The organism is Anaerophilus nitritigenes, assembly GCF_004138215.1.
Classification (GTDB): Bacteria; Bacillota; Clostridia; order Peptostreptococcales; family Thermotaleaceae; genus Anaerophilus; species Anaerophilus nitritogenes.
Window position 1 is genome coordinate 1 of sequence record NZ_RYYS01000009.1, and the last position, 115,343, is coordinate 115,343.

Genomic DNA, 115,343 nt, shown 5'->3' on the forward strand with positions numbered 1-115,343 from the left:
TCTTCTCTCGAAAATAGCAAAATATATTCTGCTATAAAAGAATCAGCTAATTACTATTTAAAAGGAAACAAGATTGCTTAGTCAAACTTGTAAACTGGTGATCATTATAATATAAACAACTATAGTATGGAAGGAGCATGGTATGAAATTACAAGAAAAGCTTAGTGATGGACGTAAATATATAAACAAAACTCTATGGATTATTTTGATACCTATTATAATGGATATTTTTACGTTATTAACCTATCAGTATATTTATCAAGTGGAATATGTTCCTATAAGACAGCTTTTTACCTTTAAATTTGGTATCATATCTACCCCACCTAGTGTGCGGTTTATACTAGAAGATTTTCCTGCACTAATACTTCAATATAACAATAGTGGCTTTAGAGGTATCATCAATGAATTGAGTTTATTTAATGTTATATTAGCAGTTACAGTATTATTGCTGATAAGCTTTATAAAAAGTGGGTACTTGAATATACTTAGCAGTATCAGTCATAATACTGTAAAGATAAAAGATTTTTTCATATTAGGTAATCAATTCTGGTTCAAATTTTTTCTACTTGAAATCCTGCTGATATATCCACTCTTTCTTATGCTTATCAAAAGAAACTTTATCTACCTAGCTATTATCAATATTATTTTTTTCTATGTGAAATACTCCATTATTTTTGACGAGGGAAGTATCCTAGATAATTTTAGAAAAGGTGTAGCTTTCTTCTGGGCTAACATAGGCTTAAGTATAAAGATGGCTTTTTATTTTGGATGTATCTTTTCTTTATTAAGTATCGTAGTTTACTTGATGGCAGGTGTTGGTTTGTTTGGTATTTCAATTGCGATAATCCTTACTGCTTATTTTGGAGCTATTGTGAATAAATCTGTGTTGGAGGTCTATCGAGAAGTTAAAGATAAAACTGTATAAAATAATGAACTTTATTTATTAAGGAAGGTGTATTGTATGAAAATAGACAGACTTCTTGGAATAATAACAATACTTTTAAATAATAAGGGAATAAAAGCAAAGGATTTATCCGAAAAATTCGAGGTATCTATTCGTACCATTCACCGAGACATTGAAAATATTTGTCTAGCTGGTATACCAATAGTCACCTATCAAGGGGGCGGTGGAGGAATTAGTATTGCTGAAGGTTATATAAATTAGATAAAAATATATTAACTAATGATGAACTTGATAATATTATAATGGTCTAAAAAGTATTGAAAGCATATCAAACAATGCTAACATCAAACTCCTTTTAGAAAAGCTATCCCCAAAACAAGAGGATATTATATCCATTACCAATAATATTTTTATTGATTTAGCTTCCTTTTACAAAACTAGTCTGTCTCAAAAAATAGGTCTATTAAGAGAAGCAATTAACAATAAGCTAGAGATATTTTTTGATTATTTTTCCAGAAAAGGATCATCACAAAGGCACATTGAGCCCTACTTTATTGCTTTTAAATGGTCTGGGTGGTATGTTTTTGGATACTGTAAATTAAGGAATGATTTTCGTCTTTTTAAGCTTAATAGAACCAGTAGTCTTAAAATAACTGATATAAAATTTAAACTCTGGATGTTTCTGAAGAAAGACTGAATATTGATAACTACTTTAATAACGAAAAAAAGGAAGGAATAAAATTGAAGATGGCAAAACTTTAAAAAGTATGCTAAATTTTGCTCAATCCAGTATATCAGAACAAATACGATTATTGAAAAAAGAATTAGGCTGTAAATTATTTGAACGTTTAAGTAGGCATATTTGCCTAACTAAGGAAGGAGAAAAATTCTTACTTTATGCTGATCTTGAGTCTGTGCGATGAAGCTAAACAAAGTGTAGCTATAGCGTTATGGTGAACCGTACCATAAGTAACAGCAGTTTTTACTTAATTCTAGTTTAATTAATAGCCACAGGTATATTTCTTGTATGGCAATGAATGCCACCGCCATATAAGTTAAGTGCTAAAGGATTAATTTGTACAATATGATGCTTTGGAAAAGCAGATTTTAGAACCTTTAGTGCTTCTTCGTCCTTTTCTTTAATCAATTTTGACATACCTTCTTTATAATACTTTTGAGCGACAACTACATTATTTGCAATTAAGAAATTGCAGTAACTCATTGCTGGTAATACGTTTATTGTATTAGGTGGGAATGGTGTGCCATCTACAACAAGGTCCTCTTCTAATAATGGAATTTCCGCTAACGCATCTATAGTTATTCTCTCTAAACAGATAATAGCATTGACAATAAATGAATCACATGATAACATACATATTGAATGTATGTTAAGGAGGGACCTATTTGGCAAGAAATAAATTTCCAGAGGAAACTATGAACTTAATTTTAGACGTTTCTACAAAGCTGTTTTTAGAAAAAGGATATGAAAACACCACCATGGGGGACATTGTTGCAGACTTGGGAGGATTGACTAGAGGTGCTATTTACCATCATTTTAAGAATAAAGAAGAAATTTTAGAGGCTGTAATGACAAGAATGTTTAGCGAAAACAACTTATTAGCTAAAATAGAGCAAGAAAAGAATGTAACTGGACTACAAAAAATAAAAAAATTGATAATGTATTCTTTAACCAGTACAGAACAGCAACAATTATATACTTTTAGTCTGTCTCTAATGAAAAATACGAGGCTTTTGGCCCGTCAGTTGGAAGAAGCTGTTACAGAATTAGCACCCTTAATTGAAAAGTGGATTATAGAAGGTTATGAAGATGGTTCTATTCAAGCAGAGAACAGTAAAGAAACTGCTGAAACTATAGCAATTCTATTAAATATTTGGGCTAACCCATCTGTTTTCTTAGTAACAAAGAAACAATTAATCTCAAAGTTTCAGTATATGAGAAGATTGTTTGATAGTTTAGGGATACCAATCATAGACAATGAGGTTATGAAGGCTTGTCTAAAATATACAAATAACATTCTATTAGAGTAGAGTATAATAGAATGTATAAATGGATCACCTGCCTTTCTTAGGGCAGATTATTTTTAGACAAATACATACATTCTAAATGTATGAAAAAACATTTTGATAACTCTAATGATTGCATCCATGGCAGAATTCTAATTGAATACTGATGGAGGGAAATGGATTTATACTATATTAAATTAAGAGGAGGATATTGATGAAGGAAGTAGCAGTGCAAACACATAATTTAATAAAAACTTTTTCAGGAGTAGATGTCATTAAAAATTATAATATGACAGTACTTAGAGGAAGTATCTACGGGCTTTTAGGAGCAAATGGAGCTGGAAAAACAACTGCTTTTAAAATTCTTTCAGGTTTACTTGTTCCAATAGGGGGAAAAGCCGAGGTTTTAGGAAAAGATATAGTTTCCCAGCGAGATGAAGTATTAAAAAATATAGGCACCATTATTGAGACTCCTATTTTTTATGAGCATTTGCCGGCAAAGGAAAATTTAGAAATTCATTTATCCTATATGGGGATTGAAAATGTTGATATTGCATCTGTTTTAGAAGCTGTTGATCTTCAGTCTACAAATAGGCATCCAGTTTCAAAATATTCTCTTGGTATGCGTCAACGATTAGGTATAGCTAGGGCTTTGTCCCATAAACCACAATTATTGATATTAGATGAACCAACTAATGGTCTTGATCCAATGGGAATTCGTAAAATGAGAGAATTATTTTTAAAATTAGTAAAAGAAGAAAATATGACAATACTGATCTCTAGTCATATTTTGAGTGAGATTCAGTATATTGCTGATATGATTGGAGTTATGGTAAACGGAACTATTATTGAGGAGGTTCCTTTGGAAACTATTAAAAAACAATATCCCGATGGCTTAGAGGATTACTTTTTTAATATTATGGATGGAGGACAGAGTAATGCTTAAATGGATGAGGCTTGAATTTAAAAAACATAAAATAAATACATATGTTCATGCAAGTGTAATTATTGCTATTGTACTATTTATACTAGTATTTCTTTTTGCATACATTCCTACTATTGACAATGATTCAGAAATGCAGATCTTTAGAGACTACCACAACCTTTTAATGGTTTGCGGAGTTTTGAGTTTAGTATCCTTTAGTATCCTGTCATCTGTTATGTATTGTAAATTTATAATACAAGAATATGGTAGTAACCGAATCTATATGCTCTTTTCCTATCCAGTACATAGAGGAAAAATATTATTTTCTAAGGTATTAAGTGTTTTTCTATTTATAATAGTTGCAGTATTTATGTGTAATACTACAGTGTTTACAGTTTTTGCTTTTACAGAATCATTCTTTTCTTTGATGGAAGATGCATTTACTGTTGAATTGATACTTAAGACTATACAAGTATCAATTGTTATGGCTGTCATAGCTGCTACGATAGGTGTTATTGCTATGGGATTAGGATATATAAAAAAATCTGTGCCCACTACTATTGTATCTGCTATGCTTCTATCTTCTTTATTCAGCAATATAGCATCCATAAACATAAGCAATGCTGCCAGTATGAATATGTTTCTCATAATATTCATGGGAGTAACAATTGCAGCAGGAAGTATTACTACAATTATGCTTATAAAAAAAGTAGATCGTATGGAGGCTCAGTAAAGATAGAACAAAACTTTGAAGATTTTATTGATAATAGGATGCAATTTTAGTAGGGCGACGACTGGGACATGAAGCATTGGCATTGGTAAATATTTTATATCCAATCCTAGCAATGTTATCTGGATTAGCTATTATGATTGGAGTAGGTGGAAATGCAAAAATTGCAGTTTTTTAGGAAAGGGAGAAACCAATAAGGCCAGTAATATTCGATATTCTTTTACTATAGGTTTCTAATGTAATAGCTACAAAGCTATTGTTAAGATTATCTATGAAGAAGAAAAATATATATAATATGTCACAATATTGGTATATATAAAATATTATATATGGAGCCAAAAAATATAAAATAAGTTTAATGGTTCAGCTAATATGAGGAGGAGAGGTAAAAAATGGATCAATATAGTATCTACAATCAAGATTATGGTTACGATTATGATTATGGTGGCTATCCTGCCAATTCTCAACAGTTTGGAGGCGGTTTTGGATTTCCTGGTTTTGGGTTCCCAGGTTTTGGATTTGGAAGATTTCCATTTTTTGGATTACCATTCTTTGGATATCCATTTTTTGGATTTAGAAGATTTAGAAGATACCCTTTCTTTTGGTAAGTATTTAACATATAAAATTTAAAAATACAAGTTAAATGCATTAAAAAACTAGAATTTACTGAATGACAGGGATATATTTATATGATCTAAGGTACAAATAGCCCCAGAGAATATTCTCAGGGGCTATTTGTTTTATAAGAAAGAGCATTTTAATGAAGTTAAATTATTTTAAAAAACCAAATAGGAAGATACAACCGAATAAAAGAATTAGTAGCAAGAAGAGGGATAGTAAACCGATAAATTCAAATCATCTAAATTCTCCAAAGAAACTACTCAAATCAGGATTATTTTTAGTTATATATTCAAAACCACAGATTCACATCTTTTGAATGAAATTACAAAGAATATCAATATGAAGTATGGAGAAATAAAATGTTTTAACTGTACGGAATGTCAATTATAAGAACCATTCCTATTTTATATGAATATAATATATGGAGTTGACTTATGAACATTAAATTATAGGAGGATTATTAGATGGATTTAGAAAGAATTGCACGACAATTGGTACAGGAAATTGCAAGTACAGGTGAGTTTATGGAACTAAAGGAAGCACAAAGTAATATAGAAAGATATCCACATCTACAGCAGGAAATTAAGACATTTCAAAGAAAACAGAAGGATATTATGTCTAGAGCGGCTTCTCCACAGGACGCAGAACAAATGTTAAGCCAATTAAACAATAAGTTTCAAAGCCTTTCTCAGATTCCGGAGGTAAGAAGTATGATCCAAGCTGGAGAAAGGTTTAATGAAATGATGTTTGCTATCTATAAAGAAATCAATGAGACTTTAGAATCTTATTTAAAATATTAAATCAGGACACACTAATAGCGTTGTTACGGTTATAACTTATAGAAAAAAATAGAGATCAAAAATCCACTAAGAGCTTTTGTGTTTTTTAAAATATGATAAAATAAAGTTAAAAAAGGGTGATTTAAGTTTATTCTTTTAAGTAAAACTGCTTTTTCAAAGGGAGTATGAGAATGGACCAAAATGAATACATACTAGCAATCAATCAAGCCATTAATTATATACATAATAATATTGGTAAGAATTTTACTGTAGAAGATATAGCAAATCACTGCTGTTTTTCTAAATTTTATTTTAATAGAATATTTAAATCTATTGTAAATGAGAGCATTTATTCTTTTACAAAAAGACTAAAGCTGGAGCATGCTGCCTTTAGACTAAGGACAACCAAAGATAGGCCAATAACAGAAATTGCACTTGAAGTAGGATATAGTCCATCCAATTTTGCTACAGCTTTTAAAGACTACTTTGGAATAAGTGCATCAGATTATAGAAAGGATAGTTTGAGACCCTTTAAAAATTCATATAGATCTATTGTGGAGCATATTTCTAGTATGAAGATGCAGGAAGATTTTTTTCAACAAGTTAATTCAAAGATTACAATAAAACGATTACCTAAAATGAATTTAGAGTATGAACGATTTATTGGAAACTATTGTGATTTAAAAATTGCTTGGGAAAGATTCTGTAAGCAACTTGAGGAAAGACAAATGATAGATAAAAATAGTATATTCATTGGAATATCCTATGATGATCCACTAATAGTTGATGAAAATAGATGCATATATGATATGTGTGTAAAAGTTGACAAAATCATGGGGATGAATGTTCTTAGAATCGAAGAAGGGCTGTATGCATGTTATAAATTTTATGATAAAATAGAAAACTTAGCAAAAGCATATAATGAGGTTTTTTCTTTATGGATGCCTTTTACTAAATATACTATTGGCGATAGGGCGCCTTTTGAAATATATAAATCTCCATTAGATGAAGACGGGAGAATGAGAGTAGATATATGTATAGCTATAAAGTGAAATATGAATTTAGCACTGGAAAATAGATTCCAGTGTTTTTTTATATAAGGAATAAAAAATCATGTATTTTTAAAGCACGAATTCAGAAGTTTTATAAAATGAATTGATATAGAATTGGGATGATTACAAAGGAGAGGAGAATTCAATATGAAAGGAAATACAAAAAGTAATAGTGTTATGAAAACTTTCTTGCAATATGCCATCCCATGCATCATTGGTATGTTCTTTACTTCTTTTATAACATTAGTGGATGGAATGTTTATTGGATGGAAGATAGGGGAGAAAGGTCTTGCTGCGATCAATCTTACCTTGCCAGTATTATATATACTACTTGGTATAACCATCATGATTGGAGTAGGTGGTTCGACTCTTGCTATGCAAAGTTTAGGTAAGAAGAATGAATTAAAAGCAAATCAGCAATTTACTCTTACAATAGTATTGAATATAATAGTGAACGTGGTGATCATAGTTTTTATGGTAGTATTCATGGATCAAATCCTATATTTTCTCAATGCAAAAGGAGAGCTATATTTTTATGTTAAGAATTATTTTGGTATCATGATTTTCTTTTATATGTTTATGATGATGAATATAACTGCAGCTATGTTTATAAGAGGGGAAGGAAAGCCACAATTATCTTTATTATTTATCATGATAGCTAATGGGATTAACATAATATTAGATTACTTGTTTATTATAAAGCTGGATTATGGCATGAGGGGAGCTGCATGGGCATCAGGATTATCTATGATTTTTGCTTTTATACTAAGTAGTGCATATTTTTTGAAAGGAAAATCAGTTTTTAAGTTTAGTAAAATCAAAATTGACTTAAAAGAAATCAAAAGTATAGTTTTTAATGGTTCATCAGAGTTCATAGGACAGATTGCAATATCAGTGACCATGTATCTTTTTAATTTTATAATTATAAGGAGAATTGGAATTAATGGAGTAGCAGCTTTTACAATTGTGGGATATATATCATTGATACAGTATATGATTTTAACAGGGATAGCACAAGGGATACATCCCCTTATAAGCTACAGCTTTGGAGCTAAAGATAAGGAAACAATATTTAAAGTGCTAGTGATTGGTGTAAAGGCAGTACTTTTAGTAGGGGGTATGGCATTTATTATGACCTTTGTAGCAACAGAGGGTATTATAAAAATATTTGCTCGTGATAATAGTGAACTTATGAGTATAGCAAAATATGGGCTAAGAATCTATTCAATAACATTTATATTTAATGGGTTTAATCTGGTTGCCTCTACTTATTTTACTTCTATTGGTGATGCCAAAACATCTGCAATTATATCCATGCTTAGAAGTCTCATTTTGATAAGTCTATTTATTTTTACACTACCATACATTTTAGGAGATTTAGGAATATGGCTTACGACTCCCTTGTCAGAGATTATAACTTTTGTTATTTCTTATAATTTCATAAGAAAATCTAGAAAGGTTTTTAATTTTTAGAGTATTGATTTAGATAAAATAAACAAAATTTGAAATAATATATGTAAAATAACAATATCTTATACAACGAAATGCTGAATCATACTTATAAATAGAAAAAAGATATACTTTCTATCATAACTTTAGTATAATATGTATCTTTATTTTATTCTGATTTTGATGGTTTATAGTCTGAGGATGTTTCTTCCAGGCATTTTCTATAATGAGTACCCCAAACTTCCATAGCTTGTAGAATTGGTATAAAGGCTTTTCCCATATCAGTTAAAGAGTATTCTACCTTTGGAGGAACTTGCTTATAAACTTCTCTATGAATAAGTCCATCTCTTTCGAGTTCTTTGAGTTGTTGAGTTAAGTATCCTTGACGAATATCAGGTAATGCTTTATGAAGTTGTCCAAATCTAAGGATTTCAGATGATAGAACGTAAAGAATTACTAATTTCCATTTCCCTTGGATTATTTGATGTGCTAGCCCTACGTTACATTTTATATTTAAAAATTCTTTATTCATAATATTTATCAACTCCTTGTATAATCATATTACTCTGTTTTTTTATAGTATAACTGATTTATTATAGTACTTGTGATAAAAGTACTATAATAATATAATACTACTGTAATCCATGGAATACGTCAAACAATTTTATATAGGAGGCAGTATAATGAGTAAATTACTTGATTATTTAAATGAAAATAGAATAGGCAAGCTTGCTACGATAAAGGATGGTAAACCAGTGATAAGACCTTTTCAATTTCAATTTGTGAGAGAAGGAAAGTTTTATTTTGTAACTGCAAATACTAAAGAAGTTTATAAGGAATTAAAAGAGTCTGGTGTTGCAGGGTTTGCAGTAATCGGTAAAGATATGAAATGGGTACGTATGAATGGACAAATTCAATTTGTTGATAGCTTGGAATTAAAAGAAGAGGTTCTTAATAAGGAACCCTTAATACGTGATATTTTTAAAACCCCAGAAAATCCAATTTATGAAATGTTCTACATTTATAATGGTAGTGCAAGTTTTCATGAATTTGAAGGAGAATTAATAGAGCAAATGGAGATTTAGAGTATATTTAATAAATCATAAAATACTAGTACTTCGATAATATACTTGAGATTATAGTTTTCATTTAATTTACATAGCAGAATAATTTGTAGAGCTTAAAAAATATCCTGCCTAACTATTAGGCAGGATAAAAATTTGTTATTGTAGCTTTTAAAGTACCCTTTCCGCTATTAATATATATATGTTGATTAGAGGCTGGAAAGCTTATTGAATCGTTAGGATTTAGCGTATATATTTTATTGTTTACTTTTAATGTCAACTCTCCTTCTAATACCATAATATATTCTTCTGATTTTTTAGAATGACCTACAGATTTATATGAGTATCCTTCATCAAGTTCAATTTGAAAAAATTCAAAATTACGGTAGGGTGTATTAGTGTAATAGCAATATACGCGATAATGGCCTTCTTTAGCAACCTGAGGGTTAAGATCAATTTTTCTTATCATGCAAGTATTATGTTCTTTTTGTTCAAGTAATGAGGTATAAGGAATTTTTAATCCATTAGCTATTTTCCATAAAGTGTTTATCGTTGGATTTGTATCTCCTTTTTCAATTTGGGATAGCATGACTTTACTGACATTAGATAATTCAGCAAGTTGACCTAAACTCAAATTTCGTTCAGTGCGAAGTGTTTTAAGATTTTCTGCAATGATAGAATTTATATTCATTAAGTATAACCTCCTATAATTATATTGACAAATATAATTAACAAAAGTAAAATATAATTAATTATTTGTAAATTATTATATCGTAACCATTTCAAGTATACAAGAAGAACAAAAAATATTGAATAGTGATTTAAAGGAATTAAGAGTAAATGTTAGTGGCATTTGAATATAAATTTATTCTAATATTATATTTTATAATTTTTATAAGGAGGATATGATTATGATAACAAGAGAAGAAGCATGGAATTTGCTTACTAAGTACAATAAAGAGGCATTTCATATTCAGCATGCTTTAACAGTGGAAGCGACTATGAAGTATTTTGCACAAAAATTAGGATATGCAGATGAAGCAGATTTTTGGGCTATTGTTGGGTTGCTTCATGATTTAGACTTTGAGATGTATCCAGAACAACATTGTAGTAAAACTCAAGAGATTATGAGAGAGCAAGGGTTGGATGAAAGGTTAATAAGAGCAGTAGCTAGTCATGGATACGGACTTTGTGTACAAGAACAACCTAAACCAGAGCATGATATGGAAAAAATATTATTTGCAGTGGATGAACTTACAGGATTAATTGGTGCAGCTGCAAGAATGCGTCCGTCTAAGAGTGTTATGGATATGGAGCTTTCAAGTCTTAAGAAAAAATTTAAGGATAAGAAATTTGCAGCAGGATGCTCACGTGATGTAATTAAGCAAGGAGCAGATATGCTTGGGTGGGAATTAGATAAATTGTTTGAAGAAACCATTTTAGCTATGCGTTTTTGTGAAGCATATATTAATAATCAAATGATATATATTTAAAAAATATTTATAATTTGTGAATTTATTTTGGAGGTATATAAGTGTTTAAAATTGGACAGTTTTCAAAGTTAACTCAAGTGTCTATTAGAATGTTAAGATATTATGATGAGGTTGGATTATTAAAACCTGCAAAGATTGATTTATTTACAGGATATAGAATGTATTCTGCAGAACAGATACCAATACTCCAAAAAATTGTTTTATTAAGAGATGCTAAATTCACTACATTAGAAATAAAAGATATAATACAAAGATGTAATGAGGCAGACATATTAGATGAATTGAAAGAAAAGAAAATACAGATTAATAATGAAATAGCCAAAGAAAATCAACGAATAGATAAGATAGATAGTGCAATAAAAGAAATTGAAGAGAAAAAATTTAAAATACATTGTAATATAAATTTTAAGAAGGTAGATAAGATGTTAATTTTATCTACAAGAGATAGGATACCAACATATTTTCATGAAGGAGTTTTATGGGAAAAATTATGTGATTTTATTAAGAGAGAAAATATTTCTGTAAAACAGGATATGTATAATAATATTGCTATTTATCATGATATAGAACATAAGAATAAAAATGTAGATGTTGAGGTGGGAATAGTTGTAAATAAAATTGGAGAAAACAAGGGCGGATTTATATATAGAGAAGTTGAGCCTGTTGAAAAAATGGTGTATGCAATGGTATATGGACCCTATATTAATTTAGCAAAAGCATATGAAAAGCTAGCATATTGGCTTGAAAGTCATGATGAATATATGGAAGATAAACCTTCTAGGCAAATATGTCATATATCTGGTGAGGATGTAGATAATCCGGAAAAATATCTTACTGAAATACAAGTTCCATTAAAATAATTATATTGACTCTCACATTGTGTGAGGGTTTATTATCTATTTATAAGATAAATAGGAGGTATTTATTATGGAATTAAAGGAAATTGGTAAGATTAAAATTGAAGGGGAAAGTATGTGTATTCAAATTAATAAGGAGTATGTAAAAGGATTGCAAGGATTAGAAGGTTTTAGTCACATTAATGTATTATGGTGGTTTGATAAATGTGATAATATCCATAGTAGACGCGTTTTAGAAGTGAATAAACCTTATAAAAAGGCACCTGAAAAGTTAGGAGTTTTTTCAACTAGGTCACCTGAAAGACCTAATTTAATAGCCCTGTCTGTTACTCAAGTAACACATATAGATTACAAAAAAGGGATAATTTATATTACTTATATTGATGCAATGAATGATAGTAGTATTTTAGATTTGAAACCTTATACTCCGAGTTTGGACAAGGTAGAAAAGCCGAGTGTTCCAAAATGGTGTAGTCATTGGCCATCATGTTATGAAAAGTCTGGAGATTTCGATTGGGAAAATGAGTTTTTATTTTAAAAAGCGCATAAATTAAAATAAGTCTTATATTAAATAAATGGGTTATTTTGAGTGCCCTAAAATAAAATAATATACAATAAAAAGGTCTTTTATCTAATGATAAAAGATTTTTTTATTTGAATATAAATAAAAAGGATTAACTGTCTCTAATTACTACTAACTCCTATGTAATCAGATGCTTTCTTATGTTCAGAGGAGTCAATATGCTTTGAGTTATATATTTCAACAACTTTTTTTATAGCATCAGTAGACATGAGAGGAAGATATGGTTCAATATATGGCCAATTTCCTGTTTTTTGTATGATATCTAAAGCTTGTATATCTGCTTCATTCTGGGGAATAGTAGATGGAATTGTTGTATTATTGTGATTATCATAATCGTTACATGTATTCATAGTTAAATTAATAGAGCTATCTTCTCTGTTCCATTCCACATTAAATTGCATATACTCTAACAGTTCTTTCATAGGCATATATAATTGTGTTTCAGAACGGCCATCTTTCCTAATTGCAATTAATGGATTTTCTAAAGATATCTCTTTTCCATAAAAATAGACTTTAGAGTTGCTAAAAGTTGCTGACTCTATTTTTTCCAATGAAGAAATAGTTGAAGTTTTTGGAAATCCTAAAACTATTGAAGTTCCTATTATTCCAAGTAATAATCCTAAAATTAAACTTTTAATCTGAAATTTTTTCACTTCTTTCAACTCCCATATTTTTCTAATTTAATTATAGTAAACGATTCTGAGCATGTCAAATTCTTATTGATATTTTATAATAATATATTAAATACCGAACCGTCCCTAATTTTTAAATTTCTCTTAACACTGAATATTAATAATATTTTAAATAAATGTTATAATATATATGAATTTGATGAAATGATGGGAGTGAGACTATGTTTTTAATGATTGATAACTATGACTCTTTTGTTTATAACTTAGTAAGGTATTTAGAGGAATTACAAGAAGATGTAAAAATATATAGAAATGATAAATTAACTATAGATGACATAGAAAAAATGGAACCAGAAGGTATTATAATATCTCCAGGACCTAAATCTCCTGAAGATGCAGGAATTTGTGTACAGGTAATAAAAAAATTTGCAGGGAAAATTCCTATTTTAGGCATATGTTTAGGACATCAAAGTATAGGGTATGCTTTTGATGCCCACATAATTAAAGGAAAAGAGCCTGTACATGGGAAAGTAGTTGAGGTTCATCATAATGGCCAAGGAGTATTTCAAGGAATAAAAAATCCAGTAAAAGTTACCAGGTATCATTCTCTTATAATAGAAAAAGAAAGCTTGCCAGAATGTTTAGAAATAACATCAGAGACTTCAGATGGAGTCATAATGGGCATAAGACACAAAAATTTTTTAGTTGAAGGGGTACAATTTCATCCTGAAGCAGTACTTACAGAGAGTGGCCATGAAATGTTAAAAAACTTTTTGCAAAGTGCAAAAGAACATAAATAATTGGGAGGTAATATTTATGGAGGCTTTAATTGAAGAAATAAAAACAGATTTAGACGTCTTTGATATATATTCCTTATTTAAAGAAGATAAAACCGTCACTTTACTAGACAGTGGTATGGATGCAGAAAAATTAGGAAGATATTCTTTTATAGGCTTAAACGTGTTCTCTACATTTAAGTATAAAAATAGTATATGTACTATAAATGGAGAGAATTTTGAATGTGAAAATCCGTTTAAACAACTAAAACATCTTATGAATAAATATAAAATAGAAAATAATACGAGTCTTCCTTATACAGCAGGTGCCATGGGTTATTTTTCTTATGATTTAGGAACGGTTACAGAATATATTCAAATGCTCGCAGTAGAGGAGGTGAAAATACCCGATTGTTACTTTTATTTTTATGATAATGCAATAATAGTAGATAATCTACAAAAAAAAGTCTTTATCACAGCTTTAGGGATATTAAGTCCATCAGCACATAGTATTGAAAATATAAAGAATATAATATATGCAGGGACTAAAGTTCAATATCCTAAATTAACAACAAGTAACGTTAAATTCATATCCAATTTTAAAAAAGATGAATATATAGATACTGTGGAAACAGTTAGACAATATATTAGAACTGGTGATATATATATTACTAATTTAACTCAAAGATTTTCTTGTGAAACAAATAAAGAACCCTATGAAGTTTATAGGGATTTACGGAATATAAATCCTGCACCATTTGCAGCATTTATGAATATAGAGGACTTTAGTATAGTATGTTCTTCTCCAGAAAGATTTTTAGAAATAAGAAATAACATTGTAGAAACAAGACCAATAAAAGGGACTAGACCTAGGGGCAAAAATAAAGAAGAAGATTTTAAAAATAAACAACAACTTATAGATAGTGAAAAGGATCATTCTGAACTTCTCATGATTGTAGATTTAGAAAGGAATGATTTAAGTAAAGTATGCAAACCTAATTCTGTAAAGGTTACGGAATTATTTGAAATAGAAGAGTATAGCACAGTATTTCATTTAGTATCTACAGTAGTTGGGGAACTGAAAAATGAATACACTGCAATAGATTGCATTGAAGCTTGTTTTCCTGGAGGATCTATAACTGGTGCACCAAAGCTCAGATCTATGGAAATTATAGATGAACTAGAACCCACTAGAAGAAATATCTATACTGGCTCAATAGGATACCTAGGATTTGATGGTAATGCAGATTTAAATATAGTAATTAGAACTATACTTATGAAAAGTGGAAAAGCTTATCTAGGTGTAGGGGGAGGAATCACTTGGGAATCAGATAAACAATCAGAGTATGATGAAACCTTGGATAAAGCAGTGGCACTTATGAAAGTGCTATAGAAATTTACCATTGTAAAAAGGTGTGAAATAATTATGATACTTTTAAATGATAAGTTGATAGAAGAAGATAAAGTTATTCTAGATAGTGGTTTTTATTTTGGGAAAGGTCTTTTTGAAACGATACTAGTAAAAAATAATCCTTTATTTTTAGAGGAACACTTAAATAGACTAAATACGGGACTTATAACTATAGGGATAAATAAATTTATAACTACTGAAGATGTAACTAATGCAGTTTTTAAATTAAATTGCAAAAATAATGTATTAAAATTAATAGTAACCGAAAAAAATACTATTTTTACTTGTAGAAAAAATAATTATACAGATGAGCATTATAAAAAGGGTTTTAAAGTAACAATAAGTGATGTAAAACGAAACGAATCTTCAATACTTACCTATTTAAAATCTTTGAATTATCTTGAAAATATATTAGAACATGAAAAATGCATAGAGCAAGGTTTTGATGAAGTTTTATTTTTTAATACCAAAGACAGTCTAGCAGAAGGAAGCATATCCAATGTATTTTTTATAAAAAACGGAAATATATATACACCAAAAGTACAATGCGGTTTACTAAATGGGACCATTAGAAAATATATTATTAACAATCATGATGTTATAGAAGGAAATTTTACACGAGAAGACTTATTAAATGCAGATGGAATTTTTTTAACCAATAGTATTGTGGGGGTTATGAATGTATCTGAAATTTGTGGAAAAAAATTAGAAAAGAATGATATTGTTGAAAAAATAAGAGAAAAATACGAATTCCAATTAAGGATGGGTTAAGTTTTAAAAAATAATAAATTTAAAAATACAAAAACTACTCTTATATAAAAAAGAAAAGGAGTAGTTTTTTATCTTATGATAAAGGATTTTTATTGTGTTATAGATGAAAATAATTAACCGTCCCTAGTGTAGTGTATACCTAGTGTATAATAATGATAGTAAAAGGAGGGGATATTTTTGGCACAAAAGAAATATTATGCTGTGAAAAGTGGAAGAAATAAAGGAATATTTGATAATTGGCAGGAGTGTAAAAATCAAATACAGTGTTATAGTGGAGCTATTTATAAAAGTTTTAGTAGTTATGAGGATGCATATAAATTTTTAAATGGAGAAGTTAAAGACACAGTTATAAATGAAAAAAATATAAAAAAAGTAGAAGCTTATGTTGATGGAAGCTATTATCAAGAATATAATAGATACTCTTATGGTTGTGTAATCTTATATGAAAATAAAATAATCAAATTTGGTGGTGTAGGTAATGATAAGGAATATGTAACCATGAGAAATGTAGCAGGAGAATTGCTTGGAGCTATGAAGTCCATTGAATGGGCATATGAAAATAAATATGGTTTAATTACAATTTATCATGATTATGAAGGAATTGAAAGATGGGCTAATGGAATTTGGAAAGCTAATAAAAAAGGTACTAAAGAATATGTTGAATTTATAAAAAAATATAGAGAGCATTTAGAGATAAGATTTAAAAAAGTAAAAGCTCATTCAGGGAATTTTTATAATGAAGAAGCGGATAAATTAGCAAAACAAGCTTTGTTTTGTGAGATTAAAGAATTTAAGGATGCAAAAAAGGATTTAGATAGAAGAATTGAAATTTTTAATAATATAATGAATACAGAAGATACAACTAAGAATTCTATTCATTTTTTGTTTAAAAATTATATCATTTCTGAAAGTAAGTTAAAGAAGTTTGTTAAGGAAGTTTGGGGACTAGAAGGTAACGATAAAAATAAAATTGACATTATAAACTTAAATGTTGATGTGAAAAACTCTAAAATAGAATGGAATATTAAGGATCTACAAGGCAAAACATATTTTTTTGAGATAAATATTTAATTAAAAGAAATAGAGGAGAATGAATTGTTTTTAAAAGAAGTGTTCCTAAAAAAAGGAAATAAAGCGATAGATGTTTTGTAATTCTACTTAATTATCAATTTCAAGAAAAATATGTATATTTATGTCATATATTGCGATAAATATAGTTGAATGGTATAATTATGGAAAAATATTCATATGAGGTGATGGAATGATAATTTGGGGTTGGGGAAAAGTAACAAAAAAAATTATTGGAGCAGTTTTTGAGCGTACATGTAGTCATTGTAATAGTAGTGAAATTTGGAACTTATGTATTGTAAGAACATGGTTTACATTATTTTTTATTCCTATAATACCATATAGAAAAAAATATTGTATTGCTTGTCCAAGGTGTGGGAGCTATATGGAGCTTACAGAGGAAGAATTTGAACAAATTAAAATTGATATAACTTCTGGGGATGATAATATTAACAAAGATCATGCGAGTGATAGGATGAAATATGGTGGGAAAACAGAAACACAAATTAATTATTTAAAGCAGATGGAGGAGTATAAAAATAAGTAAATTATGAATATAGGTTGATATTATTGGACTTAATATTATGTGAAAAAGTTTATTTAAAAATCCTCACTTTGATCACTAGGGAGTGGGTAAAGTGAGGATTGAAGTAACACATATAATTTTTACTATTTTGTATAATTATCAAAATAACCTTGAATGTATATAATAGGGGTACCTTTATCTCCGCTACCTGAAGTTAAATCAGATAGTGATCCTATAAGATCCGTAAGTTGTCTTGGAGTAGTTCCTTGTGATTCCATAGCACCTACAAGGTCTGACTCTTTATTAATAATATATTCTGAAATAGCTTTTTTAAGTTCCTCGCCTTTTAAATGAGAAAAATTGTTATCAGCAAGATATTTTAATTTAACTTCGTTAGGTGTGCCGTTCAGTCCTTCTGTATAAGCTGGTGATACAACAGGGTCAGCAAGTTCCCAAATTTTACCTACTGGATCTTTGAAAGCTCCATCTCCATAAATCATAACTTCTACTGTTTTACCTGTTTTTTCTTTAATCATAGCTTGAATACCATCTACTACAGGTTGACAATTACGTGGGAAGAGTTTAACACTTTCTTCAGTTGCTTTGTTTGAACCTAAAAGACCATAAGATTCATTATAACCACTTCCATCTATAGATGTTGTTAAAATATCATCAAGGCTATAGATTTTGTTGCCACCATTTGTTTGTAGTATTTTTTTAGTTCTAAATCTAGTATGAATATCACAAGTAAGAACATTTTTTGTATAATTTAAAATAGTTTTTGCATTATTTGAAAAGATTACTTCACATTGAGTTCCAAATTCTTCAATTAAAGATTTATAATAATCAATATAATCAATACCAGTAAAAACATGTTTTTCATATCCGAAATGCTTACGAAATTCTGCTTCAGTTAAAACGTCTGTCCAAGGGTTGATACCTTTTTCGTCAAGTATATCCATATCTACTAAATGATTACCTACCTCATCAGAAGGATAGCTAAGCATTAAAACAATTTTTTTAGCTCCTTTTGCAATACCACGAAGGCAAATAGCAAAGCGGTTACGGCTTAAAATAGGAAAGATTACTCCTATAGTTTCATCTCCAAACTTGGAATTTACATCCTTTGCAATATGATCAATAGTTGCATAATTTCCTTGAGCACGAGCTACTACAGATTCTGTTACAGTAACAATATCCTTATCAGAAATAGAATAACCTTCGATTTCTGAAGCATTTAATACAGTATTTACAACTATTTCTTTAATATCATCACCATTATTAATAATTGGGGCACGTAAACCTCTTACTACAGTTCCAACAACTCTTTCCATTTTATATATCTCCTTAATCTTTCAATTTAGATAATTTTATATTTAACGCTTATACTTGTACTATACAATATATTTATGATATAAGTAAAATAAATATATATAATATAAGGTATAAGGAGAACTTATATGATAAGCAAACTAGATTTATATAAAGTGTTTTGTGAAGTAGCTAAATGTGAAAGTTTTTCTAAAGGAGCCAAGGCATTATATATGACACAACCAGCTGTAAGTCAAGCAATCATGCAACTAGAAGAAGAGATTGGAGTACGCCTTTTTACAAGAACATCTAGGGGTGTAATTCTCACTAATGAAGGAAAGCTTTTATTTGAGTATGCGAATTCGGCTATAAATTTAATTAATGCAGGAGAAGAAAAACTATTAAAGTTTAAAAATATCATGTTAGGAGATTTAAAAATAGGGGTAGGAGATGCTATTTCAAGATATTATTTACTACCCTATTTAGATAGATTTCATAATGAACATCCTAATATTAAATTAAAGATTGTAAACAGGACAACTTTAGAACTTTGTAATATGTTAAAGTCAGGGGCAATTGATATTGCAATCTGTAATTTTCCCATTGAAGACTCTTCTTTAGAAATAAGAAAGTGTATGGATGTACAAGATATTTTTGTTTGTGGTGAAAAGTATAAAAAGACTCTTTCTATGCCTTTAAGTTTTGAAGAATTATCAAAATTACCACTGATTCTACTTGATACGAAGTCAAATTCAAGACAGTATGTGGAAAAACATATTTTATCAAAAGGTATTGAAATTTCTTCAGAAATTGAGCTGGGATCTCATGATCTATTATTAGAATTTGCAAAAATTAATTTAGGGATTGCTTGTGTTATTAAAGAGTTTTCACAGGAATATTTAAATAATGAAATTGTATACCAAGTAAAAACAGTGGAAGAAATACCCAAAAGAAGCATTGGACTTTGTTTTTTAAAAAGTGTATCTATTTCACCAGCTTCGCAAAAGTTTTTAGAAATATTGGATTGTTAAGTATATTTTCTTCTATAAGTAGAAAAGGAAATATTAAATACATACCAATGAAGTGGTTAAATTTTTTGAGTATGAATGATATTCTTTGTTTTACTCATCTTTTCATAAAATAACATTCTATCTTTTTTGAATATCTAAAGTAAAAAGTATAAAAATAATATGATATTGATTAAAATAGTTATTAACTTTACAATAAGAATATAATTAATAAATTTATTTTTATTAATATCAATTCTTTAAATAAAGAAGCAAAAAATTTGCTCAGAATTTACCAATAAATTTATTATCACTTTTTATAGAATGATTGGAGGATTTTATGGAAAATATTGTACTAATTTTAGTCTGTTTAATATGTGGATGTACTTTCCTTGGAATCGGATTATATGCAAAAAAATCAAATAGACCTGTTAGTTTTTGGTCTGGAACTGTAGTAAAAAGTGAAGATATAACAGATGTTAAGGCCTATAACAAAGAATGTGCGAATATGTGGATATACTATTCTCTTATTTATTTTTTAGGATCTTTACTGAGTATCTATGGTAAATCTAATATAGCTGGATGGTTAGTGGGAATTGGAGGGAGTTTTGGAATAGGTATTCTAATAAAATGCTATATAAATATAGAAAAGAAATATAAAATAAGATAAGCATCTAGACAGATGCACTAATATATTTTAGGAGAATTACCCAAAATACAATCTACAGCTAAAAATTATAGTATTTAAATAACTAGATGTAAGCATAATTCTAAAATTGCTTATGAAATGGAGGAGGGGTAGAATGAGTAGTACCCAAGATGAATTTAAATTAATAAGACCAAAATTTATAAATGGAATTGAGAATATGAGCACCAAAATTAATGAGATAGAAGATGAGGATAAATTTGAACATATTTATATATCTGATTGTATTATAGAAAATCAAATTGCTTATCAAGTAAGCTTTGAAGGTGCAGTCTTTAAAAATGTAAGTTTTTATGATGTAGCATTGGAATCATTAGAGCTTACAAACGTAAGATTTGAAAATTGTGATCTATCAAATGTAGATTTTAAGGGAGCTATTATCCATCGAACAGAGTTTATTAATTGTAAGCTCATGGGGATAAATCTTAGTAATGCTACATTCCAAAATGTTTATGTGAAACAATGTAAGGGAGAGTTTGCGTTTATGCGGTTTATTCAAATGAAAAAAGTTATATTTAAAGATAGTTTATTGGAAAATAGTGATTTTCAAAATAGTACATTATCTAAAACAAAATTTTATAATTGTAATTTACAGTCAAGTCAGATGTCAGGAACTAGCCTATCGGGGATAGATTTAAGCACTTCTATTGTAGAAGGATTAGGAGTACGCCAGCAAGATATTAAAGGTGCAATAGTGTCCCCCATGCAAGCTGTAGATTTTTCAAAATTATTAGGACTTGTAATAAAGTCATAAGTTAGAGATCAGCATCAATACTAAAGATGGATAAGGCTTTATATATAATCATTTTTTTTATCATGAAATTACTGGAGTGTATCCACTAATTTCATGGAGACTTACTCTCCCATATATTTCATTTTCATGTTGTTTCTTTAAATGTATAGGAAATTATTTATATAAATGTTAAAATATAAAAGTAAAGGTAAAGGTACACTTATTTAAATAGGAACAATATACAAATGAAAACATTAAAAGGACCTCTAAGAAGAAATAAAAGCTATAACATGTACTTTGTTTTAAATCATAGCCAAAAAGGAGGGGATGACTTGATAGATCGGCTTACAGAATTATTAGTATTTGATAAAATCTATTGGTACTTAGCTATACCTTTTACAGTGTTGTTAGTAATACAGCTCATAGGTACATTTGCAGGATTTGGTAGTGAAGGGGATTTTGATGGTGGAGAAGATGGAATAGATATAGGAGAAGATGGTGATTTTGAATCTAGTTTTCAAGTATTTACGGTAAAAAATTTCATCACTTTTTTTGCAGTATTTGGATGGGCAGGATTAACATTTTCTTATGCAGGACTAGGACAATTTGCTACTATTTTGTTATCTACTATATTAGGTGTTGTAGTATTGTTAATTGTATCAGCACTTTTTTATTTTATAACAAAGCTATCTGACAATGGTACCATGAATATTCAAAGAGCAAAGGGAGTGACTGGAGAAGTATATCTTCCTATTCCACCCAAAAGAAATGGAGTAGGAAAAGTAAGTATTACATTTCAGGGATCTTTTAAAGAACTTGATGCTATGACAGATGAAGAGGATGTGATAAAAACAGGAACGATGATTGTTGTAAAAGACATAATTGGTAATAGTATTTTATTAGTTGAAAAAATCAATAAGGGGGATATGTAATGGGTTCAGCATATGGAGTAATTTTAATAACGGTGATTGTAGTTATTATATTTGGAACAATTTCTGCACTTTTTACAAGATATAAAAAGTGTCCATCAGACAAAGTTTTAGTCATCTATGGTAAAGTTGGAAAAGATGGAGATGAAAATAGATCTTCTAAATGTATTCATGGGGGAGCGGCTTTCATATGGCCAGTTATACAGAGTTATGAATTTTTAGATCTTACTCCCTTGTCTATAGAAGTAAATCTTCAAAATGCTTTGAGTAAGCAAAATATTAGGGTAGATGTTCCTTCTAGATTTACAGTAGGAATATCTACAGAGCCTGGAATTATGCAAAATGCAGCTGAAAGACTATTAGGATTAGGACTTCCTGAAATACAAGAGTTAGCAAAAGATATTATCTTTGGACAATTAAGATTAGTCATTGCAACGATGGAGATTGAGGAAATTAATACAGACAGAGATAAATTTCTTGAAGCTGTATCAAGCAATGTGGAAACAGAGCTTAAAAAGATAGGATTAAGATTAATAAATGTCAATGTTACAGACATCAATGATGAGTCAGGATATATAGAGGCATTGGGAAAAGAAGCAGCAGCAAAGGCTGTGAATGATGCAAAAAAGAGTGTTGCTGAAAAAGATAGGGATGGTGCTATTGGTCAAGCACAAGCAAGAAGAGATCAAAGAGTCAAAGTTGCTGAAGCGGATGCTATAGCTGTAGAGGGTGAAAATAGATCCAAGATTACTATAGCTAATTCAGAAGCTGAAAAAAGAGAAAAATCTGCTGAGGCAGAAAGAAGAGCTAGTGCTGCTGAAAAGGTTCAAGCAGCAAAAGCATTAGAAGAAGCTTATTTAGCTGAAGAAGATGCAGAAAAATCTAGAGCAAAAAGAGAAAAAGCTACAAAAGAAGCAGATGTACTTGTTCATGCAGAAGTTGAAAAACAAAAAATAGAAATCGAAGCAGAGGCACAAGCTGAGGAATTTAGAAGAATAGCTAGAGGGGAAGCAGATGCTATATTTTCTAAGATGGATGCACAAGCAAGAGGTACGAAAGAAATGCTTGAAAAACAAGCAGAAGGTTTCAAAAAACTTGTGGAGGCGGCAGGAGGTATTCCAGAAAAAGCTGTTATGATGATGATTGCAGATAGACTTCCAGAGATCATAAAAATACAAGTAGAAGCAATTAAAGGTATTCAAATTGACAAAGTAACTGTATGGGATAATATGGGTGGAGGTAAAAATGGTGACAAACCTGCTACAGCTAATTTTTTATCAGGAATGATGCAATCCCTACCACCGCTACAAGATGTATTTAATAGTGCGGGCTTAGATTTACCAAGCTATCTTTTAAAAAATAAAGAAATACCTACAATTACAAATGAAATAAGCAAAGAAGAAAATATAGAAAGTAATGAAAATAAAGAATGATATAAATGAAGAATCCTCTATTTGAGAGGATTCTTCATTTATTTAGATAAATTTATTGTAAACGTATCCCCTACTTTTTTAAAATCATTACTTAATCTACCACTTTTCTCAGGAAATTTTACTGCATAAGGGGTAAGAGTTAATATTTTTGCATTTTCGTTAAGATTTTCATCTATATTTGTAAGTTTAAATATTCCATGTCCATCACTTTCACTAGATAGATAAAAGCTAACTTCATTTCCTAAATCGTCATGTCCTTTTACAATCATATCATAATCAGCATCGTTGGAATTTTTCTTATCCTTCTTATAATAAATTTTTTGTCCTAAATGATTACTTGTATATTTTTCTAAACAAACCTTTTGATGATTTGGAAGAGTAAAGGTATGATTCAATAAAATTTCTTGAGTATCTAATGCTAATTCATCTCCATTTGTCTTAAATTCAAAAACCCAATCTCCTGATTTTGTATCTCCATTTACAGTTACACCTGAAAATACAATTTTTATATTTAAGTCACCCTTTATATCATCATCGGTTAATGTATAAGCCATTACTTCTTGGATGGTATGATCGTCTATTTTTTCTGCTGCTCCTCCTGCTCCGTAGCTTGCAATTCTTCCATTTATATAAACAGTACCATCAGCATTGGTAAAGTTATCATTTAATTTTTCATCTGTAGAGATAGTATTGGAAACCACTAGCTCATTATGATCTAAAATGACTTCGTTTAATTTGATGGTTACACCTTTTTTTGTAATAGATTGATTTAAAACAGTTTTATATTCATCTAAGTTTTTTTCTATTCGCAAAAAACCTGCTATATCGTAGGCAATCCTATGCATATGTGCCCATACAGTGCCTTCTACATTGTTTCCCAAAAAACCTATAGCTAGTAAACCGATTAAAGCAGTAGCTATATATTTTTTATATGAATAGTTTTTCTTTCGGATAGATTTTTTAAAAGTTTTTTTCAAATTTTTTCTTTCTATATCTGTAAGTGCTTTTTCATCATATTCATTAAAATCAATATTTATATCATTGAAAAGATTATATATGTTTTTTTCCATTTCTATCCCCTACTTTCTATAATATGAAACATTTTCTTTAATTTTTTTTTCCCTCTAGAGATTCTATTATAGATTACATCTCTTTTTAATCCTGTTTCTTTACTGATTTCATCTACTTCTTGTTCTTTTACATACAATTTAAGAAATAATTTTTTATCTTCATCTTTCAAACAGTTTAATAATTCGTCTAAATCCTTATTTAATTCTTCTTGTGTCATTTCTTTTAGGGTAGAATCTTCTATAGATATTTCTACATAATCTATGTTTTGATTTTTTAAATCTCTTAAATATTTTCTTCGAAAATCAATAGTTTTATATTTGGATATGGCTCCTATCCAATTTTTAAAAGTACTTTTATTTTCATTAAAACTATAAATGTTATTCCAAATTCCTAGTAATATATCATTGATACATTCTTCCTGATGGCTTTTTAGATTGTATAGATGTTTTTTTACAATAGCTTGAATCAATCCTCCATAATGATCTATTACATATTCTAAAGCCTTTTCATTTCGATTTTTTAATTGAAGAATAAAATTTTCTTCTGTAATCTTCATGTAATGCACTTCCTTCCAATAAGCTTATTGTTTCATTTTATTTCTCTGTACACTTAATACTTCGTATTAGATTGTATATAATCTATCCATAGATGGATAAAAATTTTATTTTTTTTAAAATTATATAGAAATTTTTGAGAGAAGAATCATATTTAATACGTAGTAATATATGAAAGGAGTTGAAGAGCGTGGAATATTCACAAAGTGCACTTGTGAAAGGAATCAAAGAAAAAGACGTACCAGCTTATGAACATATGATCAGCAAATATACAAAAGTAATTTATTGCCTAGCTTATAATATCTTATCTCCATCACTTAATAAAGAAGATATTGAAGAATGTGTGTCGGATGTATTTCTAGATGCATGGATAAAAATTAATGAATTTGATGAGGAAAAAGGAAATTTTAGAACATGGCTTTTGATTTTAACAAAATATAAAGCATTAACATATAAAAGAAAAAAAATACAAACTAATGTTGTAGACATTGAGGAATTTGAAGTCAAAGATACTTATAACTTAGAGAAACAATTTTTTTTAAGACAAGATCAAGAAAAGATTATGAAAATTATTGATTCCTTTAATAAAGTAGATAAAGAAATATTTTTTAGAAGATACTTCTTTGGAGAAAAAATAAATGATTTGGCAGAAGTTTTTCATTTATCTAGATCTGCTATAGATAACAGGCTTTTAAGGGGGAGAACGATTATAAAGGAGGCATTTCAGTATGAACGAAGATCAATTGATTGATGTATTAAAAAATCTAGATGATGATTTGGTGGATAAAGAAATAAATAAATTATTAGAAGGGGTTGAAATAGATATGGATTCTATTAATAAAAAAGCTAATGAAAAATTAAGAAATAATAATAAAAAGGTAAAAAGCAGAAAAAGATTACCATATGTGGCAGCTGCTTGTGTATGCTTATTTAGTATTACTGCTGTATATGCGGATGACATTTCCCAGGCAATTCAATCATTTTTTAACAAAACACCTGTGTATTCTACTATAGTAGATGGAGAGGCTTACTACTTAAAAGGCAGAAAATCTTTAGATAAGAATATTAAACTAGAAAGTGTAATGGTTTCACAAGGAAATCTAGAAGTGGAACTTTCTTCAGATTTGAGTGAAGAAGAATTAGAAAATATTAGCATTATACCTAAAAATGATCCTGATACAGTTTATGAGGTAGGAGGTTATTCTAAAGAAGAAGATAAATATTTCTTTAGCTTTGCAAATAAAAAAGAAAAAAATTATAATATTAAACCTTTTCAAGATTTTACATTGATGATAGCAGGAAAGTCTTATGAGGTTTCATTAGAAAAAGCGAAAAGCTTAGATGCAAATAGTAAAATATGTACAAATGATTCCCCAAATAATATAAAGGGTGTCAATATGGGGGCTAAATTAATAGATCAAAATGAAAAATTAAATATCCAATTGATTGCATCCTTTGATGATAAAGACTTAAAATTATCTGCTCTTGGAACACCAATAGATAAAAAAACAGTATCAGTAACAGAAAATAGAAAAGATGGTATTTTTGGATCTGGCACAAGCAGTAGAACAGAAGATCTTTATGTATGGGATAAAATGAATAATAAATACAAGCTTGAAATTCCAAAGGATGCAAAAGGTCGTCCTATAACAATATTTGAAACAGACGCACCAAAGGGAGAAAATTTAACTGTAAAAGTACCTGCTGTCATTACACGCTATGAAAAAACAATTGATTCTTTCAAACTGGATATTCCTGAAAGTGGAGAAGTAAATCTAAATAAAGAAATTGATTTTAAAATTCAAAAGGCGACTATGAAAAATATCAAAAGAGTATCACCAACATCTGCTCAAATAGAATTTGAATTAAATACAGCTGGAGACAAAAATATTAAAATAAGATCATTTGACTTGTATAGCAAAGACGTTAAAAAAATATCTACTGAAATAAATGGAAACAAAGGAATTGTAAATTTAGAATTTGATAAAGATATGGAGAACACAGATATTGAAATTTCTTATCCTGAGTTTGTAATGAATGGAGATTGGACAATTGATATGAAATAAAGAAAATTAAAGAAAGAACGGATACAAAGAAGTGAGGTTCATTTATTGGGAGGTTTATTCTAGGGTGGGTATTTTACTGTTTTATTTTTTAAATAGTTATTGAAGAAGAGGAAATGCCAGATATTTATTTTAAGATATCTTTGGGACTTTCATTGATTACTATGATTATTTATACTATCGGTAGCGAGTTTAATTACTTAAAGAAATTAGAATTTACAATATACAATGTTGCTATTGTAAGTTTTTTAGCTATTATGTTTTCTGGGATATGGAAGATTAAGCCTTTAAGGTTGTATCTAGATGAAGATTTTAATAATGAAATTTAGAATTTAGTAGAATTAAGAAACAGTTACAAAGCTATATAAACAATGAAAAAAGCAAATAAAAAAACTAAGACATCTAGAAATTGCATTTAGATTAGAATAAAATAAAGGAGCACTGATGTTATTTTTTTTCAAAGCATCAGTGCTATTTTTTATGAATGATTTCACATTTCTTTAAAAAAGATTTAAAAAATTTTTTAAAAATGTGTAGTAGATTTATATTTTTTTCGTCTTAACTATTGTAATTACACTACAAAATAAGCTGTACAGTTTAATCAAGGATATAATATTTTTAGAAGGAAATGACTACAAAATAAATTCATGAAAGGTAGATGGTAATGGAGACCGCGAATTTTGAAATATATGAAAATGAAACTAAAAAAAACTCCACAGATAATATGGTTTATGAGTTTACAGAAATATACAAGTTATATTATAAACGTGTATTTAAATATATTTGTTACAGAATTGATGACCAAAATATGACGGAGGAATTATGTAGCCAAGTCTTTGAAAGGATTATTGCAAAATATAGCAGTTTTTCTGGAAATGGCATGACTTTTGAGGGTTGGATTTTTGCCATAGCAAGAAATACTATAACAGACTATTATAGAAAGAAGAATCGAAGATTTCATTTTTCACTGGATTATATAATTGACAGAGTATCTTCAAAACCATCTCCTGATGAATTAATTTTAATTGAAGAGAATAACTCATCTTTATTTAGAGCCTTAGCACATCTTAATGAAAGGGATCGTTCTGTAGTTTCATTGAAATATGGAGCTGAACTCAAAAATACGGAAATTGCAAAGTTAATGGGATTAAGTGAATCAAATGTCAGTGTTATTCTTTGTCGTAGTCTAAAGAAATTACAAAAAATTCTAATCTGTGGAGGTTATAAATATGAGTAGGAAATCAGATATGAATGAATTTAAGCAGATTGAAGATTTACTTATAAATGCAGATGTTGATAGTAGTAAATATGAAGAGATAATTTTAAATCGCTTAAAATATAAAATAGAAACAGGAACAATAAAATCAAACGATATAGAAAAGGATGATATATATATGAAAAAGAAATTTTTTAAACCTTCTAGAGTTGTAAGTTTAACATTAGCAATAGTGATTTTTGGAGTATCTGCTGCTTATGCTACGGGAATTTTATCATCAATTATTGCACGTTTTCAAGTAGGTAATACTGAAATAATACAATATAATGAAGATAAAGATGTTAATAAAGATGTTAATAAAGATGTTAATGATGAAAAAATGATGAAATTCATGCAAGAAGGATTTAAAGGCAAATTGTTTGATAAGAACGGAAAAGAGGCAATATATGGAGAACATACAACTTACTATACTGTAGATGGAAAAGAGATTACGGGAATGGGAGTAAAAGATTTACCCAATGGAGGATATGAATTTTTTATTTCAACAGAAGAAAATACATTAGAAAAAACTCTTACTTTAGAAGAAGTTAAGAAAGTTGCTAATAGCAATATTAAGCTTCCTAGTTACTTACCACAAGGGTACATTTTTAAAGAGGCAACAACCTCTTTTGAAGGAGCGGGCGTTAATGCAATCTATGAGAATAAATCTGGAGACACAATCGTCATATTAGCTTCTACTACAAAAGAATCAACCTGTGGGGTAGCAACCACTGAAAATGTTACTGCAACATCTATTGATGGAAAAAAAGTAACTGTATCAACTAATGCTGCGTTTTGGGAATCAAAAGATGTAACCTACCAATTATATTGGAATTTCGAAAGTAGTAATGATGATAAAATACCTTCTATGGATATGAAAGAGGTTTCAAAAATAATAGAGTCTATGAAATAAGCTAAAAGAGCACTGATTGTGTTGGTTTTCAACGTATCAGTGCTCTCTTCTATTTATTTCTTATTATTTTTGTTTTTGTTTCTTTAGATAGTTTCTTTAATCATGGTAACAAAGTGTCCAAAATCTCTAGATTTTCTATATTTACATTTGGAAGCTGTGCAAATAAATATTTTAGATATTCAAACTGATTTAGATTGTTTTTCTTTGCGGTTTCTATGATTAAATAGAAAATTTTAGAAGAACATGTAGTCATTACCTTTTTTAGGAGGATCAACTATTTGAAGCACACGAATAACAGCTTCTACAAGTAAATATTGATGTAAACGGTCATAGCTAGGAACAGTTATAAAGATATATAAACAACGAAAAAAGCAAATAAAAATAATTAAAGTATGAAATAAATGATAACCGTCCCCAAAGTTTACAAAGTTTACAAAGTTTAAGGTTTATTTAAGGTTAAGATGATAATAGGTTAAGATGTGTGCTTTATAATGAGTAATATATTAACCAAGAGGAGGAGAGTTATGAAAAGTAAAGGACTTACAGGATTTCAATTAAAGATGATAGGACTCATTCTTATGATATTTGATCATATACATGAATTTTTTAATTTTGGAGGGGATATACCTGTGGCGTTTAATTGGGTTGGAAGAATCGTTGCACCTCTTTTTATGTTTATGACAGTAGAAGGATTTATTCATACAAAAAATAGAAAAAAATATATGTTAAGACTTTATATAGGATCATTGATTATGAGTTTTGGAAATTTCTTTTTATCTAGATATTTTCCTAGAACAGATTCTTTTGGCTTAATGAATAATATTTTTTCAACTTTACTAATGATTACTATTTATTTATCTATAGTAGAGTATTTTACAAAAGCTATTAAAGAAAAAAATATAGTCAATATGATTAAAGGGGTAGTGCTATTTATATTACCTGTAGCTTTAGGAATGATTATGTTTATGAATATAACTGTACCAGGAATGATGTATCTTCTATTTACAATTCCAACGCCTATGATGGTAGAAGGTGGACCCGTATTTGTTTTATTAGGTATTGTTATGTATTTACTTAAAGAAGATAGAAAAAAACTTGTGATTGCTTATTCTATTTTATCTATATTGATTATGTTTACAGGAGATATGAGTATAAAAGGATTACTTTTTAGAAACTATCAATGGATGATGATTTTTTCAGCGCCACTTTTTTATTTGTATAATGGTCAAAAAGGAAGAGGTATGAAATATTTATTTTATGTGTTTTATCCAGCTCATATTTATGTATTTTATTGTATGTCTGTATATATGATGAACGTGTTAGGAGCGTAGGAGGTTAAGATATGATTTTGTGGGAAGTAAAAAAGCTTTTTAAATCTAAAATAGGATGGATTTGTTTAGGATTATTTATATTTATTTGTGGAGTCATGTTTTTTTTAAAGCCTATATTAGAAACAGAAAATATATATAGAAATGAAAAGTATGAACTTATAAAAGATGATAGATCAAAAGAGATTATTGCACAAGAAAAACTGGATCAAAAGATTCATCAAATAAAGGAAATGGCAAGTTATAGTGGAAATGATGACTTTTCTAAAACTCTAAAGACTATATCACAAAAAAAATTAAAAGCTATTGAGAACACAAAATATGAGGATGTGAGTTTTTTTAAGGTACTCAATCATAGAATCTCTCATCCTTTTATAAATAGTGTGATGATTATTATTTTGGTTTTAATATTTTCAAATATTTATACAGATGAAAGAATTTCGGGAATGAACGATATTATTCTTTCATCTAAAAACAAATTTAAGGTTTTGTATTCAAAATTAGGAATGGCAATATTTTTACCAATTATTTTGTATATGATTTATGTAAGTATTGCTTTTATAATCACTATTTTTCAGTATGGACCACCTATTCATGGACAATTGGAAGCCCTTAGAATTATTGATTTTGCAGGATTACTTAAAGAACCCTATACCATCTATGAATATTTAGTGTTAAAAATAAGTGTGATGATGGTACTTTTAATTACTGTTTCAGTATTTTCAAGCTTGTTCTCATTTGTAACTAAAACTTCGTTGGCAGCAATTAGCGCAAGTGCATTATTTATAGGATTTGGAAAAGTAATTACTTTAATGAGATTTTTACCACATTCATTTTTAACAATTATGAGTACAAGTAATTATATAGATATTATGTTTCATATGGAACAATTTATAGGAATGTATTTAGGACATGTTCATATTTTAGGAATAAATGTAGATAGGATTCAGATGTGTAATATATTTTTATTATGTATGCTAGGAATAGGAATAGCAGGGTGTATATTTACATTCAAAAAATTTTTAACAAAATAATAGGAGGGAAGATGATTATGAATATACTTGAAATAAAAAATTTAACAAAAACATATGGCAATAAAAATGCAAATGATAATATCACTGTAACTCTTGAGAATGGTTTGTATGGACTTTTAGGACCTAATGGAGCAGGAAAAACTACTTTTATGAAACAAATTACAACTTTAATAGAGCCATCAAAGGGAGAAATTATATATAATGGGAAAAATATAAAAGAATTAAATGAAGAATATAGAGCTGTTTTGGGATATTTACCTCAAGAGTTTGGGGTTTATAAAAATTTTTCAGCTCAACAGTTTTTGCAATATGTAGCAGCTTTAAAGGGAATGAATAAAAAGCAGGCTAAAAATAAAATCAAAGAGCTTTTAGAGCTTGTAGGATTATATGAAGTAAGAAATAAAGCAGTAGATAAATTTTCAGGAGGTATGAAAAGAAGGGTAGGGATTGCACAAGCTTTATTGAATGACCCTAAAATATTAGTTTTAGATGAACCAACAGCAGGATTAGATCCTCAAGAAAGAGCAAGATTTAGAAATCTTCTTTCTCAAATTTCAAAAGATAAGATTATTATATTATCTACTCATATTATTTCGGATATAGAATCTATTGCAAAAGAAACCATTATGATTAAAGACGGAGCAATGCTTATGAAAGGAAATCATAAAGAAATTCTTTCAGGAATGGAAGGAAAGGTTTATTGTATAAAAACTTCTAATGAAAATGAAGTGATGGAGATACAAAATAGTTATAAAGTAGTAAATATACAACGTAGTATAGATCATGTAGAATTAAGAGTAGTAAGTGATAAAATGCCTAGATATGAAAATGTAGAGATAATAGAGCCAAAATTTGAAGATGTTTATATGTTTTATTTTGACCTAGAAAATACTAGGGAGGTGTAATGATGGGATCACTCATAAAATTAGAGCTTAAAAAAATGCTTTTTAAAAAAAGAATTTTAATCATATGGATGGGTATATTATTTCTAAGTTTTATTTCCATAAGAGCATTTTCTATGGAGGAGACTTATGCAGATTTATTTAGTAAATCATATGGATTGGTACCATTTATGGGAATACTGATGTTTATGATTTTTTCAGGAGCATATACCTTAGAATATAATTCTAATATGTCAGGAATTATAAAAACAACAAAAAATGGAAGAAAATCAATAGTAATAGCCAAATCAATAGCATCTGTAATAGGAGCGTCTATTTTAAATCTTTCAATCTTTTTTACATTATGTTTATCAGCTTTTACAAAATTTAAATTTGCAGGATTAGATATACCTTTAAAAAATCTTTGGTATTTTGGAAATAGTGAATCAGATATAACTGTAATACAAATGATTTTAATCATGACTTTTACGATTGTTTTAGGTTCTTTTTTCTTTGCACAAATAGGATTATTTTTATCATCTATCAGTAATTCAGCAGCTATACCTTTTGTGTTTGGAGGACTTATTATGGGACTACCTTATATACTAGAGGGATTTGTAAAAAATATGGGACTAGGAAAATATTTAGGAGCTACACCACTATGGACAATGATGAGTTGTCAGCTTATAAGATACAAAATACCTATGTCAATGATTGGAATTTTTATTGTGATTTTCATAGGTGCAATGACGATTCTTCCTAAATTAACATATGATTCTTTCATGAAGAACAACTAGATAGTGAATAAAAATAACAATAAGTATGATACAATAAAGAAAATAGGAATAAATAAAATAAGCTTATGAAAATGTCCTTTGGTCTATGATCAAAAGGACATTTTCATATTGAAAAAATTAGAAAAGAGGTACTCTATGGAAGGAATATTAAATAAAAAGATTTTAGTTATAGATGATGAACAAGAAATTTTGAGATTAATTCATACGGTTTTACAAAAAGAAGGATTTAAATATGTGTATACAGAGAAGACAGGAATAGATGGAATAAAGCTTTTTGAAAGTATCCAGCCAGATCTTGTAATCCTAGATATTATGCTTCCAGACATAGAAGGATATGAACTTTGCAAAAAAATTAGAAATACTTCCAGAGTACCTATATTGTTTATATCAGCAAAATCTGAAGAATTAGATAAGATCTTAGGATTTGCTATTGGAGGGGACGACTATATTACAAAACCATTTAGTCCAAAGGAGTTGGCTTATAGAGTCAAAGCACATCTAAGAAGAAGTACTTATCAAGTAGAAAATCATGATCCTATCTTACAATTTGGTCCCTTTAGAATGGACCCTAAAAGAGTAGAGCTTTTTAAAGGAGAAGAAAAAATAGAGTTAAAGCCTAAAGAATTTAAGCTTCTTCAATATCTAGCAACTTATCCAAATCAAATTATGAGTAAAGAAAAATTATGTAATGAAGTTTGGGGAGAAGATTATATAGGTTATGACAATACAATTATGGTACATATGAGAAAGATTAGAGAAAAAATTGAGAAAGATCCCTCTAAACCTGAGTATTTAGTGACTGTAAAAGGGTTAGGATACAAACTTTTGATAAAGGATTGATGATTATGAAATGGAAGCTTACCTTTAGTTTTGTCATTAGCATTGTACTCATTGTTGTACTTGTTTTGATTATGAATATAGCCGCTATAATTTTTTTAATAGCTCATAAAAATACAGATAATTTTTCTAATACAATAAAAGATAGAGTGTATTTTAAGCCAGAAGAATATGTTAGGAACTTTCAAGAAAATATTTACAAAGATCAAGAAAAAATTTATATTACAGAGGATGCTAAAAAGTCTCTCATGAAAAATCATGCGTGGATACAAATATTAGATGAAAATGGAAAAGAAATTTATCAGTATCAAAAGGAAAAAACAGTACCTATAAAATATACTCCTGTGGATTTGATTCAGTATTATAAATATGCAAAGCCATCTACTATTTTGGTAGGAGAAAAGTCTATAGATGGATATAGATATAGTTATTTAATTGGCTTTCCTTATTCAGTTATAGATAAGCAAGTTTTAATATACAATAAAGATTATGCGGGATTTATTTTTCGAAATGGACTAATGTTAATCATAGGAATAGATATTATGTTAGCTTTAATATTTGGACTATATTTTAGTGGAAAACTAACAGAGCCTGTCAAAAAAATTATTGAAGGTATTGAGAATTTAGGTAGTGGAAATTATAGAATTCATTATGAAGAAAGGGGTCTATACAAAGAAGTTTATTCTAATATGAATCACTTAGGTTATTTATTAGAAGAAAGTGAACAAGAGAGAAAAGAATTAGATCTTATGAGGGAAGAATGGTTATCAAATATTTCTCATGATATTAAAACGCCTCTTTCATCTATTAGAGGATATGCAGAGCTTCTTTATAGTGGATATGATTTTACAAATGAAGAAGTCAAAGAATATACACAAATTATAGAGAAAAAAGCTATTTATATTAAAGAATTGGTAGATGATTTGAATTTAAGTACTAGATTAAAAAACCAAAAAATATCTCCTAAGCTTGAGGAGTGTAATTTAGTATCTTTTTTAAGAGAAATAGTGATTGATTTTTTAAATACACGAGAAAATAGTGATACCAATATAGAGTTTGTCAGTGATTTAGAAGAAATTTCAAAAAAGATAGATCCTATTTTATTTAAAAGGGTAGTTCATAATATTATATCTAACTCTATTGTTCATAATGATAGAAATGTAAATATTGAAGTGAAAATAAAAAGAGAAAAAGATGGAGTAATGATTTTCATTCAAGATGATGGAAAGGGAATAAAACAAGGAGATATCAAACATATATTTACTAGATACTATAGGGGAACCAATACAAGCAAAGAGCATGAAGGCTCAGGACTTGGAATGGCCATAGCAAAGGATATTGTAAAAATCCATGGAGGAGATATATCTGTACAAAGTAAAATAGGATGTGGAACTACTTTTCAAATTAAAATGTAAAAAGATGATTCTTGTAAAGAGTCATCTTTTTTGAATGTATAGGAGCTTAGAAGGATGATATGAGTGGTTTTGATAAGAATAAAAGAATTTTTATGAAGAAAAATGCAGAAAAACCCAAAATATTGACTGAAATATCTCAATATTGTATAATATCGTATAATAATGTTTGAAAATACATTTATAGAAATTTAAAAGAATGGAGGATTATTTTACTAAAGAACCAATCATGACATGAAGATTATAAAATTTATGTAGTCAAGATAAGTACTCAAAGTGCAATTGGTTGCGCAGCAATAAAAATCTAAAATTTATAAGGAGAGGGTAAAAGTGAAATGGAAAAAAGAGTTTAACATTATGTCTAAACTAATGATATTTGCACTCATGCTTATTGTTTTACCTCTTTCAACTCTAGGATATTATTCGTATAATAATTCAAAAAATGCAATCAATGAAGAGACAAAAAGTACACTAGATGCTCGACTTCGTGCAACAAAGGAAAAAATTAATTTTCAAACAGATCAAGTTGAAAAGATTGGATTTATTTTAAGAGGAATACCTTCTATTGTACAATATGCAAATGAATTAGAACAAGGAGTTGTAAGTGAGCATACGGCTAGAGGAGCAGAAAATTTAATCAAAGATTTTGGGAAAACCATAGAAGATGTATCTGATGGAATTTTTATCATGGATAAAAACGGAAATATATGGGTAGATAGTAGTAAAGATGCAGAAATTGGACTTAATGTATCAGATAGAGAATATTTTAAGGAAGCCATATCAGGAAATTTTTTTTGGAGTGAGGTTATTTTATCTAAAACTTCTAATCAAGAAATTATAAGTTATAGCATGCCTTTAAAGAGTAGTAGTGGAAATATTGTTGGAGCGATAGGGATGACTATCCCATTTTCTAAAATAACAGATGTGATTAAAGAGGTACAAGTAGGACAAACAGGTTATGCTTATTTGATAGACAAAGAAGGAGTTGTTTTGCATCATCCCCAAAAAGAGAAGATACTTAAGGAAAATTTCCTACATTCAGAAAGTCGATCCTTAAAAGAGAATGCACAAAAGATGGTGAATGGAGAGTCTGGCTTTGATATTTATGAATATGAAGGAATAGAAAAATTAAATATATATGAACCTGTAGGAAAGTGGTCTTTGGCAATTAATATACCTATAGATGAGTATATGAAACCTGTAATAGATATAAGAAATGGTACATTAAAGTTAATGGGTATGGCTATTTTGGTAGGTATTTTATTTGCTTTTTTCATTTCTAAACAGATGAGTAATAGCATAAAGAAACTAATGCAATTAATGGAGAAGGCAGCCAATGGAGATCTTACAGTGTATGCAAATGTTCAATCTAAAGATGAAATTGGAGTATTGGCAAAGAGCTTCAATCAAATGATAGAAGAACAGAAAAATTCTATAATAAAAATTTTAGATGTAACAAGTAAGTTAACTCATGCTTCGGAAGAAACAAGCAGTGCATCTGAGGAAATCGCTTCTTCAACACAAGATCAATCCAACTGTGTTGAAGAATTGACAACATCTATGAATGAGATGAGTCGATCTATAGGAGATGTAGCATCTAATGTCAGTGATATGTCTGAAAATATTCATGGGGTGAATTGTTCTATAGAAGAGTTGGGAAAAGCTGCAAGCGAGGTAGCAAAGAATATAGAAGAGACAGCAGAAGAAATTGTAGAAGTAACGGGAGCATTAGGGCAGATGAATGCGTCTATTGCACTCATTGCAAATAACTCACAAAATGCAAATAAAGTAGCAGAAAAAACAGTACAAGCAGGTACACAAGGGAAAGTTGACATAGACAATACCATAAAAGAAATGGATAATATTAACCAAGTAATGGAAAATATTACTCATGTTATTACAGGTTTAGGAAAAGCTGCAATTGAGATTGGGGATATTGTAGAGGTTATTGATGATATTGCAGAACAAACTAATCTATTATCATTAAATGCATCTATTGAAGCAGCAAGAGCAGGAGAGCATGGAAAAGGATTTGCAGTAGTAGCAGGGGCAATAGGAAGTTTAGCGGAAAAAAGTGGAGAAGCTACAAAGGATATTACACAACTAGTTAAAAAGATTCAAGAAGAAGTTCAAAATGCTATTCACAAAACAAATGATGGTGCAAAGCAAGTAGAAAATGGAGTAGTTTTAGTGAAAAATACTGGAAATTCATTAGATCAAATATTTGAATCCATCAACAATACTACAAGTCTAATTAATGAAATTGCACTTTCAACTCAGGAGCAAAGTCAAGCTAGTCAATCGATTATGAAAGCTATACAAAATGTTAATGATCTTTCTGTTCAAGTATCAGCAGCAGTCGAAGAACAAGTAACGGCTATTGATGAAGTAATTTTATCCATAGAAAAATTAAGCGAGTTATCTCAAGGAGTAGCAAGTGCAGCAGAGGAACAATCAGCAGCAAGTGAAGAGCTTTTGGCTACAGCAGAAAGCATCAATCAAATGACAAATGAGGTATCAGCAGGTAGTGAAGAGATGGCTGCAACGGCTCAAACTCTTGAGGGACAAGCAAGAACACTATCAAGCGTTACATCAAAATTTAAAATATCCCAAATATAGATATGGGAGGATTTTAATATGGATCAAAATCAATTTGTAATCTTTGTATTAGAAGATGAAGAATATGCAATAGATATATCAAAAGTAAAGGAAATCAATCGATTAAAGGATATGGCTATTTATAAAATTCCTAAGGCTCCATATTACATAGAGGGAATGATCAATTTAAGGGGAACATTAGTACCTATTGTAAATGCAAGGAAAAAATTAGGGATGGATGTTTATGAAATTACTAAAAGATCAAGAATTATTGTAGTAAATAGTTATGGTCAAGAGGTGGGGTTATTGGTAGATGGAGTATCTTGTGTAGAAGAATTTGATCTATCTTGTATAGATTTTTCTTTAGATGAAATAAAAACGAAGAGTGATTATATTGCCGGGGTAATACATGAAGAAAAGAGAATGCTTTTTTATATAGATATTGAAAAAATATTTTATGTAGAGCAAGATTTATGATAAAAATACGTTGATATAAAGCTTGAAGATATAAAGGAGAATAATCATGAATACAGATGGATTGGATGTTGAGGATCTTTGTTTATTTTTAGAAGAAACGAAAGAACAAATAGAAAAAATGGAAGAAGAATTACTAAAGCTTGAAAATGGACAAGAAGATGAAGAGTCTATTCATTGTATTTTTAGAATGGTTCATTCTATAAAAGGATCATCTGCAATTATGGGATTTGAAAAAATGACTTCGTTATCACATGCCCTTGAAAATTTACTTGCTAAAATAAGAGAAAAAGAAATGCATATTGATCTTTCGGTGATGAATATCTCATTTTATGCAGTAGATTTGTTAAGAGAAATGTATACAAATATCTGTGAGGGAACAGAGTGTAATACTTATATAGACGACATCTTAGAACAAATCAATCATACTTTAAGACAAGATAAAAGCCATAAGAATGCTAAAGAAGAGCATCCGTCAGCAAAAGAAGTATCTAGTACTCATAAAATAGAGATTGTATTTGATGAAGATGTTGAAATGAAATGTATCAAAGCTTTTCAAATCAATGAGATATTGTCTCAAATAGGAACAATCAGTAAGACGACTCCTGCTGATTTTATTCAAGTATCAGATGAAAATTTTGGTGATACTCTGGTAATGTTATTTTATACAGAGGAAGAAGATGAAAAGATTTATAAACAAATTCATTCTATTTCTCAATTAAAAAGTGTTTCCATAAAAAAATTACAACGAGATACATTGGATAAAATGAACGAAGGAGAAAAAATTCAAGAAAATTATATAAGCAAAGAAAAATCTACCATACGAGTAGATATTAACAAGATAGATAAAATATTAAATTTAGTAGGAGAATTTATTACAGATAAAGAAAATTTAAATCAAATATCACTTCATTTAAAAAAAGTCTATAAAAATGATGTACAGATTCATAAATTACTCAATACTTTATCTCATATCAATTTAATTGGTACACAACTACAAGATATAGTGATGAGTACAAGAATGCTTCCTCTTGAAAATATTTTCAAACGTTTTCCAAGAATGGTCAGAGATTTATCTTTAAAATGCAATAAAGAGATTGATCTTATAATTGAGGGTAGTGAGACAGAAATTGATAGAGGGATTATAGAAGAACTAGTAGATCCTATCACCCATCTTCTAAGAAATGCTATTGATCATGGAATTGAAGAAAAACACGAAAGAATTCAAAAAGGAAAAAAACCTATAGGTAACCTAAAATTAAGTGCTAAAAGTGAAGAACGACATGTGGTAATCACTTTATCTGATGATGGATGTGGATTAGATGTAAATAAAATAAAAAGAAAAGTTTTGGAAAAAGGAATTGCTACAGAGGACAAGTTAAATAATTTATCTGATAAGGATATATTGTATTACATATTTGAACCAGGGTTTTCTACTGCAACAAAGGTAAGCGATATATCTGGAAGAGGAGTAGGATTAGATGTAGTAAAATCAAACATTAGACAGCTGCATGGAATGATTGATATTCAAACAGATAAAGGAAAAGGAACTAGTTTTATTATCAAACTTCCATTAACCTTAGCCATTAGTCAGGCATTAATTATAAAAGAGCAAGAATATACTTTTGCTCTACCAGTTTATAATATCATAGAGATTTTAAGAATAAAAAATAGCTATACAGATAAAAGAATTCATAAAGTAGGTGAAATAGAAATTTTTCATTGGAGAGAAGAAGCCATTCCTCTTATACGTGTAGAACAATATTTTAAAATAGATAATCTACTTCCTACAAATAAGGCATCTATAATTATTGTAGCTGTAGCAGAAAGAAAGTTTGGGTTTGTAGTCAATAAAATTGTAAAAGAACAACAAATTGTAATCAAGTCTATAGGAGATTTTGTAGGACAAAATAAATTATTAGGTAATCTTGAAGATATTTCTGGTGTAAGCATCTTAGGAGATGGGACTTTAGCATATATTATGGATATATCTTCTGTAAGTAGAAATTTTAATCAATAGAGGAGGAATAATATGGGAATATTAATTGTAGATGATGCGGTATTTGTAAGAGCAGATATATCAAGAAAATTAAAGCAAAATGATTTTACAGTACTAGGAGAAGCTGGTGATGGATTAGAGGCTATAGAGAAATATCAAGAATTAAAACCTAGTGTAGTACTTATGGATATTACTATGCCAAAGATGGACGGAGTAACTGCCATTAAAGAAATCAAGAAGATTGATCCTAATGCTAAGATTATAGTATGTTCTGCTATGGGACAAGAGAGCTTTGTTATGAAAGCCATACAAGCAGGGGCTAAAAGCTACATTATAAAACCTTATAAAACAGAAAGACTAATAGAAGAAATTATTAAAGTCCAATTACATCAATAAAAATAAAGAAATAAAGTAAAGGGACAGTTACAAAGAAAAATCATTATATAGATACAAAAACCTTCTAGTTTAAATAACATTAGAAGGTTTTTGTATAATGAAAAAAATAATTAATGACTTTCATAATAAATTGAAAATAAAGAAAATAGAAAATAATCAAAAATTATTGACATTAGAGTTACTCTAACCTTTACAATAAACTTAGATAGATATGAAATAGAATAAAAAACATACAATTGATTAGTATAGATTAATAGATTTATAACAATATTAGAACAAGGAGGAATCTTTAATGAATATTAACTTGATCGGTGTTCCAATTTTTTATGGTGCAGATAAAAAAGGACCTGAATACGCACCTCAGAAATTAAGAGAAAAAAATATCATTCAAATGATTCGTAAGCATAAGCATACAGTTTATGACATGGGAAATATGATTGTACCAAAGGTGAAAGAATATAACAAATTTTACTCTCATCCTAAAATGAAATATTTAGATTCTATTATTCAAATCAATACGAACCTTGCTCATATGGTATATTGCTCTATTAAAGGAGGAAGTTTTCCACTGATTATTGGAGGAGATCATTCTATAGGATTGGGTAGTATAGCAGGTGTAAGTCGTGCATATGAAAATTTTGCAGTGATCTGGATTGATGCGCATGGAGATATTAATACCATTGAGACTACTGGAAGTGGAAATGTACATGGAATGCCACTTTCCCATGCTATGGGTATGGGGCATTCAGATTTAGTAAATCTATATTTTGAAGGTAAAAAAGTATCCAAAGAAAATGTTTTTATCATAGGTCCTAGAGATTTGGATGATGGAGAGAAAGCTATAATACAACAACAAAATTTAAATGTGTATTCATCTGAAATCATTCATAAAAGAGGCATAGAAAATGTAACGGATGAAATTATAAAACAAATTACACAAAAAAATATTGATGCAATTCATGTAAGCTTTGATTTGGATTTTATAGATTCTAAATTTGTTCCAGGAACAGGGACTCCTGTACCTAATGGTGTAAATATTGAGGATACAAAGACGATTTTAAGAATGCTTGCTGAGACTAAGCTTATAAAATCTATGGATTTTGTAGAACTAAATACCTTATTAGATAGAAATGATGTGACTGCTGATTTGGCAATAGACTTAATAGACTGGACATTTAAATATATGTAAAAATAAACAACAAAAGGACATCTATTAGATGTCCTTTTGTTGTTTATGGTTCGTAAATTGATTATAATCATGGTAAATAGAATTTTCCTATAGGAAAGGTGGTAATTATGAAAGACAAGTTTTTAATAGGTGAATTATCAACCCTTTTTAATATTAGTACAGATACATTAAGGTACTATGATAAAATAGGTCTTTTAAAACCAGATTATGATCAAAAAAATGGATATAGATATTATAGTATTAGAAACTTTTTTAAGCTGAGTAGAATACTTTTTTTGAAACAACTAGACATTTCTTTGGATGATATTAAAAAGTATATGAATCATAAAAATACAACTAACTTATTAAAATTATTAAAAAAGAAGGAAGAACAAATTGACAAAAAAATAAATCATTTAACAAATTTAAAAAAGAAAATTAATAGCAAAATAGAACTTTTTAATAGTATTGGAGAGGACATTAACCAGATAAGAGTAGAGAAAATACCTGAAAGAAAAGGAGTTTTTTTAGATACATATAATGGGGAAAATAATTCTAAGATCAAACAATCATTAAAAATAAATGGAAGATATATGAAAAATAGTTCTTGGCTCATTGAAGGGCAGGTATATACTTCTGTATTCAAGTCAAATATATTAAAAGGAAATGTAAATCAATTTAGATATTTTGTGGAAGTTTTATCTGTAGAAGATCCTTTTTATGGACAATTAGAATGTATTCCACAAAATGAGTATGCATGTATTGTATTTTTAGGACCGTATATTAAAATAGATGAATATTATAAAGTTCTTATTCAATGGATACAAGAAAACGGATATGAAATTATAGGAGACTCTATTGAAAAAAATATTGTAGATTATGATTTTTCAGACTATGAAGAAGAATACATCTCAGAAATACAAATTCCAATCCAAAAACCAAGGGACGGTTACATAGATACATAAATAATCAAGAAGATACATAAACTATTTCTAATAAAAAAAGAGAGGGAGTAGTTTTATGCCAAGAGTAGCGAGGATAAAAAGTATAGATTCCATATATCATGTAATGATTCGAAGCATTAGTGAAATTGATTTATTTAAAAGAAAATAGTGATAAAATAAAATATCTTTCTCTTATAAAAAAATATGAATATAAATATCAGTTTAAAATATATGCTTATTGTTTACTAGATAATCATGGCCATCTTATGGTAGATGTAAATGGGGCTGATATATCTAAAATAATGCATTGTATAAACTTTTGCTATGCCCAATATTATAATCGAAAATATAAAAGACATGGACATGTTTTTCAAGATAGATTTAAAAGTAAGATAGTAAAAAGTGATAAGTATTTAATAATGTTGTCTGCCTACATTCATAATAATCCAACAGATTTACCTTTATTTAAAGAAAATGTTGAAAAATATCCATTTTCAAGTTTAAAAGAATATGTAAATCATACTAATGACTATGAAATATTGGATAAAAGTTTTTTAGTGAAGATATTGCAATTGAATCATAAAAAGAATATGAAAGAGTATTTAAATTTAGTGGATCGATGTAATGGGGAACATGGTCTATTGGATATAGAGTTTACAATAAAAGATTATGAGTATAGAAGTGAAAGAGAGATAATAATTAGAGAGCATGCACCGAATGAAATTATTCATCATGTAGCTCAATTTTTGAAAATAGATTGGGAATATATATATCTAAAGAATAGCAACAAGAGTACTTTGTTAAGGGCATTAAGCATATTTTTAATGATGTGTTTTTGCAACATGACAGCAAAAGAAATTTGCAAAATTCTAGGCAATATTACTGCAGGAAGGGTATCGAACTTATCTTTAATAGGAGTAGATATGTATACAAAGAATGATGAAATAAGAAATTTTGTGCAAGAATTGATGAAGATAGCATAAAAATAAATAAGTACAACTAAAGGGGTATTTGTAATGGAAAAATTTCGAAATAACTTCTACTTTGAATAAAAATAGAGGTTGTTTTTTATTTTTTTGAGATAAAAAAATAAAAAAGTAAGAGAAGAAAATATTGTAACCGTCCCTAAATTCGTGATAAAATTTTTTGGGGGTGAGAATAATGATTATAACAGTAAAACCATTAAAATTTACAATGCTAGAAACAAAAAACCCTTTTGAGGATATGAGATGTATATTTAAAGATAAAAGAAATGCTAACGGTGTTAGGACAACTCTTTTTTGTAGATATATAGGGATGAATGAGATGGAGGATGTCTATATAAAAGAATTAAAAGAATTAGATCATTATCTACAGTCTCATGCACTTCATTACATTAAATTTATCCATGGATTAGAGAAAATTATAGATATCAATGGAATAGAAAAAATGAAAAAAGTTATGGAAGATTATATGAATTTAGAAAACAAATATTTAAGTTCTTCAGAATTATTTTATTTTCATATGGGATATGAAATAGAAAATGAATCGTTAGAGTGGACGAAAAAAATAGCTTTTCAAGAAACGCTTAAACTATATGATCATCATAATCCTTATGGGAATCCTACTATGAGAAAAAATTTTGGCGTAAAATTATTATTATGGATGAATCGATATATAAGAAAATTATTTAAAAATAAAATAGATAGGCAATTGATTCCTAAGGTGATATTTTATGGAGATATTACAAGGCATGAATTTTATTTTTTGATATTTTTGTGGAAACTAGGGTGTGATGTACTTTATTTGAATCCTAAGGAAGATATTACACATGAAGCAGATAAGTATTCTAAATTGTTTACATGTAGGAATATGAGAAACTGTAGTGTTCCCTTTGAAGAAAATATGATAAAACAAAAAAATAATTCTTTGATGAATACAAAGAAGCAAGTGAATATAGAACATCAATCAAATATAATAGAAGCGAAAGAGTATGCTGAAAAGAGTTATGAAGAGCTTGCTCGATTAGCAGAATCTGTTGTGATGGTTCATGTGTATGATAAAAATGAAAAAATTATTAGCAGAGGATCAGGGGTTGTAATAAATTGTGAAGGATGGATTGTTACTAATTTTCATGTAGTGAGTAAAGGACTATTTTTTGGTGTAGTTTTTGAAAATGATCCTAATGAATATCGAGCATATAATATTGTAAAATATCATACAGACTATGATTTAGCTTTAATAAAAGTAGATAAAAAAACGAAACCTATTCCACTTTATGAAAAAGAATTAGTAAGAGGACAAAAAATTATAACTATTGGAAGTCCACTAGGATTATTTAATACTATTTCAAATGGAATTGTATCAGGATTTAGAGAATTAGATCAAATTAAGATGCTTCAAATTACTGCACCTATTTCTCCAGGAAGTTCAGGAGGCGCACTAATTGATATGTATGGAAATTTAGTGGGGATTACATCAGCAGGTTTTGAAGGGCAAAATCTAAATTTAGCAGTGCCTAGCGTTTATGTAAAAAAATTTATTGGAAAATAAATTGAAAGAGAAAGGTAGTTCTTTTTTTCGGTTATAAAAGATCTAAAAGGAAATAATATTTATAGAGTGATGAAAAGATAATAATAGAACAAAAATAAAGATGATATAATAAAAAAATATATTTTAGAATAATAAACAAAAGAGGAAGGATAGAATATTTATGACACAGCAAAATTTGAAAAAAACACTTACTTTTACACAGGCAATTTCTTTAGTAGTAGGAATGATTATTGGATCTGGAATCTTTTTAAAACCTGGTATTGTATTTAAAAATGCAGGATCTCCAGGACTGGGAATACTTGCTTGGGTAGCAGGTGGAATCATTACCTTAGCATCAGCTTTGACGATTGCTGAAATAGCATCAGCTATTCCTAAAACAGGAGGACTTTATATTTATTTAGAGGAACTGTATGGAGAGATATGGGGCTTTTTATTAGGATGGGTACAAACAGTGATTGCATATCCTGCAGCCATAGGAGCTCTTGCTATTGCCTTTGCTACCTTTTCATCATATTTTGTTCCATTAGATAACTTTGGACAAAAAATATTAGCTACTTGTTCATTAGGATTTCTTTTGGTTATGAATATCATTTCTACTAGATATGGAGGGATTATTCAAATAATCTCTACAATAGGAAAGTTATTACCTATTGTGGTAATCATTGTAGTAGGACTGATAAAAGGAGAAGCCCATGATATCCATTTTATACAAACTTCTATAGAGGGAGCTGGATTTGGAACTGCTATATTAGGAACACTTTGGGCATATGATGGTTGGATTGGAGTGACAAATGTAGCAGGAGAATTGAAAAATCCATCTAAAGAACTGCCAAGAGCTATTGTATTAGGAGTAGGAACTGTTATTGTAGTATATGTATTGGTTAATTTTTCTATTTTGAATGTGATGCCGATTGCAGAAATTATTACTGCACAAAGACCTGCATCAGCTGTAGCCAATATACTTTTAGGAAGTGGAGGAGGAGCTTTTATTACAATAGGAATTATGGTTTCTGTATTTGGGGCTATGAATGGATATGTAATGACAGGATCTAGAGTTCCTTTGGCCATGGGAGAAAGAAACCATTTACCTTTTTCAAATTATTTGAAAAAGATTCATCCATCTTTTGGAACACCTGTAAATGCTTTGATGATTCAGTTTTTGTTAGCTGTAGCATATATTTTTTCAGGAACTTTTAACACTTTAACAGATTTATTGATTTTTGTATTATGGATATTTTTTGTAATGGGTGTAGGAGGTATATTTATTTTAAGAAAAAAAGTATCAAAAGAAGAGAGAAAATATGAAGTGCCCATGTATCCTATAGTGCCTCTTATAGGAATATTAGGAGGTATTTATATTCTCTATAGTACAATTATAAGTTCTCCTATGAATTCGTTGATTGGAATTATCATTACTTTGACTGGGATACCTATATTTTATTATCTTAAAAAAGATAAATAAATGATTTAAAAATAAGACAAAGGATGGAAACATCCTTTGTCTTATTTAAGTTTGGTTGTCCAATTTTCACAATTCCAAACTTCCGTTACAATGTCTTGATAAAATTCAGGTTCATGGCAAATAATTAAAATACTACCATTATATTCTTTAAGTGCTCTTTTTAGTTCTTCTTTTGCATCTACATCTAAGTGATTGGTAGGTTCATCTAGTACTAATAAATTTGTTTCTTTATTGATTAATTTACAAAGACGTACTTTTGCTTGTTCTCCTCCGCTTAATACTACAATTTTGCTTTCTATATGTTTTGTAGTCAAACCACATTTTGCTAAAGCTGCTCGAATTTCATATTGAGTAAGGGAAGGAAAGTCCTTCCATACCTCTTCGATACATGTTTGATAGTTGGCTTCTTTGATTTCTTGTTCAAAATATCCTATGTGTAGATAATCACCAAGCTCAACAGATCCAGATATAGGGGTTATTTGTCCCAAAATACTTTTTAATAAAGTAGTTTTTCCAATACCATTTGCTCCTACAAGAGCAATTTTTTGTTTACGCTCCATACGAAGATTGAGTGGTTTAGAAAGAGGTTCATCATATCCTATGATCAAATCTTTTGTTTCAAATATAAGTTTTCCAGAGGTTCTAGATTCTTTAAAATGAAATTCTGGTTTTGGTTTTTCTCGTGCTAGTTCAATAACATCCATTTTATCAAGCTTTTTTTGTCTAGACATAGCCATATTTCTAGTAGCAACTCTTGCTTTATTTCTTGCTACAAAATCTTTTAATTCAGCAATTTCTTGTTGTTGCTTTTTGTAAGCTGCTTCTAATTGCTGTTTTTTTGCTTCATAAACATGCATAAAACTGTCATAGTCCCCTACATAACGATTGAGCTCTTGATTTTCCATATGATAAATTAAATTGATTACACTATTTAAAAAAGGTATATCATGAGAAATCAATATAAAAGCATTTTCATATTCTTGTAGATATCTTTTTAGCCATTCAATGTGCTGTTCATCTAAATAGTTTGTAGGCTCGTCTAAAAGGAGAATATCAGGTTTTTCTAAAAGAAGCTTAGCAAGAAGTACTTTTGTTCTTTGCCCTCCACTTAAATCATGAACATCTTTTTCTAATCCTACATCATCAAGACCAAGACCTTTAGCTATTTCTTCAACCTTTGAATCAATCATATAAAAGTCATTATTTGTTAAAAGATCTTGAATTGTTCCTAAATCTATAAGAAGTTTTTCTAATTCTTCAGGGGAAGCTGCTCCCATTTTATCGCATATTTCATTCATTTCTTTTTCAAGATCAAATAAATATTCAAATGCATTTTTTAATACATCACGAATACTAAGACCTTTTTCAAGAACTGTATGTTGATCAAGATAACCTACTCTAACTCTTTTGGACCATTCAATTTGTCCTTCATCAGGTTCTAACTTTCCAGTGATGATATTCATAAAAGTAGATTTTCCTTCTCCATTAGCACCGATAAGTCCAATATGTTCTCCTTTTAGAAGTCTAAAGGATACATTATTAAATATTGCTCGATCTCCAAATCCATGACTTAAATTTTTTACTGTTAGTATACTCATATATACTCCTTTCATAAAATATATTTATAATAAATTGATACAATATAGTGTTCATGTAAATACACATAATAGATTATATATGAGGAAGGAATAGTTTCAAAGTAAAATATTAAAATTTTTAAAAAAATTTAATATTTCTATTGCACAACAAATCAATCCATAGTATAATAATATTCAACCAGTTGAACAAACTAAATATTCGAAAAGTTATGACGGAGAGAAAAATACTCAACTTTTAACTACAGAGAGCCGAAGGTGCTGAGATTCGGTGTTGAAGAAGTATATAATGATCACTCCAGAGCTGCTAAGTTGAAACGTAAGGAGTAAACAAAGCCGGGTTCTACAAAATGTAGAAGTGCCACCGTTACATGGCTAGGGTTCAAGGATGATCCTTCGACCTGAAGAGTCAATATGCGTGAGCAAATTGTAAATTAGAGTGGTACCACGAGCAAGTCTCTCGTCTCTAGAACATAAAATTTATGTTTTAGAGACGGGAGATTTTTTTTCCCGCAAAAGAAAAAATTAGAGGAAGTCTGGCCAGACATATCTCAAAATTACCACAAGATAAGAAAGTAGCATAAAAATTAGAGAATAAAAGTGATAATTTTGAAAGGAGCTGTAATGTATGTCTCAAAAAAGAGAACAATGGGGTTCAAAGATGGGATTTATCCTTGCTGCTATAGGTTCAGCAGTAGGACTTGGAAATATATGGAGATATCCTTATTTGGTATATTCTAATGGAGGAGGAGCTTTTTTAGTACCTTATTTTATTGCAATATTTACTGCAGGAATTCCTCTTATCATATTAGAATATGGATTTGGACATAAATATAGGGGATCAGCACCTCTTGCTTTTGCAAAATCAAGTAAGAAGTGGGAATGGCTTGGATGGTGGCCTAGTATTACTTCCTTTGTAATATTGACCTATTATACAATCATTTTAAGTTGGGCTATGAATTATTTGTATTTTTCTTTTTCTCAAGGGTGGGGAAGCGATACAAATGGATTTTTCTTCAATGAATTTTTAAGAGTGTCAAGTGGGCCCTTTGATTTAGGGGGAATGAGATGGCCAATATTTATTTGTATTACTATACTTTGGTTGATCAACTGGTTTATATGCTATAGAGGTGTTTCTGGAGGAATAGAAAAAGCAAACAAAATATTATTACCTACTCTTTTTGTTATCATGGTTATCATTGTAGTAAGAGGAGTTACATTACCAGGAGCTACTGTTGGACTTAATAAATTATTTACTCCTGATTGGTCAAAAGTATTAGATCCAAAGGTTTGGATTAATGCCTATGGGCAAGTATTTTATTCACTAAGTTTAGCAATGGGGATTTTAATTACCTATTCTAGTTATCTACCTAGTAAAACAGATATTAACAATAGTGCATTTATAACAGCTTTTGCAAATTGTGGATTTGAGTTATTATCTGCTATAGGTGTATTCGCAATTTTAGGGTTTATGGCTACAAGTCAAGGCGTACCAGTAGATGAAGTAGCAAGTCAAAGTATTGGATTGGCATTTGTGGTATTTCCAAAAGTATTTTCTATGATGGGTTCTTTAGGAAAAATGTTTGGTATATTATTTTTTACATGTTTAGTATTTGCAGGTATTACTTCTTGTGTATCTTTAATAGAAGCATTCTCAGCAGCAGTCATAGATAAAACAGGAGCATCAAGGAAAAAAATTGTTAGTTTTGCAGCACTTGGGGGATATTTAATTAGTGTTATGTATGCTACAGGAGCAGGACTTTATTTTCTTGATATTGTAGATGCATTTATTAATTCTTATTCTGTAGTAGTAGTAGGATTGGGAGAAGCTATTGTTTTAGGATGGTTCTTAGGAGCTCATACTATAAGAGAGCATACCAATGAAGTATCTATTTATAGAGTTGGTAAGTGGTGGGATGTTATGATTAAGTTTGTAACACCTACAATATTGACTTATATGTTAATACAAAATATTGTTACAGAAATTAAAAGTCCTTATGGAGGATATCCAATGAGCGCTCTTTTATCTTTTGGATGGGGAGTAGTAGCACTTATTGTTGTTATAGCTATTATTGCAAGTAAACGACCTTGGAAGAATAATGAATTACAAGTAAATACTTTTAAGGAGGTGGAATAGATGACTTCTACAGCAATGTTATTTTTTACAATTGGAGCCGTAGTATTATGGGGAGGTTTGGCAACAACTTTAACGATTGGACTAAAGAATAAAGATTAATATTGAAATAGATTTATTTAAAATAAGCCTTAGTGAAAAAATTAGATTTTTTTACTAAGGCTTATTTTGTTTTTGATATATATTTAAAATGAGAGTAAAACTGATGCTTTTAACACATAATAAATTTAGATTTAGGTTATTAAATACTCAATGGTGCAATAGGAAGATCATAAACTAAAATGGAGGGATCTATTATGAAAGTTTTTTATAAAAAAAGAATTTTATTTGGAATGGTATTTTTATTAATATTTTCTATGGTTGTAGGCTGTACTCAAGAAGAGCAACATGAAAATTTAGAAGAAAATTTAAAAACTCCTACTCCATATCCTATGGAAATTACAGATGGAGATGGAAAAAATTTAGTTATTGAGCAAGAACCTCAAAAAATAGTATCTCTTTCTCCTAGTCATACAGAGATCTTATATGGACTAGGTCTTGGAGAGAAAATAGTAGGAGTTACAAACTATTGTGATTATCCTAAAGAAGCAACAACTAAGACTAAAATAGGAGATGCCTTTACTGTAAATATTGAAAAGATTATAGAATTACAACCAAATGTGGTACTAAATTATTGGCCTATGGGTGATGAAATAAAGAAAAAGCTAGAAGAAGCTGGAATTGTTATAGTTACATATGCCCCTGAATCTATCAACCAAATAGAAAATGCGATTAAGGGAATAGGAAAGATTACTAATCAAGAAGAGTCAGCAGATCAGATGGTTCTTGACATAGACAATAAGAAAAAAGAGATTCAAGATAAAGTAAAAAATGCAGATAGACCTAAAGTATTTTATGAAATAGAATATTCTCAAGCCTTATGGACTGCTGGAGAAGGATCTTTTATTGATGAGTTGATTACTATCGGTGGAGGAGAAAATGTAGCGAAGGATATAAAAGATCCTTATGCTCAATATAGTATAGAAAGTTTGGTGGAAAAAAATCCTCAAATTTATATTACCAATACTTCTAATATGAAAGAGAAAAAAACTAGTGATATAAAAGAAAGACCAGGCTTTGAAAATATTGATGCCATTAAAAATAATAAAATAGAAATTGTAGATGAGAATTTATTATCTAGACCGAGCCAAAGAGTAAAAGATGCGCTAGAGGTAATGGCAAAAGCTATTCATCCAGAATTATTTTAGTAAGATGATGTTTTGAGCAGGGGGAAATTTATGAATATTCATATTGAAAAAAAAATAAAATGGAGAATCATATGGATATCCATGGGGATTATTTTATTTTTTTTATGTGTGATAGCAACTACTATAGGAATAGCCAATATAAAAATAACAGATGCTTTAAGAATTGTGCTTCATCAACTACCAGTAATGAAAAATATAATAAAAATAGAAGATATCTCTAAGAGTCATCAAATTATTATAAAAAGCATTCGTCTTCCTAGAATTTTATTATCTGTTTTAGTAGGAATGAGTTTATCTATCTCAGGAGCAACATTTCAAGGAATATTTAAAAATCCAATGGCAGATCCTTTTGTAATAGGCATATCATCAGGGGCTGCATTAGGAGCTACATTAGCTATTATATTTAATATAGATATAAAAATTCTACAGATCAATACCATATCCTTATTTGCTTTGCTTGGTGCATTAGGAACAACCTATATGGTATATAACTTAGCAAGAATCAACTCTCAAATACCTGTGACCACTCTTTTATTATCAGGAATAGCAGTAGGACAATTTTTAACAGCCATTATGTCATTTTTAATGGTTTTATACAGCAATGATTTAAATAAAATCATATTTTGGACATTAGGAGGTTTTTCTACAAAAGGATGGCAACAGGTAAAAATCATAGCACTTCCAGTTTTGATAGGATGGAGTCTTTTATATTTTGTTTCAAAAGATTTAAATGTTATGTTACTAGGAGAGGAATCGGCTAAAAATTTAGGAATTGAAGTAGAAAAAACAAAAAGAATGATTCTACTGATCAATTCATTTATGGTAGCAGTTGCAGTATCTGTAAGTGGAATTATTGGATTTGTAGGATTGATTATTCCTCATATTGTTAGAATATTAGTAGGACCAGATCATAGAATATTAATTCCTATAGCAGGATTAGGAGGAGGTTTATTTATGTTGTTAGCAGATACTGTTGCAAGAACTATTATAGCTCCTATAGAAATCCCTGTAGGAATTATCACGGCCATATTTGGAGGACCATTTTTTATATATCTTTTAAAAAAGAAAAAAAGTAGGTTGTCTTAGCGAGGAGAATCAATATGTCTATAGATGTGAAGATTTGTGAAATATCGTTTGGATACAAAGATATAAAAATATTAGATCATATTTCTTTTTACATTCCAGCTAGAGCTTTTGTGAGCATTATAGGACCTAATGGATCTGGGAAATCAACTTTATTGAAAAATATTTCTTCTTTGTTAAAACCTGAAAGTGGAAATATCAAAATAGGAGAGATAGATATTCATAAAATATCATCTAAAGAAATTGCAAAAATTATTGCTGTAGTTCCTCAAGAAACAAACATAGAGTTTAGATTTACTACAGAAGATATTGTTTCTATGGGAAGAAGTCCTCATATAAGTAGATTCCAAAGTGAGAGTATAAAGGACTATAAAATAGTAAGAGAGGCTATGGAATTAACACATACGTATCATCTTAAAGATCGGGTGATCAATGAACTAAGTGGAGGAGAAAGACAAAGAGTGATTATTGCTAGAGCACTCGCTCAAGAACCTAAAATTATCTTATTAGATGAACCTACTTCGTATTTAGATATAAGACATCAAATAGAAATTTTGCAGCTTCTTAAAAAATTAAATCAACAAGATGGAATGACAGTAGTAGCTGTGTTACATGATATTAATTTAGCAGCAAGATTTAGTACGCATATGGTTCTTTTAAAGGATGGAAAGATTATAGAATCAGGAAGCCCAGACCAGGTCATTACTATAAAAAATCTAAAGGATGCATATGAGATGGATATGGTTGTGCAAAAAAGTCCATATACCAATACCCCATATGTCATTCCATTATAATAAGAAGAATTTTTCATCTTATTATTAAATCATATTATTTAAAGAAGGATATTTAATTTTTTATGGTGAAGTGATTTTTCTTCTTCTTTCTCCTTAGATGAAATTTTATTTTCATCTTCTTTATCATATGATTTTTCAATAGACTCTTGGGTCTTTTTTATTTTTTCATCTATTTTATTTTCAATTTCATACACTTTTTGATCTAGAGCAGAGGCTTTTTTAAGTTTATCACTCCCATCTCCTCCCATTCTACCTCCATCAAGCTTTGCTTCAATTTTTAAGATATTGGATTGTCCTTTTAAATCTTTCTTTATCCCATTCAAAACCTTTGATTGAGAATAAGTGGTAGATGCCTCTAATAGATTGTTCATAGGAGAATAAACAACTCCTTCTTGTTGAGGCGGATTTTTTTCTTGCTGTGCTTCTATTTCTTTAGTCTTGTTAATTTTCTCCATTTGTTTTTGATGGATTTGCATATCTATTTGTTGAATTTGTTCTTGAAGAGGTTTTATTAATTCTTGTTTTACCTTTTGGGGGGCATCTCCTTGTTTAATTTTATTAATTTTTTCTTGTGTTCTTATCTTCTGGTCTTGTAATAATTTGATTTCATGATCAGAGTTAAAATTAGATTTTAAAGAAGTATTACAAATAGGATTATTTTGTGTAGATGATACATTCATTATACTCTCTCCTTTTTTATAGATATAAATTATATATCGGCAAAATTATGGGAAATATTAGAATTATAATCTAGAGATTTTATAAAAACACGATTGCAATTTATATAAGAAATGTATACAATGTAGATGTTTGACTATTTAAAAAAATTTAAGGAAAGAAGGATTTTCGTTGAAAAGTAATAATAAATTTTTAAGCTATGATATTAAAAATTTAAAAGGAGATATAATGGGAGGGTTTACAACATCTGTTGTAGCATTACCATTAGCATTAGCTTTAGGGGTAGCCTCTGGAGCAGGTGCAAAAGCAGGTCTTTATTCTGCTATTATCACAGGAATTTTATCTACTTTATTTGGAGGTACTCCAGCTCAAGTAAATGGACCAACAGGAGCTATGACCGTTGTACTCATTGAATTATATGAAAAGTATGGAAGCGAAGCATTATTTGCTGCCATGGTATTAGCAGGAGTGTTTCAAATTTTAATAGGAGTATTAAAGTTAGGAAAGTATATTCACTTGATTCCTAGACCTGTTATTGTAGGATTTACCAATGGAATAGGATGTTTAATTTTTTTAAAGATGATTGGATATTTTAAAGAAAGTCCAATTTTAGCTTTGGTGACAATAGCTGTGATGTTGATTTTTCCGTTCATTACCAAAAAGGTTCCAGCTTCTTTAGTAGCACTGATTGCAGGAACGATAGTAGGTCTTTATTTTATACCATCAGGTGCTTTAGTAGGTATTATTCCTAGTGGACTTCCTAAATTCAGTATACCTGTATTTAAATCTAGCGAAATTACAGATATTATTCAATCAGGTTTTATATTAGCTTTATTAGGATGCATAGAATCTTTATTGGCATCTTTAGTAGTAGATGAGATGACAAAAACAAAGCATCATTCCAATAGAGAACTTATTGGACAAGGTATAGGAAATACAGTAGCAGCTCTATTCGGGTCACTCATTGGAACAGGGGCTATTGTAAGATCTGTAGTAAATGTCAATGCAGGAGGAAGAACTAGATTATCAGGAACTTTGCATGGACTTATATTACTTGTGATTACTTTGAAATTTAGTCCTTTAGCTTCAAAAATTCCTCTTGCTGTATTAGGAGGAATCTTAATGGGTACAGCTATTCAAATGATTCAATACAATGCTACTCGTAAAATTACTTTTGCTTCTAAAAAAGCAGGAACGGTTATTGTTATTACTACTCTTTTAACTATTTTTGCAGATTTAACGATTGCAGTAGCTTTTGGAACATTGCTTTCTATGTTTTATTTTGTAATGAGTATGGGAGATGTATATCTTAAAAAATATGAAGTAGATGATAGAAATTATGATAAAAATATTGTATCTTATACCATAGAAGGGCCATTATTTTTTGGAGTTTCTCATGCAATAACAAGTAAATTAGAAATGGAAGTAGAAGATGCAGATATTATTGTACTCAATCTTATGAATATGCCTGTAATTGATATATCAGGAGCAGTATCTCTTAAAAACATTAAGCAAGGGTTAGAAAGAGAAGGAAAGAAGGTAATTTTAGCAGGAGTAAAAGAAAATATGTTAGATATGCTTTATGCAATAGAGGTTCTTTCAGAAGATGAAAAAGATGTATCCATAAACCGAATAGGAAATGCATTGGAATATGCAAAAAATTTAGCAGAAACAGTATAAAAAAGCAGTCTCATAAGAGGCTGTTTTTTTTATATAAAGAAGATTGAAAAAATTTAAAAAATAGGATAAGATTTTATTGTCATGAGAATCATTTAAAAATGAAGAAGATAAATATTTACCTGTATAAAGGAGATGATCCATTTGAAGTATGATGTAATCATAGTAGGAGCAGGCCCATCAGGAATATTTACTGCATTAGAATTAGTAAGAAAAAAATCTAGTAAGAGCATTTTAATGATTGAAAAAGGAAGGAAAATAGAACAAAGATATTGTCCTAAAGAAAAAACTAAAGAATGTGTTCTTTGTAAACCTTATTGTCATATTACAACAGGGTTTTCAGGAGCAGGAGCATTTTCAGATGGAAAACTATCTTTAAGCTACGAAGTAGGAGGAGATTTGCCAAATCTTATTGGAAGTTATAAAGCACAAGAATACATAGAATATACAGATAAGATCTATCTTGAATTTGGGGCAGATCCTAAAGTAGAAGGATTAGAAAATAATGAAGCCATTAAAGATATTAGAAGAAAATCAATAGAAGCAGGTTTAAAATTAGTAGATTGTCCTATTAGACATTTAGGAACAGAAAAGGCTCAAGAAATTTATTGTAAAATACAAAATTATTTATTAGATCATAAAATTGATATTCAGTTTGAAACTGTGGTAGAAGATTTAGTGATACAAGATCAAAAGATAAAAGCAATAAAAGTAGCTGATTCTAAAACAAAGAAAAATAAAGAGATGATCTATGCAGATACGATTGTGATTGCTACAGGAAGAAAAGGGGCAGATTGGTTAAAGGATATGTGTTTAAAGCATGGTATTGGTCATAGTGCAGGAACAGTAGATATTGGAGTGAGAGTAGAAGTAAGAAATGAGATTATGGAAAAAGTAAATAATGTATTGTATGAATCTAAATTAATAGGTTATCCAGCTCCATTTAAAAATAAAGTGAGAACTTTTTGTCAAAATCCAGGAGGTTTTGTAAGCCAGGAAAATTATGACCATGATTTAGCCATTGTTAATGGACATTCTTATAAAGACAAAAAATCAGAAAATACAAATCTAGCTATTTTAAGTTCTCATAACTTTTCTGAGCCATTTAACCAACCTATAGAATATGGAAAAAAAGTAGCAGAGCTTGTAAATATGTTAGGAAACGGAAAAATATTAGTACAAAGGTATGGAGATATATTAGATGGAAAAAGAACTTGGCAACATGAACTGAATCAATCCAATGTAGTCCCTACTTTATTGGATGCAGTAGCAGGAGATATTACCTCTGCTATTCCCTATAGACCTATGATGAATATACTCAAGTTTATTCAAGCTATGAATACAGTTGTGCCAGGCTTTGCAAGTACAGAAACATTACTCTATGGGCCTGAGATTAAGTTTTATAGCAATAGAATTGATTTAGATCAAGACTTTCATACAAATATAGAGGGACTATATACTCTAGGAGACTCTAGTGGATGGACAAGAGGTCTTATGATGGCATCTGTTATGGGTGTGCTTATGGGACAGAACATTCATAAAGAAAGCTCTGAATTTAATATGTAACCTTTTGTAAAGAAATTTGTAACTCTTATGTAACTAATTTTCCTACTTCTTTTGTTATGATGAATACATAAGATTTCATTGAGGGGGAGTTATTATGAATAAGAAGAAAGTAATACCATTAGGAATTGTAGGATGTTTAGTTATAGGAGGAATTTCTTTTGCTATGTCTGATTCTATAGAAAAAAATATTATCAAAAAGCCAGGTTCTACACAATCTATACAAGAGCAACAAAATCAAAATATACAAGTAAAAGCAAAGGAAATAAAAGTTAACAATCAACTTGGAAACGTTCAGATGAGAATTCCTGTTATAGAAGGAATGAAAGATACACATTATCAAGATCAATTGAATGATATTATTTTAAGCCATGCTATGAAAGATCAAGAAGAAGTAGAAAAGCAAGTAAAAGAAAATGAAGAAATGGCTAAAGAAGGGTTTGAAATGCAACCATATGAATTGTTTGTAGATTATAGTGTGAAAGAAAAAGACAGAGTATTTTCTCTAGTTGTTCAAACTTATATGTATACTGGAGGAGCACATGGAACTCCTAGAACAGATTGTTATAATGTAGATTTAAAAGAATATAATGCGATTCAAATAAATGATTTATTTAAAGAAAATGCAGACTATAAAAAAGTAATTAATGAAGAAATTAAAAAGCAAATCAAAGAACAACAAAGTACAGAAGAGAGAATTTATTTTGATGGAGAAGAAGGATTCAAATCTATTTCAGACACACAATCTTTTTACATAGAGGATGGAAATATAGTTGTATGTTTTTCAAAATATGAAATTGCTCCAGGAGCTAGTGGAGAACCAGAGTTTAAAATTCCTTTAAAATCTTTAGAAAATATACTAAAGGATACAAATATAATTCCAGTTTTAAATTATGATATAGAAAAGAAAGTAGTAGAAGATAAAGCACATAATATAAAAATTGTTTATCCTCAAATTAAAAATTGTAAAGGGGAACTCAAAGAAGATTATATAAATCAAAGTTTACAAAAAGTAGTAGAAATATATAAAAAAGATGGATATAAAGATATAAATATTAACTATGAAATTACAAAGATGAATAACGAGATTTTGAGTGTAATTTTTGAAGGAACAGGAAAGGTAATAGGAAAAGATATAAATATTCAATATAGTGTAAACTTAGATATGAAAAAATCTGGAAGTGAAATTGATTTTGAAAATTTTATTAAAAAAGGGGAGCAATCTAAAAAGGAAGTAATGAAAATATTAAATGGTCAAGCAAAAGTGTATGGATTAGAAGAATTAGAAGCAGAAGGAATAAGAATTTATTTCAAAGCAGATCAAGTTTTCTTCTATTACATGCCACTAGATGATAGTGCCACTTCTTTCATAGAATTTGGTGTTTCAAAGGATCAATTAATGCCATATATGAATACAGATTTTTAGGAATTTACAACAATCTAACTAAAATAAAAATTGCAGCTGTATATAGCTGCAATTTTTGAATCTAATAACCCAATTCTTTATCTACAATAAATACCTTAATTCTTCCCTGGATTCTTTGGCGCTTGATCAAAGTATATTCATTACAGATTCTTTCAGGACTAGTACAATCTATACAGACACCAGTAGAAGCACAAGGAGTTTTTTTCTTGAGTCTTTTTGCATTGATAGGAGCTGCAATTTGCTTGTTTCTTTCTATGGCTTCATTTAAATTCTTTACAATTTTATTAAATCCTACCACTACGATAACTTGATCAGGACCATAAATCATGGCAGCCACTCTATTTCCTGTACCATCTACATTATAAAGCTCTCCATTTTCTGTGATTGCATTAGTACCTGTCAAATAAGTATTTGCAAAAAAACTTTTTCTATAAATTTCTTTGATATTTTCTTCTGTCAAACCTTTTTCATATCGATCTAAAAAGTTATATTGTCCACTACGTAAAAGATCAATAATGCCTGTTTCAAAAAGTGTGACAGAACCTCCCACAGATATTGTCTCTCCTTTTTGAAGTAAACTTGATAGTTTGTCTAAAAGTTCTTTTTCATCTTTTACGAAATATCCTTCCATGTTGTTTTTTTTCAAAGCTTCAATTGTTCTTTCGATTTTTTTTTCAATAACCCATTTTACACTTTGATCCATACAAGTACCCTCCTTGTAAAATGAAATTTTTTTTAAAGATACATTCATAGTATCATGAACCATATGGTAAATCAATTTCATAAAACAAATCATTTCATGGTAAAAACAAATACTTTATTCTATAATAAATATATATATTAGAGGAGGGATTGTATGAAAGTAGAGGTTTATACGATAAATGCTTTTGGAAAAACAGAGGATGGAGGAAATCCTGCTGGAGTAGTTTTGCATGCAGATCATCTATCAGAAGATTTGATGCAAGAAATTTCTAAGAAAGTTGGATTTTCTGAAACTGCTTTTGTTCAAAAATCTTATAAAGCAGACTTTAAGGTTAGATTTTTTACTCCTAGTGAGGAAGTAGATTTATGTGGTCATGCTACCATTGCAACTTTCTTTGTATTATTAAAAGAAGGTATCATAAAATCAGGGAAATATACGCAAGAAACAAAGGCGGGTGTATTAAATATTGAAGTAAATGAAAACAATAGTATTTTAATGAATCAACCTCTGCCACAGTTTTTAGAAGTTATGGATAAAAAAGAAATCGCAAATTCTTTAAATATAAAGGAAGAAGATATTTTAGACGATCTGCCTATACAAATTGTATCTACAGGTCTTAAAGATATTTTAGTACCAGTGAAAAATTTAAATATCCTACTTCATATAAAACCTGATTTTGATAAAATTACACAAATTAGTAAAAAATACAACGTAGTAGGTTATCATGTATTTACATTAGAAACAAAATTAGATAGCACTGCTCATTGTAGAAACTTTGCTCCTTTATATGATATTTTAGAGGAATCTGCTACAGGCACGTCGAATGGAGCTTTAAGTACTTATCTTTTTAAGTATAAGAAAGTTGATGAAAATCAAGCAAAAGAGATGATATTTGAGCAAGGGTATTCTATGAATCAACCCTCAGAAATAAGAGCAAGACTTATAATAAAGGATCAAGAGATCAAAGGGGTTAAAGTAGGAGGAAGTGCAGCAGGAGTTCAAAAGAAAATATATGAGATATAAAGAGCAGCCCAGTGTTGCTCTTTTATTGTTTAATATGAAACTCCTGTGATACAATAAAGCAAAAAGGGTGAATATCATTTGAAAAAATATATGAAATACTATGATTCTCCTATTGGAATCATAGAAATTATAGGAACAAAAGAATGTATTATGGCTGTTCATTTTGTAGAGGAGAAGAGAGAACTTGAAGAGAGTGTTTCAATTTTAGAAAACGCATATATGCAATTAGATGAATATTTTAATGGGATAAGGAAAAAATTTAATATAAATTTTTATATAGAAGGTACGGACTTTCAAAAAAAAGTATGGAATGCATTATTAGAAATACCCTATGGAAAGACTACATCGTATCAAGAATTGGCAAAACATATAGGAAATGAGAACGCTGTCAGAGCTGTAGGAGGAGCAAATCACAAAAATAATATAAGCATTATGATTCCTTGTCATCGGGTGATTGGAAAGAATGGAAAACTTACTGGATATGCAGGAGGACTTTGGAGAAAAAAATGGTTAATTGAACACGAAAAAAGATTTTAGGAGGTAGTATTTTGAAGTTAGATGAAAGTTTTTATAGAAAAGATGCATTGAATTTAGCCAAAGATCTATTAGGAAAGATATTAGTACGAAAGATAGGAGACCGTTTGATTCAATGCAAAATCGTAGAAACAGAAAGCTATATAGGGCCGCAAGATAAAGGATGCCATGCATACAACAATAAAAGAACAAAAAGAACAGAAGTCATGTTTTGGGATGGAGGATATGCCTATATTTATATGATTTATGGCATGTATTATTGTTTAAATATTGTAGCTGCTAAGAAAGAGGAGCCTCAGGCAGTACTTATAAGAGCTGTAGAGCCTTTGAATGAATTTGAAATATTAAAAGAAAATAGAAAAATAAAGTCTAAAAAATTAAAGGATTTAACAAATGGACCAGGAAAGCTTTGTAAGGCTCTACATATTACAAAAGAATTGAATGGATATGATATGATTAGTGGAGATGAGCTTTATATAAAAGACAATGATGAAAAAATAGAAATTGTTTCTACAAAGAGAGTTAATATAGATTATGCAGAGGAATATAAAGATAAACTTTGGAGATTTTATATAAAGGATCATTCATTTGTATCTAAAAATTAATGAATCCTTTTTATAAATGATTGTAGAAGTCAAAATGAATATATATTATAATGATGTTAAGAAAAAATGGAATTATAAGAAATCAGAAGAAAACGTTTTGAAAAAAGCAAGATGATATAAAGGAGGATGTATAAATATGCAATCTGTGGTAGAAACTGAAAGATATCCTATGCTTGAAGTACATACAAAAAAGATTTATGATAATGTAAAATACATGGTAGACCTTTGCAATGAAAAAGGGATAGAAATAGCAGGAGTGGTAAAAGGATTTAATGGACTTCCTAAAGTAGTAGATCAATTTGTAGAAGCAGGATGTAAGTATATAGCAGATTCTCGTATGGATCAAATTATAAGGTTAAAGGAATATGGGATCAAAAGTCCAATGATGCTTATAAGAATTCCTATGTTTAGTGAGATAGAAGAATTGGTAAAATATGTTGATATTAGTTTGAATTCAGAAAAAGAAACTTTAGATCGAATAGAAAAAGAATGTAAAAAGCAAAATAAGCATCATAAAGTTATTTTAATGTTTGATTTAGGAGATTTAAGAGAAGGAGTTTTTGAAGAAGACGAATTAATAGAATTAGCAATATATGTAGAGGAAAAACTTCAATATGTAGAATTAGGAGGAATAGGAACAAATTTAGGCTGTTATGGATCTATTAAGCCTACAAAAGATAATCTAGGGAAACTTTGTGATCTTGCTGAAAGTATTGAAGAAAAAATCAATAGATCATTAGAGATTATATCTGGAGGAGCAACAAGCTCTATTCCTCTTTTATTAGATGGAGATATGCCTAATAAAATAAACAATCTCAGAATAGGAGAAGGGGTATTACTTGCTAAAGATTTAGATGAATTTTGGGGATATGATATGAGTTCAATGCATCAAGATACATTTGTACTAAAGGCACAAGTAGTAGAAGTGAAAAATAAACCTACTCATCCTATTGGAGAAATTTTTATTGATGCATTTGGAAATTCTCCTACCTATGAGGATAAAGGAATAAGAAAAAGAGCATTGCTTGCGATAGGAAAACAAGACTTTGCTCTTGATGATAAGTTAATTCCTAAAATGGAAGGAGTACAGATTGTTGGAAGTAGTAGTGACCATTTAATTATAGATATTCATGATTGTAAGGAGAATATAAAGCTTGGAGATATAGTAGATTTTACTATGTATTATCCACCTATGTTGTATTTAAGTGGATCTAATTCTGTACATAAGGTATATAGATAAAAAAATTAGCATGTTGCTACAGCAACATGCTAATTTTTTATCTATTCTTCTATATATTTTTTTAGAAGATACTTAAATGAATTTTTTTTGAAAGCTCTTCTAAAACTTTCAAACCTCCTATACTATTTCCATTCTCATCAAGAGCAGGACCTACTACTGCAATCCCCATTCTCTTTGGAACAACAGACATGATACAACCACCAACACCACTTTTTGAAGGAGTACCTACATTTACAGCAAATTCTCCAGACGCATTATAAAGTCCACATGTCAACATAATCGTTTGTACAATTTGACATACCCATTTAGGAAGAAATTGTTCTCCAGACCAAGGGATGATTCCTCTATTGGCAATGACGGATGCAATTTTTGCTATATCTTTCACAGTAACTTCTATAGAACATAGTTTAAAATAGGCATCTAATACATCTTCTACATCTCGTTTGATAATATTTGCTCCTTTTAAATAATAGGCAATGGCACGATTTGTATTTCCGGTAAGTTTTTCAGATTGATATACATGATCATTAATATCAATAGTTGGATTGTTTGCCATAACCCTAATCATTTGAAGTACATGATCAAATCTTTGGGTGCCATTATCACCAGCAACTAAAGAGGTACAGACAATTGCACCTGCATTAATAAAAGGATTTAGTGGTTTGTGAGAATCTTTAGTTTCTAGTCGAACAATAGAATTGAAAGGATCAGCAGAAGGTTCATAGCCTACTTTTGAGAATACAGCTTCTTTTCCTTTGTCCATCAGTGCACATGCTAAAGTAATTACTTTAGAGACACTTTGCATTGTAAACTTTGTTTCAAAATCACCTGCACAAAATTCGTTACATGCTAAATCAAATACGCAAATTCCTAAAGCATTTGGATTTGACTTTGCAAGTTCTGGGATGTAAGTTGCAACTTTTCCTTCTTTTATCCAACCTTTATTATTCTCGATAACTTGATTTAATAATTGTTGCACTTGCAATCACCTCGGTTTCTGAAAAATAATATGAAAAATAATGAGATACATTAAATATTTGCACAATACAATTTTAAAACAAATAAAATGCATATGTCAAACTATTTTACCAATTTTATAAAATAAATCTAAATCTGGGTTAAAATATAAAATTATTTACACATTTTAATATAAAACTATGGTATATTAAAGAAGATTTTATTGCAAAGGATGATTACAATGAAATTTTGGCAGAGGATTTTTATTTACAATTTTCTTTTATTTGTAATAATTTTAAATATAGGAGGAGTTATTTTAATAGAAAATAGCCATCAAGCAGACTTAAAAAGGGAAGTTCAAAGGACTCTTAGTGAACATTTAAGCATTTATTCCGGTATGAATATGATTATAGAAAATAGGATTTATGAAGATGAAAGATTTGGACAAAGTTTTTTATATGATCATATCAGAAATTTTTTAGAAAAATTTCATGATGAAAAAATATATGTAGAGCTTTTAGATAAAAACAATGATATATTTTTTACTAGTGTAGACTTTAGAATAAACAGAGAAAGAAAGGAATTAAAAAATCCTCTTGAGAATAGAAGAAAATATATTATAAGGGATCTACAGGATCAAACTTATTTATTTGTTACAAATATGGTAGAGATCAAGAAAGAGCCTCTCAAATTTACATATATTAGAAATATTACAGAGATATATGCAGAAAGAAATAAGCAATACAAATTTTTATTTCAATTGGAACTTGTAATGTTTATTTTTATGAGTGTAAGCATGTATTTTATGAGTAGATATATTACAAAACCTATTTATAAACTTATAGATGCTATAGAGGATATCACAAGAGGAAATTATTCAAATAGGGTGGAGATTTATGGAGAAGATGAAATAGGGACACTTGCAAAGAAGTTTAATGAAATGACAGATAACCTAGATGAGAAAATAAATGAATTGGAAAAAAATACAAAAGAAAAACAAAGATTTATAGACAACCTAACTCATGAATTAAAAACACCTCTTACTTCTATCATAGGTTATGCAGATTTTCTAAGATCTACAAAATATAATGAAGAAATTTATATAAAGGGACTTAATTATATCTATCAAGAGGGAAAAAGACTAGAGATGCTTTCTTCAAAAATGATGAATTTGATTTTATTGAAGAATGAAAATTTCATCATGAAAAAAGAAAATTTAAAAGAAATTATATTAGAGGTGGAAAAAATTTTAAAGTATCGTCTCAAAGAAAAAGATATAGGGATGATCATTGAGACCAAAGATTTGTACAAAGAAGTTGAAAAAGACCTTATGAAAAATCTAATTGGAAACTTAATAGATAATGGAATAAAGGCATCCCAAATAGGAAGTAATATTTATGTAAAGCTTTATGAAAAAAATGAAAAAATAATCATTGAAGTAAGAGATGAAGGAATTGGAATAAAAGAAGAAGATATAAAAAAAGTATTTGAACCATTTTTTATGGGAGATGGTTCAAGAAGTAGAAAAAATGAAGGAGCAGGATTAGGACTTTCTATATGTAATGAAATTGCAAAGCTACATAAAGCAAATTTAGAAATTGAGAGTACTTTCGATAAAGGAACTATAATAAAAATTATATTTGATTAAAATTTACAACTTTTTTACAAGTTGGATAAGGTTTGTATCAATAGATTTGTTATTCTTTCATTGTAGATATAACTATGAAAGAGAGGTATAGAAAATGAAAAAAATATGGATTGCATTATTAGTAGGAGCATTACTTACAGGCTGTGGAACACAAGGGATTCCTAAAGATCAAGTGATGACAGAAAAAGTACAACAAGAAGAAAATGTAAATCAAGAAGAGCTTATAAAGAATGCTAAGGACAGTTATAAAAAATACTTTAAAAGAGATATGGATATAAATGGGTTAACTGTAAAAACTATTTTAATGGAGAAAGATGATTATGTTTGGACAAATGATTATTGGAGAGTTGTTTGGGTAGATGAAAAGGATAAGCAAAAATATAGAGTAGGTATAGATACAAAAACAGGACAAATTGTAGAAATGGCAGATACAAAATCCATTGATGAACAAAAAAACAGAGAAATAAATTTAAGAGAAGAAAAAGAAAAAGCACTAGATTTTATAAAAGAAAATAATATAGTAGAAGATACAAAAAATTTAGAGTTATGGAGTGCAGGAGAAGATGGAAAAATTTCTAGCTTTAAATTTCACTATAAAGAAGGTAACCATATATATATTAAATTAGATCATGAAAAGGTAGTAGATCTTTATCATACAAAAGGGAAAAATTTTAATAATCAAGATGTAAAAGTAAAAAAAGAAGAAGCTATATCTATTGCTATAGGGGGGGTAGAAAAGTATTTTGATAAAAAAATAAATAGAAATGATTTTACAGAAAGCATTAATTTAGTAGATAATACATACGGAGATACAGACGGAAATACATGGTTTATATATTGGCAGGATGTAGAAGGTGAGCTTGATTATAAAGATATTACATATGGTGCTCAAGTAGATGCTGAAAGTGGAAAATTAGTATTAGTAGAAGGATTAGAAAAAGATTTGAAAAAGCCTACTCAAAAAATGAATGAAGAAGAAGAAAAAGAAATTGCTATGAAATATTTAGAAAAAGTAGGTATAAAAGGTGCAAAATATGAAGGGAAAATTGTTGAGAAATATGTAAAATATCTTACTTTTTCCTATAAAAATAAAAAAATTGAGTTATATATAGATGATATAGAAAAAAAAGTATATGTGATTGTTTTTAAATAGTATAAGGAAATTCCTTATACTTTTTCTATTTTTAAAAAAGTTATATAATAAATTAAGAAATTATTTTTAGGGGTGTAAAAAATGGGAATCATTTTAATTGTAGAGGATGATGAAGCTATTTCAGATTTGATTAAATTAAATTTAGAAATGGTAGGATATAAAGTTAGACAAGTGTATGATGGAAAAAAGGCTTTAGAGATTATAAAAGAAGAAGACTTTGATTTAATTTTACTAGATGTAATGCTTCCTATAGTAGATGGATATACTATTATGGAAAATATTCATCATTTGGGTATTCCTGTGATTTTTCTTACAGCAAGAGATCATTTATCTGACAGAGTAAAAGGACTCAAAATGGGAGCAGATGATTATATTATAAAGCCATTTGAATCTATAGAGCTTTTAGCAAGAGTAGAAGCAGTTTTAAGAAGATGTACAAAAAAAGAAGAACTTACTTTTAAAAATATTAATATCTATTTAAAAGAGAGAATCGTAAAAAAGAATGATGAAAATATAGATCTTACATTAAAAGAATATGAACTCTTAATACTTTTAGTAGAAAATAAAGGGATTGCTTTATCAAGAGAAAAAATTCTTCGAAAAATATGGGGATATGATTATATAGGAGAAACAAGAACTGTAGATATGCATATTCAAAAGCTTAGAAAAAAATTAGATTTATTTGAAGAAATTACTACTGTATATAAAGTTGGATACAGATTAGAAATATAATAGGGGAAAAGTTTTTAATATAAAATTTGAATACCGTTTAATAATAAAAAGTATAAGGTTATACCTTATACTTTTTATTATTAAACGATATACTGTAACTCCTATCTAATAGTTTACTTTAATATAGTATTACCATGCTAGAATGGTAGTTTGTAATAAAAACATAATAATATCATATATATAATATAAAATCAAATAAATTTTGAAAAAAAGAAGGAATTTTGAAATAAAGGAAGAAATTTGTAATAGGAAGAAAGACCTAAAATATATAGGTCTTTAACCTTAAAATATCATGTAGTCAATAGCAAACTTATTGAAAAATAAGGACGCAAAGCCATGGGTCTAAGGAAATTTATATTTCTATGATTGCCAGGTTACCAAAGCATGAATGTAGATGAATTGCCATTTTAAAGAAAGGCGCCTACATCATAGGGGTCTTTTTATTTTATATGAACCAGAAAATGAAAAACATCAACAAGGGGGTGCTTTCATTGAAAAGAAATTTGTGGACAGAAAAAGATAAGGCCTGTAAGAAATACATATGGATGGGTGTTATATATCTATTAAATGTAGGCTTGTTTATATGGAGTATAAAAAATTATTGTTCTTGGGAGAGCTGTTTTTTATATTTACTAGGAATTTCTGTAGGATTTTCTTTTTTCCACAATATGACAGATGTAAATTTTTATACAGGAATTACTTTTATCATAAATATAGCAGGAATTTTGATGGTTCCATACATAAAAATTGGAAAAGATATATATTTTATTTATACTTTATGTATACTTATTATTTTTTATATGATTACCCGCCGAAGAATTAAAACAGAATGTAATATGATTGAAAGAAAGTTATTTGACAAAACGAGATTCGATCATATAAAAGATGGAATTTTAGTATTTAGATATGAAGATTTAACAGTAATAGAGTATAATGATACAATCAATTCTTTTTTACAGGAAAAAGAACTAATTGGAAAATGTATAGACGAAATTTTTCAAGAGTCAATAGCTATGACAATGCATCAAACGCAATTAAAAAATTATTTTAAAAATGGAAATGAAAAAGTGATACTTCAAAATAAAAAATTGGGATCTAAATGGGTAGACCTAAATCTGAAAATATTTTATGTTTTTGATAAAAAATATTTACTTCTTTGTATATCAGATGTAAGTGCTCATAAAGAGGATAAAGAAAATATAGAGTATTTAGCTTATCATGATTGTCTTACGAATCTACCAAATAGAAGGTATGGAAATGAAAAGCTAAAATGTATCCTTGAGAAAGCAAGAGATGAAAAAACAATGGTAGGGGTTATGTTTATAGATCTTGATAAATTTAAATTTGCAAATGATTTACTAGGACATGCAGCAGGAGATGAACTTTTGAAAAAAGTAGCAAAAAGAATACAACAAAGTATAAGAAAAAATGATTTAGTAGTTCGGATCGGTGGAGATGAATTTATGATTTTAATGGATGGTTTTTGTTTTGAAGATGAAGTAATACAAATTGCTGATAGAATTTTAAATGTATTTTCTAAACCTTTCTTTATAAAAAAACGAGAAATATATGTAACTTGTAGTATAGGAATTTCAATTTTTCCACATCATGGAGCAACTATGGAAAATCTTTTAGAACAGGCAGATATAGCTATGTATGAAGCAAAAAATAACGGGAGAAACAATTACAAAATATATAATAAAAAAATGGAACAAAATATTTTGATTCAAAAAACAGTTCATTTTTAAAAAATCAAGGACGGTTCTTGAGATTTGTAAATATAAATCACAAGAACCGTCTTTTTGTTTTCTTAATATTTTTTATTTTTGAATCAATGAAAAACGTGAGTAGAACATAGATATATGCAAATTTTTATAAAATGAGAAGTGATTGAAAAGGAAGAAAAAAAATGCTACAATTAAGGTAAACGTTTAACTTAAATGTTTATCGTAATATTGGAGGAAGAATATGAAAGTTACAATCAAAGATATTGCAAGAATAGCAGAAGTTTCAACAGCAACTGTTTCGAAAGTAATTAATCATAAAGATGAACATATTAGTGATCCTACAAGAAAAAAGATACTAAAAATCATGAAAGAATATAATTATATCCCAAATACAGCAGCAAGAAGTCTTGTGACAAAGAAAACAAATACAATTGGGCTGATTATTCCAGATATACGAAATCCATTTTTTCCCGAACTTGCTAGAGGGGTAGAGGATAGAGCTAATGAATCGGAGTATAATGTGATTTTTTGCAATACAGATGATGATGAAGAGAAGGAAGAAAAATGCGTAAGTATGCTCATTGAAAAAATGGTAGATGGTATTATATTTACAGCTTCATCTAAAAGAACGGGAGAGTTTCGTCGCTTTAAAAATAATAAAATTCCTATTATTTTAGTAGATAGAGATCTTGATTTAAAGCATATAAAAGGAAGAATAAAAGCAGATAATAGAAATGGTGCTTATGAAGGAGTAAAACATTTGATTACATGTGGATATAAAGACATCCTTTTCTTATCAGGACCCTATACATCTTATACATCTATGGAAAGGTTAAAGGGATATAAAAAAGCATTTAAAGAATATTCTATAAAATATAAAGAAGAAAATATCATAGAAGGAACTTATCAAAGTGGATGGGGTTATGAAATTATTAAAAAACTTTTAAGACAAAAAAGAAAATTTGATGCTTTATTTTGTGGAAATGATTTAATTGCTATAGAAGCAATAAAGGCCCTACAGGAAGATGGTATAAAAGTTCCACATGAAGTGGGAGTCGTAGGTTTTGATGATATTTATATGAGTAGATTTATTGATCCTACTTTGACAACCATCAAACAACCCATTTATGAAATGGGATACAAAGCGGTACAAATGCTTATAGAGACTTTACAAGGAAAAGTGAATAGTTATCAAAATATTTTATTAGACACTCAATTGATGATTCGAAATTCTACTTTAAAGAAATAAGGAGGCAATACTGTGAGAAAAATTACAGTGATCGGAAGTATGAATATGGATTTGGTAGCAAATGTAGATCATATGCCAAAAGTAGGTGAGACCATAATAGGGAAGTCGTTTGAAGAAATTCCTGGAGGAAAGGGAGCCAACCAAGCAGTAGCTATTGCTAGATTAGGTGGCCAAGTTCATATGATTGGAAAACTTGGAGATGATGGATTTGGAAAAACTCTTTTAGAAGGACTGACAAAAGATAAAATTTGTGTAGAGGGTGTAAAAATAGAAACAAATACTCCTTCGGGAGTTGCACTTATTACAGTAAGTGAAGAAGGAGATAATTCGATTATTGTTGTTCCAGGGGCAAATTTTACATTAAATAAAGAAGATATAGATAAAAACATACAAATCATAAAAGAATCAGATTTTTTAGTGCTTCAATTAGAAGTTCCCCTAGATACAGTAAAGTATTCACTAAAGTGTGCTAAAGAATTAGGGGTATATACTGTACTAAATCCTGCACCTGCACAAAAACTAGATGATATGATCATTAAAAATATAGATCTTTTAATTCCTAATGAAACAGAGCTTGAGATATTAACTGGCATAGAAATAAATAATGAAGAAGATGTACTAAGAGCTTCAAAGAATTTAATAGAAAAGGGAGTAAAATCTTTGATTGTTACCTTAGGATCAAAAGGATCTATGTATATAGATAAAAAAGGATTTAAAAAATTTCAAGCCCATAAAGTAAAAGCGATAGATACTACAGCAGCAGGAGATAGTTTTATAGGAGGAGTATGTGTTTGTCTATCAGAGGGTAAGACTATAGAAGAGGCAATAAGATATGGTTCAAGGGTAGGAGCTTTAACGGTAACAAAAAAAGGAGCACAAAGATCTCTTCCATATAAAGAAGAAATAGAAGCATTAAAGGAGGACTAAAAATGAAAAAGACAGCTTTAATTCATAGTGAAATTTCTTATATGATTTCTCAAATGGGACATACAGATGGAATCGCTATAGCTGATAGTGGGCTGCCTATTCCAAAAGAAGTAAAAAGAATAGATCTAGCACTTAAAAAAGGAATTCCTAGCTTTATGGATACACTAGATACAATTTTAGAGGAATTAAAAGTGGAAGAAGTAGTTATTGCACAGGAAATGGAGACAGTTAGTCCTGTTCTTTATGAAAAGTTTATGAGAAAAATTTACGAAGTAGAAGAAAATGAAAATATAAAAATAAAAATCACAAAAGTAGATCATGAAACTTTTAAGAATATGACAAAAGAATCAAAAGGAATTGTTAGAACAGGAGAACATACTCCATATGCAAATGTAATCTTAAAATCAGGCGTTGTATTTTAAGGAGAGGTGTTAATGAATAAACCTATTTTTGAAATGAAGGGGATTGTGAAAGAATTCCCAGGAGTAAAAGCATTAGATGGTGTGGATCTTAAAATTCATCAAGGAAGAGTAATGGCGTTACTTGGAGAAAATGGAGCAGGAAAGTCTACTCTTATGAAAATATTAAGTGGTGTATATCAAAAAGATCAGGGACAACTTATTTATGAGGGAGAAGAAATTCATTTAAAAGGACCAAAAGATGCACAAGATCTTGGAATTAGCATTATTCATCAGGAGCTGAATTTAATTCCTCATTTGACTATTGGAGAGAATATATTTTTAGGAAGAGAACCTGTAAATAAATTTAAAAAAATAGACTGGAAAAAGCTTTATGAAGATAGTGAAAAATTATTAAAAAAACTTAAAGTAGACAAAGATCCTAGACAAAAGGTGTCTCAATTAAGTGTTGGAGAGCAGCAAATGATTGAGATTGCAAAGGCTCTTTCTTTACATGCAAAAATTATTATTATGGATGAGCCTACAGATGCTTTGACAAAAAAAGAAACAGAAAGTTTATTTGAGGTAATTGATGAATTAAGAAAAGATGAAAAAGGAATTGTCTATATATCTCATAGACTTGAAGAAATTTTTAGGATGTGTGACGATGTAACTGTTTTAAGAGATGGAAGATTTATTGGAGAAGATGAAGTGAAAAATTTAGATGAAAATAAATTGATAGAAATGATGGTAGGAAGAAAGCTTACAGAACAATTTCCAAGAATTGAAGTCAAAAAGGGAGAACTTGCTTTAGAAGTTAAAAATCTTTCTAATGAATATATAAAAGACATTCATTTTACATTAAGAAAAGGAGAGATATTAGGAATTTCTGGACTTATGGCTTCTGGAAGAACAGAACTTGCAAAGACTTTATATGGAGTTATTCAAAAGATTTCAGGAGAAATTTATATAGAAGGAAAAAAAGTAGAAATAAAATCTCCACAACAGGCTTTACAAAAAGGAATTGCTTATGTATCTGAGGATAGAAAAGGAGAAGGTTTAATTTTAGGGCTTTCAGTAAAAGAGAATATGACTATATGTTCTTTGGAAAAATTTGAAGAATCTCTAAGGATTAGTTCTAAAAAAGAAAAGGAAGCTGTTAAAAGATATATTGGTCATATGAATATCAAAACTCCTAGTGAAAACCAAAAGATTAAAAATTTAAGTGGAGGAAATCAGCAAAAAGTTTCTATTGCAAAGGGACTAATGACAAAGCCTAAGATTTTAATATTGGATGAACCTACTAGAGGAGTAGACGTAGGAGCAAAAAAAGAAATATATGATTTAATTAATGAATTTAAAAAAGAGGGTATGAGTATTATTATGATTTCTTCAGAAATGCCAGAAGTATTAGGAATGAGTGATCGTATTTTAGTTATGTATCAAGGAAGAATTAGTGGAGAATTTTCTATAGAAGATGCTTCTCAAGAAAAAATCATGAAATGTGCTGTAGGAATAAAGGAGGCTTAAAAAAGTATGAATAAAAAAGTACTTATGAAATTTAAATCGATCATAGGACTTGTGGTATTTTCTTTTATTGTTTCTTTGCTAAGTCCTAGATTTTTAACATTACCCAATATACTCAATGTATTAAGACAAACTTCTATTAATTCTATTATTGCAGCAGGGATGACCTTTGTTATTTTAACAGGTGGAATCGATTTATCTGTAGGGTCTATTTTGGCGTTTTCTGGTGCTGTATCTGCGTATTTGATTTCATCAGGAGTAAATGTCTTATTAGCAGTAGTCATGGCTTTAGTGATTGGGGCATTAGCAGGATGTTTTAGTGGAATTATTATTAGTAAAGGAAAAGTTCAGCCATTTATTGCAACTTTAGTGACTATGACTGTTTTAAGAGGAGCTACACTAGTGTTTTCTGATGGAAAACCTATTACTTTAGCAGGAGATAAAACTTCTGAAGTTTTTTCAAACATTGGAGGAGGATACTTCTTAAAAATTCCTATTCCAGTTTATTTGATGGTCTTGGTATTTATAGTATCTTATTATGTTTTAACACAGACAAGGATGGGAAGATATATTTATGCTTTAGGTGGAAATGAAGAAGCCTCAAAACTTTCAGGACTGAAGGTATCTAATATAAAACTTTCTGTATATGCAATAAGTGGATTTTTAGCAGCTTTAGCAGGAATTATTACTACATCAAGAATTTCCTCAGCAGATCCTAATGCAGGGATTGGATATGAATTAGATGCAATTGCAGCGGTTGTATTAGGAGGAACAAGTCTTGCAGGAGGGGCAGGAAGTATACTAGGAACCATCATAGGAGCTTTAATTATAGGAATTTTAAATAATGCTTTAAATTTACTCAATGTGTCTTCTTATTATCAAATGATTGCAAAGGGAGCAGTTATATTAATTGCAGTATTATCTGATCGAAAAGAAAAATAAATAGTTTATTTTTTCTAGATAAGGATAAAATAAACATTGTTATGCTGGATTTGGTCTTTCCGAATCCATACATCTAAACTAAGACTCAGTTTAGATGAAATAATGAAACAATCTAAACATTAAGTCGTGTTATCTAGGAACTGTACAATTCTTATTGTTCGCGTAAAAAGTGAGAACATTGGAATTGTTAGTCATCAGATAAACTATAAAGGAATGGGGGAATTAAAAATGAAAAAGGTAGTATCTATTTTTATGGTAGCCATTTTGGCTATGGGATTATTAGCAGGTTGTACAGGGCAACAAGGAGAGCCTCAAAAAGAGGAAGTACAAAAAATAGGATTGATCATTTCAACTTTGAACAACCCATTTTTTGTAACATTAAAAGAAGGTGCTGAATCAAAAGCAAAAGAATTAGGATATGAATTAATTGTATTAGACTCACAAGATAAGTCAGAAAAGGAACTTTCTAATATGGAAGATATGGTAATAAGAGGAGTTTCTGTCATTATGATCAATCCAACAAACTCTGACACAGTAGGTAATGCTATTAAGATTGCAAATGATGCAAACATTCCAGTGCTTACTTTAGATAGAGGAGCAAATAGTGGAGAGGTAGTATCTCACATTGCTTCTGATAATGTAGCAGGTGGAAAAATGGCAGGAGACTATATTATAGAAAAGCTAGGCGAGAAAGGAAAAGTAGTAGAATTAGAAGGAATTCCAGGAGCTTCTGCTACCGTAGATAGAGGAGCAGGATTTAATGAAGCCATCAAAGGAAAAGAAATAACAGTAGTGGCAAAACAAACTGCAAACTTCAACAGAACAGAAGGGTTGACAGTTATGGAAAATATCCTACAAGCACAACCAGAAATCAATGCTGTTTTTGCTCATAATGATGAAATGGCTTTAGGAGCATTAAAGGCTATTGAAGGAAGTAAAAGAGATATTATGGTTGTTGGTTTTGATGCTACAGATGATGCAGTTACATCTGTAAAAGAGGGAAAACTTTCTGCTACAGTTGCACAACAACCAGATAAAATAGGATCTTTAGGAATAGAAACTGTAGATCAAATGATCAAAGGAGAAAAAGTAGAAAAGTTTATTCCTGTTGATTTAAAATTAATAACAGAATAATAAGACTTTACAAATAACAAAAATAGGAATACAATGAAGTCAACATAATAGTTTTGCTAGGGGGGCCATTTGGCTGAGAAGGATTTTTCCTGACCCTTATTACCTGATGCAGGTCATACTGACGTAGGGAAGCAACGAAAGATTAAGCTTACCTTTGGGTAAGCTTTTTTTGATTTTTTTAAGGGGGATAAAAAATATGTACACAACTCAAATGGATGCTGCTAAAAGAGGGATCATCACTAAAGAAATGGAAATTGTATCAAAAAAGGAGAATATAGAAGTAGAATTTTTAAGAAAACTTATTGCAGAGGGGAAAGTAATTATTCCTGCTAACAAGAATCATAAATCATTAGATCCTGAAGGAATAGGAGAGGGACTTAAAACAAAGATCAATGTAAATTTAGGTATTTCCAAAGATTGTTGTGATATAGAAAAAGAGCTTGAAAAAGTGAAAGTAGCTTTAGATATGAATGTAGAAGCTATTATGGATTTGAGTTCTTACGGAAAAACAGAAGAATTTAGAAGAAGGTTAATTGAGATGTCTAATGCTACGATCGGGACTGTGCCTATATATGATGCAGTAGGTTTTTATGATAAGGAATTAAAAGATATCACTGCCAAAGAATTTTTAGATGTAGTAAGAAAACATGCAAAAGATGGAGTAGATTTTGTAACGATTCATGCAGGACTTAATAAAAATACAGCACAAACTTTTAAAAGAAACAAAAGGCTTACTAATATTGTTTCAAGGGGTGGGTCTTTACTTTATGCATGGATGGAGCTAAATGGTAAAGAAAATCCGTTCTATGAATATTATGATGATCTATTAGATATTTGTGGTGAATATGATGTAGCATTGAGTCTAGGAGATGCATGTAGACCTGGAAGCATTCACGATTCTACAGATGCAAGTCAAATTCATGAACTCATGGTATTAGGAGAGCTTACGTTAAGGGCATGGGAGAAAAATGTTCAAGTTATGATCGAAGGACCTGGACATATGGCAATCAATGAAATTCATGCGAATGTATTATTAGAAAAGAAACTTTGTCATGGAGCACCTTTTTATGTATTAGGACCTATTGTAACAGATATAGCACCTGGTTATGATCATATTACAAGTGCCATTGGAGGGGCTTTAGCTGCAAGCTGTGGAGTAGATTTTTTATGTTATGTGACACCAGCAGAACATTTAAGATTACCAACATTAGAGGATATGAAGGAAGGAATTATTGCAACGAAAATTGCAGCTCATGCAGGAGATTTAGGCAAAAATATAAAAGGCGCAAAGGATTGGGATCATGCTATGAGTACTGCTAGACAAAAGCTAGATTGGGAGAGTATGTTTTCACTAGCTATTGATGAAGAAAAAGCAAGAAAATATAGAAAAGAATCTATGCCTGCTCATGAAGATAGTTGTACCATGTGTGGAAAAATGTGTTCTATGAGAAATATGAATAAGGTGATGGAAGGAAAAAATATTAATATGTTAAGAGATGATGATTAAATATTATATTTTTCTGAAAAAAATAATATTTATAATAAAAATAATATTGACAAAATGAAGAAATGTTGGTAAGATTAACAACAATATAAATAATTATAGATAAAGCGATGACGGAGAGAAAAATATACTCTTGGTTTTTAGAGAGTCAGTGGTTGGTGAAAACTGATAACAAGGTATATATAATACTCACTCCCAAGCTATGAGATTGAAAAATTTTTTGAGTAGATCAATTCGATTTGCAATCGTTACATTGCAAGGTTTAAACCGATAAAGTGATGTTTGTATTTATAAACATAAAAAGGGTGGTACCGCGAGATGAGCTTCTCGTCCCTATAGGGATGAGGAGTTTTTTTTATATAAAAAAATAGAGGAGGAAAATGGATGAGTTTGATGATGGCATTTTGTGTAGTTCTTTTGGTACTTGCTATTGGAGATGTTGTATCTACTAAAACAAAGGCATTTGTACCATCTGTGTTTGTATCAGCATTGTTGTTTTTATTTGGATTTTGGACTTTTTTCCCAGCGGATATTGTAGGGTTAGCAGGGTTTGAAAAGACAATTATTACATTATCTATGTACTTATTAATTACTCATATGGGTACGATGCTAAGTATTAAAGAACTTATATCCCAATGGAGGACAGTAACTGTTGCTTTAGCTGGAGTTGTAGGGATTTGTATGATGACTTTAACTATCGGTAGAGTATTATTTGGATGGGAGACAGTAGTTGCTGCTACTCCTCCTTTAACAGGTGGAATTGTAGCTGCTATTATGATGTCAGATGCAGCAGCAGCAAAGGGAATGGAGAATTTAGCAGTTCTTGCAATTATCATGTATGTGATGCAGGGATTTGTAGGATATCCTCTAACAGCTATTATGCTAAAAAAAGAAGGGAATAGACTTTTAGATTTATTTCGAAATGGAATAGTAAATATTCAAAAGGATGTAATGGCTGAGACAGCTGTAACAGTAGAGGAGAGTAAATATAAAATTTTTCCTCCACTACCTATTAAATATCAAACGACTTATATGCTTTTATTAAAATTAGGAATAGTGGCATGGGCTGCAGTAGGATTTTCGGCTTGGTTTCAAGAGACTACAGGATTTACTTTCTTATCTCAATATGTAGTCTGTTTAATTTTTGGAGTTATTTTTTCTGAAATAGGATTATTAGAGAGAAAGCCACTTAACCTTTCAGGATCTTTTGGATTTTTTATGACAGGTCTTATGGCGTTTATATTTACAGGACTTGCAAAAGCAACTCCTCAAATGTTAGTGCAAATTGCAGGATCTTTAATGGGAGTTATTGTTCTTGGAGTTTTAGGAATGGGAATTTTATCTATGGTGGTAGGTAAATTATTAGGATACACAAAAGAAATGGCATTTGCTGTAGCCCTTACAGCTCTTTATGGATTTCCACCGAACTATATTTTAACAGAAGAAGCTACAAAAGCATTAACAGAGGATGAAGAAGAAAGAAAATATTTAATGGATCAAATGCTTCCTAAAATGCTAGTAGGTGGATTTACAACAGTGACAATTGTATCTGTTATTGTTGCAGGATTGTTTGTAAATATGTTTTAAATATTATAGATAGAGGTGAATAAATTATGAGTGTAAAAGAATTATCTAAAAAGTACAAAGAATATGTGATTGAATTAAGAAGGGAGTTTCATCAACATCCTGAGCCAAGTTGGAATGAGGAGAGAACTTCTAAAAGGATTAAGGAAGAACTAGACAAAATGGACATTCCTTATGTTTCTATAGCTAAAACAGGAGTTTTAGCAACAATCAAAGGAAAAACCCCTGAAAAAACAATAGCGCTAAGAGCTGATATAGATGCTTTGCAAGTAAATGAAGAAAATGATGTAGCATATAAGTCTCAAAATCCAGGGATTATGCATGCATGTGGTCATGATGGTCATGCAGCTATGCTTTTAGGAGCAGCAAAGATATTAAATGAAATGAAGGAACAAATGAATGGAGTTGTAAAATTATTTTTCCAACCAGCAGAAGAAGCAGCTCGAGGTGCTCAAAAGATGATAGAAGAAGGTGCTATGGAAGGGGTAGATGAAGTATTTGGAATTCATCTATGGAGTGATTTAAAAAGTGGAGTTATTTCAGTAGAAGAAGGACCTCGCATGGCATCAGCAGATATGTTTACAATTCATGTAAAAGGAAAGGGTGGACATGGATCTTTACCTCATCAAGGGGTAGATGCAGTAGTAGTGGCTTCTGCTATTGTAATGAATTTACAATCTGTAGTAAGTAGAGAGATTAGTCCACTAGAGTCTGCTGTAGTAAGTGTAGGACAAATCCAATCTGGAACAAGATTTAATGTAATTGCAGGAGAAGCTACGTTGGAAGGAACTACAAGATGTTTTAATAATGATATAAGAGATGAATTTCCTAATATTTTAGAAAGAGTTGCAAAATCTACAGCTCAGGCTTATCGTGCAGAGGCAACACTTGAATATGTAGCAGGAACATCAGCTACTATTAATGAAAGAAATTCTTCTATAAGAGCAGCAAAATCTGTTGAAAAAATCCTTGGAAAAGAAGGTGTATCTCTTATGGAGAAAGTAACAGGAGGAGAAGATTTTGCTGAATATCTTAAATTAGCTCCAGGACTCATTGCTTTTGTAGGTGTAAGAAATGAAGAAAAGGGAGCAGATTTCCCACATCATCATCCAAGATTTAATATAGATGAAGATGCACTAGAGTCAGGATCAGCTTTATATGCTCAATATGCTATAGATTTCTTAAATGAAAAATAAGATAATATAATATAAAAGTCATAAAACATTACAAATTATTAATAATAAAAACTCAGATTTTTTAATCTGGGTTTTTATTATTGAGAAAAATGTATATATTTGTAATAAAATGCTAAATGTTTTTGGAGGAACATTTAGCATTTTATAGAAAGATATAATCATGTAAATAAATGTAAAGATATCACTAGATTTGTAGGCTATCAACAAGGGGGAGATGGGATTGAAAGTGACAGAGATAGAGAATCTAAGGGAGGTAGAAAAATTAAGATTTAATAATGATTTTATAAAGAATTATATAGGACCACTTATAACGTTGATACTATTTGGATGCACTCAAATGATATATTATTTTGATATGAAAAGTCCTGATTTAATTGGAATGTTTGCAATTTTAGTAGGATATTCTGCGTGGCAAGAAAAAAGAAGTGGTTATTTTAGTGCTCTGATTAGCATTATATATTTAGCACAAGCTATATATACAAGAATTTTTATTTTTCCTCATTCTATAATATATTTATTCTGTAGACCGATCAATAGTCTTTTGTTGATAGGAGCATCTCTTCAAATAGGTTTAATTACCAAAAGACTTAGGATATCTAATCAAAGATTATTTACTCAACAAATTCAAATTCAAAAAGCAGAAGAATTATCTTATGTTATGGTTACTCGTAGTCATATAAGTGGGAAAGTAATTAAAGTTCCTCCTAGTTTTATAAAAATGCTAGGATATTCTTATGAAGAATTGATGAATATGAATGTAAAAGATTTTACTCATCCTGATGATTTTAAAAAACAAATGAAAAAAATGGAAGATTTATGGGAAAAAAAGTATGCTTCCTTTGATATAGAAAAAAGATATATTAATAAAAATAAAGAAATAGTTTGGGCATATATTAATATTTCATTAGTATGTGATGAAGATGGAAATCCTCTATATTTTTTAAGTTATGTAAAAGATATTTCAAAAAGAAAACAAGTAGAAGAAGCATTAGAAAAAAGTGAAAAAAGATTAAGACAGATTACAAATAATATGTCTGATATGATTAGCCAAATCAACGATCAAGGAATTATTGAATATGTGAGTCCATCATGTATGAGTATTTCGGGTTATAGAGAAGAAGAACTTATAGGAAAATCTATATTTGATTTTATACATCCCAAAGACTTAGATAAGGCAATGGATACATATAAAAAAACTATAAAAGAACATATAGAAAATAGAGTAGAGTGTAGATATCGTCATTCTGATGGACATTACATATGGATTGAAGAGATAGGAAAACCTTGTTATGATAAAAATGGGAAAAATATATATAGTACCATTTGTAGTCGTGATGTGACGGATCAAAAAAGGGCAGAAGAAAATGAAAGATTATTAAGAGAAGCAAAAGAATATGATGAACTTAGAAATGAATTTTTTGCAAATATTTCTCATGAGCTAAGAACTCCATTAAATGTTATATTAGGAGCTATACAATTGTTAGAATTTTGCAACGAATCTTTGGCATATGTTGATAATGAAAAAAAAATAAATAAATATATAAAAGTAATGAAACAAAATTGCAATCGGTTATTGAGACTTGTGAACAATCTTATTGATATGACTAAAATTGATGCTGGATTTTTAGAAATTCATTTAAAAAATGTAGAAGTGATCAATATATTAGAAGAGATTACATTATCTGTAGCTGATTATGTAGAGAATAATGGGATTACTCTTGAATTTGATACAGATGTGGAAGAAAAAATTATAGCTTGTGATCCAGATAAAATTGAAAGAATCCTTTTGAATCTTCTTTCTAATGCAGTAAAATTTACAGATCCAGGAGGGAAAATTACTGTAAATGTAAAAGATAGTGGTAAAAGTTTATGCATCAAGGTAAAAGATACAGGAATAGGGATTCCAAAAGAAGAATGTGAGAAGATCTTTGAAAGATTTAGACAAGTAGATCAATCTTTAACCAGAAATAGAGAGGGAAGTGGGATTGGACTTTCCTTAGTAAAATCATTAGTAGAAATGCATCATGGAACAATTCAATTAAACAGTGAATGGAAAAAGGGAAGTGAATTTATTATCAATATTCCAATTGATCTAGTAATAGAGAAAACTTCTGGTGATCATGAATATGTAGATTGGGAATGCAAAGAGAGAATTCATATTGAGTTTGCAGATATTTATGCATAAAAGATATATAGTAATAAAGATAGAAAATCTTATGATAAAATAGATCATAATAAAAAGACTTTAGGAGGGATTGTAGTGGAATATAAGGATATGCTTCAAAATGCTAAAAACATTTCTGATTTTACATGTAGAGTTTGTTCTACATGTAATGGAAAGGTATGCAAAGGAGAAATTCCAGGAGTAGGAGGAAAGGGAACGGGGTCTACATTTATACGTAATGTAGAAAAGCTAGAAGAAATTTTACTCAATATGGATACGATCTATGATTTTGGTAATATAGATTCTTCTATAGAATTGTTTGGAAAAAAATTTAGATATCCAGTTTTTGCAGCTCCTATAGGAGGACTTATTCCTTGCTATGGAGAAAAGTTGACAGATTACGAGTATACAAAGGCTATTATTACAGGATGTAAAAATGCAGGGACTATTGGATTTACAGGAGATGGAGTAAAGGATGAATACTTTATGGATCCATTAAAAGCGATTGAAGAAAATGAAGGATGGGGAATTCCAACCATAAAGCCTTGGAGTAAAAAAGAAATATTAGAAAGATTATATGCAGCAGAGAAAAAAAATGTTTTAGCAGTCTGTATGGATATTGATGCTGCAGGGCTTTCTATACTAGCTAAAGCTGGTAAACCTGTAAGGCCACAGTCAGTAAAAGATTTAAAAGAAATTATTCATGCTACGAAGCTTCCATTTATTTTAAAGGGAATTATGACAGTAAAAGGTGCTGTGAAAGCTATGGAGGCAGGAGCTTATGGAATTGTTGTCTCTAATCATGGAGGTAGAGTACTAGATTATACTCCTGCAACAGTAGAGGTGCTTCCTCAAATTGTAAAGGCTGTAGGAGGAAAAATGAAAATATTTGTAGATGGTGGGATACGAACAGGATTAGATGTTTTAAAGGTTTTAGCATTAGGAGCAGATGCAGTATTGATTGGAAGACCTTATGCAGTAGCAGCCTATGGAGCAGGTTCTGATGGAGTAGCTATGTATACAGAAAAAATAGGACAAGAATTAGTGGAAGGCATGATTATGACAGGATGTAGAAATATAAAAGAAATAAATGATGAAATTTTATTTAAGCCGTCTTTTTTATAGACGGTTTTTTTGTAGGGAGTAGAAAACTTACAAAGGAATGAGAAATTTTATTGATCATATGATTATACGGTATAGCATAATGTGAATCTTTTGTTTTGTATGAGTCATATATATATGATAGAATAAAATATAAAATATAACATTTATAGGAGATTATAGAATGAAAAATAAATTAATGATTTATTTAACTATAATTTTAATTTGTTTTAATATTTTTTTAGTATCTATTTTTGAAAATTATGTACAATACAAAACAAATTTATCATTGAGGATTATAATGTTCTCTTTTGCTATGGCTATTCTTAATTTTTTAATCATTTATCAATTTCTTTATAAAGATATAATTAGAAAAATGAATAGGATTAATCATGTATTAAGTCAAATACAACAAGGAAAATATGATGAAATGATTTTTTTAGATTCTAATGATGCATTTGGATTAGCCATTCAAAATTTAAATAAGATAAAGCAAAAAATAGAGGACAGAGAACAAGAATTGTTTAAAAAACAAGAAAAAATTCATTATTTAGCAGATTATGATCCTTTAACAGGACTTTATAATCGAGTATTCTTTGAACAGAAGTTAGCTTATGTATTAGAAGAAGCAAAAACAAAAAAAGAAAAGATTGGACTTTTATATTTTGACTTAGATAATTTCAAGAAAGTAAATGATACCATTGGACATTTGTTTGGAGATTTACTCCTAAAAAATGTAGGTGGATTAATGAAAAAATATTTGGGAGAAGATGCAATTACTGCTCGATTAGGAGGAGATGAATTTGTGGCTCTTTTGCCAAATGTAGAAATGAATCAAGTTAAAAATGTTGCACAAAGTATCATACAGTCTTTTCAAAATCCTTGGATTTTAGATGATCGAGAATTTTATATTACAATAAGCATGGGCATTACCATATATCCTAAAGATGGGGAAAATGCAAGTATATTACTAAAAAATGCAGATACAGCTATGTATGAAGCAAAAAATAATGGAAAAAATAGCTACTCTTTTTATACCTATGATATGCATCAGAAGATGTTAGAAAAATTAGAAATGGAAAATGATTTAAGACATGCTATAGAAAAAGAAGAATTTATTGTTTATTATCAGCCTAAAATAGGAATCAGAAGTTGCAAAATTGAAGGAACAGAAGCGCTTATTAGATGGAAACATCCTACTAAGGGAATGATTTCTCCAAATACATTTATTCCACTCGCAGAAGAGACAAGACTCATTATTCCTATAGGAGATTTTGTATTAAGAACTGCTTGTAATCAAATTAGAAAGTGGCAGGAAAATGGTAAACCTTCTATGTATGTGTCTGTAAATATTTCAGTGATTCAAATTCAACAAGATGATTTTGTTAAAAAAGTAGTGAATATAGTAAAAGAAACAGGAATAGATCCTTCTTGTTTAGAGCTTGAAATTACAGAAAATACAATTATGCAAAATTTTGAATATACAAATGAAATCTTACAGGAGTTACGAAGTTTAGGAATACACATTTCTTTAGATGATTTTGGAAAAGGTTATTCTTCTTTAAATTATTTAAAACAGCTAGAAATAGATGTTTTAAAGATTGATAAATCCTTTATTGATGATATTACTCAAAGTAATAATCAACAAGCTATTGTAAAATCTGTTATTGAAATGGCTCAGAGCATGAATATGCGTGTGATTGCAGAAGGTGTGGAAATGTGGGAGCAATTTCATTTTTTAAAGAAATTAGGATGTGATGAAGTACAAGGATATTTGTTTAGCAAGCCATTATCTGTTATCAATATGGAGAAGATGATAAAAGAAAAAAGACAAGTTTGTTAAAAATTCACATGTTGTGATTACAACATGTGAATTTGTTATTCTTTAGAAAATTATATAAATGAATAAATTATAAATATTTTAGAAAGTTAGATTTTCATTAAATTTTAAGCAACGGAAATTCTGAATGAAATGAAAAAATTTCGTTGGCGATATGAGCAGTTCCGATAGGAACATGCGAATTTTTATAATATAAAAAGATTGAATTTGTTATAATACATATAGTAATGTAAGAGAGGAAGATTTTATGGAAAATATAAGAAATTTATTTAATCAAATTATACAAGAAGAAAGTTTGATAGAATGTATTATTAGTAATGTAAGAAAAAAAGAGGATTATAATAAAGTAAATATAAGACCTGTTCTTTTGAAAGAGAAAATTATGTATCAATTTATATATCATTATGATAAAAAAGTAGTTCATGAAAATGTGGAAAAAAATCAAATGATAGAAAAGATGATTTCTTTGTTTGAAACAAATTTTAAACAAGGACAAATCTATACAAAAGAAGCGGATTATCAAATCCTTATTAGTAAAAAATTTAAAGTAAAGATTTTAAAAAAATCTCCTACAAAAAAGCCAAAAAATTTATCTCACAATAGAAAGAAAAACTATATGATTCCTGAGAATACTCCAAATCCATTTTTATATAGATTAGGAGTAATGAATGAAAAGGGAAAAGTATTTGCTCAAAAGTATGATAAGTTTAGACAAATCAATAGATTTTTAGAAATGGTAAGAGATGTAGTAGATAATTTAAAAAAGAAAGAAAAAGTTACTGTGATTGATTTTGGATGTGGAAAATCTTATTTAACATTTGCACTTTATTATTATTTTGTGGATATCTTAAATATGAATGTGGATATTATAGGACTTGATTTAAAAGAAGATGTAGTTATGCATTGTAATGAAATTGCAAAGGATTTAAAGTATGAGAATTTAAAATTTATGATGGGAGATATTGCCCATTTTAATCAAAAAGATCAAGTAGATATGGTAGTTACTCTGCATGCTTGTGATACAGCAACAGATGCAGCTTTGGTAAAAGCTATAGAGTGGAATGCAGATATTATTTTATCTGTTCCTTGTTGTCAACATGAATTATTAGATCAAATACATAATTCTTTGATGATTCCTATGGAAAAACACGGGATTATCAAAGAAAGAATGTCAGCTTTAATTACAGATAGCATAAGAGCAAATATATTAGAAATTATGGGATATGACACTCAAATTTTAGAATTTATTGATATGGAGCATACTCCAAAGAATTTATTAATTCGATCAGTAAAGGGAAACAGATCTTATGAACAAGCAGCGAAGGAATATAGATCCTTTAAGAAATTTTGGGGCATTACACCTTATTTTGAAAAAGAATTAGGAGAAAAATTACAAAAAAGAATTACTGAATAAATTGTGGATAATTTTATAAAAATATAGAATAATCCACAACTAAAATAGAAGCCATAGGCTTCTATTTTAGTCTGATTTGATGATATACTTTTTTTCCTTTTTTGATCATAAGAGCACCATCTTTAAAGTGATCCTTTGTAATTAATGTATTCATATCTGTTATTTTTTCATCATTTAAAGCAACTCCACCTTGCTGGATTAATCGTCTACCTTCACTACGAGAAGGAATTAATTTAGCTTCAGATAAAAGAGATAAAATATTCATTCCTTCATTAAATGAATCAGAAGGTATTTCTGTAAAAGGAATATTATCTGTTTTAGGACCAGAACCAAATAAAGCTTTTGCAGCATCTTCTGCTTTTTTAGCTTCTTCTTCTCCATGAACTAATTTTGTAATTTCAAAAGCTAGTATTTCTTTTGCCTTGTTAATTTCAGCTCCCTCTAAGCTACTAAGTTGTCTTACCTCATCCATAGGAAGGAAAGTAAGAAGAGATAAACATTTTTCAACATCTGCATCATCAACATTTCTCCAGTATTGATAAAATTCATAAGGAGATGTTTTTTCAGGATCAAGCCATAAAGCTCCAGATTCTGTTTTACCCATTTTCTTTCCTTCGCTAGTAGTAAGAAGAGAAAAAGTCATACCATAAACAGATTTTTGATCTACTCTTCTAACTAAATCTACTCCCCCTAATATATTAGACCATTGATCGTCTCCACCTAATTCTAAGGAGCATCCATATTCCCTACTTAATTTTAAAAAGTCATAAGATTGCATGATCATGTAGTTAAATTCCAAGAAAGAAAGTCCTTTTTCCATACGACTTTTAAAACATTCTGCTGTAAGCATTCTATTTACTGAAAAATGTCTTCCTATATCTCTTAAGAAAGGAATATACTCAAGGTTTAATAGCCAATCGCCATTGTTAACCATGATAGCTTTTCCTTCTGAAAAATCAAGGAATTTTGAAAGCTGTTTTTTAAAGCAGTCACAATGATACTGTACAGTCTCTGGTGTCATGAATTTTCTCATATCAGTTTTTCCAGTAGGATCACCAATCATACCAGTTCCTCCACCTATTAATATAATAGGACGGTGACCTGCACGTTGCATATGCATCATAGTGATGACTTGTACAAAGTGACCTACATGTAAACTATCTGCAGTAGGGTCAAAACCAATATAAAAGGTAACAGCTTCTTTTCCAAGAAGTTCTCTGATTTCATCTTCGTGAGTTGCTTGCTGAATAAATCCTCTTTCCTTCAGCACATCAAATACATTTGACATAATAAAAACCTCCTCTATATTTACACAAAAATAAAAGGACCCTCTCATCTAGTAAGGACGAGAAAGCCCGTGGTACCACCTTAGTTCGCATAAAGCCTCTGGCCACGATAACGAGTGGAAGCCGTCGAAGTTTTTAGCTTCGAAACTCCAGAGTGTAATTCATCTTTTATGTACTACAGACTTTTCACCAACCAGTCTGCTCTCTTGATTGTTACCATAAAAGACTACTAGGTTCCTTCATAGTTTGTATAAATTTATTTTACCCATATCTTAACACAAATATGAATAGGGGACAAGGTATTATTAAAAATAAATGAAAATACATGATTCAAGAAAGAAATTCAAATACTAAAAGAAAAGCAATGCTGGAGGAAATATGCATGCATAAAGAAAATATCTCTACAAAACAAGGAGTTTCCTTGATTATTTTATTTATAATTGGTTCCAGCTCTATATTTACACAAGGATTAGAGGCAGGAGGAGATTTATGGTTAGCTTTTATTATAGGAATAGGTATGGTAATTCCTATAATCATAATTTATGCAAGACTTCATTGTCTTTTTCCAAATAAAAATTTATTTGATATAATAGAAATATGCTTTGGAAAAATTATAGGAAAAGTAATGATTGTATTATATACTTGGTTTGTTTATTTTATGATGAGTGATATAGTAGTCAATTATAGTCAGTTTATTCATGTAGTGAGTTTTCCTGAAACTCCCCAGATCATTATACAAATAGTATTTGTATTTTTATGTGCATGGGGTCTTAAAGAAGGTATGGAGGTAATGGGTAGATGTAGTGAAGTATTTTTATATATACCTATATTATTATTAGTATTTATTGTATTGTTGTCTATTCCAAATATGGATATAAATCATATAGCACCTGTATTGTCAAAAGGAATGAAGCCGGTATTTGAAGGGGCTTTTAGTGTAATGACATTTCCATTTATTCAAATGATAGTTTTTACTATGGTATTTGAAGATCTGAATACAAATAAATCTATTTATAAGATTTATTTAGGAGGGGTACTGATTGGAGGTATATATTTATTATTACTTTCTATGACGAATATTTTAGTATTAGGAGTAGAGAGTGCAACAGGTATATATTATCCATCTCATGAAACTGCCTCAAGAATAAAAATTGGAGATATACTACAAAGAATGGAAGCGATTGTAAGTATTGTGTTTTTATTAGGAGGCTTTATTAAAATCAGTATATTGTTGCTATGTACTTGTAAGGGAATTTCTAAAATATTTAAAATTAAAGAATACCACTTGATTATTTTACCAGTAGCATTATTACAAATTAATTTAGCTTATTTTCAATACGATAGTGTAATGTATTATTTCGAATTTAATAGAGACATATGGCCTTATTATCATTTTCCATTTCAAATTATTTTTCCTATTATAATATGGATTGTTGCTGAAATAAAACAAAAAAATTCATTGACAATAGGTTATAAAAAGTGATAATATAGCCACTAGGTTTATATATTTAGTGTCAGTTCGCAATATCCTGACAATAAAAAAAACTACGGAGGGTAAAAAAATGAAAAAAACAAATTATATTGTACAAGCCGCATTCATTGCAGCTATTTATGCTGCACTTACAATTTTATTTGCACCTATTAGTTATGGACAGATTCAAGTGAGAATCTCAGAGAGCTTAACTATTTTGCCTATGTTTACACCTGCTGCCATACCAGGACTTTTTGTAGGATGTATTTTGGCAAATATTTATGGAGGTGGAGGATTAGTAGATATCATATTTGGTAGTTTGGCTACTTTATTAGCAGCTTATCTATCTTATAAGATGCCTAAAAAGTTTCTTGTTCCTATACCACCAGTTATTGTAAATGGAATTGTAATAGGATTTGTACTTCGGTATCTTTATGGACTACCTCTTTTGATCACTATGGGATGGGTTACATTAGGACAACTCATTGCATGCTATGGATTAGGGTATCCTTTGATTTTGACACTAGATAAATATAAAGATAAGATATTTAAAAGATAAAAAGAGATGAAAAAATTCATCTCTTTTTTATATAAAAACACTTGCGAAATTTCAGGAAAAAAGTCTTGTTTTTACATAATTTAGAATTAAGAGAAGGATTTTCTATAAATATGTCGAATGATTGGATAAATAAACCATTATACATAATACATGGGAAATATTTTTTATAATATTTATGTGCATCAAGGATAAACAGAAAGAGGTGTTTTGGTATGAGATTTAAAAAAATAATAGGAATACGAAAGAAAAAAGATTTAGAAAAAGAAAAACAGGAAAAGAACTCTAAAAAATTGCATATAAAGAATAAGTTCGCAAAATTTGGATGGAATCATATAAGAATAGGATATAAATATGGGTTAGTTTTGTTCATTGTAGGTATATTTTTTTTAACATCTACTTTTGTAACTATTCAAGCCCTTAACGATATAAAAGAAAATATAGATACACTAGACCAGGTAGGAAAAAGTGCATTAGACATTACAAAAATGGGATCTTTATTTAGAGAGAAGGATGCAAAGATTGGAGAATATATATTCTTTAAAAAAGATAGATACTTAGATGATTATAAAAAAGTAGATCAAGAATTTCAACAATCAGTTGAAGATGTAAAACTAATTATAAAAGATATAGAGAGCTTTGTGGATGTAGATGAATTAAAATTTTTGTATACTCATATTCAATCTAATGATGAAAAAATGGATGATATTTTACAAAAGGATATTATACCTGCTATTAAAGAAAATGATGATAGAAAAGTTATAGAGCCTAAAATTACTACAGCTTCTCTTAGACAAAGAACAATTTTGTTACTTGAAAAGATGAGAGAAATCGTACAGGAAACTAGAGGAAAGGCCATAGAAGAAGCACATACAAGTATGAAGAGAGCTACTTTTATTTTAATGATTAGTGTGGCATTATCTATTGTTTTGGGAAGTATTATTATGATCATTATAGGAAGAATGATCCGAAAAAATTTAGATAAGGTTATTCATGTAAGTGATGAAGCTGCAAAAGGAAACTTACTTGTGGAAAAAATTGATTATGAAGGAAAAGATGAAATAGGAAAATTATCAGCTTCTATCAATCAAATGGTAGGTAATTTAAGAGATATGATGAAAGACGTTATGAATGTATCAAATGAGGCAAATAATCAAACAGAAGCTTTTGGAAATATATCTGAAGAAGTGAGAAGGGGAAGTGAGCAAATTGCAGCTACTATGCAACAAATGGCAGTAGGAGCAGAAGAACAAGCAAATTCAGCTACAGAGATTGCACATGCTGTAAATCAATTGGGAAAATTAATAGAACAAACCCATGAAAAAGGAGAAGAATTAGATCAAAGTACAAGGGAAGTATTAGATATTGCTCAAGTTGGAAATCAACAAATTTTAGCATCTGTAGATCAAATATATGTTATTAATGATGTAGTTAAAGATTCTGTCAATAAAGTACAAAGATTAAATGAAAAAGCTCAAAATATTTCTCAACTTGTAGAAGTGATCAATCAAATATCAGATCAAACAAATCTATTAGCTCTAAATGCAGCTATTGAAGCAGCAAGAGCAGGAGAAGCAGGAAGAGGTTTTGCTGTAGTATCAGATGAAATAAGAAAATTAGCAGAGCAAGTAGGAGATTCTGCTACAGAAATTCGAGGAATTATAGAAGGAATACAAGAAGAATCACAAGATATGACAAAGTCTTTACAAGATGGATATAAGCAAGTAGAAACTGGAACAGAGCAAATTAAAAATACTGAAAAATCATTTCAACAAATTAACAATAAAGTAGAGGATATGGTATTAAGAATAGAAAAAGTATCTCAAAATTTAGATAAAGTATCTGAGCATAGTTTAGAAATAACCTCATCTGTTGAACAAGTAGCAGGTATTGCAGAAGAAAACTCAGCTTCTATTGAACAAACTTCTGCTTTAGCTCAAGAAGAAAATAGTGCTATGGATCTTATGAAAGAAGAAAATGATAAAATGATTTCACTGATTGAAAAATTAAGACATTCTATGAGTAAATTTAAAATATAGGTATATTTTCATTTAATATGAAAAAACTTATGAAGTAGAAGGAGTTTATGTCTTATATAAAGAAGTATACATAAATCGACATTTAATATGAATAGGATTGTTATTAGCTGTAAATTATTAAGTTATATTGTACGATAATATATTTAATGAGAAAATTTACAAAAAATATGAGGAGGTTGGATGATGGCAATTAGCTTACAAAAAGGACAAAAGGTAGATTTAACAAAAACTAATCCAGGACTTACGAAAGTATTAATAGGATTAGGATGGGATACAAATAAATATGATGGAGGACATGATTTCGATTTAGATGCAGCAGCTTTTATGCTAGGAGAGAATGGAAAAGCTTCAAGTGATAATGATTTTATCTTTTATAATAATTTAAAAGATCAAGCTCAATCTGTGATGCATCTTGGGGATAATCTTACAGGAGAAGGAGATGGGGATGATGAGCAAATTAAAATAGAGCTTTCTAAAGTTCCATCTCATGTGCATAAGATTGATTTTACAGTAACTATTCATGAGGCTACAGAAAGAAATCAAAATTTTGGACAAGTGTCTAATGCATTTATTAGAATTGCTAATGAACAAACAGGAGAAGAATTAATCAGATATGATCTTGGAGAAGACTTTAGTGTAGAGACTGCTGTTGTAGTAGGAGAACTTTATCGTCATAATGAAGAATGGAAATTTAATGCCATTGGAAGTGGATTTAGCGGAGGTCTTGCAGCTTTATGTCAAAACTTTGGAATCAATGTATAGCAGAGCCGTAAGGCTCTGTCTTTGTATAAAATAAAGGGAGGAATTTATTTGGATTATAAAATATTATATGAAGGAGCTTTTCCATTAGTAGAAGTAAATTTACAAAGAGGAGAAAATATAAAAGCTGAATCAGGAGCCATGGTATCTATGTCTAATACTATAGAAGTAGATGGACGTATGGAAGGAGGTCTTATGCAAGGGCTTGGAAGAATGCTTGCAGGAGAAAAGTTTTTCTTTCAAACTCTTGAGGCTACTAGAGGACCAGGAAAAGTACTCCTTGCAGCAACGGCTCCAGGAGGGGTTGTAGATGTAAATTTGGATGGATCATATAATCTTTCTGTACAAAAGGATGGGTTTTTAGCGGCTACATCAGGGATAGATGTTTCTAGTAAAATGCAAAATTTAGCAAAGGGATTATTCTCAGGAGAAGGATTTTTTATTGTGAAGATTAGTGGAAAAGGAACGGTATTTATAAGCTCTTTTGGAGCTATTCATCCTATTAATCTTTCTGAAGGAGAAGAGGTTATTATAGACAATAGTCATCTTGTAGCATGGCCTGAGTATATGAATTATACTATTGAAAAAGCGTCAAAGGGATGGATCTCAAGTATTACATCAGGAGAAGGACTTGTTTGTAGATTTAGGGGCCCTGGAACAGTGCTCATTCAAAGTAGAAATCCAGGAGCTTTTGGTGGGTGGATTAGACAATTTATGCCTGCTCAAAAATAAGAATTATATTTTTAGAGGAATTTTTTTAAAAAGTTAGAATTAATAATATTATATAAAAATTTATCATAAAAAGTCTTTGCTTAAAGGATTTATAATAGAGGAGGAGTAGTTATGGCAATTAATTTGCAAAAAGGCCAAAGAATCGATCTTACAAAAGGAAATAAAGGACTTTCTAAACTATTAATAGGGTTAGGATGGGATCCTATTGAAAGAGAAAAAAGTGGGGGATTTTTATCAGGTTTATTTGGAGGGAGTAGTGCGAGTGCAGATATTGATTGTGATGCATCTGTACTTATGTTAGATATCAATGGAAAGCTTTCGAGAAAACAAGATCTTGTTTATTTTGGAAACTTAAGAAGTATGTGTGGAAGTATTATTCACACAGGCGATAATCTTACAGGCGAGGGAGAAGGAGATGACGAACAAATCCTTGTGGATTTACATTTAGTTCCTCAAGAAATTCATAAATTAGTGTTTGTTGTAAATATTTATGATTGTATAAGACGCAAACAAGATTTTGGACTCATACAAAATGCTTTTATTCGTGTAGTGAATACAGATCATCAAGAAGAGTTAATCAGATACAATCTAACAGATAATTATGCAGGAAAAACTACACTTATTGTAGGAGAAATTTATCGTCACAATGCAGAATGGAAGTTTGCTGCTATTGGAGAAGGTACTCAAGATGCTTCATTAAGTGAAATTGTCAAAAAATATTAATTTATAGGAGGTATAAAATGGCTATTAATCTTACAAAAGGACAAAGGATTGATTTAACAAAATCTAATCCAGATTTAACAAAGGTTATTATAGGACTTGGATGGGATACAAATAAGTATGGAGGAGGACATGATTTTGATTTAGATGCATCTGCTTTTTTAGCAGGAGAGAATGGAAAAGTATTAAATGATGCAGACTTTGTATTTTATAATAATTTACAGGGTGGAAATGGATCAGTGATACATACAGGAGATAATAGAACTGGAGAAGGAGAAGGAGATGATGAACAGATTAAGGTTGATTTTACAAAAATCCCTGCACATGTTCATAAAATAGGTATTACGGTTACTATACATGAAGCAAATGAGAGAGGTCAAAATTTTGGACAAGTATCTAATGCTTATGTTCGAGTAGTGAATGAAGAGAATAATGAAGAAATTTTGAGATATGATTTAGGAGAAGAATTTTCAGTCGAAACAGCGTTAGTAGTTTGTGAGCTTTATAGACATGGCCAAGAATGGAAGTTTAACGCTATTGGAAGTGGTTTTAGTGGCGGGTTAGCAGATCTTTGCAGAAATTATGGTCTTTCCGTGTAAAAATAATAGAAACCTAACCTTGGGGTTTAGGTTTCTATTATTTTCTAATATAGAGGAGATGAAGTATGAGATATTTTAGTTATTTGACTAATGAAGAAGAAAAGTCTATTTTTTATAAACTTCCTGAAGATTTTCATAAAGAAAGTCCTAAAGAACTTCTTTCCTATGCTCTTGGAGGAACTCTTTACATGCCAGCTGTAAAAGAAAATATTGCAAAGGATTTATTATCCTTAAAACATCCTATTACATCTATGGTGATTTGTTTAGAAGATGCTATTGGAGATTTAGCTGTAGAAAAAGCAGAAAAAAAAGTAATAGAAGAATTTAAAATGATTGATGAAAGTGTAAAAAATGGGAAAATAGATATAAGAGATTTTCCTTTTATTTTTCTTAGAATAAGAAATAAAGAGCAAATGGTAAGATTATCTTATGAGTTGAAGGAATATAGTTCATATCTTATGGGATTTGTATTTCCAAAGTTTTCAGTAGAAAATGGATGGAGTTATTTTGAAAGTTTAAAAGAGGTTTGTAAGGAATTAGGGAAAAAATTTTATGCTATGCCTATTTTAGAAACAAAAGAAATTATATACAAAGAAAAAAGAATAGATACTCTTTTGAAGATCAAAGATATTTTAAGAGAAAATAAAGATTTGGTTTTAAATATAAGAGTCGGAGGAACAGATTTTTCAAGCATTTTTGGAATAAGAAGAAGTCCTAAAGTTTCTATTTATGATATTGTAGTCATAAGAGATTGTCTTTTAGATATTCTTAATTTTTTTATAAGAGAAGAGAATGATTTTGTAGTTTCAGGTCCTGTTTGGGAATATTTTTCGGATAATCATGTAAATGGATTTATAAAAGAAATTTTATTAGATCAGGAGAATGGATTTGTAGGAAAAACTATTATTCATCCAAATCAGCTAAAAGTAGTTCAAGCCCTTTATGCAGTAACTCATGAAGAATATATGGATGCTTTGAGTATTATAAAAAATCATAATGGAAATCTAGGAGTTGTGAAGAGTGAATATAAAAATAAAATGAACGAAATCAAGCCTCACTTAAATTGGGCAAAAAAGATACTAAAAAAATCGAAAATATATGGGGTGTATCATGAAGGAAAAAACTTTACCCACTTATGCAATAGAAAAGATTTATAATATGGATCAAGAAATATCTGTCAAAGTAAAAATAAATAAAAATATATATCATATTCCTATGGAAGCTCTTTTTTTGATGGCTGCAAGAAAAAATAAAAAAAGATCTTTCTTATTTGTTAGTAAAGTCTTAGGAAAGCATATTCCAGTTACACCTGGGGCTTCTCTTTTAACAAGTATGTTATTAGCCACTTGTTATTCAAAAGAAGTATATCATATCCATAAGTCATATGAAGAAGAAATCGCAAGAGGAATAATAAATCAAGAAGAAGCACCAAATATTTATGAAAAATTTAAAAAGGATAAAATAAATATAGATGAATCTATGTTATTTATTGGATTTGCAGAAACAGCTACAGCTTTAGGACATGGAGTGTTTGAATGTTTTGAGGGAGATATAGAATATATTCATACTACGAGAGAAAAAATTTTAGGAGTAGATCAGTCTATTGAATTTGAAGAAGAACATTCTCATTCTACTACCCATAGGTTATATCCTATAGAAGATAGGCTTTTTACATCAGATTGTCCTATTGTTTTTATTGATGATGAGATTACAACAGGAAAAACAATATTAAATATGATCAAAGAGATTCAAAAGATTTATCCAAGAAAACAATATGGTGTATTATCTATACTAGACTGGAGAAATCAAGAAAATATAAAAAAATATAAGTATCTTGAAAAAGAATTAGGAATAAAAATCAATACAGTATCTTTACTATCAGGAGAAATAGAAGTATCAGGAGAAGTAAAAAATGAAAATGATTTTTTACAAAATAAAAAAAAGAGTAGTCTAGATATAAATATAATAAAGCTTTCAGAAAATGAAAATTTATTTGAAAGTATTCTTTTATCTTCAGAGAATAGTAAACAAGATATAAATAATTGCCCTTATATAAAAGAAACGGCAAGATTTGGAATACATGAAAAAAACAATAAAAAACTAGATGCTTTATGTAAGAAAATAGGTAGTGACTTACAAAAAAAGAGGATAGGGAAGAGTACTCTTTGTCTTGGAACAGGAGAATTTATGTATATTCCCATGAAGATTGCTTCTTATATGGGAGAAGGTGTAAAGTATCATTCTACGACTAGAAGTCCTATTTATCCATTAGACCAAGATGAGTATGGAGCAAAAAATGTATATTCATTTGAAAGCTTTGATGATCCTTCTATTATAAATTATTTTTATAATGTTTCCTATGAAGAATATGATGATTTATTTATTTTTATAGAAAGAGAAATACCACAAAAAAAATTAGATTCTTTTATAGAAAGTCTCAAATATACAGGTATTTTAAATATTTCTTTTGTAGTTTGTGCCGATAATTATTATCATATTAAAAAACCTGATGCTATGGGAAGTTATAAAAAAGAAGATGTGATTTTTTTATTAAAAGATATAAGCTTGTCTATGAGAGAAAGAGGAACAAAGGATAGGGAAGAAGCAATACAAAGTGGAATACATTATTCAGAGATGCTTCCTATAGAGTATATGCCATCTTCTGAATATATGAATCTTTTTTATTCTTCTTTAAATAAATCATCTAAAAAAATTGCCAAAGCAGTAGGGATTGTAGCACAAAAGATCATAAACAAAAAAGGAAAAAATACTATACTCGTTTCATTGGCAAGGGCAGGAACGCCTATAGGAATTTTGATTAAAAGATATATTCTACATCATTATGGAGTAGATCTGCCTCATTATAGTATTTCTATTATTAGAGGAAAAGGAATAGATGAAAATGCTATAAAATATATACTTAAAAATCACCCTAACCAAGAAATACAATTTATTGATGGATGGACTGGAAAAGGAGCTATTGCAAAGGTATTAAAAGATGCATGTGAGAGTTTTAAAAATAAATATGGAGTATCTTTAGATGCTACATTAGCGGTATTAGCAGATCCTGGGCATTGTGCTTCCATATTTGGAACAAGAGAAGATTTTTTAATTCCAAGTGCATGTTTAAACTCTACTGTTTCAGGGCTTGTAAGTCGAACAGTTCATACAAAAGATTTGATTGAAGAAGATGATTTTCATGGAGCAAAATATTATAAAGAATTAAAAGAAAAAGATGTATCTAATTTTTTTATTGATGAGATTACAAAAGAATTTATTTATGTAGAACATAAAATAGATATAAACATAAAAGAAGAAAGTGTTCCAACTTGGGAAGGACTAAAAAATATAAAAAATATTCAAAAGGATTTTGGAATAGAGGATATTAATTTGATTAAACCAGGAATTGGAGAAACTACTAGAGTACTTTTAAGAAGAATTCCATGGAAGATTTTAGTTAAAGAAAAAGGACATCCAAATTTAGAACATATTGAACTTTTAGCAAAAGAAAGAAATGTTTTAGTAGAAGTATATCCTCATATGACATATGAATGTTGTGGGATTATAAAGACTTTAAAGGGTGATAAAAATGATCTTTGCAAGTGATTTAGATAGAACTCTTATATATTCTGAAAAATTTATTAAAGGTCTTTCCAAAGAGAAGATAGAGGTCGTGGAAAGAAAAAAAGAAGAGCCGTTATCTTATATGACAAAAGAGGCTGTGAAAAATCTTAAAAAGCTTCATGAAAAAATATTATTTGTTCCTGTCACTACTAGAAGCATAGAGCAATACAGAAGAATTCATTTGCTCAATCATATGAATATAAAATATGCTATTACAAGTAATGGAGGCAATATATTAATCGATGGATTAGTAGATAAAGAGTGGAATGATTTTATTAAGCGTACAATAAAAAAAGAATGTGTATCTTTTAAAGATGTATTTTTAAAATTTAAAGAAATAGAATCAAAAGAATGGGTTATAAAAAAAAGAGTAGCAGATGATTTGTTTATTTATTATATTGTTAACAAGAATTATATCCCTAAAGAATTAGATTCTTTTATAAAATGGTTAGAAGAAAGAAGTTTTAGGGTGTCTATTCAGGGAAGAAAAATGTATTTTGTTCCAAAGTGTGTATCAAAAGGGAAAGCTTTATCTTATATTAAAGAAAGAGAAGGGGATAAGGACGTGATTGCAGCAGGAGATTCTCTTTTGGATATTCCTATGTTAAAAATAGCAGATCACTCTATTTCTCCACCTCATGGAGAAATCTATCAAATAAAAGAAAAAATAGATTTTATAGATTTTACGAAACAAAAAGGAATTTTTGCTGGAGAAGAGATATTAAAAAAAGTAGAGGAAATTAGTCAAATTGAGAAGAGTTTATATTCTTTCTGAATAAAATATATTGTAAATATACTTAATATAAACACAAAAGCGACCCAATAGGTCGCTTTTGTGTTTTGGTTTAAAAAATATTACATTATTTTATTGATTTTCTGTTTGTATTGTTCATAAATAGATTGATGATACATATAAAAAAGAGTTGAAATTGAAATGATTATCATTTACAATTGATACAGAAGGACTAGAAAAATTTACTATATTATGAGAAGTGGAGGATGAAAGATGAATAAAATTTTAAAAAGAAGAATAGGTATTCAAAGTAAAGTGATTATAATTGCTATAATTTTGATTGCTATTCCTCTTATTATATTAGGACGAAATACTTATAAAAAATCAGTAGAAGTAACAGGAGAAGAATTACAGAGGTCTTCCTTAGCATATATTGAGCAGCTAGAAATTTCTATTAGAAATGAATTAAAAGGAGTAGATCAAATCCTTAGATTTATGAGTACAGATTCTATTTTTCAAGAAATTAAATACTCAGAATATACTTCTAATGAAATAATTTATCATTTTAAAAAATTAAAAGAAAGCAATCCTAATATTTTGAATTTGTATTTTGTAAAAACAGACAAAACAATTTATGATTATCCTGTTTCTTCTAGAGAAAATAATAATGATCTTACTCAAAGAAATTGGTATAAAGATGCTATAGAAAAGAAAGGAATGATTTGGACACAACCTTATGAAGATTTACATACACATGAATATGTAGTTTCTTTAGCTACTCCTATTTATGATGAAAATAATCAAGTTTTAGGAGTATTAGGGGCAGATGTGTCTATGGAAACGATAAATAACATGATGAAACATGTAAAAATAGGAAATAGAGGATATGCTTTTATAGTAAATGATGAATACAAAGTAATTGGTCATAAAAATAAAGATTGGATAGGAAAGAATTTTCCAGTTCAAAAAGTAATAGATGAAATAAAAAAGAATAAAACAGGAATAGTTACTTATTCATGGAAAGAAAACCAAGAAGAATATGAAAAATTTGCTGTATATACAAAATTAGAAGAGTTGAATTGGACAATCCTTGGAGGAATGTATATAGATGAAATTAAAGATAAGACGTATGTGATTTTGCATCATATTTTATGGATTGGAAGTATATCATTACTTTGTGCAATTTTTATTGCCTATTTGTTTTCAAACCATATGACAAAAGCAATAAAAATGTTAGTAGAGGGTATGCAAAAAGTGAGAGATGGAGATTTAAATATTTATGTACAAAGCAATAGAAAAGATGAAATAGGAACACTTGCTAAAAATTTTAATGATATGGTAGATCAATTAAAGAATTTGACAAAGAAGATTCAAGACGTGTCTATAGATGTAACCTCTTCTTCTCAAAATTTAGTAGCTACTTCTGAAATTACAAGTGCTTCTTTAGAACAAGTTTCATCTGCATCAGAAACTATTGCACAAGGAGCATCAGAACAAGCATTAGAGGCAGAAAAAGCAGCTCATCTTACTATGGATTTAGCAGAAGTTTTCAAAAAATTAATGGATCATATGGAATCTATTGACAGATCTTCTGAAGAAGCTATTCTTAGAGGGCAAGATGGAATAGAGGCCGTAGTGGAGTTGCAGGAAAAGACGAATACTACTCAAAGAGAAATAAATGAAATAGAAAGGGCTATTATGGATTTAGATACAAGAATTAAAACGATTGGAAAAATTTTAGATACTATAGATGCTATATCAGAGCAAACAAATTTATTAGCCCTCAATGCTTCTATAGAAGCTGCAAGAGCTGGAGAATCAGGAAGAGGCTTTGCAGTTGTGGCAGAAGAAATAAGGAAGCTTGCAGAGGAATCTAAAAATTCTTCTAATGGTATTAAAGATATTATTATGAACATTGAAGCAGAAAGTCAATATACTGTAAATACTATGAAAGAAGTAAAAGAAACTACATTAACCCAAACAGAAGGAGTAAACAAAGTCAATGAATCTTTTACAAGAATAGATAAGTCCATACAAGAAGTGACAAGGGATGTTGAAAATATTAAAATGGTAGTAGAAAAGTTAGATGGACAAAAAGATGAGATTGTAAGATCTATAGAAAATATTTCTTCTATTTCACAAGAGACAGCTTCATCATCAGAAGAAGTAAGTGCAGCAATCGAGCAACAAGCTATGGCTATGAAAGAAATTTCAGTAGCTTCAGATGAGTTAGATGAATTATCCATAAGTTTAAATGAAGAAATAGAAAAGTTTAAGATTTAATAAACCCCCTCAACGAATAACAAAATATTCCTTGAGGGGGTTTTACATATATTTCATTTCACAAAAAATTCTTCCTATTGATTAGTCGTTCATATTTCCGTATAATAAAGGAAAAAGACGATAATTGTAGAAAAATATCAAAAAATACAAAATAAAAGTTTGAAATGGACATGAATAAGGTGTAGCTTTAAATAATAATATGTTTGTATCTAGGGCTTAGGAAAGGATCAATAAGGGGGAAAATATGAAAAAATTTAAAAAAGATATAATTATTTTTATTTTGATAGGGATAGTCATTGGATTAGGGTTATTACAATATGGAGATTTAAAAAGTGAAAAAGAAAATATAAGTGCAGAGATTGTAGAACAAACTATATCTCAAATGTCTGAACTTGCTACGGCAAAGTATAATTACAAAAATGTAGTATCTTATGAAAATGTAAGGAAATTTAATGGTATAGAGGTGCCTTTTACAAAGAAATCATTTTTGATTGTGTATACAGGATATATAAAGGCAGGAGTAGATTTAAAGTCAGTAGATATAAAAATTAGTTCAAATGAAAAAATAGATGTAACTATAGATCAAGCAAGAATATTAGATCATGTGATCAATGAAGACGAAGTTACAGTTTATGACGAGGATTCCCGTCTTTTGAACCCACTAAAGATTGATGATGTAATGAAAGTATTAACAAAAGAAAAGACAAAAGTAGAAAAAGAAGTGATTGAAAAAGGATTCTTAAAAGAATCCAATGAGTATACAAAAAAATTAATAGAAACCAATTTAAATAATATGGGTTTTGAAAAAGTAAACATTCGTTTTAGATAATTATATAAAATCTCTTCTTTTGTAAACATAGAAGAGATTTTTATATAGAAAGGAGGAAATTATTTAATTTAACATATAATGGGTATTTTTATAAAAATAATGAAATTTTAAAAATGAAAAAGGGGGATTTTTATTGAAGAGCATAGGAAATAAACTGATTATTTATTTTTCAGTATTATTGTTAGTAGTCTGTAGTGGAATGGGGTGGTTTGCTCAGTATGAAGTAGCTAATGCAGTGATCTATGAATTACAAAAGACTCTACCTCAAAGTGCAAAGGAAGCAGGAGAACTTATTTATGCTCAAGTAGACAGACAATTTGAATTTTTAGAAGGAGTTGCAAGCCGTGATAGAATTTCTAATCCACAAAATGCAATAGAAGATAAAATCAATATCTTAAATGAAGCCACAAAAAAAGAAGAATATTTGAGGATGGGTGTAGCAGATCTAGAAGGAAATCTTTATTTGACAGATACATATGGAATCAATGGACAAGTAGTAAATATATCTAGTAGAGACTATTACAATACAGCACTACAGGGAAAAAGAGGAGTTATGGAGCCTACCATAAGTGTCAATCCAGATGACAATGGAGCTTTAGTCATGGTATATTCTGTACCCCTTTATTATAATGGAGTTATGACAGGTGCATTAATTGCTGTAGGAGATGGAAATTTTTTAAATAATGTTACAAATAAAATTGCTTTCGGACAAACAGGATATGCGTATATGATTAATAAAGACACAACGGTTATTGCACATAGAGATCCTAGTTTAGTAATAGAGGCAAAAAATATTATAGAAGAAGCTAAAAAAGATAAAGGATGGGAAGGTATAGGAACGCATGCTCAAAATATGCAAAACCAAGAAAATGGGTTTGGAGAATATTCATTTAGAGGGAAAGAGCTATATCTTGGATTTTCTCATATAAAAAATACAAATTGGATTGTAATTCTTACAGCAGATCAAAATGAATTACTTTCTATGCTACCTTCCCTTAAAAGAAAGGTAGTATTGGTTACACTCTTTATGTTATTGATAGGAATTGGCGTAGCATATTTCATTGGAAAAACAATTTCAAAACCTATTGTAGGAATCAAATATTATGCAGAAAAAATAGCTGATTTGGATGTTAGAGAAGATGTAGATGAAAAATATACAAAAAGAAAAGATGAGATTGGAATATTGGCAAATTCTTTTCAATTGGTGACTCATAATTTAAGAGAATTTATTGAACATATACAAAATTCTTCAGAGCAAGTAGCCAGTTCGTCAGAGGAGTTAAAGGCTACATCAGAACAATCAGCACTAGCCTCTGAACATGTAGCTACCGCTTCTACGGAAGTAGCATCGCATACAGGCAAACAGCTCAATGAAGTACTCAATGCTACTTCTGCTATGCAGCAAATATCTGCAAGTATTGAGGAAATATCCGCAACTTCTCAAGAAGTTAATCAATTAAGTAGTACTGTATATGAAAAGTCTAACATAGGGAAGCAAGAAATTAGTGGAGTGATTCTTCAAATGAATCATATTGGAAAGAGTACGAATGAAGTTCAAAATGCTTTGGCTCAAATTACAAATAGTTCTAAAAAAATTGATAATATTATTAATTTGATTCAAGATATTTCTCAACAAACAAATCTTTTAGCTTTAAATGCAGCCATAGAAGCTGCACGTGCAGGAGATGCAGGTAAAGGATTTGCAGTAGTTGCAGAAGAAGTAAGAAAGCTTGCAGAAGAAACTCAAAGAGCTACTGAGGACATTAATGATTTGATTAAAGAAAATGGAGATAATATTATTTATGCAGATCAAAAGATGAATGAAGGACTTATAGAAGTAGATAAAGGAATAGAGGCAGTACAAGGAACAGAAAAAACTTTTGGTGAAATTTCGTATTTGATAGATCAAGTAAATGATCAAATTGATACTATGTCAGAGTCTATTCGTCAAGTAGCAGAAGGTAGCCAAGACATTGTTTATTCTACTACTCAAATAGAAGAAACAAGTAAAGAAGTATCAAGTCAAATTCAAAATGTATCTGCTGCAGCTGAGGAACAAACAGCATCTATGGAGGAAATTGCATCAGCTAGTGAGAGTTTGTCAGAGCTTTCTATGGAACTTCAAGAATTGGTTAAAAAGTTTAAAATTTAGTATAATAAATAAGAGGCTGTATAATACAGGCTCTTATTTTTAATGAAAGGATAGATGAGTAGAATGAATGATTTAAAAACATATATAAAGTCTCACCCTATTTATGAATTAAAAGAAATAAACATAGATGATGTAATTATTGCTCAAAAGGTAAGAGATGCATGTATTCGAAATAAATGTGGACAATATGGAAAAAATTTTATGTGTCCTCCTTATGTAGGAGAAATAGAAGATTTTTCAAAAAAGTTAAAAGAATATAAAAGAGGCTTTTTAATAACGATTCAAGATTGTATAAAAGAACCTTCTGTCATGGAAGATTTTTATGTATCTGCTAGTAAGCTTCATCATATCCTTTTAGATATAGAAAATAAAGCAAAAGAGTTAGGCTATGATAAAGCTTATGCCTTGATTGGAGGAAATTGCAAATTATGCAAGGTATGTAATGCAAGACTGGGAAAAGATATTTGTAACGATCCTAAAAGGGCAAGACCATCTTTAGAAGCAGTAGGAATATCTGTAATAGATACTTGTAAAAAAGTAGGGATATCTATTGAATTTAAAAAAAATGAAGTCGTGTGGGTAGGCATGCTTCTTATATAAAAAACTTTTTATAATAAATAAAAGAAGAAATATTGAAAATAAACTGAAATCATTGTATAATATATAATTATATTCCATGAGGAGAAACATATTTATGAAAGTTATCCTAGATGGAATTTATTTTTTATCTGATTGCTTTAGTACGTTAAATTAAAAAAGTGAAAAGGGGAATGAAGAAATGTTGACAGATGGAATCAAAGAGTTATCACAAAAATATTTTGAAAGAATGAAAGAATTAAGGCATCAGTTTCATATGCATCCAGAGTTAGCTTTTGAAGAATATGAAACATCAAGGGTTGTAGCAGAAGAACTAAGGAAACTAGGAATACAAGTAAAAACCAATATAGCAAAAACAGGAGTAGTAGGACTCATAGAAGGTAAATATCCTGGAAAGACCGTTTTACTAAGAGCAGATATGGATGCTTTACCTATTGAGGAAGAAGCAGATGTTTCTTATAAGTCAAAAGTAAAGGGAAAAATGCATGCTTGTGGACATGATGGTCATACTGCAGGACTTTTAGGAGTAGCTATGATTTTAAATGAATTAAAAGATCAGCTCCATGGAAATGTAAAATTGGTTTTTCAGCCAGCAGAGGAAGATGATGGAGGAGCAAAACCTATGATTGAAGAAGGGATTTTGGAAAATCCAAAAGTAGATGCAGCTTTTGCATGTCACTTGATGGGATTTGTTCCAAAGAATCATATTATGGTCAAATATGGACCTATGATGGCAGCTCCAGATAAATTTGTATTTAAGATCATTGGGAAAGGTGGACATGCAGCTAGTCCTCATATGTGTATAGACCCTATTATGACTGCAGTACAAGCCATTAATAATATGCAATCTATTATTAGTAGAAGAGTAGATCCAGTAAAACCTGCTGTAGTTTCCTTTTGTACTATTCATGGAGGAGAAGGACATAATGTCATACCTAATGAAGTAGAGGTAGGTGGCACTATAAGAACTTTTGATGAAAAGATTAGGGAATGGATTCCAAAGACTATGAAAGAAATTTTAAAAGGAATTTGTTTAGGATGTGGCGCATCTTATGAATTTAAGCTGACAAAGCATTTTCCACCTTTAATCAATAATGATGAAATGACACATTTAGTAAAAGATTCTGCTCAAAAAATAATAGGACAAAAAAATATTCTAATTGCAAAAGAACCGAATATGGGAGGAGAAGATTTTGCTTATTTTGCTCAATCTGTACCTTCAGCTTTCTTTTTTGTAGGGATTGCACCTGATGAACAAAATCTGATACAAATGCATCACCCTAAATTTAGCTGGGATGATGAACATTTACTGATATCTTCTCAAATTTTATCACAGATTAGTATAGATTTTTTGAATCAATGGAAGGGATGACAAAAAGAAAGGAATGATCAAATGAAAGTAGAACAAGTAAAAAAGAAAAAGATATTTGAAAAAATATTTGAAAAATCTTTATCTTTTATTGAAACAGCAGGAAATAGATTACCTGATCCTATTACATTGTTTGTAATATTCTGTGGAGTTATTTTGCTAACTTCATATATAGGAGCAAAGATAGGGGTATCTGTAGTACACCCATCTACTAAAGAATCCATTCAAATAGTAAACTTAATAACAAAAGATGGACTAAGACAAATTGTTGGACGTATTGTAGGAAACTTTCAATCATTTCCTCCTTTAGGATTGGTATTAGTAGTTATGATTGGAGCAGGAGTAGCTGAAAAGTCAGGACTTATCAAGGCTGTTTTAGAAAATTCTGTTACCAAGGTTCCTAAAAATTTTATGACAGCTATGATTATATTAGTAGGAATTTTAGCTAATGCAGTGGGAGATGCTGGATTTATTGTTCTTCCTCCATTGGCTGCTATTATATTCTTAGGAACAGGAAGACACCCTTTAGTAGGATTATTTGCAGCTTATGCAGGAGTATCAGGAGGATTTGCAGCCAATCTTATGATTAATATGGCAGATGTGTTGGCAGCAAGTTTTACAATTCCTGCAGCTCAAATGATTGATCCAACTTATCAAGGAACTCCTGCCATGAATCTTTATTTTATTGCTGTATCTACTATTTTCCTTGTAGGGGTTGGTGTATGGGTAACAGAAAAAATAGTAGAACCACGATTTCCAAAATATGAAGGAAAAGATTTAGAAGAGCATACAAAAAGTTTAAGTGAAATTGAGAAAAAAGGATTAAAGTATGCAGGTTGGTCTGTACTTATTTTGATTTTGATGATTATAGGACTTTGTATTGGAAAAGATGCATTTATGCAAGATCCAAAGTCAGGGTCTATACTAGCTTATGAATCTACCTTGATGCAAGGAATTATACCTATTGTAACACTTGTATTTTTAATTCCAGGGCTTATATATGGAAAGATTATAGGCACTATTAAGACAGATAAAGATGCAACAGCTATGATGGGATCAGCTATGAGTGATATGGGTCCTTATATTGTTTTGGCATTTGTAGCATCACAGTTTTTAGCATATTTTAAATGGAGTAATGTAGGAATTGTCCTTTCTATTAAAGGAGCAGAATTTTTAAAAAATGCAGGAATGACAGGATATGGACTCATCATTGGATTTGTTTTTATCTCTTGTTTGATCAATATATTCGTAGGAAGTGCTTCAGCAAAGTGGGCAATAATGGCACCTGTATTTGTACCTATGTTTTTACTGTTAGGATACGATCCAGCTTTGACTCAAATGGCTTATCGTATAGGAGATTCTATTACAAATACTATTAGTCCGTTATTTCCGTATTTTCCAATTCTTCTTGCATTTATTAATAAATATGATAAAAATGCAGGAATGGGTACAGTCATTGCCAATATGATTCCTTATTCTATAGCTTTTGGAGTTTTGTGGACGATTTTATTAATTGTATTTATGATTATAAATATACCACTAGGACCAAATTCAGGAATTTATTATTTACTTCAATAAAAACAGCTCAAAAGATTTAAATCTTTTGAGCTGTTTTTTAAATACTATTAAATATGTTTTTGTATTCTTCGAAAGTCAAAGATTGAGGTCCATCGCTTAAAGCTTTATCAGGATTTGGATGAACTTCTACCATAATACCATTGGCTCCTGCTGCAATAGAAGCTTTTGTCATAGGAGCAATAAGTTTTTTGATACCTGTTCCATGACTTGGATCCACGATAATAGGAAGACCTGTTTCTTCTTTCATGATAGGAATACAAGATAAATCTAATGTGTTTCTTGTATAGGTTTCAAAGGTTCTTATACCTCTTTCACAAAGGATAATTTGATTATTTCCATTAGATGCAATATATTCAGCGGCCATAATCCATTCTTTGAGGGTAGCACTCATTCCTCTTTTTAAAAGAATAGGTTTATTTACTGTCCCTAATGTTTTTAAAAGAGGGTAGTTATACATATTTCTAGATCCAATCTGAATCATATCTACATATTCTAAAGCAATATCTAGATATTTTTCTTCCATAATTTCTGTAACAATAGGAAGATCTACTTTATCTCCAGCTTCTTTTAAAAGCTTTAGTCCCTCAACTTCAAGACCTTGAAAGTCATAAGGGCTTGTTCTTGGTTTAAATACTCCACCTCTTAAAATGTCTACTCCAATTTTTTTTAGAGTGGTTGCAGATTCAAATATTTGTTCTTTTGATTCTACAGAACAAGGACCTGCGATCCAAACAGGAGGATGATTTGCTCCTATTTTTATATTTTTTATAGAGACAATAATCTCTTTTCCTGTTAATATACGTGCATTATTCATAACAAACCTTCCTAATCTCTTCTTTTTTCATATTTTTTACAATATCTTTGATAGGCTTTTGATCAATCATTAAATCTTTATTGATTTCTAATAAAGGAATCATAACAAAAGCTCTTTCAATCATCCTAGGATGAGGAATAGTTAATTTTTCATCATTCATATAGATATTTTCATAAAGTAAAATATCTATATCTATCGTTCTAGGACCCCATCTTATGATTCTCTTTCTTTTTAATTTTTGTTCAATTTCTTGACAATATAAAAGAAGTTCATAAGGGTTTAAGGAGGTTTCAATTTGGATAGCCATATTTAAAAACCAGTCTTGATCTGTATATCCTACAGGTTCTGTTTCGTAATAAGAAGATACAGAAACGATGTGTACAGATTCACTTTCTAAATATTTTAAAGCATTTTCTATATTTTCTTTTTTATTTCCCAAATTACTTCCTAAACTTAAATAGGCCTTATTCATTTCTTTTTCTCCTTATTTCAACTCCCATATAATCAAATATTCCTTCTACAGGAGCTTGAGGTTTTTTAATGATAGTATGGATCTTTTGTACTAATGGAAAAGAAGTAAAAATTTCTTTTGTAATATTTTCAGCTAAAGCTTCTATTAAAGAAAATCTTTTATTTTCCACGATTTCTTTTACTAATATATAAACTTCTCCGTAATGAATAGTATCTTTTACAGAGTCTGTTTGACCTGCTTTTTTTAAATCTGCACAAAGCTCTATATCTATAAAGAATTTTTGACCTAATTTATTTTCCTCAGGCAATGCACCGTGATAGCCATAAAAGCTAAGGTTTTTCATGATTATTTTATCCATGATAATCACCCTTTATAATGGCATCAGCTACTTTTACAGCTCTTATATTTTCAACGATATCATGAACTCGTAGTATATCGACACCCTTCATTATTCCTATAACGGATGTAGCAATGGTTCCTTCCACCCTCTCTTTTGGAGGAAGATCAAGAATTTTCCCGATCATGGATTTTCTAGAGGTTCCTAATAAAATAGGATAGCCCATATTTTTTATTTCATCTAGTCTTGAAATGACATGTATATTTTGCTCTGATGTTTTCCCAAAACCAATTCCTGGATCTAAGATGATATTTTCTTCTTTAATACCAGCTTGCGTTCCTATATGAATAGATTTTTCAAAAAAAGAGCAAATTTCTTCTATGATATCTTTTTTATATTCAGTTGTGTCTTGATTGTGCATAATAACAATAGGCACATTATATTTTGCAACTATTTTAGCCATATTAGGATCTTTTTGAAGCCCCCATATATCATTGATCATATGAGCGCCTACTTTTAGTACTTCCTCTGCTACACTAGCTTTATAGGTATCTACAGAAATGGGAGCATTTACTTCTTTGACAAGTTTTTTGACTATAGGAAGTACTCTTTTTAATTCTTCTTCACTACTTACTTTTGTATGTCCAGGTCTTGTAGATTCTCCACCGATGTCAATAAAATCTGCTTGATTTAAAACCATTTCCTTTGCATGATCTATAGCATCTTCTACATTTATATAGTCTCCTCCATCTGAAAAAGAATCAGGAGTTACATTGAGAATACCCATGATATATGTTTTTTTTCCTAATGGAAAATTATAATCTCTACATCTGATACCCATTATTATTCCCCCTTACCATTTGATTAATGAAAGAGCTTCTGATCTGGCTTTAACATCTTTTTGAAAAAGACCTCTTACAGCAGATGTAACTGTTTTAGATCCGGGTTTTTTAATTCCTCTCATAGTCATACACATATGTTCAGCTTCTACTACTACAATGACTCCATAGGGGTTTAAATTTTGTACTAAAGCATCTGCAATAGAAGCAGTAAGTCTCTCTTGCAGTTGAGGTTGTTTTGCCACGGTATCTACAACTCTTGCCAATTTACTAAGGCCTGTAAGCTTTCCGTCTCTAGGAAGATAACCTACATGAGCTTTTCCAAAGAAAGGTACAAAATGATGTTCACACATAGAGTAAAAAGGAATATCTTTTACCAAAACCAATTCATCATGTTTTTCTTCTTGAAAAAATATTTCCAAGTGTTTTTTTGGATCGTCATGAAGACCTGAAAATATTTCTTCATACATCTTAGCAATTCTTTTAGGTGTATCTTTTAGACCTTCTCTATCAGGATTTTCTCCAATAGCTAATAAAATTTCACGTACAGCTTTTTCTATTCTTGGCTTGTCCATATAAATCCCTCTTTTCTAAAGAATTAATAAGTTAAAATAGGCTTTTCTTGATTTATAAAATTTTTGCAATTTTGTATGGCTTTACAAGTAAAGCAGTTACGAGAAGATTTATCACTTTCATAGATGATTTCATCTAGTAAAGTCTTTTGTAAGTCTTTTTGCCTATGAGCAAATATGGCATGAATAATTTGTTTAGATTCCTTTTGATTAAAATCTGTTTGAATCAATATATTTTCTGATAGTTGTGCACTGACTATAGCATGATCTGTTTTATCTTTATATTCTTTCCATCTTCCTATATCGTGAAGCAGTGCTGCTGCATAAATAATTTCCTTGGGAATAGAAAGTTTTTTTTCTAAGTTTAGTATATATGCAATTCTAGCTACATCCAAAGCATGAGATAAATCATGATGACAAAATACACGTTTTTTTTCTGCTTCTTCATTTTGTTTAAGATAGCTTATATATTCTGAATTTGTAAGTATTTTATTGATTCGATTCATGAAAGTATTCAATCCTTTCTATTTACATCTATTATATATATTCTTCTATATTCTATCAACTTATGTAAAAGAATATATAGTGTTTTTTTAATGTCTCTGAAATAATAGTAGATTCTATTTCATTTAGTATTTTTTGTACAATAATTTTATACTAGGGAAAGCAGAAATGATTTGCAATAAAAAATAAAATTAAATAGGACCTAAGACCTATTTAATTAGGCTTATAGACAAGTTATAATTTATTGAAAATGATTATCGTTTTCAATAAATTATAACTTGTTGTATTTTATAGAAAACGATAAAATCACATTTTAATAAGGAGGAGTTTATATTGCAAGTAAAAAACATATTTAATAAAAAAATGTTTCTACTGTTATCTTTTTCTATGCTATTAATTTCATTTATGGGAATGAATACATGGGCAGCTTCTGATTTTGCATCTGGGGATGGTTCTAAAGAAAAACCTTATGAAATTAAAACGGAAGCACAATTGAATAAAATTCATGATCATTTAGATAAGAATTTTATTTTAACATCAGATATTATACTAACAAAAGATTTTGAACCTATTGGAACTTACGAAAAAACAAAAGATGGAATAGATACGGCAAAAGCTTTTACAGGTTTTTTTGATGGAAATGGTCATAGTATATCTAATTTGGTGATCAATCAAGGAAATAAAGATTATATTGGTTTTTTTGGAGTTGTATCTGGAGATCATCAAAAAAAGGCAATTATTAAAAATCTCAATATTTCTGGGAGTAAAATAAATGGAGCGAATAATGTGGCTGCTATTGTTGGTTTTGCATATGATAATGTAGATATTGAGAATGTACATTTGATAGATTCTAATTTAATAGTAGGGAAGGATTCTATAGCAGGTATTGTTGGAAAAACAGAAAAATCTGTTCGTATTCATAATAGCTCTTCACGTTGTGAGATAAAAGGAGAAGAAGGATTAGGTGGAATAATTGGTTTTATTTCTAAAGATACTATTGTTAGCAATAGTAATACAAATAGTAAAATTACTGGTGTAGGTCATATTGGAGGGTTTGCTGGTAGAGTGTATGGGAAAATTGATCATTCTTTTGCCAATGCAATTGTTATAGCTGTTGGGGATGATCATGATGCAGCAGGTTTGGTAGGAACGTTGTTTAATGGAGGAAAAATAAGTGATTGCTATGCATTAGGAAAAGTAAAAGGATTTACTAATGTGGGAGGTCTTGTAGGTAGAACGCTTAACTATTATCCTGAAGGAATAGTACCTCCTAATCCAAAACCAAGTCCATCTATTATCAACTCATATGCTGATGTAGAAGTACAAGGAGTTTCTTTAGTAGGTGGATTGATAGGATATATAAAAGAAAATTCAATAGTTGAAAATTGTTATGCTTTAGGCAATATAACTTTGATTGAAGATGTGAAACCCATAGACTCAGTAGCTGTAGGAAGTCATGGTGGAGGTTTAATAGGTAAAGTAGATGCAAGTAGTAAGATCATAGGGTGCAGAAGTTTTGGATCAGTATCAGGTGATGAAGGTATTGCAGGGTTAGTTGGATTTTTAGGGGATGGATGCATTATTAAGAATAGTTCTTCGAGTAGCAATGTAACAGGTAAAGGTCATATAGGAGGCTTAGTTGGGCGATGCTATGGAAATATTGACAATTGCTACACAACTGGAAATATAACATTAATTGGAGATGATCATGACGCAGCTGGTATTGCAGGAACTTTATTTAATAATGGTTCAGTTCAAAATTCTTATGCAATAGGTACAATTAGTGGACATGAAAATATCGGGGGAATTGTTGCTAGAACTATTGTTTATTACAAAGAAGGGGAAAATGTTCCTGCTACAATACCTACTCAAAAGATATACAACTGTGAGTTTTATGGATCTGTAAAAGGTGATCTAAATGTAGGAGGTATTGTAGGGTTTGCACAAAAAAACGCTAATATTATTGAAAATAAAAATTATGGATACATATCAAGTAAAGACCAATCAACTTTGGGATGGATCGCAGGGAAAGTAGATAAAGGTGCTGTTATCCATTAAAAATTAATTTACTAGTGTAAAGGTTTTGCTTTTGAGACAAGTTAGAAACAAATAAAATCACAATCTTGCAATAATCTGCTAGAGGGTGATTTTATTTGTTTTTAAAATAAGCTTTTTTACTCTTTGTGAAATTGTATACTTTATAAAATTTTGGATAAATATATGTTAGAATATACATAAGAAAAGAAACGAATAAAGAAGGGTAGTGGATTGTTACATGAAAAATATCAAATTAGAAATAGAATATGATGGAAGTAGATATAATGGATGGCAAAAGTTAGGGAATAATCAAAATACCATCCAAGGAAAAATAGAAGAAGTACTTTCTAAAATGACAAAAGAAAATATAGAAATTATAGGATCAGGAAGAACAGATGCAGGAGTTCATGCTATATCTCAAATCGCAAATTTTAAAACAAGTACAGATATGAACATATATGAAATCAAAGATTATTGTAATGAATATCTTCCACAAGACATTGTAATCAAAAGAATAGAAGAAGTAGATGAAAGGTTTCATGCAAGATACAATGCGAAAGGGAAAAAATATCTTTATAGAATATGGAATGGACATACGCCAACAGCTTTTCATAGGAAATATACTTACTATATAAAAGAACCTCTTTATATAGATCGTATGAAAAAAGCTAGTAAATATTTTATTGGGGAACATGATTTTAAATCTTTTTGTTCGTCTAAGTCTAAAAAGAAGAAAACGGTAAGAGAAATTTATGAAATAGACATAGAGAAAATAGGACCAGAAATAAACATAGTATTTTATGGAAATGGATTTTTATATAATATGGTTCGAATTATAGTAGGAACTTTGATAGAAGTTGGACAAGGAAAAAGAGATATTCATTCTATTGAAGAAATATTAAACTTAAAATCTAGAGAAGAAGCAGGAGTAACTGCACCAGCTCAAGGACTTTTCTTATACGAGGTATACTATGATTAAGGATTTGTAGAAAAAACTACAAATCTTTTTTTGTGTATAGGTAAAATTAATGAAGTTATAGAGAATATATATGAGGATAATTATTGACAAATCCTATCAAAAAAAATATAATGAAATAGTTTTAGTCCTAATAAACTTTAAGGTTAGAAATACTAAATATTTATTTTTTATAAAAAGCGTACAAATAAGTAATTATAAAAGAAAAGGGAGGGTTATGAGTATGCAAGATTATATCATTGAATTAAGAGGTATTACAAAGAGTTTTGGAGACAAGGAAGTATTAGGGCATATAGATTTGAGCATAAAGCCTAAAGAATTTATAACCCTTTTAGGACCGAGTGGTTGTGGAAAAACTACAACACTAAGAATTATAGGAGGATTTGAGCAGTCTACAAAAGGAGATTTGTATTTTGAAGGAGAAAGAATTAATGAGGTACCTCCCTTTAAGAGGCAAATCAAT

General features: G+C 29.4%; 111 protein-coding genes, 1 pseudogene, 2 riboswitches and 3 other annotated features (1 of these 117 running past the window's edge). Of the genes and pseudogenes, 93 read left to right on the forward strand and 19 right to left on the reverse strand.

Translation table 11 applies throughout. The annotated features are described in order from the left end of the window. Nucleotides 1-142 precede the first annotated feature (142 nt). The 4 genes from EK368_RS00435 to EK368_RS00450 all read left to right on the forward strand — a co-directional run bounded on the left by EK368_RS00435 (nt 143) and on the right by EK368_RS00450 (nt 1,827). Nucleotides 143-925, forward strand: coding sequence for a hypothetical protein (locus tag EK368_RS00435; RefSeq protein ID WP_129595758.1), 783 nt, complete (start codon nt 143-145; stop codon nt 923-925). A 36-nt stretch (nt 926-961) separates the two neighbouring features. Continuing rightward, nucleotides 962-1,165, forward strand: a complete 204-nt coding sequence (locus EK368_RS00440) for a helix-turn-helix transcriptional regulator (protein WP_129595759.1) — start codon at nt 962-964, stop codon at nt 1,163-1,165. Nucleotides 1,166-1,358: 193 nt separating this feature from the next. Next, nucleotides 1,359-1,601 (forward strand): helix-turn-helix transcriptional regulator, encoded by a 243-nt coding sequence (locus EK368_RS15340; protein WP_423243530.1) that lies wholly within the window; start codon nt 1,359-1,361, stop codon nt 1,599-1,601. Nucleotides 1,602-1,671: 70 nt separating this feature from the next. Beyond that, the gene (locus EK368_RS00450) at nt 1,672-1,827 is read left to right on the forward strand and encodes a LysR family transcriptional regulator (protein WP_129595760.1); all 156 of its coding nucleotides are present in this window, start codon (nt 1,672-1,674) and stop codon (nt 1,825-1,827) included. 74 nt (nt 1,828-1,901) lie between these two features. Here EK368_RS00450 and EK368_RS00455 read toward each other — a convergent pair. After that, a pseudogene (locus EK368_RS00455) lies at nt 1,902-2,180 on the reverse strand (agmatine deiminase family protein); the annotation flags it as partial. A gap of 128 nt (nt 2,181-2,308) precedes the next feature. Between EK368_RS00455 and EK368_RS00460 the strand changes: the two are divergent. From EK368_RS00460 to EK368_RS00490, 7 genes are all read left to right on the forward strand, one after another. Beyond that, entirely contained in the window at nt 2,309-2,953 is a 645-nt protein-coding gene (locus EK368_RS00460; protein WP_129595761.1) for a TetR/AcrR family transcriptional regulator, read from the forward strand. Nucleotides 2,954-3,143: 190 nt separating this feature from the next. Next, a complete protein-coding gene (locus EK368_RS00465) occupies nt 3,144-3,875 on the forward strand; it encodes an ABC transporter ATP-binding protein (RefSeq protein WP_202976398.1) in 732 nt (243 codons plus the stop codon). After that, nucleotides 3,868-4,587 (forward strand): ABC transporter permease, encoded by a 720-nt coding sequence (locus tag EK368_RS00470; protein ID WP_165000263.1) that lies wholly within the window; start codon nt 3,868-3,870, stop codon nt 4,585-4,587. The genes EK368_RS00465 and EK368_RS00470 overlap by 8 nt, the downstream gene beginning before the upstream one ends. A gap of 389 nt (nt 4,588-4,976) precedes the next feature. Then, nucleotides 4,977-5,192 carry a hypothetical protein gene (locus tag EK368_RS00475; protein ID WP_129595764.1) on the forward strand — a complete coding sequence of 72 codons (216 nt, stop codon included), beginning with the start codon at nt 4,977-4,979 and terminating at the stop codon, nt 5,190-5,192. Nucleotides 5,193-5,669: 477 nt separating this feature from the next. Next, nucleotides 5,670-6,005, forward strand: a complete 336-nt coding sequence (locus EK368_RS00480; protein ID WP_129595765.1) for a YlbF/YmcA family competence regulator — start codon at nt 5,670-5,672, stop codon at nt 6,003-6,005. A 170-nt stretch (nt 6,006-6,175) separates the two neighbouring features. After that, the gene (locus EK368_RS00485) at nt 6,176-7,036 is read left to right on the forward strand and encodes an AraC family transcriptional regulator (RefSeq protein WP_165000264.1); all 861 of its coding nucleotides are present in this window, start codon (nt 6,176-6,178) and stop codon (nt 7,034-7,036) included. Nucleotides 7,037-7,183: 147 nt separating this feature from the next. Further along, complete coding sequence (locus EK368_RS00490; protein WP_129595767.1) at nt 7,184-8,509, forward strand: MATE family efflux transporter; 1,326 nt, start codon at nt 7,184-7,186, stop codon at nt 8,507-8,509. Nucleotides 8,510-8,654: 145 nt separating this feature from the next. Here the strand turns inward: EK368_RS00490 and EK368_RS00495 are convergent, their stop codons facing one another. Next, entirely contained in the window at nt 8,655-9,017 is a 363-nt protein-coding gene (locus EK368_RS00495; RefSeq protein WP_129595768.1) for a winged helix-turn-helix transcriptional regulator, read from the reverse strand. 151 nt (nt 9,018-9,168) lie between these two features. Between EK368_RS00495 and EK368_RS00500 the strand changes: the two genes are divergently transcribed. Continuing rightward, complete coding sequence (locus EK368_RS00500; protein WP_165000265.1) at nt 9,169-9,570, forward strand: pyridoxamine 5'-phosphate oxidase family protein; 402 nt, start codon at nt 9,169-9,171, stop codon at nt 9,568-9,570. Between the two features lie 118 nt (nt 9,571-9,688). On the opposite strand, the gene EK368_RS00505 is transcribed toward EK368_RS00500, so the two are convergent. Next, nucleotides 9,689-10,240 (reverse strand): helix-turn-helix domain-containing protein, encoded by a 552-nt coding sequence (locus tag EK368_RS00505; protein WP_129595770.1) that lies wholly within the window; start codon nt 10,238-10,240, stop codon nt 9,689-9,691. Between the two features lie 220 nt (nt 10,241-10,460). Here EK368_RS00505 and EK368_RS00510 point away from each other — a divergent pair, with 220 nt between their 5' ends. The 3 genes from EK368_RS00510 to EK368_RS00520 all read left to right on the forward strand — a co-directional run bounded on the left by EK368_RS00510 (nt 10,461) and on the right by EK368_RS00520 (nt 12,437). Next, complete coding sequence (locus EK368_RS00510; RefSeq protein WP_129595771.1) at nt 10,461-11,042, forward strand: HDIG domain-containing metalloprotein; 582 nt, start codon at nt 10,461-10,463, stop codon at nt 11,040-11,042. Between the two features lie 41 nt (nt 11,043-11,083). After that, nucleotides 11,084-11,902, forward strand: a complete 819-nt coding sequence (locus EK368_RS00515) for a MerR family transcriptional regulator (protein ID WP_129595772.1) — start codon at nt 11,084-11,086, stop codon at nt 11,900-11,902. A gap of 67 nt (nt 11,903-11,969) precedes the next feature. Beyond that, a complete protein-coding gene (locus tag EK368_RS00520) occupies nt 11,970-12,437 on the forward strand; it encodes an SAM-dependent methyltransferase (RefSeq protein ID WP_129595773.1) in 468 nt (155 codons plus the stop codon). 146 nt (nt 12,438-12,583) lie between these two features. Here the strand turns inward: EK368_RS00520 and EK368_RS00525 are convergent, their stop codons facing one another. Continuing rightward, complete coding sequence (locus EK368_RS00525; RefSeq protein WP_129595774.1) at nt 12,584-13,135, reverse strand: hypothetical protein; 552 nt, start codon at nt 13,133-13,135, stop codon at nt 12,584-12,586. 200 nt (nt 13,136-13,335) lie between these two features. Between EK368_RS00525 and EK368_RS00530 the strand changes: the two genes are divergently transcribed. The 5 genes from EK368_RS00530 to EK368_RS00550 all read left to right on the forward strand — a co-directional run bounded on the left by EK368_RS00530 (nt 13,336) and on the right by EK368_RS00550 (nt 17,687). Beyond that, complete coding sequence (locus tag EK368_RS00530; protein ID WP_129595775.1) at nt 13,336-13,914, forward strand: anthranilate synthase component II; 579 nt, start codon at nt 13,336-13,338, stop codon at nt 13,912-13,914. A gap of 16 nt (nt 13,915-13,930) precedes the next feature. Next, the gene (gene pabB, locus EK368_RS00535; RefSeq protein ID WP_129595776.1) at nt 13,931-15,283 is read left to right on the forward strand and encodes an aminodeoxychorismate synthase component I; all 1,353 of its coding nucleotides are present in this window, start codon (nt 13,931-13,933) and stop codon (nt 15,281-15,283) included. A 33-nt stretch (nt 15,284-15,316) separates the two neighbouring features. Continuing rightward, complete coding sequence (locus tag EK368_RS00540; protein ID WP_129595777.1) at nt 15,317-16,072, forward strand: aminotransferase class IV; 756 nt, start codon at nt 15,317-15,319, stop codon at nt 16,070-16,072. 177 nt (nt 16,073-16,249) lie between these two features. Next, nucleotides 16,250-17,143, forward strand: a complete 894-nt coding sequence (locus EK368_RS00545; RefSeq protein ID WP_129595778.1) for a ribonuclease H1 domain-containing protein — start codon at nt 16,250-16,252, stop codon at nt 17,141-17,143. Nucleotides 17,144-17,333: 190 nt separating this feature from the next. Continuing rightward, nucleotides 17,334-17,687 (forward strand): zinc-ribbon domain-containing protein, encoded by a 354-nt coding sequence (locus EK368_RS00550; protein ID WP_129595779.1) that lies wholly within the window; start codon nt 17,334-17,336, stop codon nt 17,685-17,687. A gap of 122 nt (nt 17,688-17,809) precedes the next feature. Here EK368_RS00550 and EK368_RS00555 read toward each other — a convergent pair whose 3' ends face one another. Continuing rightward, the gene (locus EK368_RS00555) at nt 17,810-19,000 is read right to left on the reverse strand and encodes a coenzyme F420-0:L-glutamate ligase (RefSeq protein ID WP_129595780.1); all 1,191 of its coding nucleotides are present in this window, start codon (nt 18,998-19,000) and stop codon (nt 17,810-17,812) included. A gap of 126 nt (nt 19,001-19,126) precedes the next feature. Between EK368_RS00555 and EK368_RS00560 the strand changes: the two genes are divergently transcribed. The 5 genes from EK368_RS00560 (at nt 19,127) to EK368_RS00580 (ending at nt 23,785) form a co-directional block, all read left to right on the forward strand. Next, the gene (locus EK368_RS00560; RefSeq protein WP_129595781.1) at nt 19,127-20,008 is read left to right on the forward strand and encodes a LysR family transcriptional regulator; all 882 of its coding nucleotides are present in this window, start codon (nt 19,127-19,129) and stop codon (nt 20,006-20,008) included. Between the two features lie 316 nt (nt 20,009-20,324). Further along, entirely contained in the window at nt 20,325-20,654 is a 330-nt protein-coding gene (locus EK368_RS00565; RefSeq protein ID WP_129595782.1) for a hypothetical protein, read from the forward strand. Between the two features lie 133 nt (nt 20,655-20,787). Next, the gene (locus EK368_RS00570) at nt 20,788-21,444 is read left to right on the forward strand and encodes a pentapeptide repeat-containing protein (RefSeq protein WP_202976399.1); all 657 of its coding nucleotides are present in this window, start codon (nt 20,788-20,790) and stop codon (nt 21,442-21,444) included. 311 nt (nt 21,445-21,755) lie between these two features. Continuing rightward, nucleotides 21,756-22,355, forward strand: coding sequence for a hypothetical protein (locus EK368_RS00575; protein WP_129595783.1), 600 nt, complete (start codon nt 21,756-21,758; stop codon nt 22,353-22,355). Then, entirely contained in the window at nt 22,355-23,785 is a 1,431-nt protein-coding gene (locus EK368_RS00580) for a flotillin family protein (RefSeq protein ID WP_129595784.1), read from the forward strand. The genes EK368_RS00575 and EK368_RS00580 overlap by 1 nt, the downstream gene beginning before the upstream one ends. 38 nt (nt 23,786-23,823) lie before the next feature. On the opposite strand, the gene EK368_RS00585 is transcribed toward EK368_RS00580, so the two are convergent. After that, nucleotides 23,824-24,855 (reverse strand): DUF4179 domain-containing protein, encoded by a 1,032-nt coding sequence (locus EK368_RS00585; protein ID WP_129595785.1) that lies wholly within the window; start codon nt 24,853-24,855, stop codon nt 23,824-23,826. A 2-nt stretch (nt 24,856-24,857) separates the two neighbouring features. Continuing rightward, nucleotides 24,858-25,412: a sigma-70 family RNA polymerase sigma factor gene (locus EK368_RS00590; protein ID WP_129595786.1), complete on the reverse strand. Its 555-nt coding sequence runs from the start codon at nt 25,410-25,412 to the stop codon at nt 24,858-24,860. Between the two features lie 188 nt (nt 25,413-25,600). On the opposite strand from EK368_RS00590, the gene EK368_RS00595 reads away from it, so the two are divergent. The 5 genes from EK368_RS00595 (at nt 25,601) to EK368_RS00615 (ending at nt 29,641) form a co-directional block, all read left to right on the forward strand. After that, a complete protein-coding gene (locus EK368_RS00595; RefSeq protein WP_129595787.1) occupies nt 25,601-26,161 on the forward strand; it encodes a sigma-70 family RNA polymerase sigma factor in 561 nt (186 codons plus the stop codon). Continuing rightward, a complete protein-coding gene (locus EK368_RS00600; RefSeq protein WP_129595788.1) occupies nt 26,139-27,476 on the forward strand; it encodes a hypothetical protein in 1,338 nt (445 codons plus the stop codon). The genes EK368_RS00595 and EK368_RS00600 overlap by 23 nt, the downstream gene beginning before the upstream one ends. A 113-nt stretch (nt 27,477-27,589) precedes the next feature. Continuing rightward, nucleotides 27,590-27,802, forward strand: coding sequence for a hypothetical protein (locus EK368_RS00605; RefSeq protein ID WP_129595789.1), 213 nt, complete (start codon nt 27,590-27,592; stop codon nt 27,800-27,802). Between the two features lie 335 nt (nt 27,803-28,137). Next, complete coding sequence (locus tag EK368_RS00610; RefSeq protein ID WP_129595790.1) at nt 28,138-28,710, forward strand: RNA polymerase sigma factor; 573 nt, start codon at nt 28,138-28,140, stop codon at nt 28,708-28,710. Further along, entirely contained in the window at nt 28,703-29,641 is a 939-nt protein-coding gene (locus EK368_RS00615; RefSeq protein ID WP_129595791.1) for a DUF4367 domain-containing protein, read from the forward strand. The genes EK368_RS00610 and EK368_RS00615 overlap by 8 nt, the downstream gene beginning before the upstream one ends. A gap of 100 nt (nt 29,642-29,741) precedes the next feature. Here the strand turns inward: EK368_RS00615 and EK368_RS00620 are convergent, their stop codons facing one another. Beyond that, a complete protein-coding gene (locus EK368_RS00620; RefSeq protein ID WP_129595792.1) occupies nt 29,742-29,894 on the reverse strand; it encodes a transposase domain-containing protein in 153 nt (50 codons plus the stop codon). A gap of 271 nt (nt 29,895-30,165) precedes the next feature. Here EK368_RS00620 and EK368_RS00625 point away from each other — a divergent pair, with 271 nt between their 5' ends. From EK368_RS00625 to EK368_RS00695, 15 genes are all read left to right on the forward strand, one after another. Further along, nucleotides 30,166-30,972 (forward strand): TraX family protein, encoded by an 807-nt coding sequence (locus tag EK368_RS00625; protein ID WP_129595793.1) that lies wholly within the window; start codon nt 30,166-30,168, stop codon nt 30,970-30,972. Between the two features lie 11 nt (nt 30,973-30,983). Next, complete coding sequence (locus EK368_RS00630) at nt 30,984-32,003, forward strand: hypothetical protein (protein ID WP_129595794.1); 1,020 nt, start codon at nt 30,984-30,986, stop codon at nt 32,001-32,003. Nucleotides 32,004-32,020: 17 nt separating this feature from the next. Then, nucleotides 32,021-32,908 (forward strand): ABC transporter ATP-binding protein, encoded by an 888-nt coding sequence (locus tag EK368_RS00635; RefSeq protein ID WP_129595795.1) that lies wholly within the window; start codon nt 32,021-32,023, stop codon nt 32,906-32,908. A gap of 2 nt (nt 32,909-32,910) precedes the next feature. Continuing rightward, nucleotides 32,911-33,681 (forward strand): hypothetical protein, encoded by a 771-nt coding sequence (locus EK368_RS00640; protein ID WP_129595796.1) that lies wholly within the window; start codon nt 32,911-32,913, stop codon nt 33,679-33,681. A gap of 135 nt (nt 33,682-33,816) precedes the next feature. Continuing rightward, nucleotides 33,817-34,521, forward strand: a complete 705-nt coding sequence (locus EK368_RS00645; protein ID WP_129595797.1) for a response regulator transcription factor — start codon at nt 33,817-33,819, stop codon at nt 34,519-34,521. Nucleotides 34,522-34,526: 5 nt separating this feature from the next. Beyond that, a complete protein-coding gene (locus tag EK368_RS00650; protein ID WP_129595798.1) occupies nt 34,527-35,933 on the forward strand; it encodes a HAMP domain-containing sensor histidine kinase in 1,407 nt (468 codons plus the stop codon). 327 nt (nt 35,934-36,260) lie between these two features. Beyond that, complete coding sequence (locus tag EK368_RS00655) at nt 36,261-38,549, forward strand: methyl-accepting chemotaxis protein (protein ID WP_129595799.1); 2,289 nt, start codon at nt 36,261-36,263, stop codon at nt 38,547-38,549. 18 nt (nt 38,550-38,567) lie between these two features. Continuing rightward, nucleotides 38,568-39,005 (forward strand): chemotaxis protein CheW, encoded by a 438-nt coding sequence (locus EK368_RS00660; protein ID WP_129595800.1) that lies wholly within the window; start codon nt 38,568-38,570, stop codon nt 39,003-39,005. A 46-nt stretch (nt 39,006-39,051) separates the two neighbouring features. Next, nucleotides 39,052-41,022, forward strand: coding sequence for a chemotaxis protein CheA (locus tag EK368_RS00665; RefSeq protein ID WP_129595801.1), 1,971 nt, complete (start codon nt 39,052-39,054; stop codon nt 41,020-41,022). Between the two features lie 12 nt (nt 41,023-41,034). Next, nucleotides 41,035-41,397: a response regulator gene (locus tag EK368_RS00670; RefSeq protein WP_129595802.1), complete on the forward strand. Its 363-nt coding sequence runs from the start codon at nt 41,035-41,037 to the stop codon at nt 41,395-41,397. A 292-nt stretch (nt 41,398-41,689) separates the two neighbouring features. Continuing rightward, the gene (gene rocF / locus EK368_RS00675) at nt 41,690-42,586 is read left to right on the forward strand and encodes an arginase (protein WP_129595803.1); all 897 of its coding nucleotides are present in this window, start codon (nt 41,690-41,692) and stop codon (nt 42,584-42,586) included. 107 nt (nt 42,587-42,693) lie between these two features. Next, nucleotides 42,694-43,530: a MerR family DNA-binding transcriptional regulator gene (locus EK368_RS00680; RefSeq protein ID WP_129595804.1), complete on the forward strand. Its 837-nt coding sequence runs from the start codon at nt 42,694-42,696 to the stop codon at nt 43,528-43,530. A gap of 119 nt (nt 43,531-43,649) precedes the next feature. After that, complete coding sequence (locus EK368_RS00685; protein ID WP_129595805.1) at nt 43,650-44,492, forward strand: transposase; 843 nt, start codon at nt 43,650-43,652, stop codon at nt 44,490-44,492. A gap of 178 nt (nt 44,493-44,670) precedes the next feature. Beyond that, complete coding sequence (locus tag EK368_RS00690) at nt 44,671-46,041, forward strand: YceG family protein (protein ID WP_129595806.1); 1,371 nt, start codon at nt 44,671-44,673, stop codon at nt 46,039-46,041. Between the two features lie 160 nt (nt 46,042-46,201). Next, the gene (locus EK368_RS00695; RefSeq protein WP_129595807.1) at nt 46,202-47,503 is read left to right on the forward strand and encodes an APC family permease; all 1,302 of its coding nucleotides are present in this window, start codon (nt 46,202-46,204) and stop codon (nt 47,501-47,503) included. Between the two features lie 41 nt (nt 47,504-47,544). On the opposite strand, the gene EK368_RS00700 is transcribed toward EK368_RS00695, so the two are convergent. After that, nucleotides 47,545-49,101, reverse strand: a complete 1,557-nt coding sequence (locus EK368_RS00700; RefSeq protein WP_129595808.1) for an ABC-F family ATP-binding cassette domain-containing protein — start codon at nt 49,099-49,101, stop codon at nt 47,545-47,547. A 200-nt stretch (nt 49,102-49,301) separates the two neighbouring features. Beyond that, nucleotides 49,302-49,569, forward strand: a binding site (T-box leader). Nucleotides 49,570-49,726: 157 nt separating this feature from the next. Here EK368_RS00700 and EK368_RS00705 point away from each other — a divergent pair. The 5 genes from EK368_RS00705 to EK368_RS00725 all read left to right on the forward strand — a co-directional run bounded on the left by EK368_RS00705 (nt 49,727) and on the right by EK368_RS00725 (nt 54,356). Beyond that, nucleotides 49,727-51,235 carry a sodium-dependent transporter gene (locus EK368_RS00705; RefSeq protein ID WP_129595809.1) on the forward strand — a complete coding sequence of 503 codons (1,509 nt, stop codon included), beginning with the start codon at nt 49,727-49,729 and terminating at the stop codon, nt 51,233-51,235. Beyond that, nucleotides 51,236-51,334: a MetS family NSS transporter small subunit gene (locus tag EK368_RS00710; RefSeq protein WP_129595810.1), complete on the forward strand. Its 99-nt coding sequence runs from the start codon at nt 51,236-51,238 to the stop codon at nt 51,332-51,334. 194 nt (nt 51,335-51,528) lie between these two features. Continuing rightward, the gene (locus tag EK368_RS00715; RefSeq protein ID WP_165000266.1) at nt 51,529-52,479 is read left to right on the forward strand and encodes an ABC transporter substrate-binding protein; all 951 of its coding nucleotides are present in this window, start codon (nt 51,529-51,531) and stop codon (nt 52,477-52,479) included. 30 nt (nt 52,480-52,509) lie between these two features. Next, nucleotides 52,510-53,565 (forward strand): FecCD family ABC transporter permease, encoded by a 1,056-nt coding sequence (locus EK368_RS00720; RefSeq protein ID WP_165000267.1) that lies wholly within the window; start codon nt 52,510-52,512, stop codon nt 53,563-53,565. A gap of 14 nt (nt 53,566-53,579) precedes the next feature. Then, nucleotides 53,580-54,356 (forward strand): heme ABC transporter ATP-binding protein, encoded by a 777-nt coding sequence (locus EK368_RS00725; RefSeq protein ID WP_129595812.1) that lies wholly within the window; start codon nt 53,580-53,582, stop codon nt 54,354-54,356. A 38-nt stretch (nt 54,357-54,394) separates the two neighbouring features. On the opposite strand, the gene EK368_RS00730 is transcribed toward EK368_RS00725, so the two are convergent. Beyond that, on the reverse strand, nt 54,395-55,036 hold the full coding sequence (locus EK368_RS00730; RefSeq protein ID WP_129595813.1) for a FlxA-like family protein: 642 nt from the start codon (nt 55,034-55,036) through the stop codon (nt 54,395-54,397). A 169-nt stretch (nt 55,037-55,205) separates the two neighbouring features. Between EK368_RS00730 and EK368_RS00735 the strand changes: the two genes are divergently transcribed. The 3 genes from EK368_RS00735 to EK368_RS00745 all read left to right on the forward strand — a co-directional run bounded on the left by EK368_RS00735 (nt 55,206) and on the right by EK368_RS00745 (nt 59,700). Beyond that, nucleotides 55,206-56,714 (forward strand): SulP family inorganic anion transporter, encoded by a 1,509-nt coding sequence (locus EK368_RS00735; RefSeq protein WP_129595814.1) that lies wholly within the window; start codon nt 55,206-55,208, stop codon nt 56,712-56,714. A 141-nt stretch (nt 56,715-56,855) separates the two neighbouring features. Next, entirely contained in the window at nt 56,856-58,277 is a 1,422-nt protein-coding gene (locus EK368_RS00740) for an NAD(P)/FAD-dependent oxidoreductase (RefSeq protein WP_129595815.1), read from the forward strand. A gap of 94 nt (nt 58,278-58,371) precedes the next feature. Next, on the forward strand, nt 58,372-59,700 hold the full coding sequence (locus EK368_RS00745; protein WP_129595816.1) for a DUF3298 and DUF4163 domain-containing protein: 1,329 nt from the start codon (nt 58,372-58,374) through the stop codon (nt 59,698-59,700). Between the two features lie 61 nt (nt 59,701-59,761). Here the strand turns inward: EK368_RS00745 and EK368_RS00750 are convergent, their stop codons facing one another. Next, a complete protein-coding gene (locus EK368_RS00750; RefSeq protein ID WP_129595817.1) occupies nt 59,762-60,403 on the reverse strand; it encodes a lactate utilization protein in 642 nt (213 codons plus the stop codon). A gap of 153 nt (nt 60,404-60,556) precedes the next feature. On the opposite strand from EK368_RS00750, the gene EK368_RS00755 reads away from it, so the two are divergent. The 4 genes from EK368_RS00755 to EK368_RS00770 all read left to right on the forward strand — a co-directional run bounded on the left by EK368_RS00755 (nt 60,557) and on the right by EK368_RS00770 (nt 63,805). Next, entirely contained in the window at nt 60,557-61,426 is an 870-nt protein-coding gene (locus tag EK368_RS00755) for a PhzF family phenazine biosynthesis protein (RefSeq protein WP_129595818.1), read from the forward strand. 90 nt (nt 61,427-61,516) lie between these two features. Further along, nucleotides 61,517-61,963: a methylated-DNA--[protein]-cysteine S-methyltransferase gene (locus EK368_RS00760; RefSeq protein WP_129595879.1), complete on the forward strand. Its 447-nt coding sequence runs from the start codon at nt 61,517-61,519 to the stop codon at nt 61,961-61,963. Between the two features lie 11 nt (nt 61,964-61,974). Continuing rightward, entirely contained in the window at nt 61,975-62,565 is a 591-nt protein-coding gene (locus tag EK368_RS00765; RefSeq protein WP_129595819.1) for a DNA-3-methyladenine glycosylase, read from the forward strand. 136 nt (nt 62,566-62,701) lie between these two features. Beyond that, nucleotides 62,702-63,805, forward strand: a complete 1,104-nt coding sequence (locus tag EK368_RS00770) for an alanine racemase (RefSeq protein ID WP_129595820.1) — start codon at nt 62,702-62,704, stop codon at nt 63,803-63,805. A gap of 61 nt (nt 63,806-63,866) precedes the next feature. Here EK368_RS00770 and glsA read toward each other — a convergent pair whose 3' ends face one another. Beyond that, complete coding sequence (gene glsA, locus EK368_RS00775) at nt 63,867-64,784, reverse strand: glutaminase A (RefSeq protein ID WP_129595821.1); 918 nt, start codon at nt 64,782-64,784, stop codon at nt 63,867-63,869. Between the two features lie 219 nt (nt 64,785-65,003). Here glsA and EK368_RS00780 point away from each other — a divergent pair, with 219 nt between their 5' ends. The 17 genes from EK368_RS00780 (at nt 65,004) to EK368_RS00860 (ending at nt 87,002) form a co-directional block, all read left to right on the forward strand. Beyond that, complete coding sequence (locus tag EK368_RS00780; RefSeq protein WP_129595822.1) at nt 65,004-66,410, forward strand: sensor histidine kinase; 1,407 nt, start codon at nt 65,004-65,006, stop codon at nt 66,408-66,410. A gap of 94 nt (nt 66,411-66,504) precedes the next feature. Next, nucleotides 66,505-67,563 (forward strand): putative periplasmic lipoprotein, encoded by a 1,059-nt coding sequence (locus EK368_RS00785; RefSeq protein ID WP_129595823.1) that lies wholly within the window; start codon nt 66,505-66,507, stop codon nt 67,561-67,563. Between the two features lie 81 nt (nt 67,564-67,644). Beyond that, nucleotides 67,645-68,295 carry a response regulator transcription factor gene (locus EK368_RS00790; protein WP_129595824.1) on the forward strand — a complete coding sequence of 217 codons (651 nt, stop codon included), beginning with the start codon at nt 67,645-67,647 and terminating at the stop codon, nt 68,293-68,295. A gap of 293 nt (nt 68,296-68,588) precedes the next feature. After that, a riboswitch (cyclic di-GMP riboswitch) is annotated at nt 68,589-68,677 on the forward strand. A gap of 109 nt (nt 68,678-68,786) precedes the next feature. Then, the gene (locus EK368_RS00795) at nt 68,787-70,043 is read left to right on the forward strand and encodes a GGDEF domain-containing protein (RefSeq protein WP_165000268.1); all 1,257 of its coding nucleotides are present in this window, start codon (nt 68,787-68,789) and stop codon (nt 70,041-70,043) included. 220 nt (nt 70,044-70,263) lie between these two features. Then, nucleotides 70,264-71,271 carry a LacI family DNA-binding transcriptional regulator gene (locus tag EK368_RS00800; RefSeq protein ID WP_129595826.1) on the forward strand — a complete coding sequence of 336 codons (1,008 nt, stop codon included), beginning with the start codon at nt 70,264-70,266 and terminating at the stop codon, nt 71,269-71,271. Between the two features lie 12 nt (nt 71,272-71,283). Continuing rightward, complete coding sequence (gene rbsK / locus EK368_RS00805) at nt 71,284-72,198, forward strand: ribokinase (protein ID WP_129595827.1); 915 nt, start codon at nt 71,284-71,286, stop codon at nt 72,196-72,198. A gap of 2 nt (nt 72,199-72,200) precedes the next feature. After that, entirely contained in the window at nt 72,201-72,620 is a 420-nt protein-coding gene (rbsD, locus tag EK368_RS00810; protein ID WP_129595828.1) for a D-ribose pyranase, read from the forward strand. A gap of 12 nt (nt 72,621-72,632) precedes the next feature. Beyond that, on the forward strand, nt 72,633-74,126 hold the full coding sequence (gene rbsA / locus EK368_RS00815; RefSeq protein WP_129595829.1) for a ribose ABC transporter ATP-binding protein RbsA: 1,494 nt from the start codon (nt 72,633-72,635) through the stop codon (nt 74,124-74,126). A 6-nt stretch (nt 74,127-74,132) separates the two neighbouring features. Next, nucleotides 74,133-75,065: a ribose ABC transporter permease gene (rbsC, locus tag EK368_RS00820; protein ID WP_129595830.1), complete on the forward strand. Its 933-nt coding sequence runs from the start codon at nt 74,133-74,135 to the stop codon at nt 75,063-75,065. 228 nt (nt 75,066-75,293) lie between these two features. Continuing rightward, nucleotides 75,294-76,199 (forward strand): ribose ABC transporter substrate-binding protein RbsB, encoded by a 906-nt coding sequence (rbsB, locus tag EK368_RS00825; protein ID WP_129595831.1) that lies wholly within the window; start codon nt 75,294-75,296, stop codon nt 76,197-76,199. 48 nt (nt 76,200-76,247) lie between these two features. Beyond that, a riboswitch (TPP riboswitch) is annotated at nt 76,248-76,346 on the forward strand. 49 nt (nt 76,347-76,395) lie between these two features. Beyond that, the gene (gene thiC / locus EK368_RS00830) at nt 76,396-77,706 is read left to right on the forward strand and encodes a phosphomethylpyrimidine synthase ThiC (protein ID WP_129595832.1); all 1,311 of its coding nucleotides are present in this window, start codon (nt 76,396-76,398) and stop codon (nt 77,704-77,706) included. Nucleotides 77,707-77,804: 98 nt separating this feature from the next. After that, nucleotides 77,805-78,041: a binding site (T-box leader), on the forward strand. 46 nt (nt 78,042-78,087) lie between these two features. Beyond that, on the forward strand, nt 78,088-79,290 hold the full coding sequence (locus EK368_RS00835) for a hypothetical protein (protein WP_129595833.1): 1,203 nt from the start codon (nt 78,088-78,090) through the stop codon (nt 79,288-79,290). Nucleotides 79,291-79,316: 26 nt separating this feature from the next. Continuing rightward, nucleotides 79,317-80,483, forward strand: a complete 1,167-nt coding sequence (locus tag EK368_RS00840; protein ID WP_129595834.1) for a M20 family metallopeptidase — start codon at nt 79,317-79,319, stop codon at nt 80,481-80,483. Nucleotides 80,484-80,709: 226 nt separating this feature from the next. Then, entirely contained in the window at nt 80,710-82,668 is a 1,959-nt protein-coding gene (locus tag EK368_RS00845) for a sensor histidine kinase (RefSeq protein WP_243109325.1), read from the forward strand. A 75-nt stretch (nt 82,669-82,743) separates the two neighbouring features. Continuing rightward, the gene (locus tag EK368_RS00850; RefSeq protein ID WP_129595836.1) at nt 82,744-83,772 is read left to right on the forward strand and encodes an alpha-hydroxy-acid oxidizing protein; all 1,029 of its coding nucleotides are present in this window, start codon (nt 82,744-82,746) and stop codon (nt 83,770-83,772) included. Between the two features lie 160 nt (nt 83,773-83,932). Further along, a complete protein-coding gene (locus EK368_RS00855) occupies nt 83,933-85,591 on the forward strand; it encodes a putative bifunctional diguanylate cyclase/phosphodiesterase (protein WP_129595837.1) in 1,659 nt (552 codons plus the stop codon). Nucleotides 85,592-85,835: 244 nt separating this feature from the next. Then, nucleotides 85,836-87,002: a class I SAM-dependent methyltransferase gene (locus tag EK368_RS00860; protein WP_129595838.1), complete on the forward strand. Its 1,167-nt coding sequence runs from the start codon at nt 85,836-85,838 to the stop codon at nt 87,000-87,002. A gap of 61 nt (nt 87,003-87,063) precedes the next feature. On the opposite strand, the gene tyrS is transcribed toward EK368_RS00860, so the two are convergent. After that, a complete protein-coding gene (tyrS, locus tag EK368_RS00865) occupies nt 87,064-88,290 on the reverse strand; it encodes a tyrosine--tRNA ligase (RefSeq protein ID WP_129595839.1) in 1,227 nt (408 codons plus the stop codon). A 50-nt stretch (nt 88,291-88,340) separates the two neighbouring features. Further along, nucleotides 88,341-88,540, reverse strand: a binding site (T-box leader). 130 nt (nt 88,541-88,670) lie between these two features. Here tyrS and EK368_RS00870 point away from each other — a divergent pair. From EK368_RS00870 to EK368_RS00945, 16 genes are all read left to right on the forward strand, one after another. Continuing rightward, a complete protein-coding gene (locus tag EK368_RS00870) occupies nt 88,671-89,771 on the forward strand; it encodes a GerAB/ArcD/ProY family transporter (protein ID WP_165000270.1) in 1,101 nt (366 codons plus the stop codon). Between the two features lie 79 nt (nt 89,772-89,850). Then, on the forward strand, nt 89,851-90,318 hold the full coding sequence (locus EK368_RS00875; RefSeq protein WP_129595841.1) for a QueT transporter family protein: 468 nt from the start codon (nt 89,851-89,853) through the stop codon (nt 90,316-90,318). A gap of 212 nt (nt 90,319-90,530) precedes the next feature. Continuing rightward, nucleotides 90,531-92,354: a methyl-accepting chemotaxis protein gene (locus tag EK368_RS00880; protein WP_129595842.1), complete on the forward strand. Its 1,824-nt coding sequence runs from the start codon at nt 90,531-90,533 to the stop codon at nt 92,352-92,354. Nucleotides 92,355-92,537: 183 nt separating this feature from the next. After that, nucleotides 92,538-93,116 carry a TerD family protein gene (locus tag EK368_RS00885; RefSeq protein WP_129595843.1) on the forward strand — a complete coding sequence of 193 codons (579 nt, stop codon included), beginning with the start codon at nt 92,538-92,540 and terminating at the stop codon, nt 93,114-93,116. A 48-nt stretch (nt 93,117-93,164) separates the two neighbouring features. Then, entirely contained in the window at nt 93,165-93,845 is a 681-nt protein-coding gene (locus EK368_RS00890) for a TIGR00266 family protein (protein ID WP_129595844.1), read from the forward strand. A 111-nt stretch (nt 93,846-93,956) separates the two neighbouring features. Continuing rightward, nucleotides 93,957-94,568 carry a TerD family protein gene (locus tag EK368_RS00895; protein ID WP_129595845.1) on the forward strand — a complete coding sequence of 204 codons (612 nt, stop codon included), beginning with the start codon at nt 93,957-93,959 and terminating at the stop codon, nt 94,566-94,568. Nucleotides 94,569-94,585: 17 nt separating this feature from the next. Further along, nucleotides 94,586-95,164 (forward strand): TerD family protein, encoded by a 579-nt coding sequence (locus EK368_RS00900; protein ID WP_129595846.1) that lies wholly within the window; start codon nt 94,586-94,588, stop codon nt 95,162-95,164. A gap of 65 nt (nt 95,165-95,229) precedes the next feature. Next, the gene (locus EK368_RS00905; RefSeq protein WP_129595847.1) at nt 95,230-96,321 is read left to right on the forward strand and encodes an HpcH/HpaI aldolase/citrate lyase family protein; all 1,092 of its coding nucleotides are present in this window, start codon (nt 95,230-95,232) and stop codon (nt 96,319-96,321) included. Then, nucleotides 96,275-98,770 carry a phosphoribosyltransferase domain-containing protein gene (locus EK368_RS15310; RefSeq protein ID WP_129595848.1) on the forward strand — a complete coding sequence of 832 codons (2,496 nt, stop codon included), beginning with the start codon at nt 96,275-96,277 and terminating at the stop codon, nt 98,768-98,770. The genes EK368_RS00905 and EK368_RS15310 overlap by 47 nt, the downstream gene beginning before the upstream one ends. Then, complete coding sequence (locus EK368_RS00915; RefSeq protein WP_129595849.1) at nt 98,754-99,563, forward strand: HAD family hydrolase; 810 nt, start codon at nt 98,754-98,756, stop codon at nt 99,561-99,563. The genes EK368_RS15310 and EK368_RS00915 overlap by 17 nt, the downstream gene beginning before the upstream one ends. A 231-nt stretch (nt 99,564-99,794) precedes the next feature. Continuing rightward, nucleotides 99,795-101,804, forward strand: coding sequence for a methyl-accepting chemotaxis protein (locus EK368_RS00920; RefSeq protein WP_129595850.1), 2,010 nt, complete (start codon nt 99,795-99,797; stop codon nt 101,802-101,804). Between the two features lie 244 nt (nt 101,805-102,048). Beyond that, on the forward strand, nt 102,049-102,633 hold the full coding sequence (locus tag EK368_RS00925; RefSeq protein WP_129595851.1) for a DUF4230 domain-containing protein: 585 nt from the start codon (nt 102,049-102,051) through the stop codon (nt 102,631-102,633). Nucleotides 102,634-102,766: 133 nt separating this feature from the next. Continuing rightward, nucleotides 102,767-104,785 (forward strand): methyl-accepting chemotaxis protein, encoded by a 2,019-nt coding sequence (locus EK368_RS00930; protein ID WP_129595852.1) that lies wholly within the window; start codon nt 102,767-102,769, stop codon nt 104,783-104,785. Between the two features lie 63 nt (nt 104,786-104,848). Further along, nucleotides 104,849-105,385, forward strand: a complete 537-nt coding sequence (locus EK368_RS00935) for a DUF2284 domain-containing protein (protein ID WP_165000271.1) — start codon at nt 104,849-104,851, stop codon at nt 105,383-105,385. Nucleotides 105,386-105,563: 178 nt separating this feature from the next. Continuing rightward, entirely contained in the window at nt 105,564-106,754 is a 1,191-nt protein-coding gene (locus EK368_RS00940; RefSeq protein ID WP_202976400.1) for a M20 metallopeptidase family protein, read from the forward strand. Between the two features lie 21 nt (nt 106,755-106,775). Next, nucleotides 106,776-108,329: an AbgT family transporter gene (locus EK368_RS00945; RefSeq protein WP_129595854.1), complete on the forward strand. Its 1,554-nt coding sequence runs from the start codon at nt 106,776-106,778 to the stop codon at nt 108,327-108,329. A gap of 37 nt (nt 108,330-108,366) precedes the next feature. Here EK368_RS00945 and aroF read toward each other — a convergent pair whose 3' ends face one another. Genes aroF through EK368_RS00975 form a run of 6 tightly spaced genes read right to left on the reverse strand, consistent with a single transcriptional unit; the run spans nt 108,367 to nt 111,869 of the window. Continuing rightward, nucleotides 108,367-109,143: a 3-deoxy-7-phosphoheptulonate synthase gene (gene aroF / locus EK368_RS00950; protein ID WP_129595855.1), complete on the reverse strand. Its 777-nt coding sequence runs from the start codon at nt 109,141-109,143 to the stop codon at nt 108,367-108,369. Next, nucleotides 109,136-109,615, reverse strand: coding sequence for a 2-amino-4-hydroxy-6-hydroxymethyldihydropteridine diphosphokinase (folK, locus tag EK368_RS00955; RefSeq protein WP_129595856.1), 480 nt, complete (start codon nt 109,613-109,615; stop codon nt 109,136-109,138). The genes aroF and folK overlap by 8 nt, the downstream gene beginning before the upstream one ends. Next, complete coding sequence (gene folB, locus EK368_RS00960; RefSeq protein WP_129595857.1) at nt 109,608-109,973, reverse strand: dihydroneopterin aldolase; 366 nt, start codon at nt 109,971-109,973, stop codon at nt 109,608-109,610. The genes folK and folB overlap by 8 nt, the downstream gene beginning before the upstream one ends. Further along, nucleotides 109,966-110,793: a dihydropteroate synthase gene (folP, locus tag EK368_RS00965; RefSeq protein WP_129595858.1), complete on the reverse strand. Its 828-nt coding sequence runs from the start codon at nt 110,791-110,793 to the stop codon at nt 109,966-109,968. Before folP ends, folB begins: the two co-directional genes overlap by 8 nt. Nucleotides 110,794-110,805: 12 nt before the next feature. After that, the gene (gene folE / locus EK368_RS00970; protein WP_129595859.1) at nt 110,806-111,366 is read right to left on the reverse strand and encodes a GTP cyclohydrolase I FolE; all 561 of its coding nucleotides are present in this window, start codon (nt 111,364-111,366) and stop codon (nt 110,806-110,808) included. Between the two features lie 23 nt (nt 111,367-111,389). After that, nucleotides 111,390-111,869 (reverse strand): HD domain-containing protein, encoded by a 480-nt coding sequence (locus EK368_RS00975; RefSeq protein WP_129595860.1) that lies wholly within the window; start codon nt 111,867-111,869, stop codon nt 111,390-111,392. A gap of 331 nt (nt 111,870-112,200) precedes the next feature. Between EK368_RS00975 and EK368_RS00980 the strand changes: the two genes are divergently transcribed. The 3 genes from EK368_RS00980 to potA form a co-directional block, all read left to right on the forward strand. After that, a complete protein-coding gene (locus EK368_RS00980; RefSeq protein ID WP_129595861.1) occupies nt 112,201-113,925 on the forward strand; it encodes a GLUG motif-containing protein in 1,725 nt (574 codons plus the stop codon). Nucleotides 113,926-114,142: 217 nt separating this feature from the next. Then, a complete protein-coding gene (gene truA / locus EK368_RS00985; RefSeq protein WP_129595862.1) occupies nt 114,143-114,883 on the forward strand; it encodes a tRNA pseudouridine(38-40) synthase TruA in 741 nt (246 codons plus the stop codon). Nucleotides 114,884-115,103: 220 nt separating this feature from the next. After that, nucleotides 115,104-115,343: the 5' portion of a spermidine/putrescine ABC transporter ATP-binding protein gene (gene potA / locus EK368_RS00990; RefSeq protein WP_129595863.1), read on the forward strand. Its footprint extends 804 nt past the window's final position; 240 of the gene's 1,044 nt are visible here — the first part of the coding sequence; it begins with the start codon at nt 115,104-115,106; its stop codon lies beyond the right edge, outside the window.

Bases quoted from the DNA above. Each gene is read 5' to 3' on its own strand.
- EK368_RS00435 (WP_129595758.1), top strand. From the start codon at position 143: ATGAAATTACAAGAAAAGCTTAGTGATGGACGTAAATATATAAACAAA.
- EK368_RS00440 (WP_129595759.1), top strand. From the start codon at position 962: ATGAAAATAGACAGACTTCTTGGAATAATAACAATACTTTTAAATAAT.
- EK368_RS00450 (WP_129595760.1), top strand. From the start codon at position 1,672: ATGCTAAATTTTGCTCAATCCAGTATATCAGAACAAATACGATTATTG.
- EK368_RS00465 (WP_202976398.1), top strand. From the start codon at position 3,144: ATGAAGGAAGTAGCAGTGCAAACACATAATTTAATAAAAACTTTTTCA.
- EK368_RS00470 (WP_165000263.1), top strand. From the start codon at position 3,868: ATGCTTAAATGGATGAGGCTTGAATTTAAAAAACATAAAATAAATACA.
- EK368_RS00475 (WP_129595764.1), top strand. From the start codon at position 4,977: ATGGATCAATATAGTATCTACAATCAAGATTATGGTTACGATTATGAT.
- EK368_RS00480 (WP_129595765.1), top strand. From the start codon at position 5,670: ATGGATTTAGAAAGAATTGCACGACAATTGGTACAGGAAATTGCAAGT.
- EK368_RS00485 (WP_165000264.1), top strand. From the start codon at position 6,176: ATGGACCAAAATGAATACATACTAGCAATCAATCAAGCCATTAATTAT.
- EK368_RS00490 (WP_129595767.1), top strand. From the start codon at position 7,184: ATGAAAGGAAATACAAAAAGTAATAGTGTTATGAAAACTTTCTTGCAA.
- EK368_RS00495 (WP_129595768.1), bottom strand. From the start codon at position 9,017: ATGAATAAAGAATTTTTAAATATAAAATGTAACGTAGGGCTAGCACAT.
- EK368_RS00500 (WP_165000265.1), top strand. From the start codon at position 9,169: ATGAGTAAATTACTTGATTATTTAAATGAAAATAGAATAGGCAAGCTT.
- EK368_RS00505 (WP_129595770.1), bottom strand. From the start codon at position 10,240: ATGAATATAAATTCTATCATTGCAGAAAATCTTAAAACACTTCGCACT.
- EK368_RS00510 (WP_129595771.1), top strand. From the start codon at position 10,461: ATGATAACAAGAGAAGAAGCATGGAATTTGCTTACTAAGTACAATAAA.
- EK368_RS00520 (WP_129595773.1), top strand. From the start codon at position 11,970: ATGGAATTAAAGGAAATTGGTAAGATTAAAATTGAAGGGGAAAGTATG.
- EK368_RS00530 (WP_129595775.1), top strand. From the start codon at position 13,336: ATGTTTTTAATGATTGATAACTATGACTCTTTTGTTTATAACTTAGTA.
- pabB (WP_129595776.1), top strand. From the start codon at position 13,931: ATGGAGGCTTTAATTGAAGAAATAAAAACAGATTTAGACGTCTTTGAT.
- EK368_RS00540 (WP_129595777.1), top strand. From the start codon at position 15,317: ATGATACTTTTAAATGATAAGTTGATAGAAGAAGATAAAGTTATTCTA.
- EK368_RS00550 (WP_129595779.1), top strand. From the start codon at position 17,334: ATGATAATTTGGGGTTGGGGAAAAGTAACAAAAAAAATTATTGGAGCA.
- EK368_RS00555 (WP_129595780.1), bottom strand. From the start codon at position 19,000: ATGGAAAGAGTTGTTGGAACTGTAGTAAGAGGTTTACGTGCCCCAATT.
- EK368_RS00560 (WP_129595781.1), top strand. From the start codon at position 19,127: ATGATAAGCAAACTAGATTTATATAAAGTGTTTTGTGAAGTAGCTAAA.
- EK368_RS00565 (WP_129595782.1), top strand. From the start codon at position 20,325: ATGGAAAATATTGTACTAATTTTAGTCTGTTTAATATGTGGATGTACT.
- EK368_RS00570 (WP_202976399.1), top strand. From the start codon at position 20,788: ATGAGTAGTACCCAAGATGAATTTAAATTAATAAGACCAAAATTTATA.
- EK368_RS00580 (WP_129595784.1), top strand. From the start codon at position 22,355: ATGGGTTCAGCATATGGAGTAATTTTAATAACGGTGATTGTAGTTATT.
- EK368_RS00585 (WP_129595785.1), bottom strand. From the start codon at position 24,855: ATGGAAAAAAACATATATAATCTTTTCAATGATATAAATATTGATTTT.
- EK368_RS00590 (WP_129595786.1), bottom strand. From the start codon at position 25,412: ATGAAGATTACAGAAGAAAATTTTATTCTTCAATTAAAAAATCGAAAT.
- EK368_RS00600 (WP_129595788.1), top strand. From the start codon at position 26,139: ATGAACGAAGATCAATTGATTGATGTATTAAAAAATCTAGATGATGAT.
- EK368_RS00605 (WP_129595789.1), top strand. From the start codon at position 27,590: ATGCCAGATATTTATTTTAAGATATCTTTGGGACTTTCATTGATTACT.
- EK368_RS00610 (WP_129595790.1), top strand. From the start codon at position 28,138: ATGGAGACCGCGAATTTTGAAATATATGAAAATGAAACTAAAAAAAAC.
- EK368_RS00615 (WP_129595791.1), top strand. From the start codon at position 28,703: ATGAGTAGGAAATCAGATATGAATGAATTTAAGCAGATTGAAGATTTA.
- EK368_RS00620 (WP_129595792.1), bottom strand. From the start codon at position 29,894: ATGACTACATGTTCTTCTAAAATTTTCTATTTAATCATAGAAACCGCA.
- EK368_RS00625 (WP_129595793.1), top strand. From the start codon at position 30,166: ATGAAAAGTAAAGGACTTACAGGATTTCAATTAAAGATGATAGGACTC.
- EK368_RS00630 (WP_129595794.1), top strand. From the start codon at position 30,984: ATGATTTTGTGGGAAGTAAAAAAGCTTTTTAAATCTAAAATAGGATGG.
- EK368_RS00635 (WP_129595795.1), top strand. From the start codon at position 32,021: ATGAATATACTTGAAATAAAAAATTTAACAAAAACATATGGCAATAAA.
- EK368_RS00640 (WP_129595796.1), top strand. From the start codon at position 32,911: ATGGGATCACTCATAAAATTAGAGCTTAAAAAAATGCTTTTTAAAAAA.
- EK368_RS00645 (WP_129595797.1), top strand. From the start codon at position 33,817: ATGGAAGGAATATTAAATAAAAAGATTTTAGTTATAGATGATGAACAA.
- EK368_RS00650 (WP_129595798.1), top strand. From the start codon at position 34,527: ATGAAATGGAAGCTTACCTTTAGTTTTGTCATTAGCATTGTACTCATT.
- EK368_RS00660 (WP_129595800.1), top strand. From the start codon at position 38,568: ATGGATCAAAATCAATTTGTAATCTTTGTATTAGAAGATGAAGAATAT.
- EK368_RS00665 (WP_129595801.1), top strand. From the start codon at position 39,052: ATGAATACAGATGGATTGGATGTTGAGGATCTTTGTTTATTTTTAGAA.
- EK368_RS00670 (WP_129595802.1), top strand. From the start codon at position 41,035: ATGGGAATATTAATTGTAGATGATGCGGTATTTGTAAGAGCAGATATA.
- rocF (WP_129595803.1), top strand. From the start codon at position 41,690: ATGAATATTAACTTGATCGGTGTTCCAATTTTTTATGGTGCAGATAAA.
- EK368_RS00680 (WP_129595804.1), top strand. From the start codon at position 42,694: ATGAAAGACAAGTTTTTAATAGGTGAATTATCAACCCTTTTTAATATT.
- EK368_RS00690 (WP_129595806.1), top strand. From the start codon at position 44,671: ATGATTATAACAGTAAAACCATTAAAATTTACAATGCTAGAAACAAAA.
- EK368_RS00695 (WP_129595807.1), top strand. From the start codon at position 46,202: ATGACACAGCAAAATTTGAAAAAAACACTTACTTTTACACAGGCAATT.
- EK368_RS00700 (WP_129595808.1), bottom strand. From the start codon at position 49,101: ATGAGTATACTAACAGTAAAAAATTTAAGTCATGGATTTGGAGATCGA.
- EK368_RS00705 (WP_129595809.1), top strand. From the start codon at position 49,727: ATGTCTCAAAAAAGAGAACAATGGGGTTCAAAGATGGGATTTATCCTT.
- EK368_RS00710 (WP_129595810.1), top strand. From the start codon at position 51,236: ATGACTTCTACAGCAATGTTATTTTTTACAATTGGAGCCGTAGTATTA.
- EK368_RS00715 (WP_165000266.1), top strand. From the start codon at position 51,529: ATGAAAGTTTTTTATAAAAAAAGAATTTTATTTGGAATGGTATTTTTA.
- EK368_RS00720 (WP_165000267.1), top strand. From the start codon at position 52,510: ATGAATATTCATATTGAAAAAAAAATAAAATGGAGAATCATATGGATA.
- EK368_RS00725 (WP_129595812.1), top strand. From the start codon at position 53,580: ATGTCTATAGATGTGAAGATTTGTGAAATATCGTTTGGATACAAAGAT.
- EK368_RS00730 (WP_129595813.1), bottom strand. From the start codon at position 55,036: ATGAATGTATCATCTACACAAAATAATCCTATTTGTAATACTTCTTTA.
- EK368_RS00745 (WP_129595816.1), top strand. From the start codon at position 58,372: ATGAATAAGAAGAAAGTAATACCATTAGGAATTGTAGGATGTTTAGTT.
- EK368_RS00750 (WP_129595817.1), bottom strand. From the start codon at position 60,403: ATGGATCAAAGTGTAAAATGGGTTATTGAAAAAAAAATCGAAAGAACA.
- EK368_RS00755 (WP_129595818.1), top strand. From the start codon at position 60,557: ATGAAAGTAGAGGTTTATACGATAAATGCTTTTGGAAAAACAGAGGAT.
- EK368_RS00760 (WP_129595879.1), top strand. From the start codon at position 61,517: ATGAAATACTATGATTCTCCTATTGGAATCATAGAAATTATAGGAACA.
- EK368_RS00770 (WP_129595820.1), top strand. From the start codon at position 62,702: ATGCAATCTGTGGTAGAAACTGAAAGATATCCTATGCTTGAAGTACAT.
- EK368_RS00780 (WP_129595822.1), top strand. From the start codon at position 65,004: ATGAAATTTTGGCAGAGGATTTTTATTTACAATTTTCTTTTATTTGTA.
- EK368_RS00785 (WP_129595823.1), top strand. From the start codon at position 66,505: ATGAAAAAAATATGGATTGCATTATTAGTAGGAGCATTACTTACAGGC.
- EK368_RS00790 (WP_129595824.1), top strand. From the start codon at position 67,645: ATGGGAATCATTTTAATTGTAGAGGATGATGAAGCTATTTCAGATTTG.
- EK368_RS00800 (WP_129595826.1), top strand. From the start codon at position 70,264: ATGAAAGTTACAATCAAAGATATTGCAAGAATAGCAGAAGTTTCAACA.
- rbsD (WP_129595828.1), top strand. From the start codon at position 72,201: ATGAAAAAGACAGCTTTAATTCATAGTGAAATTTCTTATATGATTTCT.
- rbsA (WP_129595829.1), top strand. From the start codon at position 72,633: ATGAATAAACCTATTTTTGAAATGAAGGGGATTGTGAAAGAATTCCCA.
- rbsC (WP_129595830.1), top strand. From the start codon at position 74,133: ATGAATAAAAAAGTACTTATGAAATTTAAATCGATCATAGGACTTGTG.
- rbsB (WP_129595831.1), top strand. From the start codon at position 75,294: ATGAAAAAGGTAGTATCTATTTTTATGGTAGCCATTTTGGCTATGGGA.
- thiC (WP_129595832.1), top strand. From the start codon at position 76,396: ATGTACACAACTCAAATGGATGCTGCTAAAAGAGGGATCATCACTAAA.
- EK368_RS00835 (WP_129595833.1), top strand. From the start codon at position 78,088: ATGAGTTTGATGATGGCATTTTGTGTAGTTCTTTTGGTACTTGCTATT.
- EK368_RS00840 (WP_129595834.1), top strand. From the start codon at position 79,317: ATGAGTGTAAAAGAATTATCTAAAAAGTACAAAGAATATGTGATTGAA.
- EK368_RS00855 (WP_129595837.1), top strand. From the start codon at position 83,933: ATGAAAAATAAATTAATGATTTATTTAACTATAATTTTAATTTGTTTT.
- EK368_RS00860 (WP_129595838.1), top strand. From the start codon at position 85,836: ATGGAAAATATAAGAAATTTATTTAATCAAATTATACAAGAAGAAAGT.
- tyrS (WP_129595839.1), bottom strand. From the start codon at position 88,290: ATGTCAAATGTATTTGATGTGCTGAAGGAAAGAGGATTTATTCAGCAA.
- EK368_RS00870 (WP_165000270.1), top strand. From the start codon at position 88,671: ATGCATAAAGAAAATATCTCTACAAAACAAGGAGTTTCCTTGATTATT.
- EK368_RS00875 (WP_129595841.1), top strand. From the start codon at position 89,851: ATGAAAAAAACAAATTATATTGTACAAGCCGCATTCATTGCAGCTATT.
- EK368_RS00880 (WP_129595842.1), top strand. From the start codon at position 90,531: ATGAGATTTAAAAAAATAATAGGAATACGAAAGAAAAAAGATTTAGAA.
- EK368_RS00885 (WP_129595843.1), top strand. From the start codon at position 92,538: ATGGCAATTAGCTTACAAAAAGGACAAAAGGTAGATTTAACAAAAACT.
- EK368_RS00895 (WP_129595845.1), top strand. From the start codon at position 93,957: ATGGCAATTAATTTGCAAAAAGGCCAAAGAATCGATCTTACAAAAGGA.
- EK368_RS00900 (WP_129595846.1), top strand. From the start codon at position 94,586: ATGGCTATTAATCTTACAAAAGGACAAAGGATTGATTTAACAAAATCT.
- EK368_RS00905 (WP_129595847.1), top strand. From the start codon at position 95,230: ATGAGATATTTTAGTTATTTGACTAATGAAGAAGAAAAGTCTATTTTT.
- EK368_RS15310 (WP_129595848.1), top strand. From the start codon at position 96,275: ATGAAGGAAAAAACTTTACCCACTTATGCAATAGAAAAGATTTATAAT.
- EK368_RS00915 (WP_129595849.1), top strand. From the start codon at position 98,754: ATGATCTTTGCAAGTGATTTAGATAGAACTCTTATATATTCTGAAAAA.
- EK368_RS00920 (WP_129595850.1), top strand. From the start codon at position 99,795: ATGAATAAAATTTTAAAAAGAAGAATAGGTATTCAAAGTAAAGTGATT.
- EK368_RS00925 (WP_129595851.1), top strand. From the start codon at position 102,049: ATGAAAAAATTTAAAAAAGATATAATTATTTTTATTTTGATAGGGATA.
- EK368_RS00935 (WP_165000271.1), top strand. From the start codon at position 104,849: ATGAATGATTTAAAAACATATATAAAGTCTCACCCTATTTATGAATTA.
- EK368_RS00940 (WP_202976400.1), top strand. From the start codon at position 105,564: ATGTTGACAGATGGAATCAAAGAGTTATCACAAAAATATTTTGAAAGA.
- EK368_RS00945 (WP_129595854.1), top strand. From the start codon at position 106,776: ATGAAAGTAGAACAAGTAAAAAAGAAAAAGATATTTGAAAAAATATTT.
- aroF (WP_129595855.1), bottom strand. From the start codon at position 109,143: ATGAATAATGCACGTATATTAACAGGAAAAGAGATTATTGTCTCTATA.
- folK (WP_129595856.1), bottom strand. From the start codon at position 109,615: ATGAATAAGGCCTATTTAAGTTTAGGAAGTAATTTGGGAAATAAAAAA.
- folB (WP_129595857.1), bottom strand. From the start codon at position 109,973: ATGGATAAAATAATCATGAAAAACCTTAGCTTTTATGGCTATCACGGT.
- folP (WP_129595858.1), bottom strand. From the start codon at position 110,793: ATGGGTATCAGATGTAGAGATTATAATTTTCCATTAGGAAAAAAAACA.
- folE (WP_129595859.1), bottom strand. From the start codon at position 111,366: ATGGACAAGCCAAGAATAGAAAAAGCTGTACGTGAAATTTTATTAGCT.
- EK368_RS00975 (WP_129595860.1), bottom strand. From the start codon at position 111,869: ATGAATCGAATCAATAAAATACTTACAAATTCAGAATATATAAGCTAT.
- truA (WP_129595862.1), top strand. From the start codon at position 114,143: ATGAAAAATATCAAATTAGAAATAGAATATGATGGAAGTAGATATAAT.